This is a genomic window from Methylobacterium sp. Gmos3, assembly GCF_056430985.1.
Genome location: NZ_JBWJYL010000007.1, coordinates 82,640 through 193,967, shown reverse-complemented (window position 1 = coordinate 193,967; position 111,328 = coordinate 82,640). Strand labels below are relative to the sequence as shown.

Sequence of the window (111,328 nt, the reverse complement as noted above, 5' to 3'; positions counted from 1 at the left end):
CGTTCTTGCGTGCGAGCGCCCTGCCCTCCGGGGGGGCGTCGTGAACGCTGACAAACTCGCCCCGTCTTTGCGAGCGAAGAGAAGCAATCCAGGGATCCGCTAAGGTCCCGGAACGTCCCGCTGCCCTGGTTTGCTTCGCTGACGCTCGCAATGACGTCGAGGGTTAAGCCGCCCCCTGCCCCCAGCAGCGAGGACGCGCAGACGCGCGCCCGTCCATTCCTTTCCAGCGCCGGAGGCCCCATGCCCGCGCACACCCAAACCCCCAAGCGAGTTCTCGTCTCCGACGCCCTCTCCGAGGCGGCAATCCGCATCTTCAAGGATCGCGGCATCGCGGTCGATTTCCGCCCCGATCTCGGCAAGGACCGCGACGCGCTGATCCGCGAGATCGGCGCCTATGACGGCCTCGCCATCCGCTCGGCCACCAAGGTCACGCCGAAGGTGCTGGAGGCCGCGACCCGGCTGAGGGTAATCGGCCGGGCCGGCATCGGCGTCGACAACGTCGATGTCGCCGCCGCGACGGCCAAGGGCGTGATCGTGATGAACACGCCCCACGGCAATGCGATCACCACCGCCGAGCACGCCATCGCGATGATGTTCGCGCTGGCCCGCCAGATCCCGCAGGCCGACGCCTCGACGCAGGCCGGGAAGTGGGAGAAGAACCGCTTCCTCGGCATCGAGCTCACCGCCAAGACGCTGGGCGTCGTCGGCTGCGGCAACATCGGCGCCATCGTCGCGGAGCGCGGCATCGGCCTAAGGATGAAGGTGATCGCCTACGATCCGTTCCTCTCGGCGGAACGGGCGGTGGCGCTCGGGGTCGAGAAGGTCGACCTCGACGATCTCCTCGCCCGCGCCGACGTCATCACCCTGCACGTCCCACTTACCGAGAAGACGCGCAACATCCTCTCGGCCGAGGCTCTGGCGCGGGCGAAACCCGGCGTGCGCATCGTCAACTGCGCCCGTGGCGGCCTGCTGGACGAGGCGGCACTTCGCGCCGCCCTGGATTCCGGCCATGTGGCGGGGGCGGCGCTCGATGTGTTCGCCGTCGAGCCGGCGATGGAGAACCCGCTCTTCGGGCATCCGAACGTCGTCTGCACGCCGCATCTCGGCGCCTCGACGGCGGAGGCGCAGGAGAACGTGGCGTTGCAGGTGGCGGAGCAGATCTCGGCCTATCTCACGGACGGAGCCATCGCCAACGCGGTGAACTTCCCCGCCATCACCGCCGACGAGGCGCCGCGCCTGCGGCCCTTCGTGGAGCTGGCCGAGAAGCTCGGCTCGTTCCTCGGGCAGCTCACCGAGGCGCCGGTCACCGGCATCCGCGTGGTCTACGAGGGCGCGGTCGCGGAGATGAACACCCGCGCGCTCACGGCGGCGGCGGTGACGGGGGTGCTGCGCGCCTTCCGCTCCGACGTGAACATGATCTCGGCGCCGGCCCTGGCGCACGAGCACGGGATCGTGGTGGACGAGGTGCGCCGGGGGGGCGCCCACAGCACCTTCGAATCGGTGGTGCGGATCACCGTCGAGGCCCAGGACATGCCCCGCGACGCGGCCGGCACCGTCTTCCAGGACGGCAAGCCGCGGATCATCGAGATCCGCGGCATCGCCATGGATGCGGCCTTCGCCCCGCACATGCTGTTCGTGCGCAACCACGACAGGCCGGGCTTCATCGGGCGCTTCGGCAGCCTGCTCGGGGAGGCCGGCATGAACGTCGCGACCTTCAACCTCGGCCGCGAGCGCGAGGGCGGCGACGCCATCGCCTTCGTGGCCGTGGATGGGCCTGTGCCGGAGGACGTGCTGGCGCAGATCGCAGACATCCCACAGGTGAAGCGGGTGCGGGCCCTGCGGTTCTGAGGCTCGCCTCGCCTTTCGGCGACCCTCACCCGCCCTACTCTCCCCCCTCATCCTGAGGTGCGGCGAAAGCCGCCTCGAAGGAGGCATCCAGAAGGCTCCACGATCCCTGGAGCCCTCCTTCGAGGCCCGCCGGGGCGGGCACCTCAGGATGAGGTGTCGGGTGGGATTGCGGCGGGTGCAGGAAGGATGCGGATAGAAAAAAGGCCCCGGCTCGCGAGAGCCGGGGCCTTCGTCGTCAGAGCCTGAGGCTCAGTAGTTGTAGGCGCGCTCGCCGTGATCGGCGATGTCGAGGCCCTCGCGCTCCTCTTCCTGCGTAACGCGCAGGCCGATCGTGAGGTCGACGAGCTTGTAGAGGATGGCGGACCCGATGCCCGACCAGAGCAGGGTCAGGCCGACGGCCTCCGCCTGCACGATGACTTGGCTCATCATGTCGTAGGCGCCGACCACCATCTCGCCCGGCTTGGTGCTGTAGTCGGGGATACCGACGCCGCCGAGGTTCGGATCGACCAGGATGCCCGTCGCCAGGGCGCCGAGGATGCCGCCGACGCAGTGGACGCCGAAGACGTCCAGCGAGTCGTCGTAGCCGATGGCGTTCTTCACGGTCGAGCACATGATGAAGCAGACCACGCCGGCGACGAGGCCGAGCACGATCGAGCCCATCGGGCCGGCGAAGCCGGAGGCCGGGGTGACGGCCACGAGGCCGGCGATGGCACCCGAGACCATGCCGAGCAGCGACGGCTTGCCCTTGATCGCCCACTCGGCGAACAGCCACGCCACCGCCGCGCCGCAGGTGGCGACGAAGGTGTTGAGCATGGCGAGCGCGGTGGTGCCGTTGGACTCGAGGTTCGAGCCGGCGTTGAAGCCGAACCAGCCGACCCACAGGAGCGAGGCACCGATCATGGTCATGGTCAGCGAGTGCGGGGCCAGCAGGTCACGGCCGTAGCCGATGCGCTTGCCGAGCATCAGGCAGCCCACGAAGCCCGCGATGCCCGCGTTGATGTGCACCACGGTGCCGCCAGCGAAGTCGAGGGCGCCCTTCTGGAAGAGGAAGCCCGCATCCTTGTTGACAGCGTCGAGGGCGGCCTGGGCGCTGGCCTTAGAGGCGTCGTCCGTCGCGGCGGCGAGCGCCTTGGCGGCGTTTCCGACCGCATCCGGGCCGGCCCAATACCAGACCATGTGGGCCATCGGGAAGTAGATCAGCGTGACCCAGAGGATCATGAACACGACCAGCGCCGAGAACTTCATCCGCTCGGCGAAGGCGCCGACGATGAGGGCCGGGGTGATCATCGCGAACGTCATCTGGAAGCAGATGTAGACGTATTCGGGGATGACGACGCCGTTCGAGAAGGTCGCCACCGTGGAGTTCGGGTCGACGCCCTTCAGGAAGGCCTTCGAGAAGCCGCCGATGAAGTCGTTGATGCCGCCGCCGTTGGTGAAGGCGAGGCTGTAGCCGTAGAACACCCAGAGCAGGCCGACGATCGCCACGATGGCGAAGACCTGGGTGAGGACCGAGAGCATGTTCTTGGTGCGCACGAGGCCACCGTAGAACAGGGCGAGGCCGGGGACGCTCATCATCAGCACGAGGGCCGACGAGACCAGCATCCAGGCGGTGTCTCCCTTGTTCGGGATCGGAGACGGGGGCGGAGACGCGGCCTCAGGGGTCGGCGTCTGCGCGAGCGAGGGCTCGACCAAGAGGAGGGCGAGCGCCGCTCCTCCCAAGCCGAGCGTGAGGGCAGTACGGAGTTTCATGGGCACGAGGCTCCCGGTCGCTGTCGCGGTGTGGAAGATCGGAAAGGGAATAGGGGGGGGTCGAACGGGCGCCGCCGGTATGGCCGGCGCGGCCCCTTCGCTCAGAGGGCGTCGGCGTCGGTCTCGCCGGTCCGGATGCGCACCGCCTTCTCGAGCGGCATGACGAAGATCTTGCCGTCGCCGATCTGGCCGGTGCGGGCGGCACCCGCGATGGCGTCGACGACGCTGGAGGTCAGGTCGCTGGCGACCGCCACCTCGATCTTGAGCTTCGGCAGGAAGCTCACGGCGTATTCGGCGCCGCGATAGATCTCGGTATGGCCCTTTTGACGGCCGTAACCCTTCACTTCGGTCACCGTCAGGCCGTGCACGCCGATGCCGGTGAGGGCGTCGCGTACCTCCTCCAGCTTGAACGGCTTGATGATGGCCATCACGATCTTCATGGGTGGCACCCCCTTGTTGCGTCCTCGGGATCCGTCGCCGCTGCCGGACCGGCGCGGCACCCCGATCCGGGTGGCCCACATGGCCGGAATGGCCTGCGGTTAAGGCTCCCTATTCAAGGACTGTGCCAGCCAAGCTCGGCCGTACAAACGTGAGGCCGGGGATCGCCTGCCCGCAAATTAGCCGCCCGTCTGCCTACCAAACGCGCAGCTTTCGCGAGCGCCTGAGGACCGATGAGGCAATTTGGACAAAGAACGCACGCGGCGGCGCGAAAGGCGCCCCGCACGTTGCAGTGCGCGGTTTAATCCAACCGCGGACGGATCAGACCTTCCTGGGCGACGGAGGCCACGAGCCGCCCGTCGCGGTCGAAGATCTGGCCGCGCGCGAAGCCCCGCGCGCCCGTGGCGGCCGGGCTGTCCTGCGCGTAGAGGAGCCAGCCATCCGCCTTCACCGGCCCGTGGAACCACAGGGCATGATCGAGGCTCGCCGCCTGCACCTGCGGATCGAAGACCGAGCGCCCGTGCGGGATCAGCGACACGTCGAGCAGCGTCATGTCGGAGGCGTAGGCCAGCACGGCCCGGTGCAGGGCGGGATCGTCCGGCAGGGCGGCGGCAGCGCGCAGCCAGACGTTGAAGACCGGCTCGCGCGGCTCCCCGCCGCGATAGCGCCGGAGGTCGACCGGACGCAGTTCGATGGGCCGGGGCCGGGCGAAATAGGCGGCGATGGCCTCGGGCAGGGCGAGCCCCGCCTCGGCGGCGATCTCGCGTCCGCCGGGAAGGCCTTCGGGTCCCGCCACGGGGGGCATCGTCGGAAGATGGGTGAACCCATCCTCCACGATCTGGAACGAGACCGTGGTGGCGAAGATCGCCCGGCCGTTCTGGATCGCCTTCACCCGCCGGGTGGTGAAGCTCTGGCCGTCGCGCAGGCGCTCCACCTCGTAGACGATGGGGATCCTCGGGTCGCCCGGCAGCAGGAAATAGGCGTGCAGCGAATGGACCGGCCGGTCCGCCGGCACGGTGCGGGTCGCCGCGACCAGGGCCTGGGCCACCACCTGCCCGCCGAAGACCCGCCGCCAGCCGGTCTTGGGGTTCTGGCCCCGGAACAGGTCGGTCTCCAACCGCTCCAGGTCGAGGATGGCGATCAGTTCGGCGACCGCCTCGGTCATCGCATCGGTGTCGGCGTCGGACATTCGGGTGGGATCCGCTCGGCCGGGGTTTCCGTTCCGGCTTCGGATGCGACATAGGCTGAGGCCAACGCGCGGTCCATGCGCCGCCATCACGGAAACGGAGACTTGCGATGAAGGCGGCCACGCTCGCATCCGCCCGGAACGGCGCTCGCCCCGGCAGCCGCACGGTTCTGATCGCCGGAGGCGGCCTCGCCGGGTTGACCCTCGCCCTCGCGCTCAAGCGCGAGAATGGGGCGGCGATGATTGTCGGCGTGCTCGATCCCGGCGGCGCCGCGCCGGAGCGCCATCGCGGCCGGGCCTACGCCATCGCGGCGGGGGGGCGGCGGATGCTGACCCGGCTCGGGATCTGGGATGCCATCACCGACGCCGCCGAGCCGATCACCCGCATGGAGATCAGCGACAGCCGCGTCGCCGATCCGGTGCGGCCGGTGTTCCTCAGCTTCGGCGATGTCCCGCTGGAGGCGGGCGAGCCCTTCGCCCACATGGTCGAGGCCGAACCCCTGGGCGTGGCCCTGCTCAAGGCCTGCCGGGACGCCGGAATCGCCATCGAGACGGTGGCGGTGACCCGCGCCGCGAGCGAGGGCGGGCGGATGCGGGTCGAGCTCTCCTCGGGCGAGAGCGTCGCGGCCGACCTGCTGGTCGCGTCGGACGGCGCCCGTTCCCGCCTGCGCGAGGCCGCGCGGATCGGCTGGGTCGGCTGGTCCTATCCGCAGGTCGGGATCGTGGCGACCATCGCCCATGCGCGCCCGCACGAGGGCCGGGCCTTCGAGCATTTCCTGCCCTCCGGCCCCTTCGCGATCCTGCCGCTGCGGGACGGCGGCGCCCTCGGGCACCGCTCGTCCATCGTCTGGACGGAGCGCAAGGAGGATGCCCCCGCGCTGCTCTCCGGTGCGCCGGACGAGGTGCTGGGGCAGATCGCCCGGCGCTTCACCCTCGATCTGGGCGAGATCGCCCTCGAAGAGGGGCCGCACAGCTACCCGCTGTCGCTCGGGATCGCGCGGGCGTTCCAGGCGGAACGGCTGGCGCTGCTCGGCGACGCGGCCCACGTCATCCACCCCCTCGCCGGACAGGGGCTCAATCTCGGCCTCGCCGACGCCGCCGCCCTCGCGGAGGGCATCGGCGACGCGATGCGCCTCGGGCTCGATCCCGGCAGCCCGGACGTGCTGCGGGGCTACGAGCGCGCCCGCCGCTTCGACACCCTGGCGATGGCGGCGGCCACGGACGGGCTGAACCGCCTGTTCTCCAACGATGCCCTGCCGCTCCGGCTCGCCCGCGACCTCGGCCTCGGCCTCGTCGACAAGCTACCGGGGCTGAAGGGACTCTTCATCCGCGAGGCGGCGCAGCAACGCGAGAGCGTGCCGCGCCTGATGCGGTGAGGACGAGGCTCAGGCCTTGGACTTCGCCCGCTCGAGGCCCTCGGCGATGAGGCGGTGCGCCTCTTCCTTGTCGCCCCAGCGGACGAACTTGACCCACTTGCCGGGCTCCAGATCCTTGTAGTGCTCGAAGAAGTGCTGGATCTGGTGGATCGTGATCTCAGGCAGGTCGGTGTAGTTCTCGACCCGGTCGTAGCGCTTGGTCAGGTGGCGCGAGGGCACGGCGATGATCTTCTCGTCCTCGCCGCCCTCGTCCTGCATCACCATCACGCCCACGGGGCGGGCGCTCATGATCGCCCCCGGCACCACGGCGCGGGTGTTGGCGATCAGCACGTCGCACGGGTCGCCGTCGCCGGAGAGGGTGTGCGGGATGAAGCCGTAGTTCCCGGGGTAGAACATCGGCGTGTAGAGGAACCGGTCCACGACCAGCGCGCCGGATTCCTTATCCATCTCGTACTTGATCGGCTCTCCGCCGAGCGGAACCTCGATGATGACGTTGACGTCATGCGGCGGATTCTTGCCGATCGAGATCGCGTCGATATTCATGGGGGGTCGCTCCCTGAGGCGGACATGGCCGCGCTGGGGGTCTCATAGACACGCGCGCGCTCAGTGCAAATCGCCGAGGCGCCACGGAGCGGGAAAACCGTTCGTTTAGCTGAAGATGTAGCCGACCTTGGGCAGCGTGATGCCCGCCACGCGATCCGGCACGAGCGGCCCGCGCTGGCCCCCCATACTTTCGTAGAAGGCGCCCGCGCGAATATTGTCCTCGAGCGTCCAGACGCCGAGCCGGCCGAGGCCGTGATCGGCGAGGTCGTTGCGGATCGCGCGGAAGAGCCGCCGGCCGAGGCCGATTCCCTGGTATTCGGGCAGGAGATAGAGTTCATCCACCTCGCCGTCGGTGCCCAGCGCCCGGCTGCGCGCCCGGCCGTAGGCGGCGTAGCCCACGATCGTGTCGCCGTTCTCGACCAGGGCGATGGGCCGCCCCCGCTTGAGGGCCCCCCGCCACCAGGGCTGCCCCCGCCCGGCGATCAGCTTTTCCAGGGCGACGCCGGGAATGATGCCGCGATAGGCCTCCCGCCAAGCCGCATCGAACACCCTCGACAAGCCACCGATATCGGCCTCCCTGGCCCGGCGGATGCTCGTGGTGCGCGTGCTCATCGGCTCGGCCTCCCCTCTCGTCTTCGGCGGACAACCCTCCGGACATGCCGCAGGTTCGGTCCCGATCCCGGCGGAGTAAAGGCAAGATCGGCGCCGTTTTGCGCGGCATTTGCCCGACCACCGGGCGACTGGTACAGGCGCACGTCGCCTTCCGGACCCATCGTGCTCAAACGTTTTCTCAAGCCCGAAACGCGCTACGCCCGCCGCATGGCCCGCATCGCCCGCTTCGAGCGGCCGATCGGCGGACCGGGCAGCCGACTCTTGGCCTGGGCGAACATGCTGCTCGTGGACCACGGGGTGTTCCGCCTCGCCTATCTCAACCGGCACCGGGTCGGCCGGGGGCAGGTCTGGCGCTCGGCTCAGCCCGGCCCGCACCAGCTCGCCCGGTTCCGCGCCGATGGCGTGCGGACGGTGATCTCCCTGCGCGGCGGGCGCGAGCACGGCTCCTGGCCGCTTCAGCGCGAGGCCTGCGAGCGCCACGGTCTGACGCTGGTGGAATTCGTGCTGCGCTCCCGCGATGCCCCTGACCGGGAGACGATCCTGGCCGCCAAGCGCTTCTTCGAGGGGATCGAATACCCGGCGGTGATGCACTGCAAGTCGGGCGCCGACCGGGCGGGGCTCGCGGCGGCGCTCTACCTGATTCTGCACGAGGGGCGCCCGGTGGCCGAGGCCGCGCGCCAGCTCTCGGCCCGCTACGGCCATTTCCGCTTCGCCAAGACCGGCATCCTCGACGCCTTCTTCGCCCGCTACCTCACCGAGGGCGAGCCGCAGGGCCTCGACTTCCTCACCTGGGTCAAGACCGTCTACGACCCGGAGGCGCTGAAGCGCGACTTCCGGCCGGGTTTCTGGTCGGACGTGGTGGTGGACCGGGTGATCCGGCGGGAGTAGCCCCGCCGGCTATTCCGCCGCCGGGCGCGCCATCTCGCGGAAGGGGTGCGCCGGGTAGGTCCCGACGATCCGCAATTCCCGCGAGAAGTAGCCGAGTTCGTCCAGCGCCCGGCGCAGGCCCGGCTCCTCGGGGTGGCCGTCGACCTCGGCGTAGAATTGCGTGGCGGTGAACTCGCCCTCGATCATGTAGCTCTCGAGCTTCGTCATGTTCACGCCGTTGGTGGCGAAGCCGCCGAGCGCCTTGTAGAGCGCCGCCGGGATATTGCGCACGCGGAAGACGAAGCTCGTCACGAAGGCGCCCTCCCCCGTGGCCGGCTCGGGCTCCGGCGAGAACACCACGAAGCGCGTGGTGTTGTGGGCAGCGTCCTCGACGTCGCGCATCAGGATCTCGAGGCCGTAGACATCCGCCGCCATGGCGGGGGCCAAAGCCGCCCGGCTCGGATCGCCGGCTTCCGCGATCTCGCGGGCGGCGCCCGCCGTGTCGCCGCTCACCACCGAGCGGAGGCCGAGGCGCCGGATGATCCGCCGGCATTGGCCCAGCGCGTGGACATGGCTGTGCACGCTCTTCAGCGCCTCAACGGGCGTGCCCGGCAGCACCATCAGCTGGAAGTGGATCGGCAGGAAGTGCTCCGCCACGATGTGCAGCGGCGAGGTCGGGATCAGGTGGTGGATGTCCGCCACCCGGCCCGCTAGCGAGTTCTCGATGGGGATCATCGCCCGCTGCGCCCGCCCCTCCGTCACCGCCGCGAAGGCGTCCTCGAAGGTTGGGCAGGGCAGCGGGGTCCAGTCCGGATAGGCCTGGGAGCAGATGATGTGCGAGTTGGCCCCGGGCTCGCCCTGGTAGGAGATGGTACGCTCAGACATCGTCTCGTGCGGGTTCAGTTGAGGCGGCGGCGCTGCATCAGCGCCCGCGCCTTTTCAAGGTCGGCGGGGGTGTCGACGCCGAGCGGCAGGTCGTCCACGACCGCCGCGTCGATGCGCATCCCGGCTTCCAGGGCGCGGAGCTGCTCAAGCTTCTCGCGGGTCTCCAGCTCGCCCGGCGGCAGGGCGACGAAGCGGGTCAGCGCCTTCCGGCGGTAGGCGTAGAGGCCGATATGGTGCCAGAGCGGGCCGGGGCCGTAGGGCGCGCGGGCGCGGGTGAAGTACAGGGCGCGCAGGCGGCGCGGGGCCACCTCGTGGCCCACGAGCTTCACCACGTTGGGGTTGTCGGCCTCCTCCGGGTCGGTGATCGCCGCGCAGAGGGTGACGATGTCCACATTCCGGTCGGACAGGGGCACGATCGACGCGCCGATGATCGCCGGGTCGATGGTCGGCAGGTCGCCCTGGACGTTGACGACCACGTCGTGCCGGCCCTCCGGGTCGATGCTCTCCAGCGCTTCTGCGAGACGGTCGGAGCCGGACGGGTGGTCGGGCCGCGTCAGCACCGCGAGGCCGCCCGCCGCCTCCACCACCTGCACGATGTCCGGGGTGTCCGTCGCCACCACGACGGGGCCGATCCCGGCCTCCACCGCACGGCGCCAGACATGGAGGATCATCGGCTCGCCCGCGATGTCGGCCAGCGGCTTGTTCGGCAGGCGGGTGGCGGCGAGTCGCGCCGGGATGAGAACGAGGGGATCGGACATGGCTTCGCGGGTCCGTGGAACGGTCGGGTCTGTATCAGGCCGGGTGGCGGTTGTCGTCCCTGGCATCCGGCCGATGCAAGGCGGTGACAATACCGGCGAAATTCTGCCTGTGCCCCACCCCCGCGACCCTGCGTTATCCCTTGGCGGCATTGTCAAGGTCGGGGCGAAGCGGCTAAGGCACCCTCGAAGCCTTCCAGAGTGCGGCGGTGTGGCCGGGTGCGCCCGCGCAGGCGCGGCCCGGGGACGTTAGAGAGGCCCATGAACGCGTTCGAGGTGAACAAGATCGCCGGTGCCGTACTTGGCGCCATGCTGTTCGCGGCCGGCTCGGGCTTCGTGGCCGAGCTGATCTACCATCCCAAGCCGGCCGGCAAGGCGGGCTACGACCTGCCGGAGGCCGAGGCGGAGAAGCCTGCGGCGGCGGCCGGCGAGGCGAAGGTGGAGCCCATCGCCGTGCGGCTCGCCAGCGCCAATGCCGAGAAGGGCCAGGGCGGCACCAAGGCCTGCCAGGCCTGCCACAGCTTCGAGAAGGGCGGCCCGAACAAGGTCGGCCCGGACCTGTGGGACGTCGTGGAGCGCAAGAAGGGCGCGCACGAGGGCTACGATTATTCCGCCGCGATGAAGGAAAAGGGCGGCACCTGGACCTATGCCGACCTGGACGAGTTCCTGACGAGCCCGAAGGCCTATGTCAAAGGCACGAAGATGGGCTTCGCCGGCATCGCCAACCCGCAGGAGCGGGCAAACGTGATCGCCTACCTGCACACGCTCTCGGACAGCCCGAAGCCCCTTCCGGCCGCCGAGAAGGCCGAGGACAAGCCCGCCGCCCAGCCGGCGGCCGCCAAGTCCGAGGAGAAGCCGGCCGCCGCGCCCGCCGCCGAGAAGCCGAGCGCTGAGAAGCCGGCCCTCAACAAGGGCTCCGAGGGCAAGGACTCGCCGGCCAAGCCGGCCGACACGAGCACCGCCAAGCCGGCGATGGAAAAGCCGCCGGGCAGCCCGCGCCCCGAGGGCAACGGCAGCGACCGCAACGCGCCGGCCCCGCCGGCCGACGCCCATGACGGCGACCAGCAGGGCCAGCCGTCGAGCGTGATCCCGCCGGAATCGACCGCGCCGTCCGCGCCGGCCACCAAGGAGCCGCCGTCGCAGGCGAACCCCGAGGCGGTCGACAAGGCGAAGGAACTGGATATCCAGGTTCCGAAGAAGGACGACAACGCGCCGCCGAAGTAAGGCACCGCGCGAAGCGAAGGGCCGGGCCGCACGGGCCGGCTCTTCCGCCGTTGTCGTGAGCGTCGCAGAGGACGGCCCTTTGCCGGACGAGACTCCCGAACGGCCCATGCCGCGTCAGGCCTCCCTGGCGCTCCTCGTCGCCGTGACGATGACCGGCACGGTGGCCCTGCACATCTTCGTGCCGGCGCTCGCCGCCGCCGCCTCCGACCTGCATACCGACGCGGCCGGCATCCAATCCACGATCACGGTCTACCTGATCGGCCTCGCGGGCGGGCAGTTGCTCTACGGCCCCCTCTCGGACCGCTACGGCCGCCGCCCGGTGCTGATCGGCGGGCTCGGCCTGTATCTCGCGGGGCTCCTGCTCGCGATCCCCGCGCCCAATCTCGCCGTGCTGCTCGTCGCGCGGATGATGCAGTCCCTCGGCGCCTGCTCCTGCCTCGTCATCGGCCGGGCGATGGTGCGTGACGTCTCGACCCGCGAGGACGCGGCGCGCAAGCTCGCCATCCTCGTCACCGCGATGACGCTGACCCCCGCCCTCGCCCCAGCCATCGGCGGCGTGGTCAGCCACGCCTTCGGCTGGCGGGCGGTGTTCGTCGTGCTCGCGGGTTTCGTCGCCGTGCTCGGGGCGATGGTGGTGCTGACCCTGCCGGAGACCAACCGGCACAAGGTGGCGCTGCCCGGCTTCGCGGCGGTGCTCGCGGCCTATCTGCGCCTCGTGCGGATGCCGGTCGCCCGCGCCTATCTCGTGGCCGGGGGCTGCGCCGGCACCAGCCTCTACGCCTTCCTGGCGGTGGCGCCGTTCCTGCTGGTGAACCGCCTCGGGCGTTCGCCGCAGGAGGTGGGGTTCGATTGCCTGCTCGTGGTGTTCGGCATGGTCGCGGGGGCGGTGCTGGCGAGCCGGATCGCCCGGCGGGTCTCGATCCTGCGGGGCGCGCGGGCCGGCAACCTCATCTGCATCGTCTCGGCGCTGGCCTTGCTCGCCGTGGACCGATCGGGCCTGCTGACGATCGAGACGCTGATCGCCCCGCTCTTCGCCTACGCGGTCGGGATCGGGTTGCTCAGCCCCAATGCCGTCGCCGGGCTGATGAACGTCGATCCGCACGCGGCGGGTTCGGCATCGAGCCTCTACGGCTTCACCCAGATGACCTTCGGCGCCCTGTTCACCGCCGCCGCGACGGCGTGGCCCGCCACCTCGGCGACCCCCGTCGCCCTGACGCTCCTCGCCGCCGGGCTGATCGCGGGGCTGTCGCTCCGGCGAGGATGAGGCTCAGCCCTGCGCGGGCAGGATCGCGCCCGAGAGGGTGGCGGCGAAGCCCTCGCGGAGTTCGAGCCAGAGCAGCCGCGCCGGATCGACCGGCCCCGGCATAACGAGCCGCCCCGGCGGCACCGGCGCAAAGCCGAACCGCGCGTAATAGGGCGCGTCGCCCACGAGGATCACCAGCCCCTCCCCCGCCTCCCGCGCGGCCTCGATGGCGGCGCGGGTGAGGGCCGAGCCGATGCCCCGCCCCTCGAAGCTCGGATCGACGGCGAGCGGCCCGAGCATCAGGAAGCCCGCCGCCCCCGCGCGAACCGGGCTCATCCGCACCGAACCGACCAGGAAGCTGCCGACGGACGCGGTGACGCCGAGATCGAGCCGGTACGGATTGCCCTCGCGCAGGCGATAGGCGGTTCGCGCGAAGCGGCCCGGCCCGAAGGCGCGGGCCTCCAGGCGGGCGATGGCGGCGGCGTCCTCCGCCCGCTCGGGGCGGACGACGAGGGAGAGTGAGGTCACGGCTCAGGCGGCTCCGGCGAAACCTGAGCCGCGTAACAGTGTGCGGGCGCTGCGGCAAACCGCCGAGGCGCTCACGCGGCTTCCCGCACCTCGTCCGCGACGAGAGCGTCGGCGGGGCCGAAGAACTCGTAGCGGATCCGCTCGGGCGGCACGCCGGCGCCCTGAAGGCCGTTCACGAGGTCACGCAGGAACGGCTTCGGCCCGCACAGGTAGTAGGTCGCCGTCGCCCGGGGTGTGTTCGCGACGAGCCAGTCGGCGGTGATGCGGCCGTGATGCTCGCCCTCGACCCCGTGCCGATCCTCCGGTTCGGGCGCATCGTAGAAGGTCTCGACCCGGACGGCGCCATGAGAGACGGCGAGGGCGCGGGCGTGCTCGCGCATGGCATGCACCCGGCGGCTCAGGGCGCCATGGACGTACCAGACGGGCCGGTCACGACCGTCCGCCGCCAGCGCTTCCAGCATGCTCACCATCGGCGTCAGGCCGACACCGCCGCTGACCAGGACCACCGGATCCGCCCCCTCGCCGTCGAGGAAGAAGTCTCCCGCCGGGGGAGCGAGCCGCAGCACCGTGCCGGGCGCCACTCGATCGTGCAGCCACGTGGAGACGACGCCATCGCGCTTCACGGTGATGCGGTAGGACCGGCCGTTCGGCGCGCAGGAAATGGAGTAGTTGCGCTTCAGGACCCCGTGGCCCGGCACGGTGAACAGGAAGCCGAGATACTGGCCGGGCCTGTGCCGCAGCACCGGGCCGCCGTCGGCCGGCACGAGCACGAAGGAGCGGATCGTCTCGCTTTCGGGCGTGATGCTCTCCACCACGAAGTCGCGCCAGCCGTTCCAGCCGCCCGCCCCGCTCGCGAGGTCGCGGTAGATCGCGGCCTCGCGGCCGATCAGGATTTCGGCCAGGAACCAGTAGGCCTCGCCCCACGCGGCGCAGATCTCGGCCGTGGCCGCATCGCCCAGGATGTCGCCGATGGCGCCGAGCAGGGCGTCGGCCACATGCGGATAGTGTTCCGGCAGGATGTTGAGCGCCACGTGCTTCTGCGCGATCCGCTCCACGGCGCCTGCCAGCACGGACAGGTTATCGATGTTGCGGGCATAGGCCAGCACCGCCTGGGCCAGCGCCTTGGGCTGCGAGCCGGTTTCGCCGTGATGCGATTGGTTGAAGAGATCGCGCATCCCCGGATCGCGGAACAGGCGCTCGTACATCCGCTTTGTGATGGCGAGGCCATGGGCTTCGAGCGCCGGAACGGTGGCCTTGATCAGGGCGACGGTCGCGGGGGAGAGCGGGGTCGGCATGGCGGGCCCTTTAAGGTGCATTGGATATGAACCTTATACCGCCGCGCGTTGAAACCTGCAATTCAAATGCATGTTATGAGGAGCGGATGGGCACCGGTTCTCGACCGATGGTAAGCGGAGGGTTGAGAGGACCACGATGCGCTTGACCCGCTACACCGATTACAGCCTGCGGACGCTCATCTACGTGGGGCTGCGGGAGCCTGGCCAAAGCTCCATCGGCGAGATCGCCCGCGCCTACGGCATCTCCGAGAATCACCTCACCAAGGTGGTGCACCAGCTCGGTCGCCTGGGGCTGATCCGCACGATCCGCGGGCGCGGCGGCGGCCTGCGCCTCGGCATGGCGCCGGAGCGAATCGTGATCGGGCAGGTGGTGCGCCAGACGGAGGACGATCTCGCCCTGGTGGAGTGCTTCGCCACGGGCGCCTGCATCATCACCGCGCCGTGCCGGCTGAAGCGGGCCCTGGGCGAGGCGCTGGCGGCCTTCCTCGCCGTGCTCGACGGCTACACCCTGGCGGACCTGCTCGCGGGCTCCGAGGGCGGCGAGATCGCGCGACTTCTCGGCATTGCCACGCCGGAGCCGGCCGCGCCCTGATTCAGGTGGCGCGGGCCGAGAAGTCGATGCGCGGATCGATCCAGACGTAGATCAGGTCCGAGAGCAGGTTCACGGCGAGCCCGATCAGCGAGAAGATGTAGAGCGTGGCGAAGACCACCGGGTAATCCCGCCCGACGATGGCCCGGAACGAGAGCTCCCCGAGCCCGTCGAGGGAGAAGATCGTCTCGATCAGCAGCGACCCGGTGAAGAAGGCCGAGATGAAGGCTCCGGGGAAGCCGGCGATGACGATGAGCATCGCGTTCCGGAAGACGTGCCCGTAGAGCACCCCGCGCTCGGACAGGCCCTTCATCCGCGCGGTGAGGACGTATTGCTTGCGGATCTCGTCGAGGAACGAGTTCTTGGTGAGCAGGGTCGAGGTGGCGAAGGCGCCGATCACCAGGGCGGTGAGGGGCAGCGCCATGTGCCATGCGTAATCCGTGACCTTGTGCCAGGGCGTGAAGCTGTCCCAGCCCTCGCTAGTAAGGCCGCGCAGCGGGAACCATTGGTAAAACGAGCCGCCCGCGAACAGGATGATCAGCATCAGCCCGAACATGAAGCCCGGCACCGCATAGCCGACGATCACCACCGCCGAGGTCCAGCGGTCGAACCGCTCCCCGTCCTTCACCGCCTTGCGGATGCCGAGCGGGATCGAGATCGCGTAGGACAGGAGCGTCATCCACAGGCCGAGCGAGATCGAGACCGGCAGCCGCTCGCGGATGAGGTCGATGACGCCGACATCGCGAAAATAGCTGCGGCCGAAATCGAAGCGGATGTAGTTCCATAGCATCATCGCGAAGCGCTCGGGCGCCGGCTTGTCAAAGCCGAACTGCTTTTCGAGCTTGGCGATGAATTCCGGGCTGAGGCCCTGCGCGCCACGATAACGGGAATTGGCCGCGCCCCCCGCGCCGCCGCCCCGCGATCCGCCGCCGAGATCGCCGTTGCCGCCGGTCACGCGGGACAGCGCGCCCTCGTTCTGCCCCTGCATCTTCGAGAGTACCTGCTCCACAGGGCCGCCGGGGGCGAATTGCACGATGGCGAAGGTGATCAGCATGATGCCGAACAGGGTCGGGATCATCAGGCCGATCCGGCGCAGGATGTAGCTCAGCATGGGGTGTGGCCGCTCGAGGGCGTTGTCCGCTCTCCCATACACCACCTCATCCTGAGGTGCCGCGTCAGCGGCCTCGAAGGAGGGCTCCAGGAATCGCGCGCCGGCTGGAGGCCCCCTTCGAGGCCGCCGCTGCGCGCCGGCACCTCAGGATGAGGGAGTGGAAGGGAGAACGCGCCCATCCTCATTCCCGCCCGATCCGCCGGGCCTTGTCGGCGTCGGACCACCAGGTCGCGGGGGCGCCGAGGTCGTATTTGGGCGGGGTCGACGGCCGGCCGAACACGTCCCACAGGGCGAGGCGGTGCTTGTCGCCGTACCACATCGGCACCCAGTGGCGCCCGGCGCGCAGCACCCGGTCAAGGGCGCGGCAGGCCGTGGTCATCGCGGCACGGGAGTCCGCCCCGGCGATGGCCGAGAGCAGCGCGTCGACGACGGGGTCCGCGATGCCGGCCATGTTGTTGGAGCCGGGCGTCGCGGCGGCGCGGGAGCCATAGAGGTCGCGCAGTTCCGCGCCGGGGGTGACGCCGCCGGAATAGCGCCGGGCGGTCAGGTCGAAGTCGAAATCCTTCAGCCGCGCCTGATATTGCGACGGATCGACCATGCGGCTCGACGCGCGGATGCCGACGAGGCCGAGGTTGCGGATGAAGGGCTGCGTCACCGGCTGGAAGACCGGGTCGTCATCGAGGAATTCGAGGGTCAGCGGCTCGCCGCCGGGCAGGCGCATCTCGCTACCGGTTCGAGTGCAGCCCGCCTCCCGCAGCAGGGCATCGGCGCGCTTCAGGAGCGCTCGGTCCTGGCCCGACCCGTCCGAGACCGGCGGCAGCCAGGGCTCGCCGAACACCTCGGCGGGCAGCTTTTCGCGATGGGGTTCGAGGAGCGTCAGTTCTTCCGGCGACGGCGCGCCCGTGGCCTTCAGGTCCGAGTTCTCGAAGAACGAAGCCGTGCGGGTATAGGCCCCGTACATCAGGTTGCGGTTCGCCCATTCGAAATCGAAGCACAGGCCGATGGCCTCGCGCACCCGGGGGTCCTTGAACTTCGCCCGGCGCTCGTTGATCCACCAGCCCTGCGTGCCGCTCGGTCTCGCGTCCGGCACCAGTTCGCGCACCACCCTCCCCTCGGCCACGGCGGGAAAGTCGTAGCCCGTCGCCCAGACCCGCGCGGTGAACTCCTCGCGGAAGGTGAAGGCGCCGCTCTTGAACGCCTCGAACGCCACCGTGCGATCGCGGAAATACTCGTAGCGCAGGCTGTCGAAGTTGTGCCGGCCGACATTCACCGGCAGGTCGGCGGCCCAATAATCGGCGACGCGCTCCAGGCCGATGGAGCGGCCGGGATCGACCGCCGCCACCCGGTAGGGACCGGAGCCGAGCGGCGCGTCGAGGGTCGAGGCCTCGAAATCGCGCTGGGCGTAATAGGCCGCCGAGAAGACCGGCAATTGCGCCACGATGAGCGGCAGGTCGCGGGCGCGGCCCGGCGCGAAGGTGACGACGAGGCGCCCGTCGCCCTCGGCGCGGGCGTCGGTCATGTCGCGGATCGTCTCCGCGATCTCGGGATGGCCCTTGTCCCGCAGGATCTTCAGGCTGAACGCCGCGTCCTGAGCGGTCAGCCGGGTGCCGTCGTGGAAGCGGGCCTGGGGCCGCAATTCGAAGGTGTAGGTCAGCCCATCCTGGCTGACGCTCACGGAGCGGGCGAGGAGGCCGTAGATCGCGTCCGGCTCGTCGAGGGCGCGGGTCATCAGGCTGTCGAAGGTGAATTCGAGCCCCGCCGCGCCGGCGCCGCGCAGCACGTAGATGTTCAACGTGTCGAAGGTACCGAGCGACTGGTTGCCCACCGTGCCGGAGAGTTGCCCCGAGAAGCGCCCGCCCTTCGGCGCCATCGGGTTCACGTAGTCGAAGTTGCGGAAGTCCTTCGGGTACTTCAGGTCGCCGAAGCTCGACAGGCCGTGCCGCTCCTCGTCGGCGGCCCGGGCTGGCAGGGGGAGCGGTACGGAGGCGGCGAGGCCACCGAGGACGAGGCCGCGCCGCGTCGCCCTCACCGGGGCGCCCCCGTCTTGGCCGCGAGCGCCTCGTCGTACCACCATGTCGTGGGGAAGCCGGAATTGGCGTAGAGCGGCAGGATCGGCGGCCGGTTGAAGCGGTTCCAGCGCAGGGTCCGCTGGCGGTCGGACGCCCATTGCGGCACGACGAAATCGTGGGCCAGCAGCACCCGGTCGAGGGCGCGGGTGGCGGCGATGACGCCCTCCCGGTCTGGGGCGAAGATCACCTTCTCGATCAGGGCATCGATGGCCGGATCCTTGATGCCGATCAGGTTGCGCGAGCCCGGCGAGTCGGCGGCCTTCGAGCCCCAGTACTCGCGCTGCTCGTTGCCCGGCGACAGCGATTCACCCCAGCCGGCGGTGGTGATGTCGAAGTCGAAATTGCGCATCCGGTTCTGGTACTGCGCCTGATCGATCACCCGCAGGGTCGCGCCGATGCCGATGAGCTTCAGCTGCGCCGAGAAGGGCAGGATCACCCGCTCGAAGGTGTTCTGAAATTCCAGGAACTCGACGGTGAGCGGCGTGCCCGCCTTGTCGACCATCTGGCCGCCCTTCAGCTCGTAGCCGGCCTCGCGCAGCAGGCGCACCGCCTCGCGCAGGTTGGCCCGCACCGCCTCGGGGCTGTCGTTGACCGGGTTGGTGTAGGGCGTGGTGAAGACCGAGGCCGGCACCTTGTCCTTCAGGCCCTCAAGGATCTCCCGCTCCTTGCCCTCGGGCAAGCCGGAGGAGGCGAGTTCCGAGCCGAAGAAATACGAATTGATGCGCTTGTAGAGGCCATAGAACAGCGACTTGTTCATCTCCTCGTAGTTCAGCGCGAGGTTGAACGCCCGGCGCACGCGCGGGTCCTTGAACTTGTCCTTGCGGGTGTTGAACACGAACGCCTGCATGATGCCCGTGCCCTTGTCGGGGAAGGCCTCCTTGATCAGGCGCCCGTCCTTCACGGCGGGGAAGTCGTCGTAGGCGGTCGCCCAGTTGCGGGCGATGTTCTCGACGCGGAAATCGTAGAGGTCGCCCTTCAGCGCCTCGACCAGCACGGTGCCGTCACGAAAATACTCGTAGCGGATGGTGCCGAAATTGAACCGGCCGGCATTCACCGGCAGGTCCTTGCCCCAGTAATCGGCGACGCGGACATAGGTCGCGGTGCGGCCGGGCTCGAACTTCTCCAGACGGTAAGGGCCGGAGCCGAGCGGAATCTCCAGGCTCGTCTCGGTGGGGCTGCGCTGACGGCCCTGCGCGTCCTTGCCCTCCCACCAGTGCTTGGGCAGCACCCGCAACTGTCCGATCACCTGCGGCAACTCACGGTTGCCCTTCTCGGAGAAGGTGAACGTCACCTCGCGCGGGCCGGTCGCCTCGGCCTTGTCGACGGTCTGGTAGTAGGCGGCGTAGAACGGCGAATTCGCCTTCAGCACGCCGAAGGACCACACCACGTCCTCGGGGGTGATCGGCTGACCGTCGTGCCACTTGGCGCCCTCGCGCAGGCGGTAGGTGACGGAGCCGAGATCGGGGGGAATGCGCACCGCCTCGGCGAGCAGCCCGTAGGAGGAGAAGGGCTCGTCCGAGGCTTCGGTCGTCAGCGTGTCGTAGATCTGCTGGACGCCGCCTTCGAGGTCGCCCTTCAGGCCCGAGACCACGATGTTGAAATTGTCGAACCCGCCCTGCGCCCCGAGCCGCACGAGGCCACCCTTGGGGGCGTTGGGGTCGGCATAGTCGAAATGCTTGAAGTCGGGTCCGTATTTCGGCTGGCCCATCAGCGTCATCGCGTGGGTCCATTGCCCGTTCGCGTCGGGCGGCACGGGCTGCGCGCCCGCCCGGCCGACCATGCGGGCGGTCAGGACGGTGCCCAGAAGGGTGCCGTTGAACAGGCGGCGGGTCACGGGATGCGTCACGCTCAAGCAGCCTCCGGTCCACGCGATCGCCGGGCTTGCCGGCCCGCGATCCTCCCGGGGGTCTTAGGACGGCACCCGGGTCGCGTCGAGTGCGCGGGGGCGCCGTGCGTCACGTCGCCGGGCGGCCGGGCTCAGTGCCGGGCGCGGCGGGCGAGGTGTGTTCCGACCTCGAACAGGGCGAGGTCGAGGATGACGCGCAGGTGGTTGTCCGCCTCGCCGCCGAGTTCGTCGATGGCCTTGCGCGCATCGAGAAGCAGGCCGGCCGCCCGGTCCAGGGCGTGGCGGCCGTGCGCCCCGGTCTCGGTGAAGAAGCCGGTGCCCTCGTCCCGGCTTTCGGTGATGTCGATGATGATGCCCTTCGAGCGCACGGGGCGGCCGACATTGTCCTGGTAGATCCGGCCTCGGCTCAGGATCCAGCGGATGCCGCGATCCACGGTGACGACGCGGTACTCGGCGAGGAAAAGGCGACCGGTGGCGAGCGCCCGCTTGAGCGCCTGGACCAGCCATTCGCGGTCGTCGGGATGGATGCCGACCATCCCCGCCTCGCCGTGCAGCGGCTGTCCCGCGAGATCGGGATCGAGGGCCAGGAGGTCGGCGGCGCCCCGGTCGTACCGGGCGGTGCGGCGCACGATATCCCAATCCCAGGTGCCCACCACGCCGGAGGCATCGAGGGCGGAACGCAGATCGTCGAACGACCCGCAGCGGTCGTCATGCACCCTGGAGGCCACGAGCGGCTAACCCCTCGGTTCGAAAGGATACACAATGACGGGAAAACAACTTCACGCCATCTGCTGCCGACCAATTGAGTAGCGATAGTTGCTCAATTGGTAGCCATCCAACCCTTATACTACCCTTTCTGATACGGACGTTTCCCCTCGCAAGCAACCTCGATCGCGGGGAATCCCCGCCGCGCGAGCGGCGTCAGGCACGGCTTTGGCCGCGGCGGCCCTCGACCAGCCACATCGCCAGCACGGCGGCGGCGAGCGCCGCGAGGGCGGCCAGCCCCAGCGCCAGGGGATAGACCTCGACGCCCCGGATGTTGGCGCTGTCGCTCGGCCGGAAGCCAATCCAGTCGCCGCCGGACAGGCGCCCGCCGCGCAGGCTCTGGAGCCTCGGCACCTGCAACGCTCCCGCCGCGTCGGAGAGGCGCCGCACCGACCCGCCGGAGGCCTCCGAGACGGCCCGCAGCCGCTCGGTATCGCTGAACACGTCGGCGAGTTCGCGTGGGTTCGCCGGGCCGACGCTCACGAAGGCGACGAGGTTGCCCGAGCGCAGGGTGTGCAGCCCCAGGCTCTGCGCGTCGAAGGTCGCGGTGAACAGGCCGGGCTCGGTGGGCTTGAGATTGAGCGTCGTGACCTTGCCGGTCGGCCCCGTGACGGTGACGGGCTCGGCGGTGTCGGCCATGGTCTGCCGCTCGACGCGGACCTCGCGGCCGTGGCCCGTGGTCTGGGCGCGCAGGGCCTCTTCCTCGAGGGCGGGCTCCTTCATCAGCCAATGGGCGAGGCGCCGGAGCAGATCGAGATAGGGGCCGCCATCCTGGTAGCCCCGCGCCCACAGCCAGGCATGGTCGGACAGGAGCAGGGCGACGCGGCCCTTGTCCTCCCGCGAGAGGGCGAGCAGCGGCAGGCTGTCGGCGCCCGACAGGATCGGCTCGATGCCCGGCCGCAGCCGCGCCTGGACGATCCGCAGCCAGTCGCCCCAGGCCGGCGGCGAGGCGTCGGAGCCCGGCAGGTCGCGGGTGACGGGGTGGCGCTTGCCGGTCTGGGTCGGGGTCGCCTTGTAGGGCCGCTCGACCACCCGCCCGTCGGGATCGCCCGGCAGGATGCCCGCGAGCCGGGTGCGGGCGAGGCTCGCCGCGCCGGCATATTCCGGCCCGGCGGCGATCAGCAGCGCCCCGCCCTCGCGGACGTAGCGGACGATGTTGTCGAAATAGGCCTGCGGCAGCACGCTCTGGTTGGCGTAGCGGTCGAAGATGATGAGGTCGAAATCCTTGATCTTCTGGACGAACAATTCGCGCGTCGGGAAGGCGATCAGCGACAGTTCGGAGATCGGCGTGCCGTCCTGCTTCTCCGGCGGGCGCAGGATGGTGAAATGCACGAGGTCGACGTTGGCGTCGGACTTCAGGAGGTTGCGCCACGTCCGCTCGCCCTGGTGCGGCTCGCCGGAAACGAGGAGCACGCGCAGCTTCTCGCGGATGCCCTCGATGGGCAGGACGGCGCGGTTGTTGACCGTCGTCAGTTCGTTGGGGAGCGGCTCGACCTCGATCTCGACGACGTTCTGGCCGCCATGCTCGATCCGGGTGGAGAGGTCGAAGGGGCGGCCGGTGGGGACGTCGCGCCGGTCGATCTCCTCGCCGTCGCGGCGGGTGACCACCACCGCGTGGCCGGTGCCGCCGCGCTCCATCACCTCGGCGCGAATCGTCAGGTCCTTGCCGACGATGCCGAAGCGGGGGGCCTCGATCAGCTTGATCTGCCGGTCGCGCTCGTCGGCATGGCCGGTGACGAGGACGTGCAGGGGCGCCTTGATGCCGAGCTGGGCGAGATTTTGCGGAATGTCGTGGACGACGCCGTCCGTCACCATCACGACGCCGGCCAGCCGCTCCGGGGGCACGTCGGCCAGCGCCTGACCCAGGGCGGTGAAGAGCTTGGTGCCGTCGTCGCCCTCACCGGCATCGGGCACGTCGATGAAGCGCGGCTCGATGGTGGTGAGCGCGCCGAAGCGACGCTGCAACTCGGCCCGGACCTGATCCGTCACCTGCGGCCGGTCGCCGAGCGCCTGCGAGCCGGAGCGGTCGATCACCACGGCGGCGATGTCCTTCACCGGCTCCCGGTCCTCGTGGACGAGGGCGGGGTTGGCGAGCGCCGCGAGAACGAGGGCGAGGACGAGGGCGCGCAGCAGCGCCGTGCGGCCCCGGGCGACAACCGCCAGCACCGCCATCGCCAGCGCGACGACGCCGAGGACGGCGAGGACGGGCCACGGCAGGAGAGGCGTGAAGCTGAGGCTCAGCATGGGCGTGCTCCGCTATGGCATCCGCGTGCCTCGACCCGACCGAACGCAGCGCCCCCCTCTCCCCGCCTGCGGGGAGAGGCCCGTCCGCACTTCGTCGTGCGGACGGGAAGCGCAGGCGAAGCCGAGGCGGCGGTGAGGGGGCGGCGCCGAATGTGGCTCGGACGGCCACGCCCCCTCACCCCCGGCTGCCGCCTCGCTCCGGCGACGACAGGGTCGCCGGAGCCCTCTCCCCGCAGGCGGGGAGAGGGGAGAGGATCGAGCGCCGGCCGTGTCCTCGGAAAACTCACTGCCCCAGCCGCTCCAGCAGCGCGGGCACATGGACCTGATCGGCCTTGTAGTTGCCGGTCAGGGTGTAGATCACGATGTTGACGCCGCCCCGGAACGCCATCTCCCGCTGGCGCTGGTCGCCGCCGGTGATGGGATAGAGCGGTTCGCCCCGCCGGCCGATGGCCCAGGCGGTGGCGAGGTCGTTGCTCGTGATGATGATCGGGCTCACCCCGTCGCCCGCCCGCGCCGGGCGGCGCTCGCCGCCCTCGGGGGCCGGCGGCAGGGCCTCGACCCAGGTCTGGCCCGTGGCGTAGCGGCCGGGGAAGCTGTCCACGAGGTAGAAGGCCTTGGTCAGCACATGGTCGGCCGGCACCGGCTCCAGTTCCGGCACTTCCAGCGTCGCCAGCATCTTGCGCAGGTAGGTCGCCTCCGGGCTCGGGGGGCTGCCCGGCCGGGCGGTGAGGGCGTCGCGGGTGTCGAACAGTACCGTGCCGCCGTTGCGCATGAAGGCGTCGATCTTGCGGATCGCGGCCTCGGAGGGCTGCGGCCGGTTCGGCGCGATGGGCCAGTAGATCAGCGGGTAGAAGGCGAGTTCGTCCTTGGCCGGATCGAGCCCCGCCGGCTCGCCTGGTTCCAGGGCGGTGCGGGCGGCGAGCATCTGCGTCAGGCCGGAGAGCCCGGCGCGGCTCGCCTCGTCCACGGCGGCATCCCCCGTGACGATGTAGGCGAGCCGGGTGATGAGGGCCGATTCGATGCCGTTCGGCCGGTTGGCCGGGGATTCCTCCGCGCGCACGCCCCGCACCGGCACACTGGACGCCACGAGGGCCGCGAGGATGAGCGCGGCGGGCCGGGCGCGCAGGGCCCGCAGCCGCCCGAGGAACCCGCCGAGCCACAGCCCGGCGAGCGTATCGAGGACGAGGAGCAGCAGGCCCGCCGTGAACAGGCCGGGGCGCAGGTCCACAGTGGAGGCTCCAGCCAGGGAGCCAAGGGCGGCCCCGGTGAGGGGCGCATAGTCGATGGGCGCGAGCCGATCATCGGGCTTGAGGGCGTTCACGCTGATCCCTCCGTCCGGCGGGCCGTAGAAGCCCGGCGGATGTTCCTGGCTCGCCCGGTCGGCGTAATCGGCCGGAACGGCGGTGGCGGAGGCCGGCGCCGAGCCGAGCGCGCCGAACCCGTCGAGGGTGACGCGGGGCGCCAGCACGGCGACCTTCGCGCGGTTGGCGCCGGCCTCGGTGGAGGCCGGGCCGGCACCCGCCAGCGCCACCACCCGCCGCAGCATGTCGATGAACAGGCCGGAGAGCGGCAGGTTCGACCACGTCGTGTCGGCGGTGACGTGGAACAGCACGATCCGCCCCTGCCCGCGCTTCTGCGCGGTGACGATGGGCGTGCCGTCCTGCAGCGACGCCCAGGTCTTGCCCGGCAGGTCGCCATCCGGCTCGGCGAGGATCTGGCGGCGCACGCCGATATCGGCCGGCGGGGTCAAGCCGGCGAAGGGGCTTTCCGGCGGGAACGGCGCCATGGTCTTCGGCGCGTCCCAGGACAGGGCACCGCCGAGGTTGCGCCCGCCCCGGCGCAGGCGCACCGGCACCAGGGTGTCGTGTCCGGCGGCGAGACGCGGCCCGGCGAAGCGCAGGAGCAGCCCGCCCTCGTCCACGAACGAGTCGATGCGGGCCGCCGTCTTGTCGTCCAGGGCGCCGACATCGGCCAGAACCAGCACCGAGACCTGATTGTCGAGGAGCTGGTTGATCGAATCCGCGAGGCTCGCCGCGCCGCGCGCCTGCTGCACGTCCGCGAAGGGTTCGAGGGCGCGGGAGAGATAGTAGAGCGGCGCCAGCAGCGGCTGCGACTGATCGAGGGTGCCGCCGAACACGAGGCCGACCCGGCGCCGCTTGCCGCGCTCGTCCATGAGCGAGACCGCCCCGGCCGAATGCTCGTTCGCCACCTCGATCCGGCTGATGCCGTTGCGCAATTCGGTGGGCATGTCGAAGGCGGCATCCGCGCTCAGGGCGTCGCCCGCAAAGGCGAAGTCGCGCTCGGCGAGCGGCAGGCCCTTCTGGTCGAGGGCGCGGATCACCCCGGCATCCCGGCCATTGGGGGCCGCGCGCAGGACATGGGCGGTGAGACGCCCGCCGGTTTCCGAGACGGTGAGCGCCAGCGCAGGCGGCCTGTCGGCCTTGAGCACGCTGAGCGCCGCCCCGGCGCCGGTCGCGAGGTCGTTCAGGCCCTTGGCGAAACGCTCGTCTGCGCTGCCCGCGACCCCGTCCGTGATCCAGACGATGCCGGCGCCCTGGTTCTTGTCGAGGAAGGTGCCGATGCCCGACAGATGCGCGTCGCGGGTGGGCCGGTAGGGCCTCGGCGCGAGGGCGCGCAGCCGCTCCAGGGTGGCGGCGGGGGGCTTCGCCTCGACGGCGGCGACCGGCTCCGCGAGGCCGACGAGCGCCACCGCGCGCCCGTCGCGGGCGGCGCCCTCGACGGTATCGGTGGCGACCCGCATGCGGTCGCGCCAATCGTGCGCGGCAGCGAAGCCGTTGTCGAGGAGCACGAGGAGGGGCCTCTTGCCCCCGCCCGCGCCGATGCCGCCGGGGCTCCAGACGGGGCCGGCCACCGCCAGGATGAGCGCGGCGGCGATGAGCAGCCGCAGGATCAGCAGCCAGGGCGGCGTCCGCGCGGGGGTCTGGCGCTGCGGGATCAGGTCCGCCACGAGCTTCAGCGGCGGGAAGTCGATCCGCCGGGGACGCGGCGGCGTCACCCGCAGGAGGATCCACAGGGCCGGCAGGCCGATCAGGGCGGCGAGCGCGAGGGGTGCGGCGAAGGTCAGGCCGAACATGATCGCCTCAGCCGCCGCGGGCGATGACGAGGGTCGCGAGGCGCAGGGCCGCCTCGCTCGCCGGGCGGTCGGTGCGGTGGAGCGTCAGCGTCCAGCCCGCCCCGCGCACGATCTCCTGCAGCCGCTCCCGGTGGGCGGTGATCCGCGCCCGGTAGCGTTCGCCCCAGGAGCCGGCATCGCCGATGGCGAGGGAAGGCCCGCCTTCGAGGTCGTGCAGCACCGCCTGCCCCGTGAAGGGGAAGGTCTCCTCGATGGGATCGACCACCATGAGCAGGTGCCCCCGGCTCCCCGCCGCCGAGAGGCCGCCGATGGATTCCGCGATCCGCTCCGGCGGGGTGAGGAAGTCGCCGATCAGCACCACCTCGTCGAAGCGCGCGGGCTGGGCCTCCGGTGGCAGATCGCGGTCGAGCCCGGCTTTGTCCGCGACGAGGGCCTGGGCCAGATGCTCGACGATGCCGCGCGAGGCCCGCGCCCGCGTCAGGCCGAGCAGCCCGACCCGCTCGCCGCCATCCACGAAGGCGTCGGCCAGCGCGAGGCCGAGGACCAGCGCGCGCTCCACCTTGGATGCGCTCGCAAGGTCCGAGGAGAAGGCCATGGAGGCCGAGCGGTCGATCCAGAACCAGATGTTGTGGGCCGCTTCCCATTCCCGCTCGCGGACATAGAGCCGATCATCGCGGGCCGAGCGGCGCCAATCGACGCGGGCGGCGGCCTCACCGGTCACGAAGGGGCGGAACTGCCAGAAGCTCTCCCCCGGCCCGGCCCGGCGGCGGCCGTGCAGGCCATGGGCGAGCAAGCTCGACACCCGGCGCGCCTCCAGCACGAGGCGGGGCATCGTCGCGGCCAGCGCCGCCGCGCCCTCGGTCTCGCGGCGCCCCGGATGGCGCGTCTGCGCGGCGAGGGCCTGTGTCGCGACCAAGGTCAGAGCTTCTCCGCGAGCTTGGCGATCAGGCCCTCGATGGTCTCGCCATCGGCGCGGGCGGCGTAGTTGAGCGCCATGCGGTGCTTCAGAACCGGCTCGGCCAGCGCCTTCACGTCGGCGACGGAGGGCGCGACCCGGCCCTCGATCAGCGCGCGGGCACGGGCGGCGAGGGTCAGCGCCTGGCTGGCGCGGGGGCCGGGTCCCCAGAGGAGCTTGTCCTTCACCAGCGCGTCGCCGCCATGGGGGCGCGCCGACCGGACGAGATCGAGGATCGCCTCCACCACCGCCTCGCCCACGGGCAGGCGGCGCACGAGGCGCTGGGCGGTCAACAGCTGGTCGGTGGTCATCACCGAGGTGGGGCGAACCTCGTCGGCGCCGGTCGTCTCGATGAGGATGCGCCGCTCGGCGGCCCGGTCGGGGTAGCCGACGTCGATCTCGAGGAGGAAGCGGTCGAGCTGCGCCTCCGGCAGGGGGTAGGTGCCCTCCTGCTCGATGGGGTTCTGCGTGGCGAGCACGTGGAACGGCCGGGGCAGGTCGTGGCGCTCGCCGGCCACCGAGACGTGCCCCTCCTGCATCGCCTGGAGCAGGGCGGACTGAGTGCGCGGGCTGGCGCGGTTGATCTCGTCCGCCATCAGCAATTGCGTGAACACCGGACCCTTCACGAAACGGAAGGCGCGGCGGCGCTCGGCGTCCTCCTCCAGGATCTCGGTGCCGAGGATGTCGGAGGGCATCAGGTCCGGGGTGAACTGCACCCGGCGGGCATCGAGGCCGAGCACCGTGCCCAACGTCTCCACCAGCTTGGTCTTGGCCAGACCCGGTAGGCCGACGAGGAGGCCGTGGCCGCCCGCGAGGATCGTGACCAGGGCGAGGTCCACGACCTTCTCCTGCCCGAAGATGACCCCGTGGATCGCCTCGCGGGCCTGTCCCACGGCCGCCAAACAACTCTCGGCTGTCGCAACGATGCCATCATCGAGGCTGGTGGCGGGGCTCGCGCCCTGGCTGGCGGCCTGGATCATGCCGGTGTCGGTCTCCCTTGGGCTCCGCGGACAGGGATCCGCAGAGCCCGGGAGTGTGGGCCGGCTTCATGGGGCTGGCAAGGTCGGGATCGCCGCACGGTTGCGTGGGCGCCCTTCCCACTCAGGCCTTCACGTCCCGGCCTTCGGTGAATTCCCGCCACAGCAGGACGAGGGCGGCCATCACCGCCGGCCCGAGGAATAGGCCGAGCAGGCCGAAGGATTCCACGCCGCCGAGGATGCCGAGCAGCACCCAGAGGAAGGGGAGCTTGGTGGTGCCGCCGATCAGCGCGGGCCGGATGAAGTGGTCGGCCGCGAAGGTCACGACCAGACCCGCCACGGCGACGATGATCGCGGCCTTCACCGCCCCCGCCGCCACGAGGAGCAACGCCGCGATGGCGATGGCCAAGGCCGCGCCGAAGGGGATCATCGCCGCCACCGCCGTGAAGGCGCCGAGCAGGACCGGGTGCGGCACGCCCGCGAAGTAGTAGACGATGCCGAGGATCACGCCCTCGCCGAGGCCGACGAGGACGAGCCCGTCCACCGTGCCGTGGACGGAGGCCACCATCTGCCGCGCGACGCGCTCGCCGCGCGGGCCGAACAGCCGGTCGCAGGCGGTGAGCGCCTGCCGCGCGACCGTGTCGCGGTCGCGGAACAGGAAGAACAGGGCGACGAGGCTGAAGCCGAACAGCACCACCCGGTGCACCACCTCCCGCCCGATGTTGCGGCCCGCGCCGAGGACCTTGCCGTTGTCGAAGCGGTGCATGATCTCGGACCCGGCCTGGGCATGGCCGAGGTTGTCGTTCCACCACGCCGTCGCCTGGGCGGCGCCGTAGGGCAGATGATTGAGGAAGTCCGGGGCGGGGATGCCGCTCTCCTCGGCCTTGCGCACGAAGTCGGCGACGTCGTGCGCCTCGCGCGCCGCCTGTACGCCGAGGACGACGAGGGGCACCAGGAAGACGAGGGCCACGGCCAGCACCGCGAGGCTCGGCAGCACGATGTTGTGCCGGCCGGTCGGGAAGCGCCGCTCGATCCGGGCGTAGAGCGGCCCCATGGCGATGGCCAGCACCACCGCCCAGGCGAGGGCGGGCAGGAACTCCCGCAGGGTGTAGAGCCCGACGGCGCCGAGCGCGAGGACGAGCAGCACCCGCGCCAAGCCCTGCGAGCGCGCCCGCTCGACGGGCGGGAGCATCGAGGGGTCCGGCCGCGCCTCGGCCAGCGCCCGCGCCTGGGGCACGGGGGCGGCGAAGGTCGGGTCGAGGGTCGAGGGGGGCGACGGTTTCATCCGCCTTCTCCGATTCGGGTTGCCGGGCTGATTCGGGCACGGCGGAGCGTGGCCATGGCTCGCCGCAGATAGGTCGTCCCCGTGCATCCGCCACCACGAGGGCGCCCGGCCGACCGGCTCGTGAACGCGCGAGCCCGGCAAACGGCCCCGCGTCGTGTTGCGGTTGCCGCACCCGAACCCCTCGTGTAGAGGTCCGCCCATCCGTCGGCGCCGTGCGGAGGGACCGGGATTCCGGCCCCGCCGTGCGCGCCTCATGGCAGCGAGGGATGGGACGCCGGTCACACGGCGCGAGGGGGCTCCCGCCGCCGAACCGGAATCCGTTCCAGAGCCCACGAGAAGACATGTCCGACGATCCCGCCACCGGCAGCGCGACCTTCCAGCGCGTGGCCGACATCATTGCCGAGACGGCCGACATCGAGCGGGACAAGATCACTCCCGAGAGCCACGCCATCGACGACCTCGGCATCGACAGCCTCGCCTTCCTCGACATCGCCTTCGCGGTCGACAAGGCCTTCGGCATCAAGCTGCCGCTGGAGCGGTGGACGCAGGAGGTCAACGAGGGCAAGGTCCCGGCCGAGCAGTACTTCGTGCTGAAGAACCTCTGCGCCCGGATCGACGCCCTGGTCGCCGAGAAGGCCGCCAAGGCCTGACGGCCTGAGCGCCCCGCCCTCCATGCGCCAAGCTCGCCATGCGTCTTGAATATTTCGAGATGATCGACGCCGTGGTGCGGCTCGACCGTACCGCCGGCACCATCGAGGCCCTGGCGAAGGTGCCGGACGCGAGCCCGGTCTTCGAGGGGCATTTCCCCGGCCACCCCCTGGTGCCGGGCGTGCTCCTGACCGAGACCATGGCCCAGGCCTCGGGCTACCTGATCCTCGCCCATCTCGGATTCGCGCGGATGCCGTTCCTGACCGGCGTGGACAAGGCGCGGTTCCGCAGCTTCGTCGGCCCCGGCGCGGCGCTGACCGTGACGGCCAAGCTCGAACACGACGGCTCGGGCTACGCGGTGACGAAGGCGGCGATCACCCACGAGGGCAAGGCCCTCTGCGACGCGGAGCTGCGGTTCCGCACCATGCCCTTCCCGGACGGTCTCGACGCGCCGATGCGCGACCGCGCCAGGACCCTCGGCCTCCTCGATCTCGCCGGGATCGGTGACGGAACCCACACATGACACGTCCGGTCGTCGTCACGGGCATCGGCCTCGTCTCCTGCGCGGGCGAGGGTGAGGCCGCGCATCTCGCGGCGCTGGAGGGCGGCAGCCCGCCGCGCACCGACGCGGAGAGCTTCGCGCCCTACCCGGTCCATCCGGCCCCCGCCATCGCCTGGGACCGGCAGATCCCGAAGAAGAGCGACCAGCGCCAGATGGAGGCGTGGCAGCGCCTCGGCGTCTACGCCGCCGGCCTCGCCCTCGACGCGGCCGGGGTGAAGGAGGACGCCGCCTTCAAGCAGGCGCTGCACCTCGTCGTGGCGGCGGGCGGCGGCGAGCGCGACTACGCGGCCGACGGCGCGATCCTCACCGGCCTGCGCGACGCGGCCGATCCGGGGGCCTTCCTCAACGAGCGCCTGCAGAACGACCTGCGGCCGACCCTGTTCCTGGCGCAGCTCTCGAACCTGCTGGCCGGCAACATCGCCATCGTCCACGGCGTCACCGGAGCCTCGCGCACCTTCATGGGCGAGGAGGCGGCGGGCGTCGATGCCCTGCGCATCGCCCAGGCGCGGATCGCCTCCGGCCAGAACGAGGCGATGCTGGTCGGCGGCTCCTACAGCGCCGAGCGGCCGGATGCGCTCCTCGTCCATGCCATGGGCGGCTTCGCCAAGCAGGGCGATTACGCGCCGGTCCTCGACCGCGCGGCGCCGGGCGGCTTCATCCTGGCGAGTTGCGCCGCCTTCCTGATGCTCGAATCCGCCGTGCACGCGCAGGCGCGCGGTGCCACGGCCCTGGCGCGCCTCGCCCCGGTGGCGAGCAGCCGTTGCCGCCGCGAGCCAGGGGCCGTCGCGCAGGCCCTCGCCGCCCGCTGGAACGAGGCCGTGCCCGCCGCGCCCGACACGGTGATCTCCGGCGCCACCGGCGTCGCGCCGATCACGGCTGAGGAACGCGAGACGCTGGGCCGGCTGGCCCCCGACGCGCGCATCCATCCCCTCGGCGACCTGATCGGCCACGGGCTCGAAGTCGCCGCCCCGTTCGGCGCGGCGCTGGCGGCGGCGCTGATCGCGGACGGCCGGGCGGGCGACGTCGCCGTCACGACGGTGGGTCATCGTCGCGGCGAGGGCGTGATGCGGCTCACGCGGGCCTGAGGCCCTACCGCCGCCGCAGCCGGATATAGAGGGCGCCACCGCCGCCATGGTGACGGGCGGCCTCCTCGAAGCCCAGGACGATGCCGCGCAATTCCGGCGCGCGCAGCCAGTGCGGCACGTTCCGACGCAGCACGCCGCGCTCGCGGTATGGGTCGGCATAGGTCTCCCCGCCCTTGCCGGTGACGACAAGGACGTAGCCGTGCCCGGCCGCCCGCGCCCGCAGCAGGAAGCCGGTGAGCGCCGCATGAGCCTCCGCCTGCACCATGCCGTGCAGGTCGAGCCGGGCCTCGATGGGCTGGCGCCCGCGCTTCAGGGCGATCCGCGCCTGCCGTTCGAGCCCCGCGTTGGGCGTCGGGTTCTGCGGCGGCGCCTGATACGGCGCGGCGGTGGCCGCGCGGGGCGGCGGGGCCACGAATTTCGGCGGGGCCTTGGCGGGCGCCCCCTTGAAGGGCGTCGCCTGGGGGCCGGGCAGACGCTCCGGCATCGTGATGGAGGGCGCGGGGATCGGGTCCTCGGCCTGCGGGACCGGGCGGCCCTGCAACGGCGTGAAGCGTTTGGCGACTTCGCGCCAGAGGCGGCTGTCGCCGGAGGAGAGGCCGCGCTGGCGGCGCGGCGTCTTCACGATCCGCCTCCGTGGCGGGGCAGCAGGACCACGAACCCGACCGGATCGCGCAGGTTGCCGGCGGCAACGCCCGCGTCCGCGCCGCTGCCGACGAACAGGTCGCCCCGCGCCGGCCCGACGATGGCCGAGCCGGTATCGGCGGCGATGGTGAGGCGACCGCGCTCGCCCGGCCCCGCGCCGGGCAGGCGCCCCTCCAGCCAGAACGGCAGCCCGTAGCGCCACAGCGTGCCGTCGACGGCAAGGCCGATGCCCGGCGAAAGCGGCGCGTTCGCAGCCCCCGGCGGCCCGAGTTCGGGCGCCTCGACCTCCGCGAGGCGGAAGAAGATGTAAGAGGCGTTCCGGCGGATCAGCCGCTTGGCGTCGTCCGGGTGATCGCGCAGCCAGCCCGTCCAGCGGGCGAGTGTCAGCCCTTCGAGGGGCAGGTGCCCCTCCTGCACGATGAGCTTGCCCACCGCCGTGTAGGCGCGGCCGTTGCGCCCGTCATAGAGCGCCCGCACCACCCGCCCGTCAGGCAGGCGGATCCGGCCCGAGCCCTGGACCTGGAGCACGAGGAGATCGACGGTGTCGCGCAGCCACAGGAGCGGCCGTGCCCGTTCGCCCAGCGCGCCATCCTCGATGGCGGCGCGGTCGGGATAGGGCGTGAACCCCGCCGCCGTGGCGCGGGCGGTGCGGAGCGCCGGATCGAGGCCGGGCCGCGTCTCGCCGGGGCCGAGGCTCACGAGATCGTCGGGCCGGGCGAGGATCGGCGCGGCGTAACCCGGCGCCGACGTGAGGGAGCCCGGCAGTTCCGGCTCGAAATAGCCGGTGAGGAACCCCGGCTTCCCGTCCGGCCGCACGACGCGATAGGCGGCGAAGGAGCGGCGGAAGAAGTCGGCCGCGCCCCGTGGCGGCACGCTGAGCGCCTTCGCGCAGGCGGCGATGAGATCCACGACATTCCCGGCGACGCCGCCCGGTTGCGGCGGCGCCGGCATCGGCGCGGCGCAGACACGGCGGAAGGCGGCGAGCGCCCCGGCCGGATCCGGCCCCGGGAAACCCGGCAGGTCGGCGAGGGCGACGGGTTCGAGACGCGCGCCCCCGACCTCGGCGGGCGCCGAGACGGCGGACCCCGCCAGCAGCAGGGCCGCCGCTAGGGTGAGGAGAGCGGATCCGAGGCAGGCACGCGGAGGTCGCACGTCACGAGGCGGTCAGGCGCCGGCCTCGGTGGCGACGAGTTGCCAGTTCGGATCGCGCGAGCCGAGGGTGCGCGCGAAGGTCCAGACGTCCGGCACTTCGACCACGGTCTCCGCGCTGCCGTCCACGACCTTGCCGTCGGCGTTGCGGGTGGCGGTGATGAGGTTCGAGAGGAAGCGCACGGTGATGTGGGCGACACGGTTGCGCACGTCCACGGCGACGATCTCGGTCCGGTCGATGGAGACGAAGGTCGTCTCCAGGGTCTGGCGGTTGCGCTCGCGTTCGACGATAGCGCGCTCGAACGCCTCGCCGACCTCCTTCGAGAGCAGCGAGCGCAGGGTCTTCCGGTCGCCCTTGGCGAAGGCGATCATGATCGACTCGTAGGCGACCTTGGCGCCCTCGATGAAGGAGCGCGGCTCGAAATTGGGCTCGAGCTGCACCACGGCCTCCAGGCCGCGCGCCACCTCAGAGCCCGGCTCGGCGATGCCGCGCCAGTCGCGCGGGGCAGCGGCCGGACTGGGCTGGGGCACGCGGTCGACGCCCGGCAGGCGCACGACGTTGTCGCCGCCCCGGTTCTGCGGCTCCGTGCGGCTACGCTCGACAGGCTTGAAGGGCGAGCGCTCGGCGCCGGTCTTCTGGCCGAGCACCGACCGCAACCGCCAGATGACGAACACGGCCAGCGCCAGGAAGATGATCGTCGTTAAGTCGAAACCGTCCTGCATCACCGATCCGATTGCGGCCGTCCGCGCGTCTGTAGCCCCGCGCGTCTGGGCCCTGTCGTAGCCCGTCGTTCCCACACCCTTATCTGACCAACGCGCGCGGATCGAGCCGGTTGTGCGGTCAGCCCTCATCGAGATGCGACCAAGCCGCACGATCAGCGGTTGAAATAGTGCCGAAACTCCCGTTGCGGTGTCGCTTGTCGGTTCCCTGCGGGCGTGATAGCCGCGCCGAGGTCTGGGCTCTTCGCGAGCCCGTGCCAAAATATATCTCCGCCGTCCATGCCGGACGCCAGATCGAGAAGGATAAATCCGATGGCCGATTCCCCGGCAGTCAACGGCGATGGCGGCGGCATGCCGCAGGGCGCTCCCACCATCAACGCCCTGGCGCAGTACGTGAAGGACCTGTCCTTCGAGAACCCGCACGCCCCGCGCTCCCTTCAGCCGAAGGACGGCGCCTCGCCGCAGATCAACATCCAGGTGAACGTCAACGCCTCGCAGCTCAGCGAGACGGATTTCGAGGTCGAGCTGATCCTCGAAGGCGACGCCAAGATGGACAACGAGGTGCTGTTCGCCTTCGACGTGAAGTATGCCGGCATCTTCCGCATGCTGAACATCCCGGAGGATCAGATGCATCCGGCCGTGATGATCGAGTGCCCGCGCCTGCTCTTCCCGTTCGGCCGGCAGATCGTGGCCGAGTCGGTGCGCAACGGCGGCTTTCCGCCCCTCTACATCGATCCGATCGATTTCGTCGGCCTCTACCGTCAGAAGATGATGGAGCAGCAGGGCGCCACGGGTCCCCTCGCCTCCTGATGGGTCACGGCGCGCCCGGGCCGCGATAGGCGGCCGCCAGGGCGCGCAACGCGTCCGCCGCCGCCCCCCGCAGGGGGCGCGCGTGCAGGACGATCCGCGTGAGCGGCAGTTCGGGCAGGCCGAGGCGCTGTCCGGACTCCACCGCCCCGGGGGGCGCCGTGCCCGGCGCGAGGGCCGCCACGGCCAAGCCGGCTGCCACGGCGGCGCCGACCGCCGCGACGCCCCCACCGACGAACACCTCCCGCCAGGGCAGCGCCGCCGCGTCGAGGGTGACTTCCGCCACCGCCCGGACATTGCAGGGCTTCGCCAGGGTCGCGACCGGCAGGGGTCGCCCCGCCTCGGGCGCCCAGACGAAGGACGGGGCGGCGTACCAGCCGAGCCTCTCCACGGCGAGCACCACGCCGTGATCCTGGCCCTCATCCGGCTCCGCCCCATCCGCGCGCACCAGCACCGCATCGAAACGGCCCGCCAGGAAGGCCGCGACCAAGTCGCGGGACGGCAGGATCGCCACCTCCGGCACGAGCCCGGTGCCGTCGAGACCCAGCCGGGCAAGGCGATCCGGCAGGCCCGGCCCCGCCACATGTTCGCTGATACCGAGGCTGAGGCGCGGCGGCGGCATATCGGCCAGATCCGCGAGGGCGCGGGAATGCGCTTCGAGGAGGCGTCGCGCTGCGGGGAGAAACCGCGCCCCCCGGGGCGTGGGTGCCACATGGCGGGGCGTGCGATCCACGAGGCGGACGGCAAGGCGGTCCTCCAGGCGTTTCACGCGGAGGCTGACGCCGGCCTGCGACGTCCCCAGGGATTCGGCGGCCCGTGTGAAGCTCGCCAGATCGATCACCCGCACGAAAGCGCGCACCCCATCGAGATCGAGGCTGGATTCCGGCTCCGGCATCATCATAGCGATCCGTTATGAGAGATATCTATTCGAATATATTTCTCTAATCGCCGATCATTGCAATCCTGTCCTCGCACCCCTCGGAGGACAGGATGATTCTCGCCCGGTACCGCCACCGCCTGCCTGCGGATTACGACCTCGGCCTCATCCGCGCGCGCATCGCCGCCCGCGGCCCCACCTGGGACGCCGCGCCCGGCCTGATCTTCAAGGCGTTCACCCTCGAAGACCGGAGCCGTGGTGCATCCGAGAACGCCTACAGCTCCTTCTACCTCTGGCGCGACGCGGGCGCGGCGGCGGCGTTCTTCGCGGGTTCCGGCTTCGCCGCCGTCCTGCAGGCCTTCGGCCGCCCGCGCACCGACCTGTGGCTGCCCTTCGCCATCCAGACCGGACCCGCCGCCCAAGCGCGTAGCCTCGCCATCACTCACCGGTCCCTCTCACCGGAGGCCGATCTCGGCGCCGAACGTCGCGAGGACGCCGCGTGGGGCGCCTCCCTCCGCGCGGAGCCGGACGTCCTCGCCGTGCTGTGCGGGCTCGATCCCACGTCGTGGCGCGTGACGCGCTTCGTCCTGCGCGCAGGCGAGCCGGCGGCCGGCGACGGCGAGATCCTGCACCTTGCCTCCCCCGGCCTCGCGGACCTGCGCGACGCCACGTCTCGCCTCTGAGGAGATCCCGATGCCCCTGACCCGCATTTCCCTGCGCGCCGGCAAGAGCCCGGACTACCGCGCCGCCCTGATCCGTGGCGTCTACACCGCCATGCGCGAGACCTTCGCCGTGCCGGAGGACGACCTTTTCGCCACCGTGCACGAGCATGACGCGGCCGGCTTCGCCTATGGACGAACCTATCTGGGCATCCCGCGCGACGACGACCTCGTGCTGATCCAGATCACCGCCAACGCCACCCGGACCACCGTCCAGAAGCGGGCGCTCTACCGCGCCATCGCCGGCAACCTCGCCGCCGATCCCGGTGTTCGCCCCGGAAACGTCTTCATCAACCTCGTCGAGGTTGCCCCGGAGAACTGGTCGTTCGGCGAGGGCGCCATGCAGTACGGTCCGCCGGAGACGACATGAGGGAGCTTGACCGCACCGTCGGCGCAGCCCATGCGGGCGGCCCCCACGGTATCCGGACAGCATGCCCCCCACCGCGCACCTTTCCCTGATCAACCTCTTCATCGGCGACATCCAGGGGGGGCTCGGGCCGTTCCTCGGAACATGGCTGGCGCAATCCGCCCAGTGGAGCCCGGCGCGGGTCGGGTTCGTCATCACCCTGGTCGGATTCTGCACGCTGTTCCTGAGCGGACCCTTCGGGGCCCTGGTGGACCGCGTGCCCAAGCCCCGGTTGCTGATCGCCGGGGCCTGCACCGCGATCCTGGCCGGCACGCTGCTCCTGCTGCCGGCCCGCGGCTTCTTCGCCGTCTTCACCGCGCAACTCCTGGCGGCGGCGGGCGGCACGCTGCTCCTGCCCGCCGTGGCGGCGCTGACGCTGGGCATCGTCGGCAAGGACGGATTCCCGAGGCAGCAGGGCCGGAACCAGGCCTTCAACCATGTCGGCATCCTCGTGGCGGCGGGCGTCATCAGCCTCGGCGCCCCCTTCGGCCCGGCCACGGCCTTCTACGTGCTCGGCTTCATGGCGCTCGCCGCCATCGTCGCGACGGTGACCACACCGGCCGATGCCTGGAACCGCCGCCGGGCGGTGGGCTGGAAGGAGGACGACGAGGACGAGCCCGAACGCTCCGGCATCCGGCAGGTGCTCGGCAACCGCCGGCTCCTGGTGCTCACCGTGGCGCTCACCCTGTTCAACCTCGGCAATGGTGGGATGCTGACCCTGCTCGGGCAGAAGCTCGTCGCGACGTCTGGCGACGCGACGGTCTGGACCGCCCGCTACGTGATGGTGGCCCAGCTCGTCATGGTGCCGGTCGCCCTGTTCGCGGGGTCGCTGGCCGACCGGCGGGGGCGGCGGCTCCTGCTGATGGTCGCCTTCGCCGTGCTGCCCCTGCGGGCGCTGTTGTCCGGCCTGATCGACGATCCCTGGTGGCTCATCGGCGCGGAGGTGCTCGACGGTATCGCCTCGGGCATCGTCGGCGTCGCGGTGCCGGTGGTGGTGGCCGACCTCACCTGGGGGTCCGGCCGCACCCAGACGGCGCTCGGCAGCGTCAACGCGGTGCAGGGCGTCGGCGGCGCCCTGTCGGGCTGGTACGGCGGCCTCGCCTATGGCTGGTTCGGCTGGGCGGGCGCCTTCTTCGCCCTCGGCGTGCCGGCCCTCTTCGCCCTCGGCCTCGTGATCTGGCTCGACGCGACGCCGGAGCCCGGCCGCCGCCGCAAGCGCCGGGAGCGGCGCGCCTCCCACCAGAACCAGCCGGCCTGACATGACGAAGCCCGGCCTCGTGCATCGATCCAGACGAAGGCGTCAGCCGTGTCTGGAAAAATTGATGCAAAAACAAGGAGCTAGGGCAGAGGCGCACGAACGGAGTGAGTGCGTCGCTGCACTAGGGGCCGGGCCTTCTGGTTCGCGTCGCGCGTGGGATCAGCCGACGTAGGGGCTGCCGGTCTCGGCGGGGAAGCGGTCGGCCAGCGCGCGGCGGAGCTTCTCCAGGGCGCGGTTCTCGATCTGGCGCACGCGCTCCTTCGAGATGCCGAGGCGCTGGCCCAACGCCTCCAGCGTCGCCTGATCCTCGGCGAGGCGACGCTCCCGCAGGATGCGCAGCTCGCGCTCCGACAGGACGCCCAGGGCCTGCTGCAGCCAGCCGAGGCGGCGCTCGCCGTCCACGGCCGCGCCCACGGTCTCGTCGGGAAGGGCCGCGCCGTCCACGAGGAAGTCCATCCGCTCCGAGGCCGCGTCGCCATCCTCGCCCACGGGGGCGTTGAGCGACATGTCCGGTCCCGAGAGCCGGGCATCCATCAGGGCCACGTCGTCCCGCGAGACGCCGATGGCACTGGCGATGCGGCGATGGATTTCGTCGCCGACATGCTCCTCGGTGGATTGCATGAGCCGGGCGCGCAGCCGGCGCAGGTTGAAGAACAGGGCCTTCTGCGCCGAGGACGTCCCCCCGCGCACGATCGACCAGTTGCGCAGGATGTAATCCTGGATCGAGGCCCGGATCCACCACGTCGCGTAGGTGGAGAAGCGCACTTCCCGCTCCGGCTCGAAGCGCGCCGCCGCCTCCATCAGGCCGACATGCCCCTCCTGAACGAGGTCGGCCATCGGCAGCCCATAATGACGAAAGCGCCCCGCCAGGGCGATGACGAGACGCATATGGGCCGAGATCAGACGGTGAAGGGCGCGCTCATCGCGCCGGTCCTTCCAGCGGACGGCAAGGTCGCGCTCCTCTTCGCGGGCGAGGAAGGGCGCCTCCATCGCAGTCCGGATGAATTGTCGACGAATTCCCGCGATTTCCGCCATCCCGCCTGCCTCTCTAAGACCGAGTGCTTGTGCGGCACCGGTCCCATAGCCCGGCGCGCGAGGCGACCCTTCGAGCGACGCCAAGCGACCAACAACGGGAGCGCAAACGCGAAAGTTCCGCGCCCACATCCCTTAAAGATGCCTGGCCGGACAAGAATCGTGTTCAACTTTCCGAAAGATGGGTCGGCCCGCGCCGCTTTCCAGAGTCGAACGACAAGTCCAGGGGGAAAAGTGACGCGGTTTACGATTTCCAATACGCGCAACGAAAAAGCCCGGCCGTGACGGCCGGGCTTTTCCTGAACTCAACCAGAAGGTGAAGCGACCTCTCAGGCCGCCTCCTCCTGCAGATCGTCGCCTTCGGCTTCGCTCTCACCCTCGGACTCCGCCTCGGCCTCGGCCTTGGCCCGACGCGGCGACTTGGCGAGGCTCTGCTCGATGAGCTTCAGCGCCTCTGTCTCGGTGATGCGGTTCACCGAGGAGATCTCCCGCACGATCCGGTCGAGGGCCGCCTCATAGAGCTGGCGCTCGCTGTAGGATTGCTCGGGCTGGGCCTCGGAGCGGAACAGGTCGCGCACCACCTCGGTGACGGCGAGCAGGTCGCCGGAATTGATCTTGGCCTCGTATTCCTGGGCGCGGCGCGACCACATCGTCCGCTTCACGCGGGCGCGGCCGGTCAGCACGTCGAGGGCCTTCTTCACCACCTCCGGCTCGGCGAGCTTGCGCATGCCGACGGAATTGGCCTTCGCGGTCGGCACCCGAAGGACCATCTTGTCCTTCTCGAAGGAGACGACGAACAGCTCAAGCTTGTAGCCAGCGATCTCCTGTTCCTCGATCGCGGTGATCCGACCGACACCGTGGGCCGGGTACACGACGGCCTCGCCGGTCTTGAAGCCTTGCCGGCCTGCGGTCGTCTTCTTGGCTGTGGTCATGCGAGAAGGGCCTCCACTGACGCGCGACGCGTCGAGCGCCCCGCGCGAAAAGCTGTTCCCGGGCGGACGACACCCGGTCGGATCGCAGCTTCCCCGAGCCGACCCCAGAGGATCGGCGCCGAAGCGCTCGCGAAGCCGGGCACGCGACATTGCCTTCCGCCGGGAGAGACCCGGCGGCCGAACACATGCAACCCTAGCGAGGGAAATGCGTTTCGGCGCGGAGTAGGCACGTCTGACGCGAGCGACGGCAGGCGGATTGTGTATCACAATCCGCGCCGGAATCAAAGCTCGCTCGGAGGCACGCCGACGCTCGCAGCGCCTGCGCTCTGGGTTTTACACCGGCACGCCCGCCCGCCTAGGGAGGATGCGCAAGGCAGGTCTTCCTACAGCGCAGGGCCGCTCCGGGATGACGGTGCGGCGACGCTACCGGCCGGGTCGATCACGCCGGTCGGCGGCGCTCAATCGCCCGTGCCTGCGTTCGGGGAGAAGTGCGCTTCCAGCTTGCCCGACACGCCGTCCCATTCCTTCGCGTCGACGGGGGCGTCCTTCTTCTGCGTGATGTTGGGCCAGCTCTTCGCGTAGTCGGCGTTGAGCTTCAGCCACGTCTCGAGGCTGGACTCCGTATCGGGCTTGATCGCCTCGGCCGGGCATTCCGGCTCGCAGACGCCGCAATCGATGCACTCATCGGGATGGATGACGAGCATGTTCTCGCCCTCGTAGAAGCAGTCCACCGGACAGACTTCCACGCAATCCATATACTTGCACTTGATGCAGTTCTCGGTGACGACGTAGGTCATCGGTGTTCAGGTCCTCAGGTCCCGCATCGTCCGGACGGGGCGCACGGCCGGCGCATCCGGGGGCTGCGCTGGCGCGCAGGCGTCGTTAGCGATCATCGTTGGCAAGGGCTCTAGACTCTGCCTCCCCCCCTGACAAGCGCGCCGAAGCCGCGCCGTCGGGAGGAAGACCACCTGTGGCCGGGCGTCATCACTCCGGCCCGCCGGAGATCGCCTCGTAGAGGCCCCTCGCCTCCTCCGCCGGCCCGCGCCGCGTGCCGAGATCGGTGATGCGCACGGCCATGGTGGCGTGCGCCGCCGCGACCGTCACCACATCGCCGAGGCCCAGGGCCTTGGCCGGGTTGTCGCAGCGCGCCCCATTCACCCGGACATGGCCGTCATCGACGAGGCGCGCGGCCAGGGTGCGCGTGCGGGCGAAGCGCGCGAACCACAACCACTTGTCGAGGCGCTGGCGCCCCTCGCGCATCGCGCCTCCCGCCGGTCAGCGCTTGTCGCCGCCGCCCGATTCCAACTGCGCCTTGAGGGCCGCGAGCTTGGCGAAGGGCGAGTCGGGATCGGGAGCGCGCTCGCGCCGGGGCGGACGCTGGTCGGGACGCGGACCCCCGTGGCGCTCCTGCCGCGGATCGTGCCGGCCCTCGCCGCGATGCTCCGGCCGACGGTCGGGACGACCCTCGTCCCGGCGCCGCTCGGGGCGCCCGCCCTCGGGACGGTCGCGCCGCGGTCCGTCGCGCCGGTCGTCGCGACCCTGACCCTCGGCCCGGCGCGGCTGATCGGGAGCACCGGCCTGGGCACCGTCGCGGCGGGCGCCGCGCGGGCGGTTGTTCGGGCGGGCGTTGGCCGGGCGCTGATGCCGCTGAAGCCGCCACACCTCGATCTGGACCACTTCGGCAGGCGCGGCCGGCTCATCAGTGGAAGCCTCTTCCGCCGGAGCGGCGGCCTCTTCGGAGTCCGGCTCCTGAGCCTGACTCGTGGCATCCTCCCCCTCATGCTCAGGTGCCGCGACAGCGGCCTCGGAGGCGGGCTCAGGGGATTGCGGCGCCGCCTGGGTCTCTTCTTCGAGGCCCGCCGAGGCGGGCGCCTCATGATGCGGTTCCGAATGGGATGACGCTGCTTGTTCGGCCGGCTCCTCGGGCGCGGCTTCGACCGGCGGGATTTCCGGGGCGACGGGCGCCTCGGCCTGCGCGATCAAGGGCTCGACCTCCGTCTCGGCGACCAGCTCGTCGGACGGCGCTTCCTCGGTCGCGGGCTCGGCGGCATCCGGCTCGGGAGCGGCGGCGGGCTTGGCCGGCTCGGTCGGGGCGGCTGCGAGCAGCGGCACGGTGATGGCCGGGCCGGGACGCGTCTCGTTGGCGTAGCCGAGCGACTTCAGGATCGAGGCGAAATCCTCGCCCGAGCAGCCGACCAGGGAGGTCATGCCCACGGTCGCCACGAACCCGTCGCCGTCGGCGGTGCCGTCCGGCGCGGCGCCGGGCGTCGTGCCGGGGCGGTAGGCGATGGCCGGGCGGATCAGGTCGGCGAGGCGCTCGAGGATGTCGACACGCACCGCCCGCTCGCCGCAGACGCGGAAGCCGGCCGCCCGGTAGAGACCCTTGGCGATCTCCTTGTCGACCTTGATCGAGGTGCGGCCGGAACCGGCGAGATGGGCGATCTCGTCCAGGCCGCGCTGGTCGAGCCCGCCGTTGCGCAGGGCCCAGAGCTGGGCGGCCAGGGTGCGCGGCGCCGGCTTCAGCAGGGCCGGCAGGAAGATGTGGTAGGCGCCGAAGCGGACCCCGTGGCGTCGGAGCGCCGCGCGACCGTCCTGATCGAGGCTGCGCATCTCGTGCGCCACCTTCGAGCGCTCCAGCACGCCGAGCGATTCGACCACCTGATAGCCGATGCCCTTGGCAAGGCCGGTGAGGTCGGCGGCGGTCTCGATCTCCATGAGCGGGCCGAGGAGGCGCGTCACATGGGCCTTCAGCCACGCATCGAGGCGCGCCTGGACCTTCTCGCGACCCGCCGTGTCGAGGCTGTCGTCGGCCAGGACGCGGATCTGCGGGGCGAACAGCTTGTCGCCGGGCACGAGGCGGCCCACCGGGGCGCCCGTCCAGCGGATCGTGCCGTCATGCGAGAGCACGAGGGTCGCGTCCGCCGTGGCGGCGAAGCGCTCGGCCCGTGATTCGAACTCGCTGGCGAGCGCCTTCTCGGCCGCGCTGCGGAGCGTCTTGGCCTCGTGGCCTTCGGCGCTTGCATCGGGCACGAACAGGAAGCCGTTCAGCTGTCCGACATGCTGACCCTCGACGGTGACATCCCCGTCGGGGGTAATTTGGGCTTCGAGCATCGTGTTCTCTCGTAGGCGTCGCATCAGGACGCTGGTGCGCCGGTCAACGAAGCGGCTCGCAAGGCGTTCGTGGAGGGCGTCCGACAGTCTGTCCTCTACCCGACGCGTTTCGCCCTGCCAATGTTCGGGGTCGCGAAGCCAATCAGGCCTATTCGCGACGAATGTCCAGGTGCGCCCCTGCGCGATCCGCCGGGACAGGGTGTCGATATCCCCATCCGTCCGGTCGATCGAGGCCACGTGCTCGGCGAACCACTGGTCCGGGATGCGCCCGGCCATGCCCTTCATCAGGAAGCGGTAGAGCTGGGCGACGAGGTCCGCGTGAACCTGCGGGTGCACCTTGCGGTAATCGGGCACGCCGCAGACGTCCCAGAGGCGCCGGACGGTGGCGGGGCTACGCGCCATATCGCGGATGTCGTCCTCGCGCATCAGGATTTCCAGCGCCTGCTGGTCCTCGCCCATGGGCGCGCGGGTCAGGCCCGCCTCGCGGGGATGCTCGTCCAGGCTCGTCTGCAGGGCCTCCAGGCTTCCGAAGGACAGGTCCGGGTTGCGCCATTGCAGGATGCGCAGCGGATCGAAATCGTGGTGCTCCAGGCGCTCCACCAGTTCGGCGTCGAAGGGCGGGCATCGGCCCGTCGAGCCGAACGTGCCGTCCGACAGGTGGCGCCCGGCCCGGCCGGCGATCTGGCCCATCTCGGCGGGGGTGAGGCGGCGGAAGCGGGTGCCGTCGTATTTCCAGCTCGCGGCGAAGGCGACGTGGTCCACGTCGAGGTTCAGCCCCATCCCCACCGCGTCGGTGGCGACGAGGTAGTCCACATCGCCGCTCTGGTAGAGCTCCACCTGGGAGTTGCGCGTGCGGGGCGACAGGGCGCCGAGCACCACCGCCGCGCCGCCGCGCTGGCGGCGGATCAACTCGGCGATGGCGTAGACCTCCTCCGCCGAGAAGGCGACGATGGCCGTGCGCCGGGGCAGGCGCGACAACTTCTTCTCGCCCGCGAAGGTCAGTTGCGACAGGCGCGGCCGGGTGGTCGTGTGGACGTTCGGGATCAGGTCCTGCACCAGCGGCAGGATGGTCGAGGAGCCGATCAGCAGCGTCTCCTCCCGGCCGCGCACGTAGAGCAGGCGGTCGGTGAAGACGTGGCCGCGATCCATGTCGGCGGCGAGCTGGATCTCGTCGATGGCCACGAAGGCCACGTCGAGATCGCGCGGCATCGCCTCGATGGTGCAGATCCAGTAGCGCGGCCGGTCCGGCTTGATCTTTTCCTCGCCGGTCACGAGGGCGACCTTCTCGGGGCCGACCTTGGCGACGACGCGCAGGTAGACTTCGCGGGCGAGCAGCCGCAGGGGCAGCCCGATCATCCCGGTCGGGTGCGCGAGCATCCGCTCGATGGCCAGATGCGTCTTGCCGGTATTGGTGGGGCCCAGGACGGCCGTCACGCCGCGGGCACGGGCGTCGCGACGGAGGGAGCGCTGGGTGGGGCGAAGCAGGGCGTCGATGATCGGCTGTTCCTGCGGTCGGGCGACCGGCTGCCCTTAATATGGGACGCTGCGCCCGCCCCTGCCAACCTGCGGCACGATGACGGGGTAGGCGTCGATCCGCACATCCGCCTGCGGGTGCTGCGGCTCGACATCGGCGCAGAGGGTATCCGGCACCGCCGTGATCGGCCCGCGCCGGGGCGGCCGGTGCTCGATCACCTGCGCCGAGGAAAAGGCATCGCCGCCGCAGGGCGAGCCTGCGGTGAGAGGCTGTGCCAGCGCCGGGGCGGCACTCATAAGGGTGACGAGGACGGCGAGGCGCGGCAGCATGGGGGAAGCCTTCAGTCCACGCCCTCGACCAATACCACTTCACCGGTTCCGGCCGGCAGGCGCTTGGCGACGGCGGCTTGGTATTCCGGCGAGTAATAGTAGGTCCGGGCCGCCTCGTAGGATTCGAATTCGAGCACGACGTTGCGCGGGCGGGCCTCGCCTTCGAGGGCCTCGCTGCGGCCACCCCGGACCAGGGGCTTGCAGCCGTAGAGCTTCATCGCCTCGGAGGCCATGGCGGCGTAGTCCTTGTACGCCTCCGGGTCCGTGACCGTCATGCGGACGATGATGTACCCCTTGGCCATGGCGTCTCCTCGGGCGGGCTCGGCCGCCCCATCGGGATAGGGCCGCGCCGCGCCGAAGGGAAGCGTCACTGGCCGGGCAGGCTCGCCTGGGTGAGGGCCGGATCGGCGGCGCGGGCGGCCGTCTCGGTATCGCCCGCCCGCGTCCAGCGGGTCGCCTCGATGATGTTGGTGCCGATCTCGGTGAGCACGGAGATGCGCAGGGGCACGAGGACCTTCGTGCCCTCGACGGGCGCGAGCCACACGGACATCTCGCGGTTGTCCTCCATGAACTTCACCCCCGGCCGGTCGGGCCGGTGGCCGGCGATCGCCCGGTAGCGGGCGTTGCAGACGAGGACCGGGCCGGAATAGCCGGGCTTCTGCACCTCCCGCGTCTCCGCGTAGCTCAGCACCACGTCGAAGCGCGTCGCCCCGTCGAAGAGCGGCAGGGTGCGGTCGCAATTGGCGGGGTCGGTGGCGGCGGCGCCCGCCCGCACCGGCATGACGAGGGCGCTCGCCGGGTCCATGATGCTGCGCTTCATGGCCGCCGTGACCGGCACCCGGTCCTGCATGTCCACGAGCGGAGGGGTGATCTCGGTCTGGACCACGTTGCCGTGGGCCAGCGCCATGCGCACGGCGATGCCGGAACTGGCGGTGCGGGTGGCGATAGAGAACGCGTCCGGCTGCGGGCCGGCGCCCACGCTCCCCGAGGAGCGCGCGGAGCCCTGGCCGCCGGTGATGGCGCCGACGAGGCCGGTGAGCGTCGCGGAGACGTCCATCCGGTACGAATCGCGTTCGAACGCGCCCGCGAGCCGGGCGGTGCCGATCCGCAGGCCCGCCAGCGCGATGGCGTAATCGACGGAGAGGGAGGCTGGGGCGGCGGCGGCCTTCGCCTTGCGGGGCCTCGCCTCCGCCTGCGGGGGAAGCAGCCCCAGGGCGGCGGCGAGGGTCGCCGCCAGGAGGGGTCTGACCGGGATCGTGATACGCATGGTCCGGCTCGAAATCCTGGACCGCGCCGGCCGGGCCGCGCGGAATGGACCTCGGTTATCCCCGCGCCATGGTTAACAGAGGGTTCGGACGGCGGCATCGTCGGTCGAGCCTTGACGGGGCGGCCCTGTGTCGCCTATAGCCCGCGCCTTCAACAGGACTCCGCCGGACCTGGTTTGACGCACGGGCGCGGCCCGCGGCGCAAAGGTTTGCGCAGGCTGCGATCTGGCCCGCGGCGGAACGAAACGGGATTGTTTAAGTCATGGCGCGCCGCTGCGAACTCACCGGCAAGGCTGTTCAGGTCGGCCACCTCGTGAGCCACTCGAACCACAAGACCAAGTGCCGGTTCCTGCCGAACCTGTGCAACGTCACGCTTCAGTCCGATGCCCTCGGCAAGCGTGTGCGGATGCGCATCACCGCCCACGCCCTGCGCACGGTCGAGCACCGCGGCGGGCTCGATGCCTTCCTCGTGAAGGCCTCGGAAGGCGACCTGTCGCAGACCGCCCGTCTCCTCAAGCGCGAGCTGCACAAGAAGCTCGCCGAGGTTCCGGCCGCGGCCTGAGGGTCTTTTCGGATTGATCTGAAAGCGACCGGCGCTCACAAGGCGCCGGTCGCTTTCGTGTGTCCAGGATCAGCCATGTCCGAGAGTCGCCCGCCGCTTCCGCCCTTCACCGCCGAGAGTGCCGCGAAGAAGGTCCGCGCCGCCGAGGATGGCTGGAACGGCCGCAACCCGGAGAAGGTCTCGCTCGCCTACACGGCCGACAGCCGCTGGCGGAACCGCGCGGAGATCTTCTCCGGCCGCGAGGCCATTGTCGCCTTCCTGACCCGCAAGTGGCAGGCCGAGCACGAGTACCGGCTGATCAAGGAGCTGTGGGCGTTCCACGAGAACCGCATCGCCGTGCGATTCGCCTACGAATTCCACGACGGGTCGGGCGCGTGGTTCCGGGCCTACGGCAACGAGAACTGGGAGTTCGACGCCAACGGCCTGATGCAGGCGCGGCACGCCAGCATCAACGACTTGCCGATCCGCGAGGACCAGCGCCTGTTCCACTGGGATCGCTCCGGCCCCCGCCCGGCCGACCATCCGTCGCTGAGCGACCTGGGGCTGTAAACACCTACGTCATAGCGAACGCAGTGAAGCAATCCAGGGATGCGGGCCGTTTCCGGACGTAGCGCTGCCCTGGATTGCTTCGCTTCGCTCGCAATGACGGGGCGGGGGGCGCTCGCACTGACGGCGAAGCAGCGCGGGGTGAGGCGCCTACCGCCGCCCGCCCGCCGCCATCCGCACGGGTTGCCGGATCGGCGCCGGCGCGCCGTCCTCCTCGAACAGCTCGGCGAGCTTCTCCGTCATCGCGCCGCCGAGTTCCTCGGCATCGATGATCGTCACCGCACGACGGTAGTAGCGCGTCACGTCGTGGCCGATGCCGATGGCGAGCAGTTCCACCGGCGAGCGGGTCTCGATGTCCTCGATCATCCAGCGCAGGTGGCGCTCCAGATAGTTGCCGGCGTTGACCGAGAGGGTCGAATCGTCGACCGGGGCACCGTCCGAGATCACCATCAGGATCTTGCGCTGCTCGGGGCGGCCGAGCAGGCGCTTGTGCGCCCAATCCAGCGCCTCGCCGTCGATGTTCTCCTTCAGCAGACCCTCGCGCATCATCAGCCCGAGGTTCTTCCGCGCCCGGCGCCAGGGAGCGTCCGCCGCCTTGTAGACGATGTGGCGCAGGTCGTTCAGGCGACCGGGCGTCGGCGGCTTGCCGGCGGCGAGCCACGATTCGCGGCTCTGGCCGCCCTTCCAGGCCCGGGTGGTGAAGCCCAGGATCTCCACCTTCACGCCGCAGCGTTCCAGCGTCCGCGCCAGGATGTCCGCGCAGGTCGCCGCCACGGTGATCGGGCGCCCGCGCATCGAGCCGGAATTGTCGAGCAGCAGCGTGACGACCGTATCGCGAAAATTCGTGTCCTTCTCCTGCTTGAAGGAAAGGGGCTGGAACGGGTCCGTCACCACGCGAACGAGGCGCGCCGGATCGAGCTGGCCCTCTTCGAGGTCGAAGTCCCAGGCGCGGTTCTGCTGGGCGAGGAGGCGCCGCTGCAGCCGGTTCGCCAGCCGCCCGACGACGCCCTGCAGATGCGAGAGCTGCTTGTCGAGGTAGCTGCGCAGGCGGGCGAGTTCGTCCGCGTCGCACAGGTCCTCGGCGTGGATCACCTCGTCGAATTTCGGGCTGAACACCTTGTATTCGGGGCCGCGCGCCTCGTTCGCCTGACGCGGCGGCGGGCGGGAGCCCTCGGCGGCCTCATCCGATTCGGCATCCTCGGCCTCGTCGGGCAATTCGCCGGAGGGGGCGTCGGCCTGCTCCTGCGCGCCTTCCTCGATGTCGTCGGAGGCTTCCTCCGAGGTCTCGATCTCGGCGCGGTCGCCTTGCGACTTCTCCTCCGAATCGCCCTCGCTCGGGTTCTGCTCGTCGTCCTGGGCGTCGTTCTCGTCGTCGTTCTCGTCGTCCTCCGGGTCGAAGGGCGTCTCGTCCGACATGTCGAGGGAGGTGAGGAGATCGCGGATCGAGCGGGCGAAGGCGCGCTGATCCTCGATGGAGCCGATGAGCCCGTCGAGGTTCGGCCCGGCCTTCTCCTCGATGTGCGAGCGCCACAGGTCCACGATCTTGCTGGCCGCCTCGGGGGGGGCTTGGCCCGTCAGACGCTCGCGCACCATGAGGGCGACCGCGTCCTCCAGGGGCGCGTCCGCCCTGTCGGTGATGGTCTCGTACTTGCCGCCCCGGTGGTAGCGGTCCTCCAGCATCGCGGCGATGTTGCTCGCCACGCCCGACATCCGCCGGGAGCCGATGGCCTCCACGCGGGCCTGTTCCACCGCGTCGTAGACCGCCCGCGCCGGGGCGTTCTCCGGGGCGAAGCGGCGGTGCAGGGACACGTCGTGGCAGCCCAGCCGCAGCGCCATCGCGTCGGCGTTGCCGCGGAGGATCGCCACGTCCCCCGCCGACATCTTCCTCGGCGGCTCGGGCAGGCGGGCCTTGTCGCCCGTCAGCGCCGGCCGGTCGGTGGCGTAGGTGACCTCGATCTCGGCCTTGCGGGCGATGGCGCGCAGGCACCCCGCCACGGAGCGCTTCAGGGGCTCCGCGACAGGCTCGCGCCGCTCGCCGGGCTTGCGGTTGGACAGGGACATGCGGGCTTCAGGTCTTCAAGGAATCGAAATCGAAGGGGCGCTCGAGCAGATCGTCCCAGTCGTATGGACATTCCGACGGAAACTCATCCGGCGAAAGGTGGCATTCGTCCGACGCCCAGTCCCGAGAGACCGGGTAGATGCCGGCCCGTATTTCATCGAGTTGAGATTTCAGACCAGGGTTCTTCTTGAGGATCTTCACGTAACGCCGCCGCTGCTCCCGAATGGAATAGATCCAGCTCGGCGTGCGCTTTTCGGGCTGCTGATCCCACTTGAGCATGTGCATGATGAGGACGCGGAGCGTACTCTCCATCTGACTATATTGCGAGCTTCCCACGTCGCTCAGTTCCTCGGCAATATTGTCGAGGTCGAGCGCGTCAACCCGGCCGGCACGGAGCAAGGCGACCTGCTCGCGTACCCAGGTGTAGAGATCGTCCTCGTAACGGGTGCGGCCCGACTGAGGTGAAGAGTCCTCGCTTCCATCCTGGATCGAAACGGCCTGGCCCAAGAACTCCTCCATCGGCTAGCTCAGGGCGACGTTCATCGCGCTCTCGGGCAGTTCCTTGCCGAAGGCGCGCTGGTAGAATTCCGCGACCAGGGTCCGCTCGAGCTCGTCGCACTTGTTGAGGAAGGTCACGCGGAAGGCGAAGCCGATATCGCGGAAGATGTCGGCGTTCTCCGCCCAGGTGATGACCGTGCGCGGGCTCATGACGGTGGAGAGGTCGCCGTTCATGAAGGCGTTGCGGGTGAGGTCGGCCACGCGCACCATGCGGCTGACGATGTCGCGCCCGCTGTCGCCCTTGTAGTGGGTCGCCTTCGAGAGAACGATGTCCACTTCACGATCATGCGGCAGGTAGTTCAGGGTGGTGACGATGGACCAGCGGTCCATCTGGCCCTGGTTGATCTGCTGCGTGCCGTGATACAGGCCCGACGTGTCGCCAAGGCCGACCGTGTTGGCGGTCGCGAACAGGCGGAAGGCCGGGTGCGGGCGGATGACCCGCTTCTGATCAAGCAGCGTCAGGCGGCCCGAGACTTCCAGCACCCGCTGGATCACGAACATCACGTCAGGGCGGCCGGCATCGTACTCGTCGAACACGAGGGCGACATTGTTCTGCAGCGCCCAGGGCAGGATGCCGTCCTGGAAGGCAGTGACCTGCTTGCCGTCCTTCAGCACGATCGCGTCCTTGCCGACGAGATCGATGCGCGAGACGTGGCTGTCGAGGTTGATGCGGATGCAGGGCCAGTTCAGCCGGGCCGCGACCTGCTCGATATGCGTCGACTTGCCGGTGCCGTGATAGCCCGTGACCATCACGCGGCGGTTGCGCGCGAAGCCGGCCAGGATGGCGAGCGTCGTCTCCCGGTCGAAGATGTAGTCCGGGTCAAGATCGGGCACGTGCTCTTCGGCTTCGGCGAAGGCCGGAACCTTGAGGTCGAGGTCGATGCCGAAGACGTCGCGGACGTTGACGGTGCGATCGGGGAGCCGGGCGGGCGTATCGTCGGAGAGCATTCGGGACCTCTTGGAGCGCGGGGCAGCCCGTGAGGCGGCATCCGCGCGGGAGACGCTGGGAGCGGTTTCCGCAAGACGCGGAACCTTAGACGGCGACGCGGGGACTCGCCACCGGGAGAACGAGACTTCTCATATAGAGCCCACCGGCCTCCGCTTCGAGCGGGGCCACGTGCATCCCTCGTGCCGCCTCAGCACAGGCCGGCGGCGCGCAGCACATCGTGCGCGCGGATGATGTCGCGCAGGCGCTCCTCGAACGAGCGGTCCCCGCCATTGGCGTCCGGGTGGAAGCGCTTCACCAGCGTCTTGTACTGCGCCTTGATCGCGGCGGTGTCGGCGGTGTCGTCGAGGCCCATCACGTCGAGCGCCTTGCGCACGGCGGCCGAGCGGCGGGGCCGCTCCGGCTCCTCCGGCTTGGCGCGCCGGCCCTTCTCGCCCACGCCGTTGGCGCGCAGGATGCCCAGCGGATCGACATAGGCCCAATCGCGGGCCGCCTCCTGCTCGGGCTTGGCATCGGCGGCGCGGTTCACGCCCATCGCCCAGGTGGGGCGGTGCCCGATCAGCGCGTCCTTCTGGTAGGCCTGGACGGCGGCGTCGTTCATGCCGTCGAAGTAATTGTACGAGGCGTTGTAGGCGCGCACGTGGTCCATGCAGAACCGCCAGTACTGGCCCTCCGCCTTGCGGCCCTTCGGCGCGCGGTAGAGCCCTGGGTTCGTGCAGCCCGGGCTCTCGCACGCCGCCTCGGCAGCGGCCTTCGGCTCGTCGCAGGACGGCTTGATGCGGATGCTGTCGAACAGGCGCGAGTTGAGATCCATGACGGGCCGATTATGAGGGGGTGTAACGCCAACACAAGGGCGCTGGGCCTGATGACGCATGCGCGGGATCGGGCTTGACGGGAAAAGCGACGCGGGACGCGAGATGGCCGAAACGCTGCGGGACTGGATCGAGACGAGGCTGCGCGCCGAATTGGCGCCGGCCCACCTCGACGTGATCGACGAATCGCACCTCCATGCCGGCCATTCCGGGGCGAGGCCGGGGGGCGAGACTCACTATAGGTTGGATATCGTATCGGCGGCCTTCGAGGGAAAGAGCCGCGTCGAGCGTCACCGCCTCGTGAACGGGCTCCTCGATCCCGCCTTCGCGCGGGGCCTCCACGCCCTGGCGATGCGCGCGCGCACCCCGACCGAAGCCGCCTGACCCAGGAGGCTCCGGCCGTGACCCTCGTCTGCACGCCGGAGATCGCCATCCCCGACGCGGAACTGCTCGAGAGCTTCGTGCGCGCCTCCGGCCCCGGCGGCCAGAACGTCAACAAGCTCTCGACGGCGGTGCAATTGCGCTTCGACGTGCGCCGCTCCCCTTCCCTGCCCAACGCTGTGGCCATTCGGCTGATGCGGCTCGCCGGGCGGCGCCTCACCGACGACGGGGTGCTCGTCCTCGTGGCGCAGCGCTTCCGCACCCAGGAGCGCAACCGGTCCGATGCCCGCGAGCGCCTCGCGGCCCTCGTCGCGGAGGCCGCCGTGCCGCCGACGCCCCGCCGCCCGACCCGCCCGACGCTGGCTTCGAAGAAGCGCCGGCTGGAGGACAAGACCAAGCGCGGTGCCACCAAGCGCCTGCGCGGCGCGCCGCCGGATTGACCGCGCCCGCGCGGCGCATTGCGGCCCGCCGCCCGGCAGCCGATATCCGGGGCCATCGACACACGACAGGACGACATGCCCGAACTCCCCGAGGTCGAGACCGTGCGCCGGGGCCTGGAGCCCGCCATGGTCGGCGCCCGCTTCAGCCGCGTGACGCTCCGGCGCCCGAACCTGCGCTTCCCCTTCCCCGACCGGTTCGCCGCCCGCCTCGAAGGGCGTGGCGTCACCGCCCTCGCCCGCCGGGCGAAGTACCTGGCCGCGAGCCTCGATTCCGGCGAGACGCTGATCATGCATCTCGGCATGAGCGGGCGCTTCGACGTGGCGATGCCGGACGGAAGCAACCTCTCGCCGGGGGATTTCTATCTCGAGGGCGCGCAGGGCGTGCCGAAGCACGACCATGTGGTGATGGCGATGTCGTCGGGCGCCACGATCACCTACAACGACGCCCGCCGCTTCGGCTTCATGGATCTCGTGCCGAGCGAAACCCTCGACACCTGCCGCCACTTCGCGAAGATGGGCGTCGAGCCCCTGGACGGGCTGACCGGCGCGGTGATCGCGAGCCTGTTCCGGGGCAAGATCACCCCGCTCAAGGCCGCCCTCCTCGATCAGCGGCTCATCGCCGGGCTCGGCAACATCTATGTCTGCGAGGCCCTGCACCGGGCGAAGCTCCACCCGGAGGCGCCCGCCGGCTCCCTCGCCAAGCCGGATGGGCGCCCGACGGCACCGGCCAACGCGCTCGCCCGCGCCATCGTCGCCGTGCTGACCGAGGCGGTGGAGGCGGGCGGCTCGACCCTGCGCGACTACGCCCGCACCGATGGCAGCGCGGGCGGGTTCCAGCACGCCTTCCGGGTCTACGATCGGTTCGGCCTCGCCTGCACCCGTGCGGGTTGTGTCGGGACGGTGGCGCGGCTGGTCCAGGCGGGCCGATCCACCTTTTTCTGCGCCACCTGCCAGCCGGCCAGGGCCGAAGCGCCCCGACCCCGCGCTGCGGAACGGCAATTTCGCCACAAAAACGATTAGGGTCGCGCACACGACGCGACACTCTGATGTGGGCGGCCGACCCCGATTGGTTCGCGGAACGGTTCGGCCGGACCGCCGAGGATCCCGATGTTCTTTCGCCGTTCGAAGATCAAGCCCGGTGAGGGACAGGAGGTGGTCGGCCAGGACGGGCACGACCACGACGGACACGACGACGAAATGCCGTTGCCGCAGCGCCTGTCGCCGCGCTCCCCCAGCGAGGCGATCAAGCCCATCGCGGCGCCGCCGCCGCCGGAGCGTCCGGCGCGCGAGCGCGGCAGCTTCATTGGCCTCGTCAGCGGCCTCCTGACCTTCGCGGTGGCCGCCGCCCTCGCGGCGATGGTCACGCTCACCATCTACCAGCGCAACGTGCAGGAGCCGGGTCCGCTCGCGGCGGACAAGGTGATCGTGATCCCCCGGAGCAGCGGCACGACCGAGATCGCCGAGACCCTGGCGAAGGAGGGCGTGATCCAGCACACCGGGCTGTTCGAATTCGCCGCCCGCTTCGGCGGGCGCCCGCCCCTTCGGGCCGGCGAGTACCTGTTCAAGGCCCATGCCAGCATCGGCGACACCCTCGACACCCTGGCCACCGGCCGGCAGGTCCAGCACGCGATCACCTTCCCCGAGGGCCTGACCTCGGAGCAGATCGTCGCCCGCCTCAACGAGAACGACGTGCTCTCCGGCGAGATCGGCGAGGTGCCGCCGGAGGGCTCCCTCCTGCCGGATACCTACAAGTTCGAGCGGGGCGCCACGCGCCAGCAGATCGTCAACCTGATGAAGACGAAGCAGCGCGAGGTGCTGAACCAGATCTGGCAGCGCCGCAGCGCCGACGTGCCGGTGAAGACCCCGGCCGAACTCGTCACCCTCGCCTCCATCGTCGAGAAGGAGACCGGCCGCGCCGACGAGCGCCCGCGCGTCGCCGCCGTCTTCGCCAACCGCCTCAACAAGCGGATGAGGCTGCAATCGGACCCGACCATCGTCTACGGCCTCGTCGGCGGGCGCGGCACCCTCGGGCGGGGCATCCTGCGCTCGGAGATCGACCGGGCGACGCCCTATAACACCTATGTGATCGAGGGCCTGCCGCCCGGCCCCATCGCCAACCCCGGCAAGGCCGCGCTCGAAGCCGCCGCCAACCCGTCCCGCACGCGCGATCTCTACTTCGTGGCGGACGGCACGGGCGGCCACGCCTTCGCCGAGAGCCTGGATGCGCACCAGCGCAACGTGGCCCGCTGGCGCGCCGTGGAGAAGAGCCGCCAATCCCCGCCCGACGCGGTGGACAAGGCCGATCCGCCCGCCCCCACCGCCGACACGTCGGGCGCGGCGGCCTCCGCGGGCACCAACGCGGCGCTCCTCGATCCCTCGTCGCCGGAGGCCCGCTCGCGCGCCTTCGACGCTTCGGAGGGTACGCGCCTTGACCCCCTCAAGAACCGGACCTACGATCTCGGCTCCCCAAAGAGCATCCCGGTCCTGGCCGAGCCGCCGACCCTGAAGCAGAAGCCGAAGCGGTAGGGCCAAGCCCCCTTTCCCCCGCCGGAATCCGTGCTACAGCCGCCGTCCCTCCGGACGACGGCACCGCCCATGGCCCAGATCGCGAGCATGACGGGATTCGCCCGCGCCGCCGGCACGACGGGCGCGGTCCAATGGGCTTGGGAGGTCCGCAGCGTGAACGGGCGCGGGCTCGACGTGCGGGTCCGGGTGCCCACCGGCTTCGAGGCCGTGGGCGAGACCGCCCGCACCGCCCTGCAGAAAACCCTCTCGCGTGGGCAGATCCAGCTGTCGCTCACGATGACGCGCGGCGAGGGCGCGCCGAAGGTCCGCATCAACGAGGTGCTGCTCGCGAGCCTCGCCCAGGCGGTGGCGCGGGTGCCCCGGCCCGAGGGCGTCGCCCCCGCCACGATGGACGGGCTGCTCGGCATCCGCGGCGTCGTGGAGGCCGAGGAGGAGGCCTCCTCCGACACCGAATCGCTCAACCGCGATCTCACCGACGGGGTGGTCCTCCTGGTCGCCGACCTCGTGGAGGCCCGCCGGGCCGAGGGGCGCCAGCTCGAGGAGATCGTCTCGGCCCAGGTCGCGCGCATCGCCGCCCTGACCCAGGCCGCAGAGGACGAGCCCTCCCGCCACGCCGACGCGGTGCGGGCGCGGCTGAATGCGACGGTGGACGCCCTGTCGAACACCGGCCTCGACCCCGAGCGCCTGCATCAGGAGGCGGTGCTGCTCGCCGCCAAGGCCGACGTGCGCGAGGAGCTGGACCGCCTGCGCGCCCACGGCGCCGCCGCCCGCGACCTGCTCGCGGCGGGCGGACCCATCGGCCGCCGGCTCGATTTCCTGGCCCAGGAATTCGGCCGCGAGGCGAACACGCTCTGCGCCAAGGCCGGCGAGATCGGCCTGTCGCGGATCGGCCTCGACCTGAAGGCCGTGGTCGAACAATTCCGCGAGCAGGTTCAGAATATCGAATAGGCGCGCGGGCTACCGTGACGCCTCACCCCCACTGGAGACGGGCCGACCCGTGATCGACGAGACGAGAATTACGCGGCGGGGCCTGATCCTCATCCTGTCCTCGCCCTCGGGCGCGGGCAAGACGACGCTGACCCGCGCCATCGCCGGGGATCCGACCTGGGCGCTCGAACTGTCCATCTCGGTGACGACCCGCGCGCGGCGCCCGTCCGAGATCGACGGGCAGCACTACCACTTCATCGAGCGGGAGGCCTTCGAGGACCTGCGCGCCCGGGACGACCTGCTCGAATCGGCCGAGGTCCACGGCAACTTCTACGGCACGCCCCGGCGGCCGGTGGAGAAGGTGCTCGGCTCCGGCCGGGACATGATCTTCGACATCGACTACCAGGGCACCCGTCAGGTGCGCAGCAAGCTCTCCGGCGACGTGGTGAGCGTCTTCATCCTGCCGCCGAGCATGGCCGAGCTGCGCCACCGCCTGGAGCGCCGGGCCGAGGATTCCGCCGAGACGATCGAGCGCCGCCTCGCCAACGCCCGCACCGAAATCCAGCGGTGGAGCGAGTACGATTACGTCATCGTCAACGACGATTTGCAGGCGGCCTTCAAATCCTTGCAGGGCATCCTCGCCGCCGAGCGCCTGAAGCGCACCCGGCGCACCGGCCTCGCGGCCTTCGTGGAAGGGTTGCTGGCCGAGCAAAGCGGGGCCTAGAGCCGCGACCGACCACATCGAGACGGCACCCACCCTCTCCCCTCATCCTGAGGTGCCTGCGTCAGCGGGCCTCGAAGGAGGGCTCCAGCCTGCCGCGCGATCCCTGGAGCCCTCCTTCGAAGCGGCTCCGCCGCACCTCAGGATGAGGGGGAAGACTTGGAGAGGGCTGGCTGAACCAACTCGTTCGGGTGCGGCCCTAGGCTGCGCCCAGCCACACCCGCATCGCGTCGAAGGTCTCGTTCGCGGCGGCGACGACGGCCTCGCCTTGCCCGTCGAAGGAATCGAGCCGGGCGCGGAAGGCCGACCACATGGCGCCCGTGCGGGGACCGTGGCCGGAATAATAGGCAAGCCCCTCCCCGGCGAGCCCGTGCGCCGCCGCGATGTGGCGGCCGATCACCCGTCCGCCCAGGGTCGAGCCTTCGAGCACGTAGAGCGCCCCCATCGCCGCAGCGGGGCCGGCGAGCGCGATGGGCTGCGCCAGCGGCAGCGCGCCGATCTCCGATCCCGTCAGCCCGAGAAAGGTGAGGTCGTCGCCCAGGGCCGCGAGCCGGCGGCGGGGATCGAAGAACGCGCCGTCGCCCAGGGCCGCGCCGATGGCGGGCTCCCAGGTGGCGTGGAAGCCGTGCAGGCGGCCGAGGAGATCGCGGTAGCCCTGGAGGGTCGCGACCCGCGCCTGCCAGCCGAGGTCGCGTTCCAGCGCCTCGTGCGCCGTCGCCGTGGCCGTCCTCAGCCTCAAATGGAGCGTGGGATCGGCCATGGTCAGGCGGTGATGGTGAAGCAGGCGCCGGGATTGTTCACGACATCGAGGCGGGCGTTGATCTGGTCGAGCATCGCCCGGATCAGCTTCATGCCGAGGCCCGTGCCCTGCGCACTGCCCTTCGGCTCGGCCCAATCCTCCGGCAGGCCGGCGCCGTCGTCGCACACCTTGAGCTGCACGCCGCCCTCGGTGTCCGAGGACGAGACCGTCACCTCGACCCGGCCGCCACCGGTGGGCGTGGTGGCGTATTTGAAGGCGTTGGTCACGAGTTCGGTGGCGATGAGCGAGAGCGCCACCGCCTTGCGGTAGGGCACCATCATGCCGCGCTCGACGGTGAGGTCGACGGAATGCCCGTCGCCCGCGAGCCCCGCGAGATCCTTGCACAGGCTCTCGATGGTGACGCCGAGATCGACCTCGTCCACGCGGTCGGCCTGATAGAGGCTGTCATGCACGCGGGCGACGCTCATCACCCGCGCTGAGGTCTCGGCGAAGGCTTGGCGGGCCGCCGCGTCGGCGATCTGACGCCGCTGCATCTGCAGGAAGGCCGAAACGATCTGAAGGGAGTTCTTCACCCGGTGGTCGATCTCGCGGGTGAGCAGGTCCTTCTGCGCGAGAAGGCGCTCCTTCTCCGCGAGGAGGCCGGTCAGCTCGTCGATCTTCCGCCGCTGGCGCAGCACCACGCCCTCCACCGCCTCCGCGAGGGACGTGGCGAGGTTCCCCTGCCACTCGGCCCAGGGATTGGCGTGGCCGGTGCGCTCCTCCACCCAGCGCTCGAAGGAGCGCCGGGGCAGCACGGCCACCGAGCCGCTGCCGGCGAGCACCGGCTTGCGCGGATCGCCACCCCAGGTCACCGTGCTTGGCATCTCCGGCCGGAACCACACGAGCAGCGTCTCGCGCCCCTCATCCACGAAGGCCGCGAGCAGGCCGCTCGCCACCTCGCGATAGGGCACGGCCTCCGTATAGACCGTGGTGAACTGGCTGCTCTCGAACCGCGTCTCGCCCTCGGGCAAGGTCTCGCGCAGCCACGCCGCGATCCGCACCACCGCCTCGGCGGGGGGCGCGCGGCCGATCACCGTCGCCCGGTCGCCCGTGACGATGCCCGCGCCCGTGGCGTCGAACAGGTGCAGCAGCGTGGTGACGCCGCCGGTCAGCGCCACGACGAAATCGTCCGAGCGGGTGAGGCTCCGGACGAGCCGGCCCTCGACGTCGAGATGCGCCTGACGCTCGGCCCACAGGCGGCGGGACTCGATCTCTTGCACGCGCATGGCAAAGGCGTCGGTGAGCACGGTCGCCGCCGCGCGGGTCTCCGGCGGCACGTAATGCGGCCGGCGGTGATGGCCGATCATCAGCCCCCACAGGCGCCCGTCCACCATGATCGAGATCGACATGGAGCCGTTCACGCCGAGGTTGCGCTGGTACTCCAGATGGATCGGCGACAGGGAGCGATGCTGCGCGAAGGTGAGGTCGATGGGCGCATTGGCGCCGCCCGGCGCGCCGACGAGCGCCACCGGCACGCTGTCGCGGTCGACCACGAAGCGGCTCTTGGCCTTGGTGTAGAGCGCGCGGGCCTGGGCCGGGATGTCGGAGGCCGGGAAGCGCAGGCCGAGCAGGCTGCGCGACCAGTTCGGCGTCTTGTCCTCGGCGACGGCCTCGCCGTTCCAATCCGAGTCGAACCGGTAGACCAGCACCGCCTCGAAGCCGGTCAGCGCGCGGATCTCGAGGGCGGCGACGCGGGCCGCGCCCGCCAGGGTCTCGGCGGCGCGCAGCCGGGCCACGGCGAGTTCGGTGTCGGTCTGGCTCGCCAAGCGGAAATCGTCGGAGATGTCGGGCTCGCGCTCGATCTCGACGATCAGCCGCCCGGCATGGACATGGGCGACGGCGAGGTAATTCACCTCCGGCCGGCCGGGGAAGCGCACCCGCCGCCGCAGCGAGCGCCCGTCGTCCAGGGTGCCGTCCGCGAGCCGTTCCGTCACCGCCTGCATGAAGGCGGCCGGAAGGATGTCGCCGAGAGGACGGCCGAGCAGCGGCGGCTCGGCCGGGTCCACCACCTCGGTCACGTTGGTGGAGAAGGCCGTGACGAGGAGCGTGGCCGCGTCGGCGGCGAAGAGAACGGCGTTGGGCTGGATCGAACCCGGAATGTGGATCGGCTCACGCTCGCACAGGCTCGGATCCACCGGCTCGGCCCGGACCCGGCGGCCGATGGCCGAGACCACGGCCTCGCGCGAGGCACCGAAGCCGAGATTTTCCAAGGCGTCGATCCGCAGCCACGTCACCGGGCTGCCGTCGAACCGGCCGCGTTTCATCCGCACCTGCGCCCGCAGGGGCTGCGGCAGGCGGCCGAACACGTATTCGAATCGCTCGTCCAGCGCGCCCCGCCGCGCGCCCGCGAGGAAGCGGCCGCGGAAGGCCGGCACGTTGGCAGCCGGCATCACGTCCTGGAAATAGTCCCGGCCCAGCACGGCGTCCCGGGGGAGCTTGAGCAGCGCGCTGGCGCCTTCGCTGAACGCGACGATGGTCCCCGCACCGTCGAGGGCGATCACGCCTGCATCGAGGCGGTCGAGCTCGTCCGGGGCGAGGGCGTCGAGGTCGGCACCGCTCTCGCGGCTCTCCATGGGGGGCTCGCTCGGCGGCATCAGGCACGAGACCGGATCATCGAAGACGGTATGACGGGGCGATCCGGGAAGTGCAATGCTTGCCTGTACGCTGTTTTACCAACGATGCCGCGAAGTCGCTCACTCGGTTCGACCACCTCCTACGCTTTGTATCATTTCGGACAATAAGGTATAAAGCCCTTCTTCCACAGTCGGATGATAGAATGGACGGTCGGAGAACTCCCGAACCTTGAGCTTGTCTCGCAGGGCGTTGGACAGGATCTGAGCGAGGTGCTCGACCGCCGGTCCCAGCATCTCCCCGCCGAGCAGTCTCCCGTCGGCTGCGGCCCAGAGGCACAGGCCGCCCCGGTTCACGCCCTCGGCGCGGGCGCGGCCCTGATCCTCGAAGCTTGTGCGCGCGACAATCCGTCCCTCCGCCTTCGGATCGAAGGCGAGTCCGACGCTGGCGGCCTGGGGATGGGTGAAGACCATTGCGAGCGCCGGCCAAGGCTCGGGCGTGTCGAGGGCGCGTCCTGCGGCGAGGGCGGCGGCGTTCGCTCCCGCGATGCTCCCCTGCCGGCTCGCCTCATGCAGGATCGGGCGCCAGGCATTGGCGTCCCCGGCGATGAGGATCGGCGCGCCTTCGCAGACGAGGCTGCGGTGATCGAAGGCGGGCATGCCGTCCTCGTCCAGGGTGAGGCCGGTCGTCTCGAGGCCGAGGCCCGACACGTTCGGGGGGCGGCCCGCTGCGGAGAGGACGTGACTCACCTCGGTGACTTGGCTCCGGCCGTCCCGGTCGGTCCAATCCAGGCGAACGAGGTCGCCGACGCGCTCCGCGCCCTCGACCCGCGCCCCGAGATGGAGCGCGAATTCGCCGGAAAAGATCTCCGCTGCCTTGGCCACGAGGCCCGGCTCGGTCAGCCCGGCAATGGTGCTCCCGGAATCGAGCGCCGTGACCTTTACACCGAGGCGCGCCATGGCCTGGGCGATCTCGATGCCCACGGCCCCGAGACCGAGCACGGCGAGGGAGGGCGGCAGATCCGCGATCTCGAAGATCGTGTCGGTGGTGAACAGCCGGTCCCCGAGGCCGCGCAGGGGCTTCGGCACGGCGGGGCTCGACCCCGTGGCGATCACGGCGGCGGCGAAGCGCAGGCGCGTCTCCCCGTCGACGGCGAGGGTGCGGCCGTCGAGGAAGCGGGCCTGCCCGGCCAGACGATCCGCCTCGGGGATTTTCGCGACGCCATCCAGCACCGCCCCGACGAAGCGATCACGCTCCCGACGCAGGCGCGTGAGGACGGCCGGGCCGTCGACGCGCACCGAGTCGACGCGGATGCCGAAGAGGTCGGTGTTGCGCGCGCCGTGCGCGGCTTCGGCGGCGGCGATCAGCAGTTTCGACGGCATGCAGCCGACGCGGGCACAGGTGGTGCCGCCGGGGCCGCGCTCGATCAGGATGGCGCGGGCTCCCTTGTCCCGCGCCGCCCGGTACGCGGCGAGACCGGCGGTTCCCGCGCCGATCACCGCCACGTCGCATTCCCGTTCGCGCATCGAGCCCCCGCTTTCGCAACGAGGGGCCAACAGGGCTGAAATGCCCCGCGTTCCGGGTGCGCCGACGCGCCTCAGGCCCGGCCGGGGGCCGTTCCGCCGAGGTGGAAGACGCGGTGCGGCACGAGCTCGCCGCGCTCCACATCGCCCACGGCGACGAGGATGCCGGAGCAGGTCGCGAAGGCCTTGCCGGAGATTGGGGCATCGCGGCCCCGCAGGATCACCGGCTGGCCGCGCATCAGGCGCAGGCCCATGTCGCGGGACACGGCGATTCCGGGGATGGCGTCGAGCGCCGTCTCCACCGGGCGCAGATGGGCCAGTGCCGCCTCCGGCCCCTGGTCGGTGAGGGTCGCCACGGCGCAGGATTCCGCCTCGGTGAACGGCCCGACGCGGGTACGGCGCAGGGCGGCGACGTGGCCGAAGCAGCCGAGCATCCGCCCGAGGTCGCGGGCCAGCGCGCGGACATAGGTGCCCTTGCCGCACTCGGCCTCGATGATGGTCTGCCCGTTCTCGTGGCCTACCACCTCCAGCCGGTCGATCTGCACCGGACGGGCGACCAGCTCGACGGTCTCGCCATCACGGGCGAGGTCGTAGGCGCGCTCACCCTGGATCTTGATCGCCGAGTAGCGCGGCGGCACCTGCTCGATGGCGCCGACGAAGGCCGGCAAAGCCGCCTCCACCGCCGCCCGCTCGGGGCGCGCCTCGCTGGTCGCCACCGGGCGGCCCTCGGCGTCGTCGGTATCGGTCTCGACGCCCCAGGCGACGGTGAAGCGGTAGGCCTTGCGGCCATCCATCACGAACGGCACCGTCTTGGTCGCCTCACCCAGCGCGATCGGCAGGATGCCCGAGGCCAGCGGATCGAGGGTGCCGGCATGGCCCGCCTTCTTGGCGTTGAAGGCGCGCTTCACCACCGCGACGGCGTGAGTCGAGGTCATGCCGACATGCTTGTCGAGGATCACCCAGCCCGAGACGTCCTTGCGCTTCGGGCGATCGGGCCGGGGACCGCGCTGCTGCGGACGGCGCCCTTCGTGGCTGCGGGACTCGCCCGGCAAGCCGGCGACCGGCTGCGCCGGAGCGTGATCGTCGGTGGAAACGGTCATGTCCCTCTGTGCCCTGGAACGTCAAAAACAAGATTTCAAAAGGACTTGGTCCTTTTGCGGGTGCAGGACGGCGCCCTGCTGGACTCCCGACTCAATGATCCGCGTCGTGATCCGTTTCGTCGAGATCGCGCCGAACCCGCTCGTCGCGGAGCAGGCGGTCGATCCGCGCAGCCTCGTCGAAGGTCTCGTCCCGGCGGAAGCGCAGCTCCGGCGCGTATTTCAGGTTCACCCGCCGCGCCACCTCCTGGCGCAGCACCTTCCGGTGACGCTCCAGGGCCGCGATGACCGGCGCCTCGTCCATACCGCCGAGCGGCATGATGTAAGCGGTCGCCAGCTTCAGGTCCGGGGACATCCGCACCTCCGGCACGGTCACGACATGCGAGCCGAGCACGGGGTCCTGGATGTCGCCTCGCTGAAGCACCTCGGCGAGCGCGTGGCGGATCAGTTCCGCGACGCGCTGCTGGCGCTGGGAGGGGCCTGTCGGTGTGGGTTTCTGCGCCATGTCCGTGAGCTAAGGCCCCGCCACGAGGACGGGCCCTGCCTCCAAGAAAAAGAAAAGACGGCCGCGGCGTGTGCCGCGGCCGCCCTGTCCGGACGGTTCGTCCGGACGATCAGAGCGTGCGGCGGATCTCCTCGACCCGGTAGCACTCGATCTCGTCGCCTGCGCGCATGTTCTCGAAGTTCTCGAAGGCCATGCCGCATTCCTGGCCGCTCGTGACCTCCTTGGCGTCGTCCTTGAGACGCTTGAGGGTCTTGAGCTTGCCTTCGTGGATGACGACGCTGTCGCGCACGAGGCGGACATGGGCGCCGCGCTCCACGACACCATCGGTGACGCGGCAACCGGCGACCTTGCCGACCTTCGACACCTCGAAGACCTGAAGGATCGTCGCCTCGCCAAGGCGCTCTTCGCGGAGCGTCGGCGGGAGCATCCCCGACAGCGTGGCTTTGATGTCGTCCACGAGGTCGTAGATGATGTTGTAGTAGCGGATATCGACACCCGCGCGCTCGGCGGCCTCGCGGGCCTCCTTGTGGGCGCGGACGTTGAAGCCGATCACCACCGCCTTGGACGCCTGGGCCAGGGTGATGTCCGACTCGGTGATACCGCCGACGCCGGAGAGCAGGATGCGGGCACCGACCTCGTCGTTGCCGAGCTTCTCCAGGGCGCCCACGATGGCCTCGACCGAGCCCTGCACGTCGCCCTTGATGAGGACGGGCAGTTCCTTGCGGAGCGAGCCTTCCTTGGCCTCGCGCATCATGTCGACGAGCGAGCGGTTGGCGCCGCCGGTGCGGGCCGCGATGCGCTCGCGCTTGATGCGGGCGCGGTACTCGGTGACCTCGCGGGCACGGGCCTCGGTCGGGACCACGATCACGCGGTCGCCGGCGTCCGGCGTGCCGTTGAAGCCCAGCACCTCCACCGGCACCGACGGGCCGGCGTACTGAACGTTCTCGCCGAGATCGTCGATGAGGGCGCGGACCTTGCCCCACTCGGCGCCGGCCACGACGATGTCGCCGGTGAAGAGCGTGCCGCGCTGCACGAGCACGGTGGCCACGGGACCACGGCCGCGATCCAGCTGCGCTTCGATCACGGTGCCCTCGCCATCGCGCTTCTCGTTGGCGCGGAGGTTCATGATCTCGGCCTGGAGTTGCAGACCCTCGAGAAGGTCGGGCAGACCGTCGCCGGTCTTGGCCGAGACCTCGAACTCCAGGGTCTCGCCGCCCATCGACTCGACCTGGATGTCGTGCTGCAACAGCTCGGTGCGGACCCGCTGGGGGTTCGCGTCCGGCTTGTCGATCTTGTTGATCGCGATGATCATCGGGACGTTCGCCGCCTTCGCGTGCTGAATCGCCTCGATGGTCTGGGGCATGACGCCGTCATCGGCCGCCACCACGATCACCACGATGTCCGTCACCTTGGCGCCGCGGGCACGCATGGAGGTGAAGGCCGCGTGGCCGGGGGTGTCGATGAAGGTGATGAGGTCGCCGGAGGGCGACGCCACCTGATAGGCGCCGATATGCTGCGTGATGCCGCCGGCCTCGTCGTCGGCGACGTTGGCCTTGCGGATCGCGTCGAGCAGCGAGGTCTTGCCGTGGTCGACGTGGCCCATGATCGTGACGACCGGCGGACGGGGATCGAGATCCTCCTCCAGATCCGGCTCGTCCGAGGACAGGCCCTCTTCGACGTCCGACTCGGCGACGCGGCGGACCGTGTGGCCCATCTCCTCGGCGATGAGCTGGGCGGAATCCGAATCGATCACGTCGGTGATCTTGTGGATCTGACCCTGCTTCATCAGCATGCGGATCACGTCCACGGCCCGCTCCGACATGCGGTTGGCGAGTTCCTGGATGGTGATCGTCTCTGGGATCGTCACCTCGCGGGACAGCTTTTCCTTCTGCTCCACGTGGCCGCGCCCGCTCATCCGCTGCTGGCGGCGGCGGAACGACGCGACGGAGCGCGTACGCTCGTCCTCGCCGGCGGTGGCGTTGGCGATCGTCAGACGGCCGCGGTTGCGGTCGCCACCCGGACCCTTGGGGGTCTTGGGCGGGGTGATGATCTTGAGCGGCATGCCGGGACGGCGGATGACCCGCTTCGTCTCCGACTCGTCGTCGTTCACCTGCGCGCCGCGGCCGGCGGCGGGCCGGGCGGTCGTCGCCGCACCGGCCGGGCGAGCGGCGGTGGTGGGCGTGGCCGACTTCTCGGGCTCCGGCGCGGGCGCCGGGCGGGCCATGAAGTTCAGGTCGCGCGGCTTGCGATTGTCGGCCGTGAGGATCTTGCGCGGCTCGTTCGAAGCGGGGCGCGGGGCCGCCGGGGCAGCCGGGCGCGGAGCCTGACCCGCCGCAGCGGCGGGACGGCCGGCACCGGCCGGACGCGCAGCGGACGGCTGGCGCGCCGGAGCGGCCGGCTGACGCGGCGCCGAGACCGGAGCCTGAACGGCGGCGGGGGCCGGCGCCTGGGGAGCGGCCGGGGCCGGAGCCTGAACGGCCGCCTGAGCGGGAGCCGGGCTGGCGGCGGCCGGCGCGGGCGCTGCGGGAGCCGGTGCAGCGGGCGCCGGAGCGGCCGGAGCCGGTGTCGCGGCGGCCTGAGCCGCAGCTTCGGCCTGAGCCTCGGCGGCAGCCTTGCGGGCAGCCTCCTCGGCGGCCTTGGCCTCGGCGGCGGCGCGGGCGGCCTCCTCCTCGGCGCGGCGGCGGGCTTCGGCCTCCTCGCGCTGGCGGCGGGCCTCGGCCTCGGCGGCGGCGCGCTGGGCAGCAGCGTCCTCCTCGGCCTTGCGGCGGGCATCGGCCTCGCGACGCTGGGCGTCAGCCAGGGCGGCGGCACGGGCCGCGCTTTCCTGCTCGCTCAGGGTCCGAAGGACGACGCCCCCGGCAGCGGGACGCTGCGGCGGACGCTGCGATCCGGCCGGCGCCGCGCCTGCGGGGCGGGCGTTGGCGGCGGGACGCGGTGCGGGCGTTGTCGGCGCCGGGGTCGCCGGAGCACCGACGCGACGCTTCACAGTCTCGACCATGACCTGCTTCGTGCGGCCATGGGAGAAGCTCTGACGCACCACACCCTGTTCGATCGGACGCTTCAAGGAGAGCGGCTTACGGGGGCCCCGTTCCGCAGTCTTGTCGCCCGGGTTGTTCGTATCACTCATCCAGTCAGAACCCTGGGGGTTTCCATTCGTGCCGTGGACTGCGCACCGGTGCCGCCGGCGGCGCAATCAATCTCGTGTCGTCTCGTGGGGCTCGTACGATCCCGCCGTGTCAGGCGGTCTCGGGCTCCTCGGTCGCCGTGGCGGCGCCCTCGAACGAGCGTAGCCGACGCCAACGCGACAGGCAGCCGGCAGCTCCGGCTCCTGCGACGAGCGCAGCGTGTATCACATGATCCCGACCCAAAGCCATGTCCAATTCGTCTTCGGACAAGTCATCGATGATCGGGACTGCCGATATGGCTTGTCCATGCCGCCGCATCAAGGCGGCAGCGATCTTTCTACGTCCGTCGGGACTCGCTTCGGCGGCATGAATCACTGCCGCGACGCCGGGATCGGCGCCGACGGCCGCCTCGACCTTGCCGAAGCCGGTCACGATGTGCCCGGCCTTGTTGGCGAGCGCGATGGCCTGCCTCAGGTCGGCGCGCAGGGCTTCCCCGATCCGGTCGGTCAGATCGGCCCCGACCGGGGTCGGCCTCTTAAACGCCCGTGAGAACAGGTTTTTCTTCACGGCCGTAGCCACCGTCTCCCGCTTCGCGGCGATCCAGGCGCCCCGGCCCGGCAGCTTGCCGCGAAGATCCGGCACCACGATCCCGTCGGGGCCGCGCACGAAGCGGATCATCGCGTCGGGGGCCTGGGCCACCCGGGTGACGATGCAGGTGCGCGTGCGCGCACGGCGGCCGGGCCCCGCATGGTCGGGCCCCGAATCGAGGGAATCCTCGATCCCGGCCTCCGTCGTGGTGTCCACGGCCTCGCTCATGCTGCGGCGCCCGGCTCCTCTCAGGCCTGCTGCTCGGCCGGCTCGGCCTCGCCCTCGGCGCCTTCGGCCTCGCCTTCACCCTCGGCCTGCTCCTCCGATTCGGCCTCGGCCGGAGCCTCGATCCAGCCGGCATGGACGCGGGCGGCCATGATCAGCGACTCAGCCTCGGCCCGCGACATGTCGAACCCGTCGAGGAAGCCCGCATGGCGCACGGCCTCCGGCCCACGGCCCTCGGTGTAGCCGACGAGATCGTCGGTGGCGCAGCCCGCCAGATCCTCGATCGACTTCACGTCGTTCTCGCCGAGCGCCACCATCATCGGCGTGGTGATGCCCTCGAGCTCGCGCAGGTCGTCGGAGACGCCGAGTTCGCGGCGGCGATCATCGTGCTCCTGCTCGATCCGGGCGAGGTGATCCTGGGCGCGGGCCTGGATCTCGGCGCCGGTCTCCTCATCGAGGCCCTGGATGTTCGACAGTTCCGAGGTCTCGACGTAGGCGATTTCCTCGACCGAGCGGAAGCCTTCCGCCGCGAGGAGCTGGCCGACAGTCTCGTCCACGTCGAGGGCCTGCATGAAGGTCTGGGTCCGCTCGGTGAATTCCTTCTGGCGGCGCTCCGATTCCTCGGCCTCCGTCAGGATGTCGATGTCCCAGCCGGTCAGCTGCGAGGCGAGGCGCACGTTCTGGCCGCGACGGCCGATGGCGAGCGAGAGCTGGTCGTCCGGCACCACCACCTCGATGCGGTCGGCCTCCTCGTCCAGCACCACCTTCACCACCTCGGCAGGCTGGAGGGCGTTGACGATGAAGGTCGCCTGATCCTCCGACCAGGGGATGATGTCGATCTTCTCGCCCTGCAACTCGGCCACCACCGCCTGGACGCGGGAGCCGCGCATGCCGACGCAGGCGCCGACCGGATCGATGGAGCCGTCGCGGGAGATCACGGCGATCTTGGCGCGCGAGCCCGGATCGCGGGCGACCGCCTTCACCTCGACGATGCCGTCGTAGATTTCGGGCACTTCCTGGCCGAACAGCTTGGCCATGAATTGCGGGTGCGAGCGCGACAGGAAGATCTGGGGCCCGCGCACTTCCGAGCGCACGTCGAACAGGTACGAGCGGATGCGGTCGCCGGGGCGGAAGGTCTCGCGCGGGATCATCTCGTCGCGGCGGACGATGCCCTCGCCACGTCCGAGGTCCACGATGACGTTGCCGTACTCGACGCGCTTCACCACGCCGTTCAGGATCTCGCCGATGCGGTCCTTGTACTCGTCGAACATCCGCGCGCGCTCGGCGTCGCGGACCTTCTGGACGATGACCTGCTTGGCCGACTGGGCGGCCACGCGGCCGAAATCGAAGGGCGGCAGCGTATCGGAGATCACGTCGCCGATCAGCGCGCCGGGGTTGAAGCGGCGGGCCTGATCGAGGGTGATCTCGCGGGCGTCGTTCTCGACCTGCTCCACCACCAGCAGGTGGCGGGAGAGGCGCAGCGCGCCGCTCTTCGTATCGATCTCGGCATGAACGTCCGTCTCCGCGCCGTAGCGGGAGCGGGCGGCCTTGGCGATCGCCTCCTCCATCGCCTCGATGACGATCTGGCGGTCGATCACCTTCTCGCGGGCGACCGCGTCGGCGATCTGGAGGAGTTCGAGCCTGTTGGCGCTGACGACGGCCATGGGTTCAGGTCCTTCTTCTCAAACGGGAAATTCTAAAGCGGCTCGAAAGTCTAGAGCGGCTCGAAAGTCTAAAGCGGCTCGTCTTGGCCCTTGAGCCGGGCGGCCTTGGTGATCACCGGCCCCTTCGGCCCGCTCCGCGCGGGCTTCTCGGCGGCCGGCTTCCTGGCCGGAGACTTTGCCGCTTTGCCGGCGGGTGCCTTGCCTGCCGGCTTGCCCGCCGACTTGGCCTTCGGTGAGGCGGTCTTGCGCGGAGCCGGACGCGGCGAGGCCTCGTCCTCCTCCTCGGCATCGTCCATCTCGTCGGCAGGCGGGCCACCGCGACGCAGGGATTCGCGCACCAGATCGTCGGTGAGGACGAGATGCGCCTCTGCGAGGTCGCGCAGCGGCACCGCAATGCGGCTCGGCAGGCCCTCCTTCACGTCGGGCAGGTCGACCGGCACCGTCTTGCCCTGGGCATCCGGCGTTCCGAGGATGCCCCGGAAACGCTTGCGCCCGTCCAGCGGCACGGCCAGTTCCAGCTTCGCCTCGTGCCCCGCCCAGCGGGCGAAGTCCGAGACCCGCACCAGCGGCCGGTCGATGCCCGGCGAGGACATTTCGAGGTTGTAGGCACCGCCCACCGGATCGTCGAGGTCCAGGATCGGCGACAGGACGCGGCTCGCCGCCTCGCAATCGTCGATGGTGCAGGTCCCGTCCGGCCGTTCCAGCATGATCTGCACGGTGCAGCCGTTCTGGGCCGAGACCTTCACCCGCACCAGCCGGTAGCCGAGGCCCTGCAGCGGGCCTTCGATGACGCGCGCCACCTGGGCGCCGACGCCCGTCTCGCCGGTGAGGCGCGGTTCGGCAAGATCGGAGGGGATGTCGGCCATGGAGGTTTCGCGCAAGAGCCCGCTTCGCGGCGAGGTTGCGGCCAAAAAAAAGAGCGGGCCGGGGGGCCCACTCCGAACCGCAGCCTCGCGACTGCCATCAGAAATGTTGAACGTAACTTACGGGCAATCGCCTTCCGCCGCAAGGGCCGCGCGGGTAGTCTGCGCCATCACGACAGGGGGAACGACGTGCCGCATTGGCGCAAGCTCGGCCGGGTCTTCGACCCCATGGCGGTCCACGACAGGCCCTGGCTGAAGGAATTCGCGCAGGCGCCGAGCGCCCTGATCTGCGGCGACGTGGTGCGGATCTACTTTTCCTGCCGCCCGCCCGCCGACGCGGCCGGGCAATACGTGAGCCACAGCGCCTATGTCGATCTCGACCGGGCGGACCTGTTCACGATCCGCGCCGTGGCCGAGGCGCCGATCCTGCCCCTGGGGCAGACCGGGACCTTCGATGAGTTCGGCGTCTATCCCGTCTCGGTGATCCGGCACGGGGACGAGGTGCGGGCCTATTACGCCGGCTGGACGCGCTGCGAATCGGTGCCCTTCAACACCGCCATCGGCTGCGCCGTGAGCCATGACGGCGGCGTACGCTTCGAGCGCCTGGGGTCGGGGCCGATCCTGCCCTACGGCCCGAACGAGCCCTTCGTGATGAGCGGCCCCAAGGTCCGCATCTTCGGCGGCACCTGGTATCTGTTCTACATCGCCGGCCGGAGCTGGAAGATGCATGGTGGCCGGGCCGAGCCGGTCTATCGCATCCGCATGGCGACCTCCCCCGACGGGCTGACCTGGACCAAGGCGGGCCGCGACCTGATCCCGCCCCGGATCGAGCCCGACGAGGCTCAGGCGAGCCCCGACGTCTTCTTCGCGGACGGGCGCTACCACATGCATTTCTGCTACCGGTACAGCACCGATTACCGGGGCCATGAACGGGGCTACCGCATCGGCTACGCCTGGAGCGACGACCTCGTGACATGGACCCGCGCGGACGAGCGCGCCGGTCTCGACGTTTCGGCGGAGGGGTGGGACGCGCAGATGGTGAGCTACCCGCACGTCTTCGCCGTCGATGGGCGCACCTACCTCGCCTATCTCGGCAACGATGTCGGGCGCGGCGGCTTCGGCCTCGCCGTCCTCGACGGGCCGATGGGGTGACGCCGATGCGCTGGGAGAGGCTCGGCCTCGTCTTCGACCTTCAGGCGCATCCGCTGCCCTTCGGCATCGGCGCGTTCGCGCAGGGGCCGCAGGCCCTCGTGCTCGACGACCGCGTGCGGGTCTATGTCTCCACCCGCAGCCGCGATCCGGATGGCAAGTACCGCAGCCTCGTCGCCTTCGTGGATTTCACCCGCGACCTCTCGGCCGTCCTCGGCGTCAGCCAGAGCCCGGTCATCGAACCCGGCGGGCTGGGCACCTTCGACGAGCACGGCATCTTCCCGATGACCGTACTGGCTCACGAGGGTCGGGTCTTCGGCTACACGACCGGCTGGAGCCGCCGCGTCTCGGTCTCCGTCGAGACCGGGATCGGCCTCGCCATCAGCCGGGACGGCGGACTCAGTTTCGAGCGGCATGGGACCGGGCCGGTGCTCTCGGCCACCCTGAACGAGCCGTTTCTCGTCGGCGACGGGATCGTGCGGGTGATCGGCGGCCGGTTCCACATGTGGTACATATTCGGCACCGAGTGGACCCGGCCCGCGCCCGGCGCGGAGGCCGAGCGGGTCTACAAGATCGGGCACGCCACCTCGGCGGACGGGATCGCCTGGGTGACGGAAGACGGCCGCCGGATCGTGCCCGATCGCCTCGGCCCCACCGAGTGCCAGGCGCTGCCGACCGTCTTCGACCGGGACGGTCGCCACCACATGGTGTTCTGCTACCGCGAGCAGGTCGGCTTCCGCACCGATCCGTCGCGGGGCTACCGGCTCGGCCACGCGTGGTCGGACGACCTCTCAACGTGGACGCGGGACGATGCCATGCTCGGCCTGCCGAGCGTGCCGGGCGAGTGGGACGGGGCGATGCAATGCTACCCGAACGCCTTCACCTGCGACGGGGCCACGTACCTCCTCTACAACGGCGATGCATTCGGGCGATTCGGGTTCGGCGCGGCGCGGCTGGTGGGGTGAGTCTCGGCCCCTGTGTCTCACGTGATCCTGTCCCGAGAGTCCGGCCGGACAATCGCGGTTTCCCCCTCTCCCCGCCTGCGGGGAGAGGCCCGCCGACACCTCGTCGTGTCGGCGGGAAGCGGAGGCGACGCCGACGCGGCGGTGAGGGGGGGCGCCGAACGAGGCTCATCCGGCGAACCCCCTCACCCTCGGCTGCCGCCTCGCCGCGCCGACGACAGGGTCGTCGCGGCCCTCTCCCCGCAGGCGGGGCGAGGGGAGGCCAAACTTTCCCGGCCGGAGTGGGCCTCGAAGGATGACGTAACGTCTTGAAAGTCCGGCCAGACAATCGCGGCTTCCCCCTCTCCCCGCCTGCGGGGAGAGGCCCGCCGACACCTCGTCGTGTCGGCGGGAAGCGGAGGCGCAGCCGAAGCGGCGGTGAGGGGGCGCGCCGGAAGAGTCTCGTTCGGCGAACCCCCTCACCGTCGGCTGCCGCCTCGCCGCGCCGACATCCCAAGTCGGGCCTGCCCGACTTGGGCAACACAAGTCGGATCTCGGGCAGGCCCGAGGTCCGTGGTCGTCGCGACCCTCTCCCCGCAGGCGGGGCGAGGGGAGGCCAAACCTTTCCGGCCGAAGTGGGCCTCGAAGGATGACGTAACCTATTGAGAGTACGGTTCAAACGGGATCTGCACGGCGACGAGGATCGAACCATGACCGGACCACGCGATTTCGACCGTGAGGCGCAGGATGTGCAGGGGCACCGCTACGCCTACGATTTCGATTTCGACGTCATGCACGGCTACATGGTGCGGGCCTTCACGCCGTTCTTCCGGCCGGGCCGGCTGCTCGAACTCGGCAGCTTCCGCGGCGACTTCACCCGGCGCCTGACGCCGCACTTCTCCGACATCACCTGCGTCGAGGCCTCCGGCGAGGCCGTGGAGGCCGCGCGCGAACGGCTCGGCGGCGCGGCGACCATCGCCCACGCCACCTTCGAGGAGGCCGCCCTGCCCGGCCGCTTCGACACGGTGGTGCTCACCCATGTCCTCGAACATCTCGACGATCCGGTCGGCGTCCTGCGGCGGGTGAACGACGAATGGCTCGCAGAGGGCGGGCGCCTCCTCGTCGCCTGCCCGAACGCCAACGCGCCCTCCCGGCAGATCGCCGTGCGGATGGGCCTGATCCCGCATCACAGCGCCGTCACCGAGGCCGAGCGCCAGCACGGCCACCGCCGCACCTACGCCCTCGACACCCTGGAGCGCGACGCCGTGGCGGCGGGCCTGCGCGTCGTCCACCGCTCGGGAATCTTCTTCAAGGCGCTGGCGAACTTCCAGTGGGACGCGCTGCTCAAGACCGATATCGTCTCGCAGGAGTACCTCGATGGGTGCTATGCGCTCGGTCAGGTCTATCCCGACCTCTGCGCGAGCATCTACCTCGTCTGTGAGGCAGGCCGCGCGGCCTGACCCCGAGCCGCCTTTCGCGCGGCGTGAGAGTGAACCGTGCTTCCCTGGATCGAGATCGACACCGGCCCCGTCCCCGGCTGCGAGGCGCCCCTGCGGCTGATGCAGCGCGGCCATGAGTTCTCGATCTTCGCCGGGTCGAACGAATTGATGAACAGCTTTCGCGGCGGCTCGGAGGAGGCGCTGGCCGTGCTCGCCTGCGAGCGGCTGGCCGGGATGCGCGCCCCGCGCGTGCTGATCGGCGGGCTCGGCATGGGCTTCACCCTGCGCGCCGCGCTGGCGACTCTCGGCCCCGACGCGCATGTCGCCGTGGCGGAACTGGTGCCCAAGGTCATCGAATGGGCCAAGGGGCCGCTCACTGGCGTGTTCAAGGGTTGCCTCGAGGATCCCCGCCTCGCCCTGCACGAGGCGGACGTGAACCGCCTGATCCAATCCGGCCAGGGCGCCTGGGACGCGATCCTCCTCGACGTCGACAACGGCCCCGAGGGCCTGACCCGGCGGGAGAACGACCGGCTCTACGACAGCTGGGGCGTGAAGCGGGCCCTCTGGGCGCTGAGCCCGAACGGGGTGCTCGGCGTGTGGTCGGGCGGGCCGGACCGGAAGTTCAAGGCGCGCCTGCAGAACGGCGGCTTCGCGGTGGACGAGGTGCGCCCCCGTTCCGGCGGCCGGCGCGGGGCGCGTCATGTGGTCTGGCTCGCCACCCGCGCGACGGGGTCCGCTTCCCGGCCGCGTTGATTTTTTAACGCCGGCTCGCCGCTCTCACCCCGAACAGCTATTGCAGTATTCGACAGGGCGCGGAACCTGAATTTCCGCGCCCGCCAAGCAATTCCTGCCCGTTCTCGCCCTTGTGAAAATCTGCCCATCCGGTCTTGATGTGGCGGATTATGCCAGCCGGAGTTGCATTTCTTCCGGCTTGCTTCCGATCGCAAAGCCATTGAACCACCGGTGGTTGCGATACTGCCTCCTGGGAGCGGATCGTCCACTACAGTGCAGCAAACCATGATCGACTGGGCTTCACGCTCCACCCGGCAAAAACTGCCTCTCACATGTTAATCCGTGGCAGGACAAATTAGAAAAGGCTTACCCGGCAACTGGATGTTAACTGCGCATTAACCATGGCCATGGTCCATATACGATCAAGTTAAGTTTTCGTGTGGAGGGCAGAAACATGGCGGTGACTGCGCGCACTCCCTGGTCGCAGATTTTGAATCAATTTGCGGAAGGGCTCGACGCTATTCCTGATCAGAGAAGCGCCGAAATTCTTGTTTTGAAATCCAGTCTAGACAACCCGACCTCGTCCCGTGACGAGGACGCGCTCGAGGGGCTGGCCGAGGCGATCCGGCCGCAGGTGACGGCTCAGGTCTCACCGCAGGTGACGGCCCAGGTTTCGCCGCAGGCGACGCCCCATGCCTCGGCGGCGGCCTCCGCCTCGGCTCAGTACGCCGCGCAATATGCGGCGGCGGCCGAGCTGGACCCGGCCTCCGGCGAGGACCTCGCCGACTGGACGACCACCCTCGACATCATCAACGGCATGGCCGGCTACGCCGACGAGCAGCGCTCGCGGGTGAAGGAACAGGCCAAGTCGTACAAGGAGACCCTGCAGGACCTGCAGAAGGAACTCCGCGACGTCCACCAGCGCCTGCGCCTCTTCGAGAAGCAAGCCGCCGAGACGCAGCTCCAGGCCGATGCCCGGGTGCAGCGGATCCAGGCCGAGGCCGACGCCCAGGTTCAGGAGATCCGGCTCGCCGCCGAGGCGCAGATCCGCTCGATCCGCAACGAGGCCGACGGCCGCGTGAAGATCGCCGAGGAGAAGACCCGCGCCGCCAACCTGCGCGCCGTGACCGCCGAGAAGTGGTTGCAGCGCATCGACAACGCCGCCAAGAACCTTCTGACCGGCGTCCATACCGGCGTCTGAGCCGTCGCTCTCACCGTGCCCGGCCCGCGCCGGGGACCAACGCAACAGGGACGAAACGGGACCGGGACCGATGGACGACCACAGCTACGATCAGAACCCCACGGTCAGCTCCCTCATGGACAAGGGCAAGAAGTTCGCGAACGCCGAGCAGGTGAAAAAGATCCTGCTGCTGAACACGGCCGGAAAGACGTCCGAGCGGGGCGCCCTCGACGGGTTCCCGAGCTCCGACAAGATGGCCAGCCTGCTGGAGCGGGTCCGCGACGCGGCGAGCTACATCCGCGACGTCGAGGACCGCGCTCAGGAGCAGGAGTTCCGCACCCAGGAACTGCTCGACCAAGTGCGCTCCGACATGCAGGTCGCCCGTAGCCAAGTGCAGGCGGCCGAGCAGCGTGCGCGGGACATCCAGGCCCAGGCCAACGCCCTGATCAAGGCCGCCGAGGACCGTGCCCGGGTCGCCGAGGAGCGGGCCGAGAACGCCGAGGGCTGGCTGCGCCGCGTCGCCGAGGCGATCGAGTCCGAGTTCGCGCCGGGTTCGGACGAAGCCGCCGCGATCCGTTCCAGCATCGGCCGCGCCGCCGTGGCGTGACGGTCCGCGGGGACAGGGGGCCGTCATGCCAGGGATAGACGAAGGATTCTGGGACCAGCTCGACGCCCGCATCGCCGCCACCATCGTCCGGGTGCCGCGGCACCGGTCTCCGCAGGGCTCCTCGAACACGGGACGGGTCTCGCGGCCCGCGCCGACGATCGAGATGCAGGCGGACCGGCACGAAGTCTCGGACTGGACGGGGCTCGTTGAGACGATCTCGGCGGCCGGCGCCGCCGCGCAGGTGCAAGACGAGCGCCTGCGCCAGCAGAACGCCGCCTATGAGGCGCTGGCGAGCGACCTGAAGCGCGCCCTCGACGACGTCGAGCGCTACAAGGGCCTCGTCGCCCAGGCCCAGGCCCAGGTCGATACGAAGGCCCGCGAGATCCAGGCCCTGGCGGAGGCGCGGATCAATGCGATCCAGGCCCGCGCCGATGCCCGCGTCCAGCGGGCCGAGGAGCGCGCCCAGGCCGCCGACCAGCGCGTCGGCGCGGTCGAGGATTGGCTCACCACCGTCGAGGAGGCGAGCCGGAACCTCCTGCCCAACACGGCCCGCGCGCCGATCGCCAAGGCCTCCTGAGCGTCGGGCCGGGGAGCCTGAGCGGCCCCCTGTCCCGACCTGTTTTCCGGCCAGACTTCGAGGCGGCCTCAGGCCTCGCCGGAGCGCGGCAGGCGGCCCTCGATCGGGTAGGCCGGGTCGTTGTAGCCGGGGGTCGAGGGGTGGCCGACCGCGACGTGCGAATCCACCAGCGCCTCGTCCTCGGCCGTGAAGCGGTAGTCGAGGGCGCCGACATATTCCTCCCACTGCGCCAGGGTGCGCGGCCCGGCGATCACGCCCGTGATCAGACGGTTGTTGAGCACCCAGGCCGTGGCGAACTGCCCGGCGCTGATGCCCCGCGCCTGCGCATGGTCCCGGAACAGCCGGGCGATCCGCAGGGATTCCGGGCGCCATTCCGTCTGCATCATGCGCTTGTCGGCCCGTCCGGCGCGGCTCTCCTCCGGCGGCGGGGCATCGGGATCGTACTTGCCGGTGAGGACGCCGCGCGCCAGCGGCGAATACGGGAAGACCCCGAGCCCGTAATGGGCGCAGGCTGGCAGGTGCTCGGTCTCCGGCATCCGGTTGAAGGCGTTGTAATAGGGCTGGCTCACCACCGGCCGGTCGATGCCGGCCTCGTCGCAGAGGCGGCAGATCTCCGCGACGCGCCACGCGCGATGGTTCGAGACGCCGAAATGGCGGATCTTGCCGGCCCTCACGAGGTCGGCCATCGCCCGAACGGTCTCGGAGAGCGGCGTGCCGTGATCCTCCTTGTGGAGGTAGTAGATGTCGATGAAGTCGGTGCCGAGCCGGCGCAGGCTGTCCTCGACCTCCTTCATGATGTGTACGCGCGACAAGCCGCTTTCCTGCGGCCCGGTGCCGACCGGCGTCGCGACCTTCGTCGCCAGCACCCAGGCATGGCGGTCGGCGGCGATGAGGCGGCCAGTGACCTCCTCGGAGCGGCCATCGGTGTAGACGTTGGCCGTGTCGATGAAATTCACCCCCGCCTCGCGGGCATGGGAGACGATCCGCCCGGCATCGGCCTCTTCGGTGGGGCCGCCGAACATCATCGTGCCGAGGCAGATCGGCGAGACCTTGAGGCCGGAACGGCCGAGATTGCGGTACTGCATGACGGGATGGATCCTCTGCACGCGATCCCGTCCAATGTCGGCCGCGACCTTGTGTCGTCAACCGGCCTCGGGCGTAACCGGAGGCGTCGGCGCGGCGAACTGACCCGTGAGGGGACGGAATGGCCGCCACGCCGTTACCGTCTCCGTGTCCCATAGACCGATCCCCATGACCCGCACCGCCATCCCGGATTCCCGCCCGGCCTCCCGCCCGGCACCCAGGCCCTGGCCCTGGCTCGACAGGGCGGGCCGTCTGTCCTGGCTGAAGCTCGTCCTGTTCCTGGCCTGTCTCGCGCCGGCCTGCGAACTCGCCGTCGCCTATCGGCTCGACGCGCTGGGGGCGAAGCCCGTCACCGCGCTGATCCACGGGACCGGCGAATGGGCGGTGCGCTTCCTGCTCGCGAGCCTCGCCATCACGCCCCTGCGGCGCATCGCCGATTGGCCGAAGCTGATCCTGGTGCGGCGGATGCTCGGCGTGACCGCCATGGCTTACGCGCTGGGCCACCTCGCCCTCTACGTGGCGGACCAGAATTTCGACCTCGCCAAGGTCGTGTCGGAGATCGCCCTGCGGATCTACCTGACGATCGGCTTCGTCGCCCTGGCCGGGCTGATCGCGCTCGGCGCCACCTCGACCGATGCCGCGATCCGCAACATGGGGCCGAATTGGCACCGGCTGCACCGGCTCGTCTACACGATCACGGTGCTGGGCCTCGTCCACTACTTCCTGCAGGCGAAGATCGACGTCTCCGCGCCGGTCTTCTGGACGGGCGTGTTCCTGCTGCTGATGGGCTGGCGGATCATGCGCAAGTTCCGCCTGCCCGAGCGGCCCTGGGCGCTGCTTCTGCTCGCCCTCGCCGCCGCGCTGCTGACGGCGGGGCTGGAGGCGGCGTGGTACGGGCTCGCCAGCGGCGTGCCGGCGAGCCTCGTCCTGGCGGCGAATCTCGACTTCTCCGGCCCGATCCGGCCCGCATGGTGGGTGCTCGCTGTGGGCCTCGCCCTGCCGGTCACGGCCCTGGTGCGGACCTCGCGCGCGGCGCCTCGCCTCCGGGGTGCGACCCCGCGCTTGTCGCCGCGCGGCTGATGCCGCAGAACCCGCCGGCCCCCGCCCTCTCGGCGGGGCGATGGCGGAGTGTTTGGGATGACGCGCGGCCTGCTTCTCCTCCTCGCGGGCGCCCTGTGGCCCGCTGCGGCGCTGGCGGCGCCCGCCGCCAAGCCCCCCGCCAAGCCGCCCTCGGCGCCGGTCCAGGCAGCCCCCCCGCCGGTCGCGACGCCCTGCACGGTTCCGGTGCCACCCCCGGTCGGCGAGCGGCCCGCCAAGCCGGCCCTGCCGCCGAAACCGGCCTGCTTGGAGGCGAAGGAGGGCTGCCCCGGCTGGGAGGCCTACAGCTACAACGATGCGGTGAAGGCCTATAACACCCAGGCCCAGGCGTTCCGGCCCCTGGCCGAGGCCTATCTCCAGAAGCTCAACGCCTATGTGAAGGCGAGTTCGGCCTACGCCCAGTGCGAAGCCGAGGCGATGCAGAAGTAGACGAGCGCCGGCCGCCCCACGACGGAGCGGCCGGCGCCTTCACATCAGGAGGCCTTCGGGAAGGCGTTCGCGTAGGAGCCGGAGTTCGACCACCCATGCGAGCCCGCGCCCGTATGGCTCGACGAGTCCTGGTGCCCGTCCGAAACCTTGGTCGACCAGTTGTCGCCGCTCTGCTCGACGACGTGCTGCGGGATGCTGGCGAAGTCGAACAAGGTGTCCTGCGGCAGCGTCACCGACGCCGGGTTCGCGATCTGCGGGACCTTGCTCACGATCGAATCCAGGTTGCCGAGCGAGGCGACGTCTTTGACGAAATCGTCAAAGGACGGGATCGTCACGTCCGACGGCAGGTACTGCGCGACATGCGCCAGATCTTCCTGGACATGATTGTAGATCGACTCGAGGCTCGAGTCGAAGTCAAAACCGAAGCTCATGGAAAACCCCTTATCTTGCTGGCCGGCTGTGCATGTATTGCTCAAGCACATGCCGGCAATAATGAGCCGACGAATAAATATCTGTCGGCGATATCAATTATTTTAGCAGCTCGAAGAGAGTCAATACGCGAGCAATCTTCGTTTCCAGCCGTATTGTTGGGTTAATATCTTTCCCACGACTTCAATATAGACCATCGCGCCGCCCGGTTCTGAATAATATTCCTCGCAATACTGCGACAGAAAATCAGATACGGGCTGGCGCCTTCTTCAGTGCAGCGGCAAAGGCCTTGAGCTGGCGGTTGAGGTCGGCGAGCTCGTTGAGGGCGATGGTCTTGTGACCATCGCGGACCGCGCGCTCGATATCCTCGACCTGCGAGGCGACGAGGCGGCGGAGTGCGGTGGCGACTTGTTCACGGGTCATCGGTCGAGCGTCTTCGCGGAGAATCGGGAGGACGGCCGGACGGGCGGCCAGGCACCTCCCGGTGATAGGCGGGTAGGCTTAACTGTTCGTGTCGCGAAGGTCCTCGTTCCCCTGTTACCGGCTGCCCGGACGGTCCCGCATCTCGTCCTGGCGCATCGGCATCGCATCGATGGTGGCGAACAGGGTCTGAGGCGGGATCGGTTCTTCGGACACGAGCTTCGCCCCGCCATCCTTGCCGATCAGCACGGCGCGGAAGGCCTCCGGCGGCAGGCGCAGTCGCTTGCGCAGGGCCGTCGCCTCCGGCCCCTTGCCCACCGCCTCCATCACCACGAGGTTCCGTTCGGCGAGCCCGTCCCGCACCGGCCCGAGGGCGGCGCGCTGAGCCTTCAGGCCGGCATCGTCCGGCCCCGGCGCCGAGACTACGAGGATGCGCGCGCGCCAGCGCTGGGCGGTTAGGGGATCGCGGGCCGCCGAGGCTCCGAAGGCCAGGGCCGCCAGACAGAGGCCGGCCACGAACGCGCGCATTCCCGTTCTCCCATCGCAGGACTGGCCCAACGCGCGCGCGCCCCGCTCGTTGCGGTTTGCCCTGAAGGGCGGGACGCCCCAGATCCGGGGTCCGATCCACACCCGACCACGGGGTCCCCGCATGGCCGCCATGAACCGCCGCATCGTCCTGGCCTCCCGCCCGCACGGTGAGCCGAAGCCCGACGATTTCCGCCTGGAAGAGGTGCCGATCCCCGAGCCGGGTCCGGGGCAGGTGCTGCTTCGGACGAAATGGCTCTCCCTCGATCCGTACATGCGCGGCCGCATGAGCGCGGCGAAATCCTATGCCGCGCCGGTGGAGATCGGCGCGCCGATCACCGCCGAGACAGTCGGCGAGGTCGTGGCCTCGAACCATCCCGACTACAGGGTCGGCGAGTTGCTCACCGCCTTCGCCGGCTGGCAGGAATACTTCGTCACGGACGGCAAGGGCTCCCGCCGGATCGACCCCGCCGAGGCCCCGCCCTCGACGGCGCTGGGCGTCCTCGGGATGCCGGGCATGACGGCCTATACGGGCCTGCTCAACATCGGCCAGCCGAAGGCGGGCGAGACCGTCGTGGTCGCCGCCGCGACGGGGCCGGTGGGCTCCATGGTCGGGCAGATCGCCCGGCTGAAGGGCGCGCGGGCGGTGGGCATCGCGGGCGGGCCGGACAAGTGCCGCTACCTCACCGAGGAACTCGGCTTCGACGCCGCCATCGACCACCGCGCCCCGGACTTCGCCGACGCCCTGGCCCGCGCCTGCCCCAAGGGCATCGACGTCTATTTCGAGAATGTCGGCGGGGCCGTGTTCGACGCGGTGCTGCCGCTCCTCAACGATTTCGCCCGCCTGCCGGTCTGCGGGCTCGTCTCGGCCTACAACGCCACCGAGGTCCCCCCCGGCCCGGACCGCCAGCCGGCGCTGATGCGCATGGTGCTGACCAAGCGCCTGCGCATCCAGGGCTTCATCGTCTGGGACTTCGCGTCCCAGGCCGACGAGTTCCGCCGGGAGGTCGGCGCGTGGATCAAGGACGGCCGCGTGCAGTACCGCGAGGACGTGGTCGAGGGGCTGGAGAAGGCGCCTGAGGCCTTCATCGGGATGCTCAAGGGCCGCAACTTCGGCAAGCTCGTGGTCCGCGTCTCGCCCTGACGCGCGGCGCCGCGGCGGATTCCCCCTCCGGGATGCCGCCGCGGCGCGATTTTCTTCGCCGCGCGGCCAAAGCGGCGATAGTATTCTTCTCAATATCCATTGCGCAAAAGGTAAGTGCGGCGAAGAGTTAGGCTGCCCAACGAGGGCTCCGGCGAGGCTATTTCTGCCTTTTGCCGCTAAGCCGGAAATATCCTCTGGCTCGAAGGCGATCTTTGAAAAGGCATTTCATTGACGGGGATGCCGCCCGGCGCCACCCTTGATGGCGACACCTTGGCTTGCCCGGCGCGGAATACGCGCCGTCGCGGCCAGAGCCACCGGAAAGATCCCGCGATGACCCGTCCGAGACTCGTCGGCCTGAGCGCGAACGTCCAGCGCCCGTCCAAGACACGCACCCTTGTCGACCTGATCGTCCGCGAGGCCGCCGCACGCGGCCCGGTCGAGACCCGCGTGTTCGACTTCGTGGATGCCGGCACCGGCCTCGGCGCCGCCTGGACGCGGGACCAGCTCTCCCTCCCCGCCCGACGGCTGGTGGAGGCCATCGAGGAGGCGGACGGGCTGGTCGTCGGCTCGCCGGTCTACAAGGGCAGCTATACCGGCCTGTTCAAGCACCTGTTCGATCTGGTCGATCCGGCCGCCCTGGTGGGCAAGCCGGTCGCCATCGCCGCGACGGGCGGCGGCGCCCGGCACGCGCTGGTGGTGGAACATGCGTTCCGGCCGCTCTTCGGCTTCTTCGGCGCCCTGCAGGTGCCGGTGACGGTCTATGCTTCGGATGCCGAGTTCACCGACGGCGCCCTGACCGACCAGGGGGTGCGCGAGCGCGTCGGGCTCGCGGGGGGCCTCCTCGCCGACCTGCTGGCGCACCGGGCGGCGGCGAACGCCCCGCTCCCCCTCGCCGCGTCCCGGTGAGCGCCATGACCCTGCACAGGCGCACCCTCCTCGCCGGCCTCGCCGCCCTGCCCACCCTCAACGTCGCCCGTGCGGCGGAACCGGGGGTGCTGCGCATCGGCTACCAGAAGAACGGCATCCTCGTCGTCGCCAAGCAGCAGCGGGCGATCGAGGCGGCCGTCGAGCCCCTGGGCCACAGGGTCAGCTGGGTCGAGTTCTCCTTCGGGCCGCCGCTCCTCGAAGCGCTGTCGCTCGACGGGATCGATTTCGGCCAGACCGGCGACGCGCCGCCGATCTTCGCGCAGGCCGCGAGATCCACCCTCGTCTACGCCGCCGCGCAGGAATCGGGCGGCTCCGGCTCCGGCATCCTGCTGCCCAAGGGCTCGACCCTCAAAAGCCTCGCGGAGCTGAAGGGCAAGCGCGTCGCCTTCGCGAAGGCCTCGAGCGCCCACAACCTTACCGTGGCGGCCCTGGAGAAGGCCGGGCTGACCTATGCCGACATCGAGCCCGTGACGCTCGCCCCCGCCGACGCGGCCGCCGCCTTCGCGCGCGGCAGCATCGATGCCTGGACGATCTGGGACCCCTACTTCGCCATCGCGGAGGCCGGCGAGGGCGTGAGGGTGCTGGCCACCGCCGACGAGATCGCCCCGCAGAACAACTTCTTCCTGGCGAGCCGCGCCCTCGCGGAGCAGCGGTCCGCCGTGCTCTCGGCCGCCATCGCCGCCCTCGGCCGGGTGGCCGCGTGGTGCACCGGGAACAGGGGCGAAGTCGCAGCCCTGCTCTCGGCGGGAACCGGCGTGCCCCTGCCCGCCACACGGCGGGCGGTGGACCGCACCGAGTACGTGATCGGCCCGATGAACCCGCGCGTCATCGCCGCGCAGCAGGCCATCGCCGACCGCTTCCACGCCCTGAAGCTGATCCCCCGCCCGATCCGCGTCGCCGACGCGGTGTGGCAGGCCACCGACCGCAACGGCTGACGACGATGACCCACGCCAAGACCCTGCTTCACGCGTCCGAGGCCGGCCCGAGCCGGCGCCTGCTCCTGTCCGCCAGCCTCGGCCTCGCGGCGTCCCTCACCCTGCGCCCCGCCCGCGCGGCCGGCGGCACGGTGCGGATCGGCTACCAGAAATACGGCTCGCTCGTGCTCCTGAAGGCGCGCGGGACCCTGGAGAAGGTCCTCGAACCGCGCGGCTGGCGGGTGGCGTGGTCCGAGTTCCCGTCAGGCCCGCCGATCATGGAGGCGCTGAACGCCGGGGCCATCGATTTCGGCGTGGCGGGCGAGGCGCCGCCGATCTTCGCGCAGGCCGCGAGTTCCGAGCTTCGCTACGTCGGCGCGGAGCCGCCGGCCCCGCGCAGCGAGGCGATCCTCGTGCCGAAGGACAGCCCTTTGAAGAGCGTCGCCGACCTGCGCGGCAAGACGGTGGCCTTCAACAAGGGATCCAACGTCCACTTCCTGCTGGTGCGGGCGCTGGAGGCGGCGGGCGTGCCCTACGGCGCCATCACCACCGCCTACCTGTCGCCCTCCGATGCCAACGCCGCCTTCGTGCGCGGATCGGTGGATGGCTGGGCGATCTGGGACCCGTATTTCGCCGCCGCCGAGGCCGCCACGGGCGCCCGGATCCTGGCGGATGGGACAGGCCTTGCCCCGAACCGGCTGTTCTACCTTTCCCGGCGCGGCTTCGTGGATGCGGAGCCCGAGATCGTCCAGACGATCCTCAAGGCGGTGGGCGAGATCGACGACTGGGCCGCCGGCCACGCGGAGAGCGTCGCGGCCGAACTCGCGCCCTCGGTCGGCATCCCCGCGCCGATCCTGACGGTCGCCCTCGGCCGGCTCGCCTATGGCGTCGCGCCCCTCGATCCGGCGGCGATCGACGACCAGCAGCGGATCGCCGACACGTTCCACGGCCTCGGCCTGCTGCCGAAGCCGATCCGCGTCGCTGACGCGGTGTGGCCCCGCCCGGACAAGGCCTGATTGCCGATGGCCCGCACCTTCACCCTCCCCCGCCTGCGCGACGCGACGGTTCCCTGGCTGCTGCCGGCGGCGCTGCTCGTCGGCTGGCAGGCCGCCGTCTCCACCGGCCTCGTCTCGAACCGCGTCATGCCGGCCCCCCTCGACGTGGTCCGCGCCGGCTACGAGGCCGCGCGGACGGGCGAACTCTGGACCAATCTCGGGGTCAGCACCCTGCGCGCGCTGGCGGGCTTCACCATCGGCGGCGGCATCGGCTTCGCGCTGGGCCTCGCCAACGGGCTGTCGCGCCTGTCCGAGACCCTCACCGACACCTCCGTGCAGATGGTGCGCAACGTGCCCCACCTGTCGCTGATCCCCCTGGTGATCCTGTGGTTCGGCATCGGCGAGGAGGCGAAGCTGTTCCTCGTGGCGCTCGGCGTGTTCTTCCCGATCTACGCCAACACGCTGCACGGCATCCGCTCGGTGGACCCGGCGCTGGTGGAGATGGGCCGGGTCTACGGCATGTCCCGCGCGGAGCTGTTCCGCCGGGTGGTGCTGCCCGGCGCCCTGCCCTCGATCTTCGTGGGCCTGCGCTACGCGCTCGGCATCATGTGGCTGACGCTGATCGTCGCCGAGACGATCTCGGCCTCCTCCGGCCTCGGCTACATGGCGATGCAGGCGCGCGAGTTCATGCTCGTGGACGTCGTGGTGCTGGCGATCCTTATCTACGCGGCGCTGGGCAAGCTCGCGGACACCCTCACCCGGGCGCTGGAGCGCAGCTGCCTGTCCTGGAACCCCGCCTACAGGAGCGCCTGATGCTGCTCGACGCCGTGAGCCGGGACACGCTCCCTCCCGCCGCCCCGACTATCACCCGCGCGGCGCCCCCTCCCCGGCCCGCCGGGCGGGGGCTCTCCGTCACCGTGAACGGCCTGCACAAGAGCTTCGACGGGAACCCCGTCATCGCCGGGCTCGACCTGTTCCTGCCGGCCGGCAGCTTCACGGCCATCGTCGGCCGCTCCGGCTGCGGCAAGAGCACCCTGCTGCGCACGATCCTCGGATTGGAGCGCCCCAGCGCCGGCCGCGTCACCGTCGAGGCGCCCTCGGCCGCCTCGCCCCGCGCGGTCCCGCCGAAGCGCATCATGTTCCAGGAGCCGCGTCTGCTCCCCTGGGCGAGCGTGCTCGACAACGTCGCCGTGGGCCTGACCGGGCTCGGCACCCGCGCGGAGCGGCGCGACCGGGCGCGGGCGGCGCTCGCCGAAGTCGGCCTCGCGGACAAGGCGGGGCAATGGCCCGCGACCCTCTCCGGCGGGCAGCGCCAGCGCGTCGCCCTGGCCCGCGCCCTGGTGAGCGGGCCGGGCCTGCTCGCCCTGGACGAGCCGCTGGGCGCCCTCGACGCCCTGACGCGGATCGGGATGCAGGACCTGATCGAGCGCATCTGGCGCACGCAAGGGTTCACCGCCCTCCTCGTCACCCACGACGTGAGCGAAGCGGTGGCGCTGGCCGACCGCATCCTCGTGATGGAGGGCGGCGGCGTCGCCCTCGACCTGCGGGTCGACGTGCCCCGCCCCCGCCGCCGGGGCGAGCCGGACCTCGCGCGCCTGGAAGGGCGCATCCTCGACCATCTCCTCGGCGCGCCGCAGGCCGCTTGAGCCAAGCCGCCTGAGAAAGGACCAATCCCCATGACCCAACCGCATGACGGGCGCGCCGACGTCCTCTGGTTCCTCCCGACCCATGGCGACGGGCGCTATCTCGGCGCCGCCGAGGGCGCGCGGGAGGTGTCACTCCCCTACCTCCGGCAGATCGCCCAGGCCGCCGACGAGCTCGGCTATTTCGGCGTGCTGCTGCCGACCGGCCGCTCCTGCGAGGATTCGTGGATCGTCGCCTCGGCGCTCGCACCCCTGACGCGGGACCTGCGCTTCCTCGTGGCGGTGCGGCCCGGTTTGCAGGAGCCCTCTGCCGCCGCCCGCATGGCCGCGACCCTCGACCGGATCTCGAACGGCCGCCTGCTCATCAACGTCGTGACCGGTGGCGATCCCGTGGAACTGGCCGGCGACGGCGTGTTCCTCTCGCACGACGAGCGCTACGCGGTGACGGACGAGTTCCTGCACATCTGGCGCGGCCTCGTGGCCGGCGAGACCGTGAGTTACGCGGGGCAGCACCTGCGGGTGGAGAACGGGCGGGTGATCTTCCCCTCCGTCCAGAAGCCCTATCCGCCACTGTATTTCGGCGGCTCCTCGCCCGCCGGCATCGCCGTCGCCGCCGAGCATTGCGACGTCTACCTCACCTGGGGCGAGCCCCCGGCCCAGGTCGCGGAGAAGATCGCGACCGCGAAGGCGGCCGCCGCCGCGAAGGGCAAGACCTTCTCCTACGGCATCCGCCTGCACGTCATCGTCCGCGAGACCGAGGCCGAGGCCTGGGACGCCGCCGAGCGGCTGATCTCGCGCGTGGACGACGCCACCATCGCCAAGGCGCAGGAGACCCTGAAGCGCCAGGATAGCGTCGGCCAGAGCCGCATGATGGCCCTGCACGGGGGCAAGCGCGACAAGCTCGTGGTATCGCCGAACCTCTGGGCCGGCGTCGGGCTGGTGCGTGGCGGGGCGGGCACGGCGCTGGTCGGCTCGGCCGATCAGGTCGCCGACCGCATGAAGGAATACATCGACCTCGGGATCGACCGGTTCATCCTCTCCGGCTACCCGCATCTGGAGGAGGCCTACCGCTTCGCGGAGCTGGTCTTCCCCAAGCTCCCCCTACGCGAGACCACCGGCCGCGCCGCGAGCAAGGCCCGCAACGACGGCCCGTTCGGCGAGATCATCGCCAACGACCTCGTGCCGCAGCGGCAGGTGTCGGCGAGCTAGCGCAGTTTCGGTTTGATCCGGATCACTTGCTTCACCGTCTTTGCGAGCGACAGCGAAGCAATCCAGGGCAGCGGGACCTGAACGGATGTGGCGGATCCCTGGATTGCTTCGCTTCGCTCGCAAAGACGGGAGATGCAGCATGATCTGGGTTTTCCCGAAAACGCGCTAGGACGGGGACCTCCTCCCCTCGCCGTCTTTGCGAGCGACAGCGAAGCAATCCAGGGCAGCGGGCCGCTTTCAGATGTTGCGGCTCCCTGGGTTGCTTCGCTGCGCTCGCAATGACGCGGTTGCGGTCGGGGCGGTGGCAAACCCCCGCCTGCGCCTTTATCTGAAGGTGGCCGCCGCGCCGCCTTCGGATGCCGCCCGTGATCTCGACCCCGCTTGCCGTCCTCGCCTCCGGTGTGATGCTCGCCCTCGTGGCGGCGGGCACGGGCGCGGTCATGCTGCAGCAGGGCTCGTCCTTCAGCCATCCGCGCCGGGTCGGCGGCCCGTTCACCCTCGCCGACCTCGACGGCAAGCCGGTGACGGAGGCGGACCTGAAGGGCAAGCCGACCGCCCTGTTCTTCGGCTTCACCCGCTGCCCGGACGTGTGCCCCACCACCCTCTCGACGCTGACGAACGCGCTCGGCCGGATGGGCAAGGACGGCGACAGGCTCAACGTCGTCTTCGTCACCCTCGACCCTGCCCGCGACACCCCGGACGTGGTGCGCGAGTACCTGACCTCGTTCGATCCGCGCATCCGCGCCCTCACGGGAACGCAGGCCGAGATCGACCGGATGGCCGACCTGTTCCACGTCCATGTGAAGCGCATCGCCGGCCAGGACGGCGACTACACGCTGGAGCACAGCGCGGCCGTCGAACTCTTCGACAGGACGGGGAAGGTCGTCGGCGAGATCGGCTACAACGAGGAGGAGGCCTCCGCCCTCGCCAAGCTGATCACCCTGGCCTTCCCCGGCCAATGCCATCCCGGCGGCGGCGTCAGCCTCTGGGACGGGGCGGCGGATGGGACCTGCCGCCCCTCGTGAGGGCGCGCCTCAGAACGACAGCTTCATCCCCCCGGTGATGGTGCGCGGCGCGCCGGCGTAGATCGAGCCCGTCGTGGTCGCGAGTACGGCCGCCCCGTTCTGGAAGCCGGTCGTCCCGCTGATCGTGTTCGCGAGGTTCTGCGCCGAGGCGACGTAGACCGTGTCGAACAGGTTGCGGACTTCGAGATAGAGGTTCAGCCGCTTGGCGTAGCCGCCGGTCAGCACCGTCTCGTAATGGACGTTGGCGTTGACGATCGTATAGCCCGGCGCCTTCAGCAGGTTCGCGTTGTCGATGTAGAAATCGTCCTGGAAGACGGTCTCCACGAAGGCGCCGAGCCCGGCCAGCGGGCCGGTGGGCACGTCGTAGCCGATCCGCGCCAGAAGCTGATGCGCCGGCACGCCGGGGATGGTGTTGCCGGCCCGGTCGAACGCCCGCGTGAGGCTCCCGGCGCTGATCTGCTCCACGTAGCGCGTGTAGATCTGGTCGTTGAACCCGTAGGCGGCATAGGCCCGCCAGCCGGGGGCGAAGGCCCAATCCGCCCCGAACTCGATGCCGCGATGCTCCGAGGCCGGCGCGTTGAACGTGTAGGCGAGCAGCCCCGCGCCGGGTGATTGCGAGACCAGTTCGTTGCGGAAGAACTCGTAGAAGCCGGTGAGGCTCAAGGTTACGCCCGGCTGCGGGGTCCAGTCCGCGCCGAGGTCGAAGCCCAGATTCTCCTGCGTCTTCAACTGCGTGTTGTTGCCCGGCAGGCCCGCCGGGGTGATGAACAGGTTCGAGGCGGCGGGCGTGGTGTAGCCGGTGGCCGCGCGGGCGCGCAGCTGCCACGCCTCGCTCGCCCGGTAGACGAGGGCCAGTTCCGGCGCCGTGTTCAGGAACTGCCGGTCCGTATTGGCCACGGTACGGGTGATGCCGCTGGCCGCATAGCTGTAGGCGAGGTTGCGGCCGGTGATGCGGGTCGATTCCGCGCTGATCCCGGCCACCGCCGTTAGGCGGTCGGTGACCGCCAGCTCCATCCGCGCGCGCCCGCCGAGATTGTCCTGCACGGCGCTCTGGTCGCCGATCAGCCCCCCGAGGCTCGGGCCGTTATACGGCGCGCGATTGTAGGTCGCGATGCCATTGTCGATGCGGTTGTAGGCGAGCGCCACGTAGCCCACCGCCGGCAGGCCGAACAGGTCGCCGCGCCGGGTCAGGTCGGTGAGGAAGTTCCACGACGGGTACGAGCCGGTCGAGGAGGTCGTGTAGAACGGCTGATTGAAGTTGCGCTCATCGAAGACGAGCTGCGTCCGCCACGTCGTGTCGGCGTCGAAATCGTGCTCGTAGCGCAGGCCCACGATGGTGCGGCGGTCGTTGCGCTGAAGCGAGGCTTCGGTCGCCGTCACCGGCACGGTGCGCCCGAAGGCGCCGTTGACGAAGTAATTGTAGGTCGTGCAGCCCGGCGCCGCATTCAGCGCCGAGGCACAGCCCAATTGGTACGGGTTGATCCCGTATTGCGCCAGGGATGAGCGCGCCGCGAGGTTGGCGTGCAAGTCGTTGTTGATGACCTTCAGGGTGAAGCGGTTGTCCGGCGTCGGGGTGTAGCTCGCCAGCAGGTTGATGGTCTGTGTGTCGTAGGAGGAATGGTCCTGATAGCCGTTCCCGCGCACGTCGCTGGCGAACAGGCTGATCTCGAACGGGCCGCTCACCCCGCCGACCGTGAAGTAGTTCGACAGGTAGCCGAACGAGCCGGCATCGACGCCATACTCGTAGCCGTCGATCTCCCGGCCGGTGCGGGTGCGGAAGGCGATGGCGCCGCCCGTGGCGTAATTGCCGAACAAAGCCGATTGCGGCCCCCGGAACACGTCGATCCGGCTGTAGGCACGCGGATCAGTGATGTCGAACCGCGAGGCGCCGTCCGGCTGGGTGACGATGAACCCGTCCTCCAGCACGACCTTGTTCTTGATGACGCCGGTCGAGCGGGCGTTGTTGCCGCGGATCGAGACGATGACGTCCCGCGCGCCGTTGCCCTGGCGCACGGTCACGCCGGGGCTGTTGATCAGCACCGAGCCGATGCTCGTCGCCGGCCGGTCGGCGATGGTGTCCTGGCGACCGATGGCGGTGACGACCTGCCCCACCGGCTGGTCGATCACCACCGAGGAGCTGTTCGGCGGCGCGGCGACGCCGAAGGACCGGACCTTCGCCGGGCCGCCCTCGCCGGTGACGGAGAGTTCGTCCAGCGTCACGGCCTCCTGCGCCCGCGCGGGCGCGGCGCCGACGAGGCAGAAGCCGAGGACGAGCACGGCCGGCGCGGCGCGGCGGACCACGACCCGCCGGAGGGCGAGATCGAGGCCGAGCATCACGAGGATCGCGAGGCCGGTGAGCGGGAACAGGGCGCCGAGCCCGATGACGAGGGCGGTGACGCCCGCCATCACCCGCCTGTCGCGGGGCCAGGGCGGGGCGCCGAGGCTGCCCTTCGGCCGCCGCTTCCACCACATCGTGCCCGCCGTGACGGAGAGCAGGATCGTGGCGAGGCAGAAGGCCAGCATGGCGAACTGGTTCGCCCGACCCCAATACTGGCCGAGATGGATGCCGATCCCGTACTGGATCAGCCGCCCCACGGGGCCGAGTTCCCGGAAGGGCACGTCGACAAGGGGCTTGCCGGAATACTGATCGAGGGAGACCACCCGCTGGCGGGCGACATCCTTCGGATAGACCGCCGCCGCGTAGACGCCCCGCGGCCCCACCGGCAGGGAGAGTTCGTAGCCGCGCGGCATCCCGAGGCGGCCGAGGATCGCGGCGGCCTCGTCGATGCCGATGGGCTTGCCCGCCGCGACCGAGCGCGGAACCGGCGCGTCCTGCATCGTCCATCCGGTGGAGTCGAGCACCTGTCCCATCGGCACGGTCGAGACCGGCTTGCTTGCCCAGAGGATCGTCGGCTGGCCGAGACCGGCGGCGTTCGACCAGTGACGGAGCTGGTCGCCCCACCAGATCGACCAGGGCAGGCCCGTCAGCGCCAGGAAGAGCAGCCCGCCCCCGGCGACGATTCCGGTGACGGCGTGGAGATCCCGCCACCACACCCGGCGGCGGGGCGTGGCGCGGATCGTCACGACCCCGCCCTCCTGCCCGCGCGGCCACCACAGGTAGACGCCGGTGAGCACGAGGATGATCGCGAAGCCGGCGACGATCTCGATGATCCCGTTCGCCAGCGGCCCGAAATAGGCGAGGCTGTGCAGGCGCTTCACCACCGTGAAGAACTCGGAATCCCGGTCCACCGTGTCGAGGACGGTGCCGTCGGCGGGGTCGAGATAGACGAGGATCCGGCGCGGCCCCTCGGCCAGCGTCACCACGGCCGAGGCCTCGGGCCGGGCGGGGTCTGTGTAGGAGACGGGCGTGCCGCCGGGCACGGCCTGCATCGCCTCGAAGATCAGCCGGTCCGGCCCCAGCGGCGTGCCACTGGGCGCCACGATGCTGCGGCTCGCGAACACGGTCGCGTTGATCTCGTCCTTGAAGAGGTACAGCGCCCCCGTCGCGGAGAGGGTGACGAGGAAGGGCAGGCAGAGCAGCCCGGCATAGAAGTGCCAGCGCCAGACGGCGCGATAGATAGCATCGCGCGAGGCGCGCGCGGCCTGCGCGACGCCGAGCGGGCGGGCGCTGCCGGAAAGCGAGAGCGACATGGGAATGGGTCCGTGGCTGAGCGATCGGGGATGGATCGATCAGACGGCGGGCGGACCTCGGGAGGAGACGGCGCGGTTCGGCGGGCCGCGCACCGGCGGCCGTTCGGCGACGCGCCAGACCTGCGCCACGTCGCGGCGGGGCGGGACGACGAGGGCGACGGCCTGCGGGACCGGCGCGACGAGGGGCTGGGCGAGATGGGCCGCGAGGCAGCACAGCTGCTGCGGACAGGGCGTGCCGTCGTCGGTCGGGCCGCCGTCATGGGCGGCGCAGATCACCCCATCGGCATTGAAGACCAGCGGGACGGGCTGGATCGAGACGAGGAAGACCTGAAGCAGCAGGCCGTAAAGCGCGGCCACGGTGATGACCGCGCGGCATCGAGCCGATCGGTCGGAGGGCCTGCGCATGGACCGTAACTAGGCGTGCAAACGCGGCCGCGTCAACACCTTGCGGTGCTTCGCGCGGTCAGCGTTTCCACACGCCGAGGCGCTCGCTGCGGGCATGATCCTCGGCGGCCACGAGTTCGGGGCTCGCCTCCGGGGAGGCCCGGCCGCCGCCGTTGTACAGCACCACCTCCGAGAGGTCGCGCCCGTCCACGGTACAGTTCATGTTCTCGCTGCCCGGCGCCGGCTGGCAGCTCACCGTGCGGCCGCCAATGTAGCGGGCGAGCTCGTCCGCCTGCCCGCCGCGCACCCATTCGACGCCGAACAGGTGCACCAGCTTGCCGCCGACCTTGAGGGTCGCGGTATCGATCACCTGCACCGTGCCGGTGATGGCGTTGGCGGCGGGGGGCGGCGCGTCGGATTCGGGATCGCCCCGGCCGTCGCCCTCGGGCGGCGGGGTCACGTTGTCGGGCACCGAGGGGGCGCGGGCCGCCTGCGCGGGCTGCGCCGGTTCCGGTGCCGTCGCGGGCGGCGTTGCCGGTGCTGCCGGTGCGGGCGTCGGCGCGGGCGTGGGCTCGGCTTGCCGCGCGGCGGGCGCCGTCGTCGTCTGCGGGGAGCGGGGAGCGCTCACGATCACCGCCAGGAGCACCATGGCGCCCGTCGCCACGGCAGCGGCGCCGAGCCAGAACCGGCCGCGATGCCCGTCCGCGTCGCCGGCGGTGACGCTCTCGCGCAGGGAGCCGAGACGCTCGCTCAGCACCTCGCGGACATTGCCGCCCGGCTCGCCGTCCCGGCGAAGGCGCCCCTTCAGTGAGGAGAAGGCGCCGGCCGCAGAGCGCGCGAGCGCCCGACCCTGGACCGAGGATTGCTCAGCGAGCGAGCGCGCCCGCACCGATTGCGAGCCGATGAAGCGCGCCGTGGCGGCCCGCATCTCCTGGGCCTGCGTCGCAAGGGCGGATTCGGTCGGCTTGGCCTCCGGCTCGGGAACCGAGTCCGGCTCGGGGGCCAGGAACAGGCCGGGATTCTTCGCGCGCTGCTCGGCGATGAGGTCGGCCAGGGTGAAGGGACGCGGCGCGGCGCCCTCCCCCGCCGCGTGAACGCGCGGGGCGCCGTTCCGGTCGAGGACGCGATAGCCGGGTGCTCCGGCCTGCGGCTCCAGGGCCGCCTGGAGGATCAGGAGCAGGGTGCGCTCGGCCACCGGATGCGGCCGGGCCTTGCGGACCTCGGCGAGAACCATCTCGCGCAGGGCGGCGCGCTCCGGGGCGTCGAGCCGGGGATGCGCCGACGCCGTCTCCTGATCCGCCGCGACTGTCGAAGCCGTCATCCGCCCCTGCCTGCTGCTCCCGCCGGCCGGGAGGGCCGCCGGGGAACGATGGGTGGCTCTTAGCCCCTGCCTGCGGACGGGGCCAGGGTCTCGGCCCGCTCCTGGCCGGACCCGTCGCGGTGCAGCACCCGTCCGCTCTCGGCCACGATGACCGGGCGCTGGCCGGCGAAGCTCACTTCGAGCACCAGCTCCGACGCGCCCCGCGACACCGCGCCCCGCTGCGGGTTGGCGGCGCGGAAATCGACGATGGCGCGCACGATGCAGGTCGCCCCGTCCGGGGTGCAGCGGGTGCTGAAGGCGCGGGCCGCGTAGCGGCGCTCCGGCCAGCGCCGCACGAAGCCGCGCTTCTCATCGAGCAGCCCGGCGAGCGTGGTCGGGCGGCCGTAGAAGCGGACGCGGGTGCCGTAGAAGCGCGGCGTCGCGCCGACCATCGCCTCGCCGGGCGAGGAGACCACCGAGAGGTAATCCATCGCCAATGCCTGGGCGGCCTCGACCCGTCCGGCGGGCGCGGGAACCTGCGCGACGGGCGCGGGCGCCATGGCGGGGGTGTTGGCGAGGCGCGCCGCGCGGCGGGCGTGGCGGGGGTGCGGCGCCGGGCGCTCGGCCTCGGCCTGGCGCACCTCCCGCTTGTGCTTGGGGGCCGGCGCGGCGGCGGCCTTGGTCGGCGGGGCCGCCGGGGGGGCGACCTTGGCCGGCGCCTCGACCGCCGGGGCGGGCGTCGGCGCGGCGGGGGCGGCCTTCGGTGGATCGACCCAGGCGCGCGGATCGGCCGAGGCCGGCAGCGCGAGCAGGGGCAGCACGAGCCCGAGGGCCGTGGCGAGGGGGCGGAACGGAATGGAGGAGGCGCGCATGGGATCGGCCCGACCGAGGCGAAGGGGAGGCACTTGGGGAAAAACGCGCCCGGGGGCCACATGGGTTCCGGGCGGAGTTCAGGCATCGCAGGTGACGGCGCGACTCACCAGAGGTGAATTCCGGGGATGATGGGGTTGAGTTCACACGTCTGACGCCCAAGTGCCGAAAAACAACACTCGGGACGGCGGCCGGCAGAGAGCGATGCAGAACCCCATGACGGCCATCCGATGAGCGCGCAGACACGTCGGGCGCTGCTGTGCTGCAACGCCAAGGCCCGCAACGGCGGCTTTTCCCTGGACGAGGTGCGCCGCATCCTCCGGGCGGGCGGCATCGAGCCCATCGATCCGCCGAGCGAGGGCGATGCCTGCGCCGCCATCCGGGCGCTGGCAAGCGAGGTCGATCTCGTCATCCTCGGCGGGGGCGACGGCACCATGAACGCCGCCGCCGAGGCCCTGGTGGAGACCGGCCTGCCCCTGGCCATCCTGCCGCTCGGCACGGCCAACGACCTCGCCCGGTCGCTCGGCCTGCCCCTCGATCCACTGGCCGCCGCGCGATTCATCCCGACATCGCAGGCCCAGCCGGTCGATCTGGGGTGGGTCAACGGCCATTATTACTTCAACGTCGCGAGCATCGGCTTCTCGGCCGAACTCGCGGGCGAACTCACCTCGGAGGCGAAGAAGCGCTTCGGCGTGTTCGGCTACGCCGTCGCCGCCGTGCGGGTGCTGCGCCGGGTGCGCCCCTTCGGCGTCACCATCGAGCACGACGGCACGGTGGAGAAGGTCACGACCATCCAGGTGTCCGTCGGCAACGGCCGCCATTACGGCGGCGGCATGACGGTGGAGGAGGGCGCGACCGTCGATGACGGCAACCTCGATTTCTACAGCCTCGAGGTCGCCCATTGGTGGCGCCTCCTCGCCCTGCTCCCGTCCTTGCGGAAGGGGACGCACGGCAAGGCGGCGGATGTGCGCGCGTTCAAGACGCGGGAAATCCGCCTGACCACGCGCAAGCCCCGGCCGATCAACACGGACGGCGAATTGACCACGCAAACCCCGGCGCATTTCAAGGTGATGCCGAAGATCCTGCGGATCCACGCGCCGCCGGCCGCCCAACGGAGCTGACCGACGTGAACGACCTCATGCAGCTGGCGGCGGACCCGTCCGCCTGGGCGGCGCTGGCCACCCTCGTGGTGATGGAGGTGGTGCTCGGCGTCGACAACCTGATCTTCATCTCGATCCTGACGAACAAGCTGCCGGCGGACCGCCAGACCAGCGCCCGGCGCATCGGCATCGGCCTCGCCCTCGGCCTGCGGCTGGCGCTGCTCGGCGCGGTGGCCTTCATCGTCCACCTGAAGGAGCCGGTTTTCTCGGTCTTCGGGCAGGGCTTCTCCTGGCGCGACATCATCCTGATCGCGGGCGGCCTCTTCCTCCTGTGGAAGGCCACCAAGGAGATCCATCACACCGTCGATCCCGAGCCCGACGCGACCGACGGCAAGGGCGGCTCGATCGGCTTCGCGGCGGCGATCGGCCAGATCCTGCTGCTCGACCTCGTCTTCTCCGTCGATTCCATCATCACCGCCGTGGGCATGACCGATCACGTGCCGATCATGATGATCGCCGTGGTGGCGGCGGTGACGGTGATGCTGGTGGCGGCCGATCCGCTCTCCGCCTTCATCGCGAAGAACCCGACCGTGGTGATGCTGGCGCTCGGCTTCCTCATCATGATCGGCATGACGCTGATCGCGGAAGGCTTCGGCGCCCATGTGCCCAAGGGCTACATCTACACCGCCATGGCCTTCTCGGCGGCGGTGGAGGGCCTCAACATGCTGGCCCGGCGCCGCCGCAAGGCGGCGGCGCATTGAGGCGGGGCCGGCTCAGCCGGCCGCCGCCCGCAGGGCCGGGGTCTGGGCCGGCGTGTGGCCGTAGAGACCCCGGTGCTTGGCATCGGGCGCGAGGCGGTCGGTCAGGCCGATCACCGTCTCGGCGGCGCCCAGCAGCAGCGCGCCGCCGGGGGCGAGGCTGTGCCCGAACCGTGCCAGGATCTCGGACTTGGTCGGCGCGTCGAAATAGATGAGCACGTTGCGGCAGAAGATGACGTCGAACGTGCCGAGCCCCTCGTAGCCTTGCAGCAGGTTGAACTGCCGGAACTCCACCATCGAGCGCAGCGAGGCGGCGATCTGCCATTGCTCGCCGATCTGGGTGAAGTACTTCAGCAGCCACTGCACCGGCAGGCCGCGCTGGACCTCGAACTGGCTGTAGAGCCCGAGCTTGGCCTTCTCGATCACCTCGCTGGAGATGTCGGTGGCCACGAGGTCTACCTGCCAGCCGGCGAGCTTGGCGCCCGCCTCCTGCAGCAGCATGGCGATGGAATAGGGCTCCTGCCCCGTCGAGGCCGCCGCGCACCAGATCCGCAGCCGCCGACGCGCGGCGTTGCGGGCGAGCGCCTCCGGCAGCACCACGTCCCGGAACAGGTCGAAGGGCAGCCGGTCGCGGAAGAAGAAGGTCTCGTTCGTGGTCATGGCCTCGACCACGGCGCGCTCGATGGCGGTGTCGTGGCTGACCTTCAGGCTGCCGATCAGGTCGCGTAGGGTCGCGAAGTTGAAGCGGCGGCAGACCGGCGCGAGCCGGCTCTCCACGAGGTACCGCTTCTCGGCGGTGAGGGCGAGCCCGGAGCGCTGCTTGAGATACGCGCGGAGGAACTCGAAATCGAGCTCTGTCATGCCGGTTGACCCGTGATCATGGCCCGGAGCGCCGGGCCGATCTCGGGCAAGGGCAGGATGGCCTCGGCGAGGCCGGCGCGGGCGACGCTGCCCGGCATGCCCCACACGGTGCTGGTGGCTTCGTCCTGGGCGAGCACAGGGCCGCCCGCCTCCACCAGGGCACGGGCGCCGTTGGTGCCGTCCGAGCCCATGCCGGTGAGGATCACCGAGGCGGTCGCCGCGCCGAAGATCGCCGCCGCGTCCTTGAACAGCACGTCCACCGCCGGGCGGCAGAAATTCACCGGAGCGCCGTCGTTGAGCTTGATCACCGCGCCGCCGGCCACCGCCGCGAGGCCCATGTGGCGCCCGCCGGGGGCGACGTAGATCCGGCCCGGCTCGAGGCGCTCGTCGGCCTTGCCCTCGGCGGCCGGGAGGCCGACCCGCGCCGAGAGGTGCTCGGCGAACACCGCCGTGAAGACCGGCGGCATGTGCTGCACGATGAGCGTCGGCACCCGCCTCAGGGCCGCCGCGCCGATGCCGGCCAGGGCCTCGCCCACGGCGCGCGGACCGCCGGTCGAGGAGCCGATCAGCAGGACGCGGGGGGTGGTCGTCACACGGGCGCGGGGCCGCAGCACGACGGGCGCGGCGGGCTTGGCCGCCGCGACGGGCGCGGCCTGGACCGGCGCGGACGCCAGCGCCGGGCTGGCGACGGGGCGACGGCCCCGCGCACGGGCGGCGCCGAAGACGCGGACGCGCTCGATCAGGTCGGTGCGGAAGGCGTCGGAGGTGGTGACACCCCGGTTGCTCTCGGGCTTGGCGATGTAATCCACCGCGCCGAGGGCGAGGCATTTCAGGGAGATGTCGGCGTTGCGCGTGGTCAGCGTCGACATCATCACGACCTGGAGGGTCGGGCTCGCCGCGAGCATGCGCGGCAGCGCTTCCGTGCCGTCGAGTTCGGGCATGTCGATGTCGAGGAGCACCACGTCCGGATCGTGGCGGGACATCATCTCCAGGGCGATCTTGCCGTTCGAGGCGGTGCCGACGAGCTGGAACCCGGCCTCGGTGATCCAGCGGGCGACGAGGCCGCGCACCACAGCCGAATCGTCGGCGATCAACACGCGGACGGGGCTCCCCGGCGTCGAGGCTGGCATGCGCGGCGCCGCCGCCGCAGGACTGGAAGCCATCACCTTGTCCTCTCCCCTCGCCGGCTCGTGCCGGATTCCGGAGGCGCCGCGCCTCGCCCGGAAACGCGGGAGGTCGGCGGCGGCCACCCCGGGCCCGATACAGCGCGAATATTCAAGACTAAGAGTAAGTGATTAAATAAGATTGGACGCGGCTTTCGTCGAAAGCCCGACCTGCTCGAGTTTCGCGGTCAATATATCGCGATCAAACGGCTTCATAATGTACTCGTCGGCGCCGCCATGGAGCGCGCGGGCGATGGCGCCGACATCGTTCTCGGTGGTGCAGAAGATGACCTTCGGCTGCCGCCCCGCCTCGCTCTGCCGCAATTCCTGCAGGAAGGCGTAGCCGTCGCGGTTGGGCATGTTCCAATCGAGCAGGATCACGTCCGGCATCGTTTCGGAACAGAGTTCGAGGGCGGTGTCGCCGTCCTCGGCCTCCATGACGACGTAGCCGATATCCTCGATGATCCGCCGGGCGACCTTCCGGATCACGGCGGAATCATCGACGACGAGGCAGGTCGTCTCGCGATGTCTCATGCTGGCCATCGTTACGCCGCCTCAGCACTGCGGGCGCCGCGCGAATCCTTGGCGCCGAAATCGAGGAGCGAATCCACGTCGAGGATGACGAGCAGGCGCCCTTCGAGGCGATGGACGCCGGTCGTCAGGTCGCGCCAGCGGGCGTCGAGATTGATCGGCACGCTCTCGCGCGTCTCGGCGCCGAGCTTCAGCACCTCGCCGACCCCATCCACGATCAGGGCGAAGGTCTCGCCGCCCTGCTCCAGGCCGATGGCCATGCCGCGATCGTTGCCGGTCGCCTCGCCCTCGGTCCGCGCGGCGGCCGGGGCCATGCCGAGCCGGCGGCGCAGGCACAGGGCCGTCACCACCCGCCCGCGCAGGTTCAGGAGCCCGACGATCTCCGGCGGCGCCAGGGGAACGGGCGTCACGCCCGAGGGAACGAACACGTCGTGCACCCGCTCGATGGCGAGGCCGAACAGGACCCCGTCCACATGAACCGTGACGAAGTCCTCGGTGGGACCGGTCTCGGCGCCGTTGGCATTGGCAGCCTTCATCTCACGCACTCCGGGATCCGCTAAAACCGTTCCGATCAGGCCGCGCGGGCCACGCCGTCCTGCGCCTCGGCCTCGTCGGCCGACGCACCGATCTCACCCAGGGCGGCGACGAGGCCGCTCCTGTCGAACTTCGCGACGAGGTCGGTGATGGCGAGGGCGCGGGCGCGCTCCACGGCGTCCGCCCCGACCGAGCCGCTGAGGCCGACCACCGGCATCGCGGCAAGGCGCTCGTCTCCGTTGCGCATGGCGCCGACGAGGTCGAAGCCGCTGCGGCCGGGCATGTCGAGATCGGTCACGACCACGGAGATGCGCTGGTCGGCCTGGAGGGTGGCCAGGGCCTCGTTCGCGCTGCCGGCGGTGACGACCTGGAAGCCCGCCGCCTTCAGCACCGGCGAGAGCATGTCGCGGAAGAAGGCCGAGTCGTCGACGAGGAGCAGGGTCGAGGCCTGCTTCTGCACCTTGCGCGGCCCCCGTGCCCAGTCGTCGTAGGCCATGGGCAGGAAGTGGGCGATGTTGATGATGTCGGTCGCCCGGCCCCGCAGGACCGCCGAGCCGATGAGGTCGGAGCGGTCGGCGGCGATCTCGATGTCGAGGCGCTCCTCCACGATGTCCACGATCTCGTCCACGACGAGGCCCATGGCCCGCTCGCCGTCCGAGAACACGACCAGCGCCTGACGGCCCTCGGTCTTGATCGCGATGCCGTCGTCGGCCGGCACCAGCGGCATCAGGCGACCGCGGTACTGGATGAGCGGACGCCCGCCCAGCCATTCGACCTTCTCGCCCTCGATCTCCTCGAGGCGCGTGACCAGCGACAGCGGCACGGCCTTGAAGCCGCCCCCGCCGCCCTTGAACACGAGGAGCGTGGTGGTCGCCTCGGTGGCGTCGGCCGCCTCGGCCTCGGCCTCTGCTTGCCCGGCGCTGGCCTGGGCGCCCTGCGCCACCTGGTTGGCGACGCCGTTCGGATCCACGATCAGCACCACGGCGCCGTCGCCGAGGATGGTGTTGCCGGCGAAGAGCGGGATGTGGCGCAGCTTCGCCGACATCGGCTTCACGACGATTTCCTCGGTGTGGAACACCTCGTCCACGAGGATGCCGAAGCGCTGGCGGCCGACCTGGGCCACCACGACGAAGCCGGTGGCCTCGGCCGCCGTCTCCGCCCCGAGCAGGCCGGTGAGCGACACGATGGGCAGGAGCCGTTCCCGCAGGCGCAGGACGGGCGACCCGTTGATGAATTCCACCGCCTGCGCGCTGGCACCGACCCGTACCAGTTCGAGCACCGCCACCTGCGGCAGGGCGAAGCGCTGCGCGCCGGCCCGGACGATGAGCGCCGCCACGATGGCGAGGGTGAGCGGGATCTTGATCGTGAAGACGGTGCCCTTGCCCGCCTGGGTGGCGATGTCGACGACGCCGCCGATGGTCTCGATGTTGGTCTTCACCACGTCCATGCCCACGCCCCGGCCCGAGACCGAAGTGACGGCGGCGGCGGTGGAGAAGCCGGCGTGGAAGATGAACTTGGCGACCTGCGCGTCGGTCATCCGGTCGATGTCGGCTTGGCTCGCGAGGCCGCGCTCCGCCGCCTTGCGGCGGATGGCGGCGAGGTCGAGGCCCTTGCCGTCGTCGGCGATCTCGATGGTGATCGTGCCGCCCTCGTGGAAGGCCGAGAGGCGGATGGTGCCCCTTGCCGGCTTGCCGGCGGCGACGCGCTGGGCGGTCGATTCGAGGCCGTGATCCGCCGAGTTGCGGACCATGTGGGTGAGCGGATCCTTGATGACCTCCAGGACCTGCCGGTCCAGTTCGGTCTCGGCGCCCTGCATCACCAGTTCGATCTGCTTGCCGAGTTCGGCCGACAGGTCGCGGACCACGCGGGGCAGCTTCTGCCACGCGTTGCCGATGGGCTGCATGCGCGTCTTCATGACGCCTTCCTGCAGCTCGGCCGTGACGTGCGACAGGCGCTGCAACGGCACCTTGTAGGCGGAATCCTCGTGACGACGGGCGATCTCGAGGAGCTGGTTGCGGGTCAGCACCAGTTCCGAGACCATCGTCATCAGGTGTTCGAGGGTGTCGACGTTCACGCGGATCGTCTGCACCTTGTTCTGGTTGGGATCGCCCTCGACGGCGGCCACGGGCGCATGCACCTCGGGCTTCGCGTCGACCTTGGCTTCGACCTTCCGCGTCTCCGCCTTCGGGGCCTCTGCCTTCACGGGCTCGGGAGCCGGCAGGGCCGGGGCGGATCCGAAATCCATCTCGTCGGGACCCGGCGCGGCCAGGAACGCCGCCTCGAGATCGTCGAGGGTGACCTCGCCGGGCTTCGGTTCCCGCGAGACGGGATCGGGCAAGACGATCTCAGGGACGATCTCGGGGACGATCACCGCCGGCACGGGAGCCTCGGGGGCCGCCCCGGTGCCGACCTCCGCCATGTGCTCGAGGGCTTCGATCAGATCCGAATCGGCGCCGGCCGGCTCGGAACCGGTGGTTTCGAGGTCGGCCAGGATCGCCTTCAGGCGGTCCAGGGTGGAGAGGATCAGCGTCACGCTCGCGGAGGAGACCGGCATCCCATCGCGGAACCGGCCCATCAGAGTCTCGGCGGCATGCGCCAGGGCTTCGAGGCGCGGCAGGCCGAGGAACCCGCAGGTGCCCTTGATGGTGTGAACCAAGCGGAAGATGTTGCGCAGGATCGTTTCGTTGTTCGGATCCTGCTCGAATCGGACGAGCTCCGTGTCGACCGTATCGAGATGCTCGGCGCTCTCGGTCAGAAACTCACGCAGCAGGTCGTCCATCGCCGATACTCGTTACGTGCGAAACGTCTCGCAGCGAGGATCATGGCGATGGGGCGTTATCGAACAGTTGCGGCGATTTGGATCTGCAGAACTATTTTAAGCGGATTACGCGATTTCGGTGCCTGAATTCCCGCCATCGCTTGCCTGAGCCTGATCAGTCACGGACGGTTCCGCCGTCACGGTGACCTCGTCGCCCTCGATGGCGAACTTGACGTCCATCCGCGCCGCGCGGGCCACGAGGCCGGCGTAGTAGGGCAGGATGCCGTGGGCATCGACCGTGCCGCTCTCCGGCTCGCCCGCGATCAGTTCCACGACATGCGGCGGGATCCGGGCATGGGAGCCCTTGGCCTTCAGCACGAAGGTCGGTGCGTCGCCGTCGCCCGTCACCGTCACGTCGATGAGGCCGCCGCGCGGGATCGCGGAGGTGGCCACCATCACGAGGTTGAGGATCAGCTTCACCTTGTTCTTCGGGAACAGGGCCTGCGGCGCGCGCCATTCGAGCTTGGTCTTCTCGTCGGCGAACATGCCCTTGGCCACGCTCTCGGCGTCGGCGAGATCGATGGAGGCACCGGCCGAACCCGCCGCGCCGAAGGCGATGCGGGCGAATTTCAGCCGTGCGGAGGCCTGCCGGGCGCTCTTGCCGATCAGTTCGAGGGCGAATTCGCGCATCGATTCGTCCTGGTCGTCCTCCAGGACCTCGAGCCCGTTCACGATCGCGCCGACGGGGCTGATCACGTCATGGCAGACGCGCGAGCAGAGCAGCGCGGCGAGATCCAGGCCGTCGAGGGTGAGAGTGGGCATCGGGACACTCCGGGACGAAAGGTGCGCACGGATAGACGCGCAACGGCCCTTTGCAAAGCGTTAACCCGCCGGATCGAAACCGGCCTAGGGTCCGGTGAAGCTTCGCGGAATCGACATCCGTTGCCGGCTGGGGCATCCATGGTGCGGGAGGATCGCGGCCTCATGGGCAGAGCGGCGACGATGACGGAAGCCGAGGCCCGGCGGAGCGCGGACGTGCTCGCCGAGATCGCCTGCGCGGCCGGGACGGTGCTGCGGCGCTGGCACGGATCCTCCTGCCCGCATGTCACGAAGGAGGACGGCTCGCCCTCCAGCGCGGCCGACCTCGAGGCCGAGGCGCTGATCCTCCAGGCGCTGACGGCGCGTTTCCCCGGCATTCCCGTCGTCGCGGAGGAGAGCAGCCGCGATCTGCCGGTCGGCGACCTGTTCTTCCTCGTCGATCCCCTCGACGGCACCCGCGACTTCCTGGCCGGCACGCCGGATTATTCGGTCAACATCGCCCTCGTGGCGGACGGCAGGCCCGTGGCGGCGGCGCTGGCCGCGCCGGGGCTCGAACGGGTTTGGCTCTCGGGACGGGGCGCCTACGAGGCCGCCATCGTCGAGGGACGCCCCGGCGCGACGCGGCCGGCACGGGCGCGCGAGGCGCCGGAAGCGGGCCTGCTGGCGCTCGGCAGCCGCCGTCACGGCGATCCGGACACCGCCGCCTGCCTCGCCTCCCTGCCCGTCATGGAGGTGCGCACCAGCGGCTCGGCGCTCAAGTTCGGCCTGCTCGCCTCGGGCGAGGCGGATGTCTACGTCCGCTGCGGCCCGACCATGGAATGGGACACGGCGGCGGGGGATGCCATCCTCACGGCGGCGGGCGGCTGCGTGATCGTTCCCGATGGCGGCCCGATCCGCTACGGCCGCCTCGGAGACGGCTACCGCAACGGCCCCTTCGCCGCCCTCGGCGACCCGACGCTCGCCGCCGACGTCGTCCTGAAGCGGGGCATCGCCTGCGATCTGTCGGTCAGCGCCCCGCGCCCCTGACCTCCTCCGGGTCGTCGAGGAGGCGGGTCAGGGTCGGCCAGATCGCCTCCGCCTGCTGCGCCAGGGCCGGCTCCGCGATGAAGCGGTTCCGCCGCTTGCCGTCCCGGAACAGGTAGAGCCGCCCGTCGATCAGGGCGAAGATCGTGGGATCGGCATCCACGATCCGCCGGTCGAGGATGCCGGCCGCGTCGTAGCCCCCGAGCCGGGGCGCATAGACCGTGGGGTCCTGCAGGAAGGCCGCCCGGTTGGCGTCGAGGGCGAAGCGCCAGACGCGCCCGTCCCACCGCGTCTCGAACCGCGGGGCGCCGGCTTTCGGCCCATCCGGCAGGAAATAGCTCACCGGGTCGTAGCCGTTCAGGGCGAGGGGCTCGAAGCGCGTCGGCTCCCCCCGTGCGCCGGAGACCGTCAGCGCGAGCAGCCCCGCGAGGACGATCCGCCGCGATCGGTCGCGGTCATGTCCCGTTAACCTCATCTTGCGAATTAGGCCCAATGCTGGTCCCACTCCCGGCCCCGGCGCGGGAACCGTTGCCGCATATCCGGCCCGTGGGCGCAAGAGGCGCTGCAAGAGGCGCTGGATCTGCGGACGGTCGCGACGCACGGGGTGCGGCCACGCTCATCGGCGGAGGAAGCCCATGACGTCACCTGTCTTTTCCGGCCTTCCGCGGCGGCAGATCCTGCGCGCCGGGCTCGGCCTCGCGGTCTCAGGCCCGGTCTTGGGCCCGGCCTCGGCCTGGGCCGCCCCCCTGCCCCCGAACGCGGATCCCGAGACCTTCCGCGCCGAGGAACTGGTCGATTCCGGCCACCGCTTCTTCGGGACGGTCTCTCGCGGGCTCGCGCTCACCGTCGAGGAGGCGGGCCGCCGCTGGGGCCAGCCCAACGGCTACATCCTCGGCCAGGAGGGCTCCGGCGCCTTCGTCGCCGGCCTGCGCTACGGCGAGGGGACGTTCTACACCCGCAATGCCGGCCAGCAGCGCATCTACTGGCAGGGTCCGTCCCTCGGCTTCGACGTCGGCGGCGACGGGGCGCGGACGATGATGCTCATCTACAACCTGCCCGGCATGCGCGCCCTGTTCCGCCGCTTCGGCGGCATCGACGGATCGGCCTATTTCATCGGCGGGTTCGGCTTCACGGCGATGACCGACGGCGGCATCGTGGTGGTGCCGATCCGCAGCGGCGTCGGCGCGCGGCTCGGCGTGAACGTCGGCTACCTGAAATTCACCCATCAGGCGACGTGGAACCCGTTCTGAGGCCAGGCCGAAAAGCCGACGTCTCCCATCAAGCCCCCTCATCCTGAGGTGCCCGGCTTGCCGGGCCTCGAAGGAGGGCTCCAGATAAATCTGCGATCCCTGGAGGCCTCCTTCGAGGCCGCCGCTTCGCGACGGCACCTCAGGATGAGGTCGAGGAGGGGAAGAATCACGGACTTCGCGGTCAGGCTCCGAGGCCCCGACGCGCGCCCCGCGTAATTGACGGGCTCGGACTTGCTTGAGAGTTGCGCTAGAAGCCCAATGTGAAGCAGGGCCGGACCGGCCGGCTGGGGACGCGAGCGGTTCCTCTTGATCGAAACGGCGATGATCTTCGCGCTGGGCTTCCTGGTCGCGAGCCTGCTGGCCCTCCTCGTCCTGCCGGCGGTGAACGCGCGCGCCGCGCGCCTCGCCCGCCGGAAGGCGGAGGCCCAGCTTCCCCTCTCGTCCAGCGAGATCGCGGCCGAGCGCGATTTCCTGCGCGCCCAGTTCGCCGTTCGCGAGCGGCGGCTCGAACGCGCCGTCGAGGCGGCGAGGGCCAAGCGCCATGCCGACATGGCGGCGATCGGCGCGGGCACGATGAAGGCCGCGAGCCTGAGCCGCGACCTCGAGGCGCTGGAGTCGCAGCTGGCCGACGTGCGGCGCGTCAACGGCAACCTCGAAACCGCGCTCGCCCAATCCCGCGAGGACGGCACGGCGAGCCTCGCCACCCTGCACGCCCTGGAGGAGGCCCATGCCGACCTCCTCGACAGCCTCCTCGCCCTGCGCGGAACCGACACGGCCGCCCTGCGGGCGAGCCTGGAAGCGGCCGAGCAGGCGCTGGCGGCGGGGTCCGGGCGCGACGAGGCCGCCGAGCGCGAGAACGCGGACCTGCGTCGGCGCATTACCGAAGTCGCCGACGCGGTGATCGGGCAGGCCCGGCTCCCCCGGGCCGGAGCCTTCGCGGTGCCCGAGCCGGAGCCGGAGCGGGTCTGACGCCCCCGCCCACACCGCAAGGCAGACGCCACGGCGCTGCAGTGCTGATTTCGCACGGTCGCCATGTTTCGACCACGCGGAGGCATCATCGCAGCGCCACACCTTTGAAGACGAGCACACGGAAAGCGTACTCATGCGCCTCAAGCACATCGTCACCGCCGCGGTCGCGGCCCTCGCCCTCACGCTCCCGGCCGCCGCTCAGCAATCGAAGCGCGGCAACGAGACGCTGAAGAAGTACTGCACCGGCGACTACCTCTCCTACTGCGGCAATCTCGCCCCCGACGATCCGGCCACCGACGCCTGCATGCAGAAGAACTGGAAGCAGCTTTCCGAGAATTGCCGCCGGGCGATCGATGCCTACGAGGCGCAGCAGGGCCAGGGTGGCGGCAAGCGCGAAGGCTCGCAGGGCAGCGGCAAGCGCGGCTGAGGTGGAAGCGCGCGGCGCGGCTGTTGCCGATCCGCGCTCGCCCCGCGCCCGCGCAACGGCTAAGGTAGGGCTCCGGCCGGGCACGGTGCCCGCCGGAGACCGCCGGACCCGCGCGTGATGTTGCCCCGATCCGCCTTTCAGATCCTGTTCGTCGCCGGCCTGTCGGCCCTGACGCTCGCCGGATGCGGCCGCCGGGGCTCCCTGGAGCCGCCGCCCACCGCCGCGGCCCCGGCCGCGACGACGGCGCCCACGGGCAACCCATCCTCCGTGAAGACCGCGCGCATCCTGCCGGGCAGCATCGGCCTCGGCGGCGGACAGGCCGAGCCGGAGGCCGAGGCGGTGCGCGCCGGGGACGAGCTCGCCCCCTCCGCGGTCCCGCCCGCCGGCACCGAGGCCCCCATCCAGACCACGAAGGGCGCCAAGCGCGGCTACCGGATCCCCAAGGAGCCTTTCATTCTCGACCCGCTGCTGTAGACGGGCCTCGAACCACGCAGCGACGGCGACAGGCGCGATGCACCACTTCCACTACCGCAGCGGCCGCCTCCACGCGGAGGAGGTCGATCTCGCGCGGCTCGCGGCCGAGGTCGGCACCCCCTTCTATTGCTACAGCACCGCCACGCTGGAGCGGCATTACCGCGTGTTCGCCGACGCCTTCGCGCAGGACGGGGCGCTGGTCTGCTTCGCCATGAAGGCGAACTCGAACCAGGCGGTGCTGGCGACCCTGGGCCGCCTCGGCGCGGGCATGGACATCGTCTCCGGCGGCGAACTCGCCCGGGCGCTGGCCGCCGGCATCGACCCGCAGCGGATCGTCTTCTCCGGCGTCGGCAAGACCCGCGAGGAGATGGCGGCGGCGCTGAAGGCCGGCATCCTGTGCTTCAACGTGGAGAGCGAGCCCGAACTGGCGCAGCTCTCCGAGGTCGCGGTGAGCCTCGGCGCGGTGGCGCCGGTCTCGGTGCGGGTGAACCCCGACGTCGACGCGCTGACCCACGCCAAGATTTCCACCGGCACCTACGAGAACAAGTTCGGCATCCCGATCACCCGCGCCCGCGAGGTCTATGCCCGTGCCGCCGCCCTACCGGGCCTCGCGGTGCACGGCATCGACATGCATATCGGCAGCCAGATCACCGATCTGACGCCGTTCTCCGACGCCGCCGCGCGGCTCTGCGGCCTCGCCCGCGACCTGATGGCCGACGGGCACGCCCTGAAGCACATCGATTTCGGCGGCGGCCTCGGCATCCCCTACCGGGACGACAACGCCCCGCCCCCGGACCCGGCGGCGCTCGCCGCGACCCTGCGCCCGCATTTCGCCCCGCTCGGCCTGCGCCCGGTCTTCGAGATCGGCCGGATGATCGCCGGCAATGCGGGGATCCTCGTGACCAAGGTGCTCTACGTGAAGCGCGGCGAGGGCCGGACCTTCGTGATCGTCGACGGGGCGATGAACGACCTGATCCGCCCGACCCTCTACGACGCCTTCCACGCCCTGCGGCCCGTCACCGAGCCGGCGGCCGAGGCCCCGCGCCTCGTGGCCGACGTGGTCGGCCCGGTCTGCGAGAGCGGCGACTATTTCGCCAAGGGCCGCGAGATGCCCGAGCCCGCCCCTGGCGACCTGATCGCCGTGATGAGCGCGGGCGCCTACGGGGCGGTGCAGGCGGGCACCTACAACACCCGCGCCCTGGTGCCGGAGGTGCTGGTGCGCGGGGCCGAGGCGGCCGTGGTGCGTCCGCGCCAGGAGGTCGAGGCGATCATCGCCCTCGATCGCATGCCGGCCTGGCTCGGCTGAACCGGCGGCATCGGGGACTCGACCGCGTGCTACCGCTCTCCGTCTTCATCATCGCCCGCAACGAGGCGGACCGGATCGGTGCCACGATCCGCGCCGTGCGTGACCTGACCGACGACCTGATCGTGGTCGATTCGGGCTCGACGGACGGGACGCAGGCGCTCGCCGACTCCCTCGGCGCGCGGGTGATCCACCACGACTGGCCGGGCTACGGCCCGCAGAAGCGCTTCGCCGAGGAGCAATGCCGCCACCCCTGGCTGCTGAACCTCGACGCGGACGAGGTGGTGCCGGACACGCTGGCGGCGGAGATCCGCGCCCTCTTCGCGAAGGGCGAGCCGGCCCATCCGGCCTGGCGCATCGGCATCGCGGAGATCTTCCCCGGCGAGGCGAAGCCGCACCCGTTCGCCTACACGCTCTATCCGGTGCGGCTCTACCGGAAGGACCGGGGCCGCTACTCGTCGTCGCCTGTCTTCGACCGGGTGGATCTGGAGCCCGGCGCGACGGCGGGGCGGCTGAAGGCCAAGATCCACCATTTCTCGGTGCGCTCGCTGGGCGACCAGCTCGACAAGCTCAACCGCTACAGCGACCAGCAGGCGGACGACCTGGAGGCGCGCAGGGTGGTGATTCCGAGCTGGCGGGTGTTCGTGGAGCTGCCGGGCAATTTCCTGAAGGCCTATTTCGGCCGCCGCCATTTCGCCCGCGGCACCTACGGTTTCCTGACGGCGATGAACTACGCGATCTCGCGTCACTTACGGATCGCCAAGCATTACGAGCGCCGCCGGCTCGCGAACCACCGGGATCGTCTTGACCGCTCCGGCCGGACGTCCTAGAGCCGGTTTGCCGGAGACGTGGCCGAGAGGCTGAAGGCACTCGTTTGCTAAATGAGCATACCCTTAATCGGGTATCGAGGGTTCGAATCCCTCCGTCTCCGCCATTAACCCGCGCAGAACGGGCAAGCGTGGCTTTCCGGGTTGCTGAACCCGTTGATCCATTACCATATTTCCAGTCGACGAGGTCACGCGGGGGTACGCATGGACCGCCAAGGACACGCGTCGTGCTTGGGCATCCGCTTGGGCACACTCATGCCCAGGCTGGATCGTGGCCGCTATCAACAAGCTGACCGCCAAGCAGATCACGACCCTACCCATCGGCCTACACGGTGATGGAGGCAACCTGTACCTTGCCGTGCGCCCCGGCGGATCGCGCCAGTGGGTGATGCGCTATCGCCACGGGGGCCGGCAGCGAGAACTTGGTCTCGGGGGCGCTGGCCCCCACGCCCTCACGCTCGCTGCGGCTCGGTTGGCGGCTGAGAAGATCCGCGTGCAACTGCGCCACGGACTCGACCCCCTGGCGGAACGCGAGGTGGCGGCCAAGGTCGTTCGCATCCCGACTTTCCGGGAAGCCATGGACGACTTCATCAAGCGAACAGAGTCGACTTGGAAGAATAAGAAGAGCGCCGCGCAGTGGCGCGCGAGCCTTGGCACCCACGCCGCGCTCCTCATGAACCGACCGGTCGATCGCATCAATACGAACGACGTCATCGCCGTCCTCGACCCTATTTGGCACCGCCTGCCCGAGACTGCCAAACGAGTGCGCGGGCGAATCGAGGCCATCCTGTCGATGGCCAAGACCCGCGGCTTCCGGTCCGGCGAGAACCCCGCCGCGTGGCGCGACAACCTCAAGAACGTGTTCCCAGCCAAGCCGAAGCTCGTCCGCGGGCACTTCAAAGCGATGGATCACGAGGAAATCCCAGCCTTCATGGCCCGTTTGCGGACGGCCGACTCAATGAGCGCCTTGGCGCTTGAATGGATCATTCTGACGGCGCTGCGCCCGAGCGTCGGCGTCAGTGCGCACTGGTCCGAGATCAATCGCCAGAGCCGGACCTGGACCATCCGAGCGGAGCGCATGAAGGGCGACAAGGAGGCGGCCCTTGTCAACGAGGATCATGTCGTGCCGCTCTGCCGCCGCGCCCTCGACATCCTCGACAGAGTCGAAGCACTCCGGGTCACGAACAGGGGTGACGAGTTGGTCTTCCCGAGCCAGAAGCTCAGGCCGCTGTCCCTTACCGCGCTGGAACACTGCCGCGAGCGCATGGGCGTCCATGTGACCACCCATGGGTTCCGCGCGACCTTTCGAACTTGGGCCGGCTCAGCCACGTTTCACGAGGTGGAATTGGCCGAAAAAGCTTTGGGCCATCTAGTCGGTGACGAGACCGAGCGCGCCTACAATCGGGGGCATCTGCTGGAGAAGCGGCGTCGGCTAATGGCTGATTGGGCCGATTACCTCGCGGGCACGCTCACGCCGCAGGCGAACCCATTCGTCATCCAGGACACTGCTGTCCCGCAGCAGGTGGTCGATGAGATGCGGGCTCGCTGGACGCGTTGAGGCGGTCAAGGACGCTACGATAGGTAGGGTGCGACAGGGCGACGCCTCCGCACGATTCCACCGAGCGGACTGGCAAAGCTTGACAGCAGGCTGCTGCCGTCTACCTTTATTCTTATGGAAGTGCCCGTGGTGTTGTGTCGGCAGCCGGGCAAAGCGGTCGGCACGACTTAGCATCAAAGCTGAGCCATGGGTATGGCGGCCCCTCTGAGCGACTGTTCCGGACACGATTGCGGCTGACAGAACAATCCGCCTGGCAAGCAACGGGAGAAGCGGACTCGACCCGCAATCAGGCGTGACCGGATCGATGGGTGCCCTCGCCAGGGGCATCCGGTGGCAGATTAGGATGAAATCGGCGGCGCGACCA

106 protein-coding genes, 1 tRNA gene and 1 pseudogene are annotated in these 111,328 nt (G+C 70.6%); 49 read left to right on the top strand and 59 right to left on the bottom strand.

Going from position 1 to position 111,328, the window contains the following annotated elements:
* Positions 1-240: 240 nt before the first annotated feature.
* Entirely contained in the window at positions 241-1,848 is a 1,608-nt protein-coding gene (gene serA / locus ACS5Q7_RS16120) for a phosphoglycerate dehydrogenase (protein ID WP_478340313.1), read from the top strand.
* Between the two features lie 249 nt (positions 1,849-2,097).
* On the opposite strand, the gene ACS5Q7_RS16115 is transcribed toward serA, so the two are convergent.
* From ACS5Q7_RS16115 to tesB, 3 genes are all read right to left on the bottom strand, one after another.
* Positions 2,098-3,597 (bottom strand): ammonium transporter, encoded by a 1,500-nt coding sequence (locus tag ACS5Q7_RS16115; RefSeq protein WP_478340312.1) that lies wholly within the window; start codon positions 3,595-3,597, stop codon positions 2,098-2,100.
* 101 nt (positions 3,598-3,698) lie between these two features.
* Positions 3,699-4,037, bottom strand: a complete 339-nt coding sequence (locus ACS5Q7_RS16110) for a P-II family nitrogen regulator (RefSeq protein WP_238248428.1) — start codon at positions 4,035-4,037, stop codon at positions 3,699-3,701.
* Positions 4,038-4,336: 299 nt separating this feature from the next.
* Complete coding sequence (gene tesB, locus ACS5Q7_RS16105) at positions 4,337-5,224, bottom strand: acyl-CoA thioesterase II (RefSeq protein ID WP_478340311.1); 888 nt, start codon at positions 5,222-5,224, stop codon at positions 4,337-4,339.
* A gap of 107 nt (positions 5,225-5,331) precedes the next feature.
* Here tesB and ACS5Q7_RS16100 point away from each other — a divergent pair, with 107 nt between their 5' ends.
* Positions 5,332-6,597: an FAD-dependent monooxygenase gene (locus tag ACS5Q7_RS16100; RefSeq protein WP_478340310.1), complete on the top strand. Its 1,266-nt coding sequence runs from the start codon at positions 5,332-5,334 to the stop codon at positions 6,595-6,597.
* A 9-nt stretch (positions 6,598-6,606) separates the two neighbouring features.
* Here ACS5Q7_RS16100 and ppa read toward each other — a convergent pair whose 3' ends face one another.
* Both ppa and ACS5Q7_RS16090 read right to left on the bottom strand, forming a co-directional pair.
* The gene (gene ppa, locus ACS5Q7_RS16095) at positions 6,607-7,140 is read right to left on the bottom strand and encodes an inorganic diphosphatase (RefSeq protein WP_478340309.1); all 534 of its coding nucleotides are present in this window, start codon (positions 7,138-7,140) and stop codon (positions 6,607-6,609) included.
* Positions 7,141-7,245: 105 nt separating this feature from the next.
* Positions 7,246-7,752: an N-acetyltransferase family protein gene (locus ACS5Q7_RS16090; RefSeq protein ID WP_478340308.1), complete on the bottom strand. Its 507-nt coding sequence runs from the start codon at positions 7,750-7,752 to the stop codon at positions 7,246-7,248.
* Between the two features lie 162 nt (positions 7,753-7,914).
* Here ACS5Q7_RS16090 and ACS5Q7_RS16085 point away from each other — a divergent pair, with 162 nt between their 5' ends.
* Positions 7,915-8,640, top strand: coding sequence for a tyrosine-protein phosphatase (locus tag ACS5Q7_RS16085; RefSeq protein WP_478340307.1), 726 nt, complete (start codon positions 7,915-7,917; stop codon positions 8,638-8,640).
* A 9-nt stretch (positions 8,641-8,649) separates the two neighbouring features.
* On the opposite strand, the gene ACS5Q7_RS16080 is transcribed toward ACS5Q7_RS16085, so the two are convergent.
* A complete protein-coding gene (locus tag ACS5Q7_RS16080) occupies positions 8,650-9,504 on the bottom strand; it encodes a prephenate dehydratase (RefSeq protein WP_478340306.1) in 855 nt (284 codons plus the stop codon).
* Between the two features lie 14 nt (positions 9,505-9,518).
* On the bottom strand, positions 9,519-10,262 hold the full coding sequence (locus ACS5Q7_RS16075) for a 3-deoxy-manno-octulosonate cytidylyltransferase (protein ID WP_478340305.1): 744 nt from the start codon (positions 10,260-10,262) through the stop codon (positions 9,519-9,521).
* 258 nt (positions 10,263-10,520) lie between these two features.
* Here ACS5Q7_RS16075 and ACS5Q7_RS16070 point away from each other — a divergent pair, with 258 nt between their 5' ends.
* On the top strand, positions 10,521-11,483 hold the full coding sequence (locus ACS5Q7_RS16070) for a c-type cytochrome (protein ID WP_478340304.1): 963 nt from the start codon (positions 10,521-10,523) through the stop codon (positions 11,481-11,483).
* 106 nt (positions 11,484-11,589) lie between these two features.
* Positions 11,590-12,747 (top strand): multidrug effflux MFS transporter, encoded by a 1,158-nt coding sequence (locus tag ACS5Q7_RS16065; protein ID WP_478340303.1) that lies wholly within the window; start codon positions 11,590-11,592, stop codon positions 12,745-12,747.
* A gap of 3 nt (positions 12,748-12,750) precedes the next feature.
* Here the strand turns inward: ACS5Q7_RS16065 and ACS5Q7_RS16060 are convergent, their stop codons facing one another.
* Positions 12,751-13,254: a GNAT family N-acetyltransferase gene (locus tag ACS5Q7_RS16060; RefSeq protein ID WP_478340302.1), complete on the bottom strand. Its 504-nt coding sequence runs from the start codon at positions 13,252-13,254 to the stop codon at positions 12,751-12,753.
* Positions 13,255-13,325: 71 nt separating this feature from the next.
* Positions 13,326-14,549 carry an NO-inducible flavohemoprotein gene (gene hmpA / locus ACS5Q7_RS16055; protein WP_478340301.1) on the bottom strand — a complete coding sequence of 408 codons (1,224 nt, stop codon included), beginning with the start codon at positions 14,547-14,549 and terminating at the stop codon, positions 13,326-13,328.
* Positions 14,550-14,685: 136 nt separating this feature from the next.
* Between hmpA and ACS5Q7_RS16050 the strand changes: the two genes are divergently transcribed.
* Positions 14,686-15,141: an Rrf2 family transcriptional regulator gene (locus ACS5Q7_RS16050; protein ID WP_478340300.1), complete on the top strand. Its 456-nt coding sequence runs from the start codon at positions 14,686-14,688 to the stop codon at positions 15,139-15,141.
* A 1-nt stretch (position 15,142) separates the two neighbouring features.
* Here ACS5Q7_RS16050 and ACS5Q7_RS16045 read toward each other — a convergent pair whose 3' ends face one another.
* From ACS5Q7_RS16045 to ACS5Q7_RS16005, 9 genes are all read right to left on the bottom strand, one after another.
* Positions 15,143-16,249: a microcin C ABC transporter permease YejB gene (locus ACS5Q7_RS16045; protein WP_478340299.1), complete on the bottom strand. Its 1,107-nt coding sequence runs from the start codon at positions 16,247-16,249 to the stop codon at positions 15,143-15,145.
* Between the two features lie 181 nt (positions 16,250-16,430).
* The gene (locus ACS5Q7_RS16040) at positions 16,431-18,323 is read right to left on the bottom strand and encodes an extracellular solute-binding protein (RefSeq protein WP_478340298.1); all 1,893 of its coding nucleotides are present in this window, start codon (positions 18,321-18,323) and stop codon (positions 16,431-16,433) included.
* On the bottom strand, positions 18,275-20,098 hold the full coding sequence (locus ACS5Q7_RS16035; protein ID WP_478340494.1) for an extracellular solute-binding protein: 1,824 nt from the start codon (positions 20,096-20,098) through the stop codon (positions 18,275-18,277). Before ACS5Q7_RS16035 ends, ACS5Q7_RS16040 begins: the two co-directional genes overlap by 49 nt.
* Before the next feature lie 197 nt (positions 20,099-20,295).
* Positions 20,296-20,892 carry a PAS domain-containing protein gene (locus tag ACS5Q7_RS16030; RefSeq protein ID WP_478340297.1) on the bottom strand — a complete coding sequence of 199 codons (597 nt, stop codon included), beginning with the start codon at positions 20,890-20,892 and terminating at the stop codon, positions 20,296-20,298.
* Positions 20,893-21,085: 193 nt separating this feature from the next.
* Positions 21,086-23,173, bottom strand: a complete 2,088-nt coding sequence (locus ACS5Q7_RS16025; protein WP_478340296.1) for a hypothetical protein — start codon at positions 23,171-23,173, stop codon at positions 21,086-21,088.
* A gap of 283 nt (positions 23,174-23,456) precedes the next feature.
* Entirely contained in the window at positions 23,457-26,267 is a 2,811-nt protein-coding gene (locus tag ACS5Q7_RS16020; RefSeq protein ID WP_478340295.1) for a DUF4159 domain-containing protein, read from the bottom strand.
* Between the two features lie 7 nt (positions 26,268-26,274).
* Positions 26,275-27,183, bottom strand: a complete 909-nt coding sequence (locus ACS5Q7_RS16015; RefSeq protein ID WP_478340294.1) for a DUF58 domain-containing protein — start codon at positions 27,181-27,183, stop codon at positions 26,275-26,277.
* Positions 27,184-27,185: 2 nt separating this feature from the next.
* Complete coding sequence (locus tag ACS5Q7_RS16010) at positions 27,186-28,202, bottom strand: AAA family ATPase (RefSeq protein WP_478340293.1); 1,017 nt, start codon at positions 28,200-28,202, stop codon at positions 27,186-27,188.
* Positions 28,203-28,323: 121 nt separating this feature from the next.
* Positions 28,324-29,391: an AI-2E family transporter gene (locus ACS5Q7_RS16005; RefSeq protein WP_478340493.1), complete on the bottom strand. Its 1,068-nt coding sequence runs from the start codon at positions 29,389-29,391 to the stop codon at positions 28,324-28,326.
* A gap of 434 nt (positions 29,392-29,825) precedes the next feature.
* Here ACS5Q7_RS16005 and ACS5Q7_RS16000 point away from each other — a divergent pair, with 434 nt between their 5' ends.
* Genes ACS5Q7_RS16000 through ACS5Q7_RS15990 form a run of 3 tightly spaced genes read left to right on the top strand, consistent with a single transcriptional unit; the run spans position 29,826 to position 31,779 of the window.
* The gene (locus tag ACS5Q7_RS16000; RefSeq protein WP_238201108.1) at positions 29,826-30,134 is read left to right on the top strand and encodes an acyl carrier protein; all 309 of its coding nucleotides are present in this window, start codon (positions 29,826-29,828) and stop codon (positions 30,132-30,134) included.
* Between the two features lie 38 nt (positions 30,135-30,172).
* Positions 30,173-30,655 (top strand): 3-hydroxyacyl-ACP dehydratase FabZ family protein, encoded by a 483-nt coding sequence (locus tag ACS5Q7_RS15995; RefSeq protein WP_478340292.1) that lies wholly within the window; start codon positions 30,173-30,175, stop codon positions 30,653-30,655.
* Positions 30,652-31,779: a beta-ketoacyl-ACP synthase gene (locus ACS5Q7_RS15990; RefSeq protein WP_478340291.1), complete on the top strand. Its 1,128-nt coding sequence runs from the start codon at positions 30,652-30,654 to the stop codon at positions 31,777-31,779. Before ACS5Q7_RS15995 ends, ACS5Q7_RS15990 begins: the two co-directional genes overlap by 4 nt.
* Before the next feature lie 4 nt (positions 31,780-31,783).
* On the opposite strand, the gene ACS5Q7_RS15985 is transcribed toward ACS5Q7_RS15990, so the two are convergent.
* Genes ACS5Q7_RS15985 through ACS5Q7_RS15975 form a run of 3 tightly spaced genes read right to left on the bottom strand, consistent with a single transcriptional unit; the run spans position 31,784 to position 34,293 of the window.
* Entirely contained in the window at positions 31,784-32,401 is a 618-nt protein-coding gene (locus ACS5Q7_RS15985; RefSeq protein WP_478340290.1) for a Smr/MutS family protein, read from the bottom strand.
* Positions 32,398-33,573: a murein transglycosylase A gene (mltA, locus tag ACS5Q7_RS15980; protein ID WP_478340289.1), complete on the bottom strand. Its 1,176-nt coding sequence runs from the start codon at positions 33,571-33,573 to the stop codon at positions 32,398-32,400. Before mltA ends, ACS5Q7_RS15985 begins: the two co-directional genes overlap by 4 nt.
* Positions 33,574-33,585: 12 nt before the next feature.
* Complete coding sequence (locus tag ACS5Q7_RS15975) at positions 33,586-34,293, bottom strand: Tim44/TimA family putative adaptor protein (RefSeq protein ID WP_478340288.1); 708 nt, start codon at positions 34,291-34,293, stop codon at positions 33,586-33,588.
* 309 nt (positions 34,294-34,602) lie between these two features.
* Here ACS5Q7_RS15975 and secB point away from each other — a divergent pair, with 309 nt between their 5' ends.
* Positions 34,603-35,100 (top strand): protein-export chaperone SecB, encoded by a 498-nt coding sequence (gene secB, locus ACS5Q7_RS15970; RefSeq protein WP_478340287.1) that lies wholly within the window; start codon positions 34,603-34,605, stop codon positions 35,098-35,100.
* Between the two features lie 4 nt (positions 35,101-35,104).
* Here secB and ACS5Q7_RS15965 read toward each other — a convergent pair whose 3' ends face one another.
* Complete coding sequence (locus ACS5Q7_RS15965; RefSeq protein WP_478340286.1) at positions 35,105-35,992, bottom strand: LysR family transcriptional regulator; 888 nt, start codon at positions 35,990-35,992, stop codon at positions 35,105-35,107.
* A 95-nt stretch (positions 35,993-36,087) separates the two neighbouring features.
* Between ACS5Q7_RS15965 and ACS5Q7_RS15960 the strand changes: the two genes are divergently transcribed.
* From ACS5Q7_RS15960 to ACS5Q7_RS15950, 3 genes are all read left to right on the top strand, one after another.
* Complete coding sequence (locus ACS5Q7_RS15960; protein ID WP_478340285.1) at positions 36,088-36,657, top strand: DUF4865 family protein; 570 nt, start codon at positions 36,088-36,090, stop codon at positions 36,655-36,657.
* Positions 36,658-36,667: 10 nt separating this feature from the next.
* Positions 36,668-37,063 carry a tautomerase family protein gene (locus ACS5Q7_RS15955; RefSeq protein ID WP_478340284.1) on the top strand — a complete coding sequence of 132 codons (396 nt, stop codon included), beginning with the start codon at positions 36,668-36,670 and terminating at the stop codon, positions 37,061-37,063.
* A gap of 61 nt (positions 37,064-37,124) precedes the next feature.
* Complete coding sequence (locus tag ACS5Q7_RS15950; RefSeq protein WP_478340283.1) at positions 37,125-38,357, top strand: MFS transporter; 1,233 nt, start codon at positions 37,125-37,127, stop codon at positions 38,355-38,357.
* A 159-nt stretch (positions 38,358-38,516) separates the two neighbouring features.
* Here ACS5Q7_RS15950 and ACS5Q7_RS15945 read toward each other — a convergent pair whose 3' ends face one another.
* The 8 genes from ACS5Q7_RS15945 to ACS5Q7_RS15910 all read right to left on the bottom strand — a co-directional run bounded on the left by ACS5Q7_RS15945 (position 38,517) and on the right by ACS5Q7_RS15910 (position 46,502).
* Complete coding sequence (locus tag ACS5Q7_RS15945; protein ID WP_243953679.1) at positions 38,517-39,392, bottom strand: RNA polymerase factor sigma-32; 876 nt, start codon at positions 39,390-39,392, stop codon at positions 38,517-38,519.
* A gap of 326 nt (positions 39,393-39,718) precedes the next feature.
* Complete coding sequence (locus ACS5Q7_RS15940) at positions 39,719-40,321, bottom strand: CarD family transcriptional regulator (RefSeq protein WP_478340282.1); 603 nt, start codon at positions 40,319-40,321, stop codon at positions 39,719-39,721.
* Between the two features lie 458 nt (positions 40,322-40,779).
* The gene (fdxA, locus tag ACS5Q7_RS15935; RefSeq protein WP_478340281.1) at positions 40,780-41,118 is read right to left on the bottom strand and encodes a ferredoxin FdxA; all 339 of its coding nucleotides are present in this window, start codon (positions 41,116-41,118) and stop codon (positions 40,780-40,782) included.
* Between the two features lie 187 nt (positions 41,119-41,305).
* The gene (locus ACS5Q7_RS15930) at positions 41,306-41,581 is read right to left on the bottom strand and encodes an RNA-binding S4 domain-containing protein (RefSeq protein WP_478340280.1); all 276 of its coding nucleotides are present in this window, start codon (positions 41,579-41,581) and stop codon (positions 41,306-41,308) included.
* 15 nt (positions 41,582-41,596) lie between these two features.
* Complete coding sequence (locus tag ACS5Q7_RS15925) at positions 41,597-44,866, bottom strand: helicase-related protein (RefSeq protein WP_478340279.1); 3,270 nt, start codon at positions 44,864-44,866, stop codon at positions 41,597-41,599.
* A gap of 96 nt (positions 44,867-44,962) precedes the next feature.
* Positions 44,963-45,235 carry a hypothetical protein gene (locus ACS5Q7_RS15920; RefSeq protein WP_478340278.1) on the bottom strand — a complete coding sequence of 91 codons (273 nt, stop codon included), beginning with the start codon at positions 45,233-45,235 and terminating at the stop codon, positions 44,963-44,965.
* A gap of 11 nt (positions 45,236-45,246) precedes the next feature.
* Positions 45,247-45,537 carry a DUF1330 domain-containing protein gene (locus ACS5Q7_RS15915; protein ID WP_243953674.1) on the bottom strand — a complete coding sequence of 97 codons (291 nt, stop codon included), beginning with the start codon at positions 45,535-45,537 and terminating at the stop codon, positions 45,247-45,249.
* 65 nt (positions 45,538-45,602) lie between these two features.
* Complete coding sequence (locus ACS5Q7_RS15910) at positions 45,603-46,502, bottom strand: DUF3108 domain-containing protein (RefSeq protein ID WP_478340277.1); 900 nt, start codon at positions 46,500-46,502, stop codon at positions 45,603-45,605.
* A gap of 260 nt (positions 46,503-46,762) precedes the next feature.
* Here ACS5Q7_RS15910 and rpmB point away from each other — a divergent pair, with 260 nt between their 5' ends.
* Together rpmB and ACS5Q7_RS15900 are read left to right on the top strand one after the other, a co-directional pair.
* Positions 46,763-47,062 carry a 50S ribosomal protein L28 gene (gene rpmB / locus ACS5Q7_RS15905; protein ID WP_243953673.1) on the top strand — a complete coding sequence of 100 codons (300 nt, stop codon included), beginning with the start codon at positions 46,763-46,765 and terminating at the stop codon, positions 47,060-47,062.
* A 75-nt stretch (positions 47,063-47,137) separates the two neighbouring features.
* Positions 47,138-47,611, top strand: coding sequence for a nuclear transport factor 2 family protein (locus ACS5Q7_RS15900; protein ID WP_478340276.1), 474 nt, complete (start codon positions 47,138-47,140; stop codon positions 47,609-47,611).
* Between the two features lie 147 nt (positions 47,612-47,758).
* Here the strand turns inward: ACS5Q7_RS15900 and cobT are convergent, their stop codons facing one another.
* From cobT to ACS5Q7_RS15880, 4 genes are all read right to left on the bottom strand, one after another.
* A complete protein-coding gene (gene cobT, locus ACS5Q7_RS15895; protein ID WP_478340275.1) occupies positions 47,759-49,669 on the bottom strand; it encodes a cobaltochelatase subunit CobT in 1,911 nt (636 codons plus the stop codon).
* Between the two features lie 7 nt (positions 49,670-49,676).
* Complete coding sequence (locus tag ACS5Q7_RS15890; RefSeq protein WP_478340274.1) at positions 49,677-50,186, bottom strand: DUF29 domain-containing protein; 510 nt, start codon at positions 50,184-50,186, stop codon at positions 49,677-49,679.
* A gap of 3 nt (positions 50,187-50,189) precedes the next feature.
* Complete coding sequence (gene cobS, locus ACS5Q7_RS15885; protein WP_478340273.1) at positions 50,190-51,173, bottom strand: cobaltochelatase subunit CobS; 984 nt, start codon at positions 51,171-51,173, stop codon at positions 50,190-50,192.
* Positions 51,174-51,361: 188 nt separating this feature from the next.
* Complete coding sequence (locus tag ACS5Q7_RS15880) at positions 51,362-51,985, bottom strand: J domain-containing protein (protein ID WP_478340272.1); 624 nt, start codon at positions 51,983-51,985, stop codon at positions 51,362-51,364.
* A 103-nt stretch (positions 51,986-52,088) separates the two neighbouring features.
* Here ACS5Q7_RS15880 and ACS5Q7_RS15875 point away from each other — a divergent pair, with 103 nt between their 5' ends.
* The 6 genes from ACS5Q7_RS15875 (at position 52,089) to gmk (ending at position 56,981) form a co-directional block, all read left to right on the top strand.
* Complete coding sequence (locus ACS5Q7_RS15875; RefSeq protein WP_478340271.1) at positions 52,089-52,367, top strand: BolA family protein; 279 nt, start codon at positions 52,089-52,091, stop codon at positions 52,365-52,367.
* Between the two features lie 17 nt (positions 52,368-52,384).
* A complete protein-coding gene (gene arfB, locus ACS5Q7_RS15870; RefSeq protein ID WP_478340270.1) occupies positions 52,385-52,804 on the top strand; it encodes an alternative ribosome rescue aminoacyl-tRNA hydrolase ArfB in 420 nt (139 codons plus the stop codon).
* Positions 52,805-52,879: 75 nt separating this feature from the next.
* Positions 52,880-53,824 (top strand): bifunctional DNA-formamidopyrimidine glycosylase/DNA-(apurinic or apyrimidinic site) lyase, encoded by a 945-nt coding sequence (mutM, locus tag ACS5Q7_RS15865; protein ID WP_478340269.1) that lies wholly within the window; start codon positions 52,880-52,882, stop codon positions 53,822-53,824.
* A gap of 87 nt (positions 53,825-53,911) precedes the next feature.
* On the top strand, positions 53,912-55,330 hold the full coding sequence (mltG, locus tag ACS5Q7_RS15860) for an endolytic transglycosylase MltG (protein ID WP_478340268.1): 1,419 nt from the start codon (positions 53,912-53,914) through the stop codon (positions 55,328-55,330).
* Between the two features lie 69 nt (positions 55,331-55,399).
* Positions 55,400-56,278 (top strand): YicC/YloC family endoribonuclease, encoded by an 879-nt coding sequence (locus tag ACS5Q7_RS15855; protein ID WP_478340267.1) that lies wholly within the window; start codon positions 55,400-55,402, stop codon positions 56,276-56,278.
* Between the two features lie 49 nt (positions 56,279-56,327).
* Entirely contained in the window at positions 56,328-56,981 is a 654-nt protein-coding gene (gene gmk, locus ACS5Q7_RS15850) for a guanylate kinase (protein ID WP_478340266.1), read from the top strand.
* A gap of 196 nt (positions 56,982-57,177) precedes the next feature.
* Here gmk and ACS5Q7_RS15845 read toward each other — a convergent pair whose 3' ends face one another.
* The 9 genes from ACS5Q7_RS15845 to rimP form a co-directional block, all read right to left on the bottom strand.
* The gene (locus tag ACS5Q7_RS15845; RefSeq protein ID WP_478340265.1) at positions 57,178-57,738 is read right to left on the bottom strand and encodes a biliverdin-producing heme oxygenase; all 561 of its coding nucleotides are present in this window, start codon (positions 57,736-57,738) and stop codon (positions 57,178-57,180) included.
* A gap of 2 nt (positions 57,739-57,740) precedes the next feature.
* Positions 57,741-60,371, bottom strand: coding sequence for a histidine kinase dimerization/phosphoacceptor domain -containing protein (locus tag ACS5Q7_RS15840; RefSeq protein ID WP_478340264.1), 2,631 nt, complete (start codon positions 60,369-60,371; stop codon positions 57,741-57,743).
* Positions 60,372-60,470: 99 nt separating this feature from the next.
* Positions 60,471-61,874, bottom strand: a complete 1,404-nt coding sequence (locus ACS5Q7_RS15835) for a dihydrolipoyl dehydrogenase (RefSeq protein WP_478340263.1) — start codon at positions 61,872-61,874, stop codon at positions 60,471-60,473.
* A gap of 71 nt (positions 61,875-61,945) precedes the next feature.
* Positions 61,946-62,971, bottom strand: a complete 1,026-nt coding sequence (gene truB / locus ACS5Q7_RS15830) for a tRNA pseudouridine(55) synthase TruB (RefSeq protein ID WP_478340262.1) — start codon at positions 62,969-62,971, stop codon at positions 61,946-61,948.
* A 91-nt stretch (positions 62,972-63,062) separates the two neighbouring features.
* Positions 63,063-63,473 (bottom strand): 30S ribosome-binding factor RbfA, encoded by a 411-nt coding sequence (rbfA, locus tag ACS5Q7_RS15825; protein WP_478340261.1) that lies wholly within the window; start codon positions 63,471-63,473, stop codon positions 63,063-63,065.
* 109 nt (positions 63,474-63,582) lie between these two features.
* The gene (gene infB, locus ACS5Q7_RS15820; RefSeq protein ID WP_478340260.1) at positions 63,583-66,600 is read right to left on the bottom strand and encodes a translation initiation factor IF-2; all 3,018 of its coding nucleotides are present in this window, start codon (positions 66,598-66,600) and stop codon (positions 63,583-63,585) included.
* A gap of 109 nt (positions 66,601-66,709) precedes the next feature.
* Positions 66,710-67,414 (bottom strand): RNA-binding protein, encoded by a 705-nt coding sequence (locus tag ACS5Q7_RS15815; RefSeq protein WP_478340259.1) that lies wholly within the window; start codon positions 67,412-67,414, stop codon positions 66,710-66,712.
* Between the two features lie 20 nt (positions 67,415-67,434).
* Positions 67,435-69,075 (bottom strand): transcription termination factor NusA, encoded by a 1,641-nt coding sequence (nusA, locus tag ACS5Q7_RS15810; protein ID WP_478340258.1) that lies wholly within the window; start codon positions 69,073-69,075, stop codon positions 67,435-67,437.
* A gap of 68 nt (positions 69,076-69,143) precedes the next feature.
* Positions 69,144-69,941 carry a ribosome maturation factor RimP gene (gene rimP, locus ACS5Q7_RS15805; RefSeq protein ID WP_478340257.1) on the bottom strand — a complete coding sequence of 266 codons (798 nt, stop codon included), beginning with the start codon at positions 69,939-69,941 and terminating at the stop codon, positions 69,144-69,146.
* 186 nt (positions 69,942-70,127) lie between these two features.
* Here rimP and ACS5Q7_RS15800 point away from each other — a divergent pair, with 186 nt between their 5' ends.
* From ACS5Q7_RS15800 to ACS5Q7_RS15770, 7 genes are all read left to right on the top strand, one after another.
* A complete protein-coding gene (locus tag ACS5Q7_RS15800) occupies positions 70,128-71,090 on the top strand; it encodes a glycoside hydrolase family protein (protein ID WP_478340256.1) in 963 nt (320 codons plus the stop codon).
* A 5-nt stretch (positions 71,091-71,095) separates the two neighbouring features.
* Positions 71,096-72,052: a glycoside hydrolase family protein gene (locus tag ACS5Q7_RS15795; protein WP_478340255.1), complete on the top strand. Its 957-nt coding sequence runs from the start codon at positions 71,096-71,098 to the stop codon at positions 72,050-72,052.
* A 686-nt stretch (positions 72,053-72,738) separates the two neighbouring features.
* Positions 72,739-73,488: a class I SAM-dependent methyltransferase gene (locus ACS5Q7_RS15790; RefSeq protein ID WP_478340254.1), complete on the top strand. Its 750-nt coding sequence runs from the start codon at positions 72,739-72,741 to the stop codon at positions 73,486-73,488.
* 36 nt (positions 73,489-73,524) lie between these two features.
* A complete protein-coding gene (locus tag ACS5Q7_RS15785; protein WP_478340253.1) occupies positions 73,525-74,220 on the top strand; it encodes a spermidine synthase in 696 nt (231 codons plus the stop codon).
* Between the two features lie 532 nt (positions 74,221-74,752).
* Positions 74,753-75,400, top strand: a complete 648-nt coding sequence (locus ACS5Q7_RS15780; protein ID WP_478340252.1) for a cell division protein DivIVA — start codon at positions 74,753-74,755, stop codon at positions 75,398-75,400.
* 70 nt (positions 75,401-75,470) lie between these two features.
* Positions 75,471-75,986 (top strand): hypothetical protein, encoded by a 516-nt coding sequence (locus ACS5Q7_RS15775; RefSeq protein ID WP_478340251.1) that lies wholly within the window; start codon positions 75,471-75,473, stop codon positions 75,984-75,986.
* Positions 75,987-76,011: 25 nt separating this feature from the next.
* Positions 76,012-76,563: a hypothetical protein gene (locus ACS5Q7_RS15770; RefSeq protein ID WP_478340250.1), complete on the top strand. Its 552-nt coding sequence runs from the start codon at positions 76,012-76,014 to the stop codon at positions 76,561-76,563.
* Between the two features lie 68 nt (positions 76,564-76,631).
* Here the strand turns inward: ACS5Q7_RS15770 and ACS5Q7_RS15765 are convergent, their stop codons facing one another.
* The gene (locus ACS5Q7_RS15765; RefSeq protein ID WP_478340249.1) at positions 76,632-77,648 is read right to left on the bottom strand and encodes an aldo/keto reductase; all 1,017 of its coding nucleotides are present in this window, start codon (positions 77,646-77,648) and stop codon (positions 76,632-76,634) included.
* Positions 77,649-77,814: 166 nt separating this feature from the next.
* Here ACS5Q7_RS15765 and ACS5Q7_RS15760 point away from each other — a divergent pair, with 166 nt between their 5' ends.
* Together ACS5Q7_RS15760 and ACS5Q7_RS15755 are read left to right on the top strand one after the other, a co-directional pair.
* The gene (locus tag ACS5Q7_RS15760) at positions 77,815-78,726 is read left to right on the top strand and encodes a protein-methionine-sulfoxide reductase heme-binding subunit MsrQ (RefSeq protein ID WP_478340248.1); all 912 of its coding nucleotides are present in this window, start codon (positions 77,815-77,817) and stop codon (positions 78,724-78,726) included.
* A gap of 57 nt (positions 78,727-78,783) precedes the next feature.
* Positions 78,784-79,173, top strand: coding sequence for a hypothetical protein (locus ACS5Q7_RS15755; protein WP_478340247.1), 390 nt, complete (start codon positions 78,784-78,786; stop codon positions 79,171-79,173).
* A gap of 44 nt (positions 79,174-79,217) precedes the next feature.
* Here the strand turns inward: ACS5Q7_RS15755 and ACS5Q7_RS15750 are convergent, their stop codons facing one another.
* From ACS5Q7_RS15750 to ACS5Q7_RS15740, 3 genes are all read right to left on the bottom strand, one after another.
* Positions 79,218-79,604: a hypothetical protein gene (locus ACS5Q7_RS15750; RefSeq protein WP_478340246.1), complete on the bottom strand. Its 387-nt coding sequence runs from the start codon at positions 79,602-79,604 to the stop codon at positions 79,218-79,220.
* Between the two features lie 244 nt (positions 79,605-79,848).
* Positions 79,849-80,025, bottom strand: coding sequence for a hypothetical protein (locus tag ACS5Q7_RS15745; protein WP_243930532.1), 177 nt, complete (start codon positions 80,023-80,025; stop codon positions 79,849-79,851).
* A 114-nt stretch (positions 80,026-80,139) separates the two neighbouring features.
* The gene (locus tag ACS5Q7_RS15740; RefSeq protein WP_478340245.1) at positions 80,140-80,550 is read right to left on the bottom strand and encodes a DUF4174 domain-containing protein; all 411 of its coding nucleotides are present in this window, start codon (positions 80,548-80,550) and stop codon (positions 80,140-80,142) included.
* A 121-nt stretch (positions 80,551-80,671) separates the two neighbouring features.
* On the opposite strand from ACS5Q7_RS15740, the gene ACS5Q7_RS15735 reads away from it, so the two are divergent.
* From ACS5Q7_RS15735 to ACS5Q7_RS15700, 8 genes are all read left to right on the top strand, one after another.
* A complete protein-coding gene (locus ACS5Q7_RS15735) occupies positions 80,672-81,691 on the top strand; it encodes an NADP-dependent oxidoreductase (protein WP_478340244.1) in 1,020 nt (339 codons plus the stop codon).
* Positions 81,692-82,021: 330 nt separating this feature from the next.
* A complete protein-coding gene (msuE, locus tag ACS5Q7_RS15730) occupies positions 82,022-82,597 on the top strand; it encodes an FMN reductase (RefSeq protein ID WP_478340243.1) in 576 nt (191 codons plus the stop codon).
* Between the two features lie 5 nt (positions 82,598-82,602).
* On the top strand, positions 82,603-83,553 hold the full coding sequence (locus ACS5Q7_RS15725) for an aliphatic sulfonate ABC transporter substrate-binding protein (protein WP_478340242.1): 951 nt from the start codon (positions 82,603-82,605) through the stop codon (positions 83,551-83,553).
* Positions 83,554-83,558: 5 nt separating this feature from the next.
* The gene (locus tag ACS5Q7_RS15720) at positions 83,559-84,548 is read left to right on the top strand and encodes a sulfonate ABC transporter substrate-binding protein (protein WP_478340241.1); all 990 of its coding nucleotides are present in this window, start codon (positions 83,559-83,561) and stop codon (positions 84,546-84,548) included.
* A 6-nt stretch (positions 84,549-84,554) separates the two neighbouring features.
* Positions 84,555-85,340, top strand: coding sequence for an aliphatic sulfonate ABC transporter permease SsuC (gene ssuC, locus ACS5Q7_RS15715; protein ID WP_478340240.1), 786 nt, complete (start codon positions 84,555-84,557; stop codon positions 85,338-85,340).
* The gene (locus ACS5Q7_RS15710) at positions 85,340-86,173 is read left to right on the top strand and encodes an ATP-binding cassette domain-containing protein (RefSeq protein WP_478340239.1); all 834 of its coding nucleotides are present in this window, start codon (positions 85,340-85,342) and stop codon (positions 86,171-86,173) included. Before ssuC ends, ACS5Q7_RS15710 begins: the two co-directional genes overlap by 1 nt.
* A gap of 30 nt (positions 86,174-86,203) precedes the next feature.
* Entirely contained in the window at positions 86,204-87,379 is a 1,176-nt protein-coding gene (gene ssuD / locus ACS5Q7_RS15705; RefSeq protein ID WP_478340238.1) for an FMNH2-dependent alkanesulfonate monooxygenase, read from the top strand.
* Positions 87,380-87,744: 365 nt separating this feature from the next.
* On the top strand, positions 87,745-88,404 hold the full coding sequence (locus ACS5Q7_RS15700) for an SCO family protein (protein WP_478340237.1): 660 nt from the start codon (positions 87,745-87,747) through the stop codon (positions 88,402-88,404).
* 9 nt (positions 88,405-88,413) lie between these two features.
* Here the strand turns inward: ACS5Q7_RS15700 and ACS5Q7_RS15695 are convergent, their stop codons facing one another.
* From ACS5Q7_RS15695 to ACS5Q7_RS15675, 5 genes and pseudogenes are all read right to left on the bottom strand, one after another.
* Complete coding sequence (locus ACS5Q7_RS15695; protein WP_478340492.1) at positions 88,414-90,738, bottom strand: TonB-dependent receptor family protein; 2,325 nt, start codon at positions 90,736-90,738, stop codon at positions 88,414-88,416.
* Positions 90,718-92,055, bottom strand: a pseudogene (locus tag ACS5Q7_RS15690) (PepSY-associated TM helix domain-containing protein); the annotation flags it as partial. The pseudogene ACS5Q7_RS15690 and the gene ACS5Q7_RS15695, both read right to left, overlap by 21 nt.
* Before the next feature lie 39 nt (positions 92,056-92,094).
* Complete coding sequence (locus ACS5Q7_RS15685; protein WP_478340236.1) at positions 92,095-92,412, bottom strand: hypothetical protein; 318 nt, start codon at positions 92,410-92,412, stop codon at positions 92,095-92,097.
* A 106-nt stretch (positions 92,413-92,518) separates the two neighbouring features.
* Positions 92,519-93,760, bottom strand: coding sequence for a thermonuclease family protein (locus ACS5Q7_RS15680; RefSeq protein WP_478340235.1), 1,242 nt, complete (start codon positions 93,758-93,760; stop codon positions 92,519-92,521).
* Positions 93,761-93,819: 59 nt separating this feature from the next.
* Positions 93,820-94,611: a hypothetical protein gene (locus ACS5Q7_RS15675; protein WP_478340234.1), complete on the bottom strand. Its 792-nt coding sequence runs from the start codon at positions 94,609-94,611 to the stop codon at positions 93,820-93,822.
* Positions 94,612-94,839: 228 nt separating this feature from the next.
* On the opposite strand from ACS5Q7_RS15675, the gene ACS5Q7_RS15670 reads away from it, so the two are divergent.
* Both ACS5Q7_RS15670 and ACS5Q7_RS15665 read left to right on the top strand, forming a co-directional pair.
* Positions 94,840-95,730 (top strand): lipid kinase, encoded by an 891-nt coding sequence (locus ACS5Q7_RS15670; RefSeq protein ID WP_478340233.1) that lies wholly within the window; start codon positions 94,840-94,842, stop codon positions 95,728-95,730.
* A gap of 5 nt (positions 95,731-95,735) precedes the next feature.
* Complete coding sequence (locus tag ACS5Q7_RS15665) at positions 95,736-96,470, top strand: TerC family protein (RefSeq protein ID WP_478340232.1); 735 nt, start codon at positions 95,736-95,738, stop codon at positions 96,468-96,470.
* A 12-nt stretch (positions 96,471-96,482) separates the two neighbouring features.
* Here ACS5Q7_RS15665 and ACS5Q7_RS15660 read toward each other — a convergent pair whose 3' ends face one another.
* From ACS5Q7_RS15660 to chpT, 6 genes are all read right to left on the bottom strand, one after another.
* The gene (locus ACS5Q7_RS15660; protein ID WP_478340231.1) at positions 96,483-97,328 is read right to left on the bottom strand and encodes a CheR family methyltransferase; all 846 of its coding nucleotides are present in this window, start codon (positions 97,326-97,328) and stop codon (positions 96,483-96,485) included.
* Positions 97,325-98,491 carry a chemotaxis-specific protein-glutamate methyltransferase CheB gene (gene cheB / locus ACS5Q7_RS15655; protein ID WP_478340230.1) on the bottom strand — a complete coding sequence of 389 codons (1,167 nt, stop codon included), beginning with the start codon at positions 98,489-98,491 and terminating at the stop codon, positions 97,325-97,327. Before cheB ends, ACS5Q7_RS15660 begins: the two co-directional genes overlap by 4 nt.
* Before the next feature lie 132 nt (positions 98,492-98,623).
* On the bottom strand, positions 98,624-99,025 hold the full coding sequence (locus ACS5Q7_RS15650) for a response regulator (RefSeq protein ID WP_478340229.1): 402 nt from the start codon (positions 99,023-99,025) through the stop codon (positions 98,624-98,626).
* A gap of 11 nt (positions 99,026-99,036) precedes the next feature.
* A complete protein-coding gene (locus ACS5Q7_RS15645) occupies positions 99,037-99,558 on the bottom strand; it encodes a chemotaxis protein CheW (protein WP_478340228.1) in 522 nt (173 codons plus the stop codon).
* Positions 99,559-99,593: 35 nt separating this feature from the next.
* On the bottom strand, positions 99,594-102,335 hold the full coding sequence (locus ACS5Q7_RS15640; RefSeq protein ID WP_478340227.1) for a hybrid sensor histidine kinase/response regulator: 2,742 nt from the start codon (positions 102,333-102,335) through the stop codon (positions 99,594-99,596).
* A gap of 105 nt (positions 102,336-102,440) precedes the next feature.
* Positions 102,441-103,136, bottom strand: a complete 696-nt coding sequence (gene chpT, locus ACS5Q7_RS15635) for a histidine phosphotransferase ChpT (protein WP_478340226.1) — start codon at positions 103,134-103,136, stop codon at positions 102,441-102,443.
* A 162-nt stretch (positions 103,137-103,298) separates the two neighbouring features.
* Between chpT and ACS5Q7_RS15630 the strand changes: the two genes are divergently transcribed.
* Positions 103,299-104,159, top strand: a complete 861-nt coding sequence (locus ACS5Q7_RS15630) for a 3'(2'),5'-bisphosphate nucleotidase CysQ family protein (RefSeq protein WP_478340225.1) — start codon at positions 103,299-103,301, stop codon at positions 104,157-104,159.
* On the opposite strand, the gene ACS5Q7_RS15625 is transcribed toward ACS5Q7_RS15630, so the two are convergent.
* Positions 104,140-104,631 (bottom strand): YHS domain-containing (seleno)protein, encoded by a 492-nt coding sequence (locus ACS5Q7_RS15625; RefSeq protein WP_478340224.1) that lies wholly within the window; start codon positions 104,629-104,631, stop codon positions 104,140-104,142. The genes ACS5Q7_RS15630 and ACS5Q7_RS15625 overlap by 20 nt on opposite strands.
* A 160-nt stretch (positions 104,632-104,791) precedes the next feature.
* Between ACS5Q7_RS15625 and ACS5Q7_RS15620 the strand changes: the two genes are divergently transcribed.
* From ACS5Q7_RS15620 to ACS5Q7_RS15585, 8 genes are all read left to right on the top strand, one after another.
* On the top strand, positions 104,792-105,406 hold the full coding sequence (locus ACS5Q7_RS15620; protein WP_478340223.1) for a DUF1134 domain-containing protein: 615 nt from the start codon (positions 104,792-104,794) through the stop codon (positions 105,404-105,406).
* A gap of 306 nt (positions 105,407-105,712) precedes the next feature.
* Positions 105,713-106,375, top strand: a complete 663-nt coding sequence (locus ACS5Q7_RS15615; RefSeq protein ID WP_478340222.1) for a hypothetical protein — start codon at positions 105,713-105,715, stop codon at positions 106,373-106,375.
* Positions 106,376-106,508: 133 nt separating this feature from the next.
* Positions 106,509-106,802 carry a 3',5'-cyclic-nucleotide phosphodiesterase gene (locus ACS5Q7_RS15610; RefSeq protein WP_478340221.1) on the top strand — a complete coding sequence of 98 codons (294 nt, stop codon included), beginning with the start codon at positions 106,509-106,511 and terminating at the stop codon, positions 106,800-106,802.
* Positions 106,803-106,919: 117 nt separating this feature from the next.
* Positions 106,920-107,276 (top strand): LPS translocon maturation chaperone LptM, encoded by a 357-nt coding sequence (gene lptM / locus ACS5Q7_RS15605; RefSeq protein ID WP_478340220.1) that lies wholly within the window; start codon positions 106,920-106,922, stop codon positions 107,274-107,276.
* 37 nt (positions 107,277-107,313) lie between these two features.
* The gene (gene lysA / locus ACS5Q7_RS15600) at positions 107,314-108,582 is read left to right on the top strand and encodes a diaminopimelate decarboxylase (protein ID WP_478340219.1); all 1,269 of its coding nucleotides are present in this window, start codon (positions 107,314-107,316) and stop codon (positions 108,580-108,582) included.
* Positions 108,583-108,608: 26 nt separating this feature from the next.
* The gene (locus tag ACS5Q7_RS15595; RefSeq protein ID WP_478340218.1) at positions 108,609-109,409 is read left to right on the top strand and encodes a glycosyltransferase family 2 protein; all 801 of its coding nucleotides are present in this window, start codon (positions 108,609-108,611) and stop codon (positions 109,407-109,409) included.
* A gap of 12 nt (positions 109,410-109,421) precedes the next feature.
* Positions 109,422-109,513, top strand: a tRNA-Ser gene (locus ACS5Q7_RS15590).
* 164 nt (positions 109,514-109,677) lie between these two features.
* On the top strand, positions 109,678-110,964 hold the full coding sequence (locus ACS5Q7_RS15585; protein WP_478340217.1) for a tyrosine-type recombinase/integrase: 1,287 nt from the start codon (positions 109,678-109,680) through the stop codon (positions 110,962-110,964).
* Positions 110,965-111,328: the final 364 nt, after the last annotated feature.

Bases quoted from the DNA above. Each gene is read 5' to 3' on its own strand.
- ACS5Q7_RS16115 (WP_478340312.1), bottom strand. From the start codon at position 3,597: ATGAAACTCCGTACTGCCCTCACGCTCGGCTTGGGAGGAGCGGCGCTC.
- infB (WP_478340260.1), bottom strand. From the start codon at position 66,600: ATGAGTGATACGAACAACCCGGGCGACAAGACTGCGGAACGGGGCCCC.
- ACS5Q7_RS15760 (WP_478340248.1), top strand. From the start codon at position 77,815: ATGACCCGCACCGCCATCCCGGATTCCCGCCCGGCCTCCCGCCCGGCA.
- ACS5Q7_RS16000 (WP_238201108.1), top strand. From the start codon at position 29,826: ATGTCCGACGATCCCGCCACCGGCAGCGCGACCTTCCAGCGCGTGGCC.
- ACS5Q7_RS16050 (WP_478340300.1), top strand. From the start codon at position 14,686: ATGCGCTTGACCCGCTACACCGATTACAGCCTGCGGACGCTCATCTAC.
- ACS5Q7_RS15725 (WP_478340242.1), top strand. From the start codon at position 82,603: ATGACCCTGCACAGGCGCACCCTCCTCGCCGGCCTCGCCGCCCTGCCC.
- ACS5Q7_RS15620 (WP_478340223.1), top strand. From the start codon at position 104,792: ATGACGTCACCTGTCTTTTCCGGCCTTCCGCGGCGGCAGATCCTGCGC.
- ACS5Q7_RS15975 (WP_478340288.1), bottom strand. From the start codon at position 34,293: ATGCAGGACGGTTTCGACTTAACGACGATCATCTTCCTGGCGCTGGCC.
- ACS5Q7_RS16100 (WP_478340310.1), top strand. From the start codon at position 5,332: ATGAAGGCGGCCACGCTCGCATCCGCCCGGAACGGCGCTCGCCCCGGC.
- lptM (WP_478340220.1), top strand. From the start codon at position 106,920: ATGTTGCCCCGATCCGCCTTTCAGATCCTGTTCGTCGCCGGCCTGTCG.
- ACS5Q7_RS15815 (WP_478340259.1), bottom strand. From the start codon at position 67,414: ATGAGCGAGGCCGTGGACACCACGACGGAGGCCGGGATCGAGGATTCC.
- msuE (WP_478340243.1), top strand. From the start codon at position 82,022: ATGACCCGTCCGAGACTCGTCGGCCTGAGCGCGAACGTCCAGCGCCCG.
- ACS5Q7_RS15710 (WP_478340239.1), top strand. From the start codon at position 85,340: ATGCTGCTCGACGCCGTGAGCCGGGACACGCTCCCTCCCGCCGCCCCG.
- ACS5Q7_RS15995 (WP_478340292.1), top strand. From the start codon at position 30,173: ATGCGTCTTGAATATTTCGAGATGATCGACGCCGTGGTGCGGCTCGAC.
- ACS5Q7_RS15835 (WP_478340263.1), bottom strand. From the start codon at position 61,874: ATGCGCGAACGGGAATGCGACGTGGCGGTGATCGGCGCGGGAACCGCC.
- serA (WP_478340313.1), top strand. From the start codon at position 241: ATGCCCGCGCACACCCAAACCCCCAAGCGAGTTCTCGTCTCCGACGCC.
- cobT (WP_478340275.1), bottom strand. From the start codon at position 49,669: ATGTCCCTGTCCAACCGCAAGCCCGGCGAGCGGCGCGAGCCTGTCGCG.
- ACS5Q7_RS15695 (WP_478340492.1), bottom strand. From the start codon at position 90,738: ATGCTCGGCCTCGATCTCGCCCTCCGGCGGGTCGTGGTCCGCCGCGCC.
- ACS5Q7_RS15960 (WP_478340285.1), top strand. From the start codon at position 36,088: ATGATTCTCGCCCGGTACCGCCACCGCCTGCCTGCGGATTACGACCTC.
- rbfA (WP_478340261.1), bottom strand. From the start codon at position 63,473: ATGGCGCAGAAACCCACACCGACAGGCCCCTCCCAGCGCCAGCAGCGC.
- truB (WP_478340262.1), bottom strand. From the start codon at position 62,971: ATGACCGTTTCCACCGACGATCACGCTCCGGCGCAGCCGGTCGCCGGC.
- ACS5Q7_RS15875 (WP_478340271.1), top strand. From the start codon at position 52,089: ATGGCCGAAACGCTGCGGGACTGGATCGAGACGAGGCTGCGCGCCGAA.
- cobS (WP_478340273.1), bottom strand. From the start codon at position 51,173: ATGCTCTCCGACGATACGCCCGCCCGGCTCCCCGATCGCACCGTCAAC.
- ACS5Q7_RS15670 (WP_478340233.1), top strand. From the start codon at position 94,840: ATGAGCGCGCAGACACGTCGGGCGCTGCTGTGCTGCAACGCCAAGGCC.
- mltG (WP_478340268.1), top strand. From the start codon at position 53,912: ATGTTCTTTCGCCGTTCGAAGATCAAGCCCGGTGAGGGACAGGAGGTG.
- ACS5Q7_RS15915 (WP_243953674.1), bottom strand. From the start codon at position 45,537: ATGGCCAAGGGGTACATCATCGTCCGCATGACGGTCACGGACCCGGAG.
- ACS5Q7_RS16080 (WP_478340306.1), bottom strand. From the start codon at position 9,504: ATGTCTGAGCGTACCATCTCCTACCAGGGCGAGCCCGGGGCCAACTCG.
- ACS5Q7_RS15625 (WP_478340224.1), bottom strand. From the start codon at position 104,631: ATGAGGTTAACGGGACATGACCGCGACCGATCGCGGCGGATCGTCCTC.
- ACS5Q7_RS15795 (WP_478340255.1), top strand. From the start codon at position 71,096: ATGCGCTGGGAGAGGCTCGGCCTCGTCTTCGACCTTCAGGCGCATCCG.
- nusA (WP_478340258.1), bottom strand. From the start codon at position 69,075: ATGGCCGTCGTCAGCGCCAACAGGCTCGAACTCCTCCAGATCGCCGAC.
- ACS5Q7_RS16090 (WP_478340308.1), bottom strand. From the start codon at position 7,752: ATGAGCACGCGCACCACGAGCATCCGCCGGGCCAGGGAGGCCGATATC.
- ACS5Q7_RS15930 (WP_478340280.1), bottom strand. From the start codon at position 41,581: ATGCGCGAGGGGCGCCAGCGCCTCGACAAGTGGTTGTGGTTCGCGCGC.
- ACS5Q7_RS16065 (WP_478340303.1), top strand. From the start codon at position 11,590: ATGCCGCGTCAGGCCTCCCTGGCGCTCCTCGTCGCCGTGACGATGACC.
- ACS5Q7_RS15645 (WP_478340228.1), bottom strand. From the start codon at position 99,558: ATGAAGGCTGCCAATGCCAACGGCGCCGAGACCGGTCCCACCGAGGAC.
- hmpA (WP_478340301.1), bottom strand. From the start codon at position 14,549: ATGCCGACCCCGCTCTCCCCCGCGACCGTCGCCCTGATCAAGGCCACC.
- ACS5Q7_RS16005 (WP_478340493.1), bottom strand. From the start codon at position 29,391: ATGCTCCCGCCCGTCGAGCGGGCGCGCTCGCAGGGCTTGGCGCGGGTG.
- ACS5Q7_RS15940 (WP_478340282.1), bottom strand. From the start codon at position 40,321: ATGACCACAGCCAAGAAGACGACCGCAGGCCGGCAAGGCTTCAAGACC.
- ACS5Q7_RS15610 (WP_478340221.1), top strand. From the start codon at position 106,509: ATGCGCCTCAAGCACATCGTCACCGCCGCGGTCGCGGCCCTCGCCCTC.
- ACS5Q7_RS15770 (WP_478340250.1), top strand. From the start codon at position 76,012: ATGCCAGGGATAGACGAAGGATTCTGGGACCAGCTCGACGCCCGCATC.
- ACS5Q7_RS16045 (WP_478340299.1), bottom strand. From the start codon at position 16,249: ATGCTGAGCTACATCCTGCGCCGGATCGGCCTGATGATCCCGACCCTG.
- secB (WP_478340287.1), top strand. From the start codon at position 34,603: ATGGCCGATTCCCCGGCAGTCAACGGCGATGGCGGCGGCATGCCGCAG.
- ACS5Q7_RS15950 (WP_478340283.1), top strand. From the start codon at position 37,125: ATGCCCCCCACCGCGCACCTTTCCCTGATCAACCTCTTCATCGGCGAC.
- ACS5Q7_RS15745 (WP_243930532.1), bottom strand. From the start codon at position 80,025: ATGACCCGTGAACAAGTCGCCACCGCACTCCGCCGCCTCGTCGCCTCG.
- ACS5Q7_RS15910 (WP_478340277.1), bottom strand. From the start codon at position 46,502: ATGCGTATCACGATCCCGGTCAGACCCCTCCTGGCGGCGACCCTCGCC.
- ACS5Q7_RS16020 (WP_478340295.1), bottom strand. From the start codon at position 26,267: ATGTTCGGCCTGACCTTCGCCGCACCCCTCGCGCTCGCCGCCCTGATC.
- ACS5Q7_RS15630 (WP_478340225.1), top strand. From the start codon at position 103,299: ATGGGCAGAGCGGCGACGATGACGGAAGCCGAGGCCCGGCGGAGCGCG.
- ACS5Q7_RS15890 (WP_478340274.1), bottom strand. From the start codon at position 50,186: ATGGAGGAGTTCTTGGGCCAGGCCGTTTCGATCCAGGATGGAAGCGAG.
- chpT (WP_478340226.1), bottom strand. From the start codon at position 103,136: ATGCCCACTCTCACCCTCGACGGCCTGGATCTCGCCGCGCTGCTCTGC.
- ACS5Q7_RS15990 (WP_478340291.1), top strand. From the start codon at position 30,652: ATGACACGTCCGGTCGTCGTCACGGGCATCGGCCTCGTCTCCTGCGCG.
- ACS5Q7_RS15720 (WP_478340241.1), top strand. From the start codon at position 83,559: ATGACCCACGCCAAGACCCTGCTTCACGCGTCCGAGGCCGGCCCGAGC.
- ACS5Q7_RS15845 (WP_478340265.1), bottom strand. From the start codon at position 57,738: ATGGCCGATCCCACGCTCCATTTGAGGCTGAGGACGGCCACGGCGACG.
- ACS5Q7_RS15650 (WP_478340229.1), bottom strand. From the start codon at position 99,025: ATGAGACATCGCGAGACGACCTGCCTCGTCGTCGATGATTCCGCCGTG.
- ACS5Q7_RS16110 (WP_238248428.1), bottom strand. From the start codon at position 4,037: ATGAAGATCGTGATGGCCATCATCAAGCCGTTCAAGCTGGAGGAGGTA.
- ACS5Q7_RS15675 (WP_478340234.1), bottom strand. From the start codon at position 94,611: ATGCGCGCCTCCTCCATTCCGTTCCGCCCCCTCGCCACGGCCCTCGGG.
- ACS5Q7_RS16010 (WP_478340293.1), bottom strand. From the start codon at position 28,202: ATGATCCAGGCCGCCAGCCAGGGCGCGAGCCCCGCCACCAGCCTCGAT.
- ACS5Q7_RS15755 (WP_478340247.1), top strand. From the start codon at position 78,784: ATGACGCGCGGCCTGCTTCTCCTCCTCGCGGGCGCCCTGTGGCCCGCT.
- ACS5Q7_RS15855 (WP_478340267.1), top strand. From the start codon at position 55,400: ATGGCCCAGATCGCGAGCATGACGGGATTCGCCCGCGCCGCCGGCACG.
- ACS5Q7_RS15775 (WP_478340251.1), top strand. From the start codon at position 75,471: ATGGACGACCACAGCTACGATCAGAACCCCACGGTCAGCTCCCTCATG.
- ppa (WP_478340309.1), bottom strand. From the start codon at position 7,140: ATGAATATCGACGCGATCTCGATCGGCAAGAATCCGCCGCATGACGTC.
- ACS5Q7_RS15765 (WP_478340249.1), bottom strand. From the start codon at position 77,648: ATGCAGTACCGCAATCTCGGCCGTTCCGGCCTCAAGGTCTCGCCGATC.
- ACS5Q7_RS15920 (WP_478340278.1), bottom strand. From the start codon at position 45,235: ATGCTGCCGCGCCTCGCCGTCCTCGTCACCCTTATGAGTGCCGCCCCG.
- ACS5Q7_RS15640 (WP_478340227.1), bottom strand. From the start codon at position 102,335: ATGGACGACCTGCTGCGTGAGTTTCTGACCGAGAGCGCCGAGCATCTC.
- ACS5Q7_RS15900 (WP_478340276.1), top strand. From the start codon at position 47,138: ATGTCCGAGAGTCGCCCGCCGCTTCCGCCCTTCACCGCCGAGAGTGCC.
- tesB (WP_478340311.1), bottom strand. From the start codon at position 5,224: ATGTCCGACGCCGACACCGATGCGATGACCGAGGCGGTCGCCGAACTG.
- ACS5Q7_RS15680 (WP_478340235.1), bottom strand. From the start codon at position 93,760: ATGACGGCTTCGACAGTCGCGGCGGATCAGGAGACGGCGTCGGCGCAT.
- ACS5Q7_RS15955 (WP_478340284.1), top strand. From the start codon at position 36,668: ATGCCCCTGACCCGCATTTCCCTGCGCGCCGGCAAGAGCCCGGACTAC.
- fdxA (WP_478340281.1), bottom strand. From the start codon at position 41,118: ATGACCTACGTCGTCACCGAGAACTGCATCAAGTGCAAGTATATGGAT.
- ACS5Q7_RS15880 (WP_478340272.1), bottom strand. From the start codon at position 51,985: ATGGATCTCAACTCGCGCCTGTTCGACAGCATCCGCATCAAGCCGTCC.
- ACS5Q7_RS16070 (WP_478340304.1), top strand. From the start codon at position 10,521: ATGAACGCGTTCGAGGTGAACAAGATCGCCGGTGCCGTACTTGGCGCC.
- ACS5Q7_RS16035 (WP_478340494.1), bottom strand. From the start codon at position 20,098: ATGGTCGGCCGGGCGGGCGCGCAGCCCGTGCCGCCCGACGCGAACGGG.
- rimP (WP_478340257.1), bottom strand. From the start codon at position 69,941: ATGGCCGACATCCCCTCCGATCTTGCCGAACCGCGCCTCACCGGCGAG.
- mutM (WP_478340269.1), top strand. From the start codon at position 52,880: ATGCCCGAACTCCCCGAGGTCGAGACCGTGCGCCGGGGCCTGGAGCCC.
- ACS5Q7_RS15840 (WP_478340264.1), bottom strand. From the start codon at position 60,371: ATGCCGCCGAGCGAGCCCCCCATGGAGAGCCGCGAGAGCGGTGCCGAC.
- cheB (WP_478340230.1), bottom strand. From the start codon at position 98,491: ATGGCTTCCAGTCCTGCGGCGGCGGCGCCGCGCATGCCAGCCTCGACG.
- ACS5Q7_RS15790 (WP_478340254.1), top strand. From the start codon at position 72,739: ATGACCGGACCACGCGATTTCGACCGTGAGGCGCAGGATGTGCAGGGG.
- lysA (WP_478340219.1), top strand. From the start codon at position 107,314: ATGCACCACTTCCACTACCGCAGCGGCCGCCTCCACGCGGAGGAGGTC.
- ssuD (WP_478340238.1), top strand. From the start codon at position 86,204: ATGACCCAACCGCATGACGGGCGCGCCGACGTCCTCTGGTTCCTCCCG.
- ACS5Q7_RS16040 (WP_478340298.1), bottom strand. From the start codon at position 18,323: ATGGTGGTACGACGAGGCGCTCGCGGCCAAGACGGGGGCGCCCCGGTG.
- ACS5Q7_RS15660 (WP_478340231.1), bottom strand. From the start codon at position 97,328: ATGACAGAGCTCGATTTCGAGTTCCTCCGCGCGTATCTCAAGCAGCGC.
- ACS5Q7_RS16025 (WP_478340296.1), bottom strand. From the start codon at position 23,173: ATGCTGAGCCTCAGCTTCACGCCTCTCCTGCCGTGGCCCGTCCTCGCC.
- ssuC (WP_478340240.1), top strand. From the start codon at position 84,555: ATGGCCCGCACCTTCACCCTCCCCCGCCTGCGCGACGCGACGGTTCCC.
- ACS5Q7_RS16075 (WP_478340305.1), bottom strand. From the start codon at position 10,262: ATGTCCGATCCCCTCGTTCTCATCCCGGCGCGACTCGCCGCCACCCGC.
- ACS5Q7_RS15750 (WP_478340246.1), bottom strand. From the start codon at position 79,604: ATGAGCTTCGGTTTTGACTTCGACTCGAGCCTCGAGTCGATCTACAAT.
- rpmB (WP_243953673.1), top strand. From the start codon at position 46,763: ATGGCGCGCCGCTGCGAACTCACCGGCAAGGCTGTTCAGGTCGGCCAC.
- ACS5Q7_RS15740 (WP_478340245.1), bottom strand. From the start codon at position 80,550: ATGCGCGCGTTCGTGGCCGGCCTCTGTCTGGCGGCCCTGGCCTTCGGA.
- ACS5Q7_RS15965 (WP_478340286.1), bottom strand. From the start codon at position 35,992: ATGCCGGAGCCGGAATCCAGCCTCGATCTCGATGGGGTGCGCGCTTTC.
- ACS5Q7_RS15945 (WP_243953679.1), bottom strand. From the start codon at position 39,392: ATGGCGGAAATCGCGGGAATTCGTCGACAATTCATCCGGACTGCGATG.
- ACS5Q7_RS15735 (WP_478340244.1), top strand. From the start codon at position 80,672: ATGGCCGCCATGAACCGCCGCATCGTCCTGGCCTCCCGCCCGCACGGT.